General features: G+C 66.6%; 98 protein-coding genes and 4 pseudogenes (1 of these 102 cut by a window edge). 41 read left to right on the plus strand and 61 right to left on the minus strand.

What is annotated here, in order from left to right:
• Positions 1-453, plus strand: partial view of a hypothetical protein gene (locus tag IPP28_01810; protein MBL0039790.1) — the 3' portion only. It extends 120 nt beyond the left edge of the window; 453 of the gene's 573 nt are visible here — the last part of the coding sequence; its start codon lies beyond the left edge, outside the window; the stop codon is at positions 451-453.
• On the plus strand, positions 366-1,058 hold the full coding sequence (locus tag IPP28_01815) for an ABC transporter permease (GenBank protein ID MBL0039791.1): 693 nt from the start codon (positions 366-368) through the stop codon (positions 1,056-1,058). Before IPP28_01810 ends, IPP28_01815 begins: the two co-directional genes overlap by 88 nt.
• Positions 1,059-1,073: 15 nt before the next feature.
• Here the strand turns inward: IPP28_01815 and ntrC are convergent, their stop codons facing one another.
• The 4 genes from ntrC to IPP28_01835 all read right to left on the minus strand — a co-directional run bounded on the left by ntrC (position 1,074) and on the right by IPP28_01835 (position 8,011).
• Entirely contained in the window at positions 1,074-2,516 is a 1,443-nt protein-coding gene (gene ntrC, locus IPP28_01820) for a nitrogen regulation protein NR(I) (GenBank protein MBL0039792.1), read from the minus strand.
• A complete protein-coding gene (locus IPP28_01825; GenBank protein ID MBL0039793.1) occupies positions 2,513-3,565 on the minus strand; it encodes a PAS domain-containing sensor histidine kinase in 1,053 nt (350 codons plus the stop codon). Before IPP28_01825 ends, ntrC begins: the two co-directional genes overlap by 4 nt.
• 51 nt (positions 3,566-3,616) lie before the next feature.
• On the minus strand, positions 3,617-5,968 hold the full coding sequence (locus IPP28_01830; GenBank protein MBL0039794.1) for a right-handed parallel beta-helix repeat-containing protein: 2,352 nt from the start codon (positions 5,966-5,968) through the stop codon (positions 3,617-3,619).
• An 84-nt stretch (positions 5,969-6,052) separates the two neighbouring features.
• Entirely contained in the window at positions 6,053-8,011 is a 1,959-nt protein-coding gene (locus tag IPP28_01835; GenBank protein MBL0039795.1) for a sulfatase-like hydrolase/transferase, read from the minus strand.
• Between the two features lie 133 nt (positions 8,012-8,144).
• Between IPP28_01835 and IPP28_01840 the strand changes: the two genes are divergently transcribed.
• Entirely contained in the window at positions 8,145-8,843 is a 699-nt protein-coding gene (locus IPP28_01840) for a response regulator transcription factor (protein ID MBL0039796.1), read from the plus strand.
• Complete coding sequence (locus tag IPP28_01845) at positions 8,840-10,087, plus strand: HAMP domain-containing histidine kinase (protein ID MBL0039797.1); 1,248 nt, start codon at positions 8,840-8,842, stop codon at positions 10,085-10,087. Before IPP28_01840 ends, IPP28_01845 begins: the two co-directional genes overlap by 4 nt.
• Positions 10,088-10,157: 70 nt before the next feature.
• On the opposite strand, the gene glnA is transcribed toward IPP28_01845, so the two are convergent.
• Positions 10,158-11,567, minus strand: coding sequence for a type I glutamate--ammonia ligase (glnA, locus tag IPP28_01850; GenBank protein ID MBL0039798.1), 1,410 nt, complete (start codon positions 11,565-11,567; stop codon positions 10,158-10,160).
• Positions 11,568-11,789: 222 nt separating this feature from the next.
• Here glnA and IPP28_01855 point away from each other — a divergent pair, with 222 nt between their 5' ends.
• On the plus strand, positions 11,790-12,038 hold the full coding sequence (locus tag IPP28_01855; GenBank protein ID MBL0039799.1) for a hypothetical protein: 249 nt from the start codon (positions 11,790-11,792) through the stop codon (positions 12,036-12,038).
• Between the two features lie 90 nt (positions 12,039-12,128).
• Positions 12,129-13,298, plus strand: coding sequence for an ATP-binding protein (locus IPP28_01860; protein ID MBL0039800.1), 1,170 nt, complete (start codon positions 12,129-12,131; stop codon positions 13,296-13,298).
• Positions 13,299-13,303: 5 nt separating this feature from the next.
• Here the strand turns inward: IPP28_01860 and IPP28_01865 are convergent, their stop codons facing one another.
• From IPP28_01865 to IPP28_01890, 6 genes are all read right to left on the minus strand, one after another.
• Complete coding sequence (locus tag IPP28_01865) at positions 13,304-13,750, minus strand: DUF3574 domain-containing protein (GenBank protein MBL0039801.1); 447 nt, start codon at positions 13,748-13,750, stop codon at positions 13,304-13,306.
• A complete protein-coding gene (locus IPP28_01870; protein MBL0039802.1) occupies positions 13,747-14,148 on the minus strand; it encodes a hypothetical protein in 402 nt (133 codons plus the stop codon). The genes IPP28_01865 and IPP28_01870 overlap by 4 nt, the downstream gene beginning before the upstream one ends.
• Positions 14,149-14,225: 77 nt before the next feature.
• On the minus strand, positions 14,226-16,715 hold the full coding sequence (locus IPP28_01875) for a DNA topoisomerase I (GenBank protein ID MBL0039803.1): 2,490 nt from the start codon (positions 16,713-16,715) through the stop codon (positions 14,226-14,228).
• 163 nt (positions 16,716-16,878) lie between these two features.
• Positions 16,879-17,349: a DUF494 domain-containing protein gene (locus tag IPP28_01880; protein ID MBL0039804.1), complete on the minus strand. Its 471-nt coding sequence runs from the start codon at positions 17,347-17,349 to the stop codon at positions 16,879-16,881.
• A 141-nt stretch (positions 17,350-17,490) separates the two neighbouring features.
• Positions 17,491-18,633: a DNA-protecting protein DprA gene (dprA, locus tag IPP28_01885; GenBank protein MBL0039805.1), complete on the minus strand. Its 1,143-nt coding sequence runs from the start codon at positions 18,631-18,633 to the stop codon at positions 17,491-17,493.
• A gap of 82 nt (positions 18,634-18,715) precedes the next feature.
• Positions 18,716-19,783 (minus strand): hypothetical protein, encoded by a 1,068-nt coding sequence (locus IPP28_01890; protein ID MBL0039806.1) that lies wholly within the window; start codon positions 19,781-19,783, stop codon positions 18,716-18,718.
• Here IPP28_01890 and IPP28_01895 point away from each other — a divergent pair.
• The gene (locus IPP28_01895; GenBank protein ID MBL0039807.1) at positions 19,751-20,839 is read left to right on the plus strand and encodes a hypothetical protein; all 1,089 of its coding nucleotides are present in this window, start codon (positions 19,751-19,753) and stop codon (positions 20,837-20,839) included. The genes IPP28_01890 and IPP28_01895 overlap by 33 nt on opposite strands.
• A 153-nt stretch (positions 20,840-20,992) precedes the next feature.
• Here the strand turns inward: IPP28_01895 and IPP28_01900 are convergent, their stop codons facing one another.
• Positions 20,993-22,198 (minus strand): LysM peptidoglycan-binding domain-containing protein, encoded by a 1,206-nt coding sequence (locus IPP28_01900; GenBank protein ID MBL0039808.1) that lies wholly within the window; start codon positions 22,196-22,198, stop codon positions 20,993-20,995.
• Between the two features lie 130 nt (positions 22,199-22,328).
• Between IPP28_01900 and IPP28_01905 the strand changes: the two genes are divergently transcribed.
• From IPP28_01905 to IPP28_01935, 7 genes and pseudogenes are all read left to right on the plus strand, one after another.
• Positions 22,329-22,859 (plus strand): peptide deformylase, encoded by a 531-nt coding sequence (locus IPP28_01905; protein ID MBL0039809.1) that lies wholly within the window; start codon positions 22,329-22,331, stop codon positions 22,857-22,859.
• Positions 22,859-23,784: pseudogene (locus IPP28_01910) on the plus strand (methionyl-tRNA formyltransferase). The gene IPP28_01905 and the pseudogene IPP28_01910 overlap by 1 nt, the downstream one beginning before the upstream one ends.
• Entirely contained in the window at positions 23,781-25,094 is a 1,314-nt protein-coding gene (gene rsmB, locus IPP28_01915; GenBank protein MBL0039810.1) for a 16S rRNA (cytosine(967)-C(5))-methyltransferase RsmB, read from the plus strand. Before IPP28_01910 ends, rsmB begins: the two are co-directional and overlap by 4 nt.
• Positions 25,095-25,242: 148 nt before the next feature.
• Positions 25,243-25,527, plus strand: coding sequence for a DUF4390 domain-containing protein (locus IPP28_01920; protein ID MBL0039811.1), 285 nt, complete (start codon positions 25,243-25,245; stop codon positions 25,525-25,527).
• Positions 25,527-27,653 carry a HAMP domain-containing protein gene (locus tag IPP28_01925; protein ID MBL0039812.1) on the plus strand — a complete coding sequence of 709 codons (2,127 nt, stop codon included), beginning with the start codon at positions 25,527-25,529 and terminating at the stop codon, positions 27,651-27,653. Before IPP28_01920 ends, IPP28_01925 begins: the two co-directional genes overlap by 1 nt.
• Positions 27,650-29,365 carry a glycosyltransferase family 39 protein gene (locus IPP28_01930; protein ID MBL0039813.1) on the plus strand — a complete coding sequence of 572 codons (1,716 nt, stop codon included), beginning with the start codon at positions 27,650-27,652 and terminating at the stop codon, positions 29,363-29,365. Before IPP28_01925 ends, IPP28_01930 begins: the two co-directional genes overlap by 4 nt.
• On the plus strand, positions 29,362-30,462 hold the full coding sequence (locus tag IPP28_01935) for a PA0069 family radical SAM protein (protein MBL0039814.1): 1,101 nt from the start codon (positions 29,362-29,364) through the stop codon (positions 30,460-30,462). Before IPP28_01930 ends, IPP28_01935 begins: the two co-directional genes overlap by 4 nt.
• Positions 30,463-30,465: 3 nt before the next feature.
• Here IPP28_01935 and IPP28_01940 read toward each other — a convergent pair whose 3' ends face one another.
• The 5 genes from IPP28_01940 to IPP28_01960 all read right to left on the minus strand — a co-directional run bounded on the left by IPP28_01940 (position 30,466) and on the right by IPP28_01960 (position 35,947).
• A complete protein-coding gene (locus IPP28_01940; protein ID MBL0039815.1) occupies positions 30,466-32,829 on the minus strand; it encodes a TonB-dependent receptor in 2,364 nt (787 codons plus the stop codon).
• A 45-nt stretch (positions 32,830-32,874) separates the two neighbouring features.
• Positions 32,875-33,795 carry a FecR domain-containing protein gene (locus IPP28_01945; protein ID MBL0039816.1) on the minus strand — a complete coding sequence of 307 codons (921 nt, stop codon included), beginning with the start codon at positions 33,793-33,795 and terminating at the stop codon, positions 32,875-32,877.
• Between the two features lie 76 nt (positions 33,796-33,871).
• On the minus strand, positions 33,872-34,372 hold the full coding sequence (locus IPP28_01950; GenBank protein ID MBL0039817.1) for an RNA polymerase sigma factor: 501 nt from the start codon (positions 34,370-34,372) through the stop codon (positions 33,872-33,874).
• A complete protein-coding gene (locus IPP28_01955; GenBank protein MBL0039818.1) occupies positions 34,369-35,106 on the minus strand; it encodes a TonB family protein in 738 nt (245 codons plus the stop codon). Before IPP28_01955 ends, IPP28_01950 begins: the two co-directional genes overlap by 4 nt.
• A gap of 76 nt (positions 35,107-35,182) precedes the next feature.
• Positions 35,183-35,947, minus strand: a complete 765-nt coding sequence (locus tag IPP28_01960) for a glucose 1-dehydrogenase (protein ID MBL0039819.1) — start codon at positions 35,945-35,947, stop codon at positions 35,183-35,185.
• 109 nt (positions 35,948-36,056) lie between these two features.
• On the opposite strand from IPP28_01960, the gene IPP28_01965 reads away from it, so the two are divergent.
• From IPP28_01965 to IPP28_01995, 7 genes are all read left to right on the plus strand, one after another.
• Complete coding sequence (locus tag IPP28_01965) at positions 36,057-36,866, plus strand: SDR family oxidoreductase (protein MBL0039820.1); 810 nt, start codon at positions 36,057-36,059, stop codon at positions 36,864-36,866.
• A 101-nt stretch (positions 36,867-36,967) separates the two neighbouring features.
• Complete coding sequence (locus tag IPP28_01970; protein MBL0039821.1) at positions 36,968-37,696, plus strand: hypothetical protein; 729 nt, start codon at positions 36,968-36,970, stop codon at positions 37,694-37,696.
• A 53-nt stretch (positions 37,697-37,749) separates the two neighbouring features.
• Positions 37,750-40,887: a sialidase gene (locus IPP28_01975; protein MBL0039822.1), complete on the plus strand. Its 3,138-nt coding sequence runs from the start codon at positions 37,750-37,752 to the stop codon at positions 40,885-40,887.
• Between the two features lie 45 nt (positions 40,888-40,932).
• A complete protein-coding gene (gene hrpB / locus IPP28_01980; protein MBL0039823.1) occupies positions 40,933-43,404 on the plus strand; it encodes an ATP-dependent helicase HrpB in 2,472 nt (823 codons plus the stop codon).
• Positions 43,405-43,444: 40 nt separating this feature from the next.
• Positions 43,445-43,729 (plus strand): DUF1778 domain-containing protein, encoded by a 285-nt coding sequence (locus tag IPP28_01985; protein MBL0039824.1) that lies wholly within the window; start codon positions 43,445-43,447, stop codon positions 43,727-43,729.
• On the plus strand, positions 43,730-44,023 hold the full coding sequence (locus IPP28_01990) for a type II toxin-antitoxin system RelE/ParE family toxin (protein ID MBL0039825.1): 294 nt from the start codon (positions 43,730-43,732) through the stop codon (positions 44,021-44,023).
• Positions 44,013-45,077: a CDP-6-deoxy-delta-3,4-glucoseen reductase gene (locus IPP28_01995; protein MBL0039826.1), complete on the plus strand. Its 1,065-nt coding sequence runs from the start codon at positions 44,013-44,015 to the stop codon at positions 45,075-45,077. The genes IPP28_01990 and IPP28_01995 overlap by 11 nt, the downstream gene beginning before the upstream one ends.
• Before the next feature lie 18 nt (positions 45,078-45,095).
• On the opposite strand, the gene IPP28_02000 is transcribed toward IPP28_01995, so the two are convergent.
• Genes IPP28_02000 through IPP28_02010 form a run of 3 tightly spaced genes read right to left on the minus strand, consistent with a single transcriptional unit; the run spans position 45,096 to position 48,161 of the window.
• The gene (locus IPP28_02000; GenBank protein MBL0039827.1) at positions 45,096-46,361 is read right to left on the minus strand and encodes a hypothetical protein; all 1,266 of its coding nucleotides are present in this window, start codon (positions 46,359-46,361) and stop codon (positions 45,096-45,098) included.
• Positions 46,358-47,368, minus strand: coding sequence for a uroporphyrinogen-III C-methyltransferase (locus IPP28_02005; GenBank protein MBL0039828.1), 1,011 nt, complete (start codon positions 47,366-47,368; stop codon positions 46,358-46,360). The genes IPP28_02000 and IPP28_02005 overlap by 4 nt, the downstream gene beginning before the upstream one ends.
• A 31-nt stretch (positions 47,369-47,399) precedes the next feature.
• Entirely contained in the window at positions 47,400-48,161 is a 762-nt protein-coding gene (locus IPP28_02010) for a uroporphyrinogen-III synthase (GenBank protein ID MBL0039829.1), read from the minus strand.
• 63 nt (positions 48,162-48,224) lie between these two features.
• Between IPP28_02010 and IPP28_02015 the strand changes: the two genes are divergently transcribed.
• The 3 genes from IPP28_02015 (at position 48,225) to IPP28_02025 (ending at position 51,415) form a co-directional block, all read left to right on the plus strand.
• On the plus strand, positions 48,225-48,701 hold the full coding sequence (locus tag IPP28_02015) for a YiiD C-terminal domain-containing protein (protein ID MBL0039830.1): 477 nt from the start codon (positions 48,225-48,227) through the stop codon (positions 48,699-48,701).
• Between the two features lies 1 nt (position 48,702).
• Positions 48,703-49,107, plus strand: coding sequence for a hypothetical protein (locus IPP28_02020; GenBank protein ID MBL0039831.1), 405 nt, complete (start codon positions 48,703-48,705; stop codon positions 49,105-49,107).
• 112 nt (positions 49,108-49,219) lie between these two features.
• Positions 49,220-51,415 carry a HAMP domain-containing histidine kinase gene (locus IPP28_02025; GenBank protein ID MBL0039832.1) on the plus strand — a complete coding sequence of 732 codons (2,196 nt, stop codon included), beginning with the start codon at positions 49,220-49,222 and terminating at the stop codon, positions 51,413-51,415.
• Here IPP28_02025 and IPP28_02030 read toward each other — a convergent pair.
• The 4 genes from IPP28_02030 to IPP28_02045 are packed head-to-tail and all read right to left on the minus strand — an operon-like array spanning position 51,400 to position 53,233.
• Positions 51,400-52,083, minus strand: a complete 684-nt coding sequence (locus tag IPP28_02030) for a DUF3106 domain-containing protein (GenBank protein ID MBL0039833.1) — start codon at positions 52,081-52,083, stop codon at positions 51,400-51,402. The two genes, IPP28_02025 and IPP28_02030, sit on opposite strands and share 16 nt — an antisense overlap.
• Complete coding sequence (locus IPP28_02035) at positions 52,076-52,294, minus strand: hypothetical protein (protein MBL0039834.1); 219 nt, start codon at positions 52,292-52,294, stop codon at positions 52,076-52,078. Before IPP28_02035 ends, IPP28_02030 begins: the two co-directional genes overlap by 8 nt.
• Positions 52,295-52,296: 2 nt before the next feature.
• Positions 52,297-52,653, minus strand: a complete 357-nt coding sequence (locus IPP28_02040; GenBank protein MBL0039835.1) for a DUF3619 family protein — start codon at positions 52,651-52,653, stop codon at positions 52,297-52,299.
• Entirely contained in the window at positions 52,646-53,233 is a 588-nt protein-coding gene (locus IPP28_02045) for an RNA polymerase sigma factor (GenBank protein ID MBL0039836.1), read from the minus strand. The genes IPP28_02040 and IPP28_02045 overlap by 8 nt, the downstream gene beginning before the upstream one ends.
• A 507-nt stretch (positions 53,234-53,740) precedes the next feature.
• Here IPP28_02045 and IPP28_02050 point away from each other — a divergent pair.
• Both IPP28_02050 and puuE read left to right on the plus strand, forming a co-directional pair.
• Positions 53,741-55,912, plus strand: a complete 2,172-nt coding sequence (locus IPP28_02050) for a primosomal protein N' (GenBank protein MBL0039837.1) — start codon at positions 53,741-53,743, stop codon at positions 55,910-55,912.
• A gap of 38 nt (positions 55,913-55,950) precedes the next feature.
• Positions 55,951-56,883, plus strand: coding sequence for an allantoinase PuuE (gene puuE / locus IPP28_02055; protein MBL0039838.1), 933 nt, complete (start codon positions 55,951-55,953; stop codon positions 56,881-56,883).
• Here the strand turns inward: puuE and IPP28_02060 are convergent.
• The 3 genes from IPP28_02060 to IPP28_02070 are packed head-to-tail and all read right to left on the minus strand — an operon-like array spanning position 56,880 to position 60,020.
• The gene (locus IPP28_02060) at positions 56,880-58,763 is read right to left on the minus strand and encodes an ATP-binding cassette domain-containing protein (protein ID MBL0039839.1); all 1,884 of its coding nucleotides are present in this window, start codon (positions 58,761-58,763) and stop codon (positions 56,880-56,882) included. The genes puuE and IPP28_02060 overlap by 4 nt on opposite strands.
• Before the next feature lie 9 nt (positions 58,764-58,772).
• Positions 58,773-59,840, minus strand: a complete 1,068-nt coding sequence (locus tag IPP28_02065; protein MBL0039840.1) for a helix-turn-helix domain-containing protein — start codon at positions 59,838-59,840, stop codon at positions 58,773-58,775.
• Positions 59,841-59,846: 6 nt separating this feature from the next.
• A complete protein-coding gene (locus tag IPP28_02070) occupies positions 59,847-60,020 on the minus strand; it encodes a hypothetical protein (GenBank protein ID MBL0039841.1) in 174 nt (57 codons plus the stop codon).
• Positions 60,021-60,184: 164 nt separating this feature from the next.
• Here IPP28_02070 and IPP28_02075 point away from each other — a divergent pair, with 164 nt between their 5' ends.
• Positions 60,185-61,348, plus strand: coding sequence for an alkane 1-monooxygenase (locus IPP28_02075; protein MBL0039842.1), 1,164 nt, complete (start codon positions 60,185-60,187; stop codon positions 61,346-61,348).
• A 3-nt stretch (positions 61,349-61,351) separates the two neighbouring features.
• On the opposite strand, the gene IPP28_02080 is transcribed toward IPP28_02075, so the two are convergent.
• The 3 genes from IPP28_02080 to IPP28_02090 all read right to left on the minus strand — a co-directional run bounded on the left by IPP28_02080 (position 61,352) and on the right by IPP28_02090 (position 64,412).
• A complete protein-coding gene (locus tag IPP28_02080) occupies positions 61,352-62,506 on the minus strand; it encodes a hypothetical protein (GenBank protein MBL0039843.1) in 1,155 nt (384 codons plus the stop codon).
• The gene (locus tag IPP28_02085; GenBank protein MBL0039844.1) at positions 62,481-63,902 is read right to left on the minus strand and encodes an MBOAT family protein; all 1,422 of its coding nucleotides are present in this window, start codon (positions 63,900-63,902) and stop codon (positions 62,481-62,483) included. The genes IPP28_02080 and IPP28_02085 overlap by 26 nt, the downstream gene beginning before the upstream one ends.
• Before the next feature lie 141 nt (positions 63,903-64,043).
• Positions 64,044-64,412 carry a helix-turn-helix transcriptional regulator gene (locus tag IPP28_02090; GenBank protein MBL0039845.1) on the minus strand — a complete coding sequence of 123 codons (369 nt, stop codon included), beginning with the start codon at positions 64,410-64,412 and terminating at the stop codon, positions 64,044-64,046.
• A 125-nt stretch (positions 64,413-64,537) separates the two neighbouring features.
• Here IPP28_02090 and IPP28_02095 point away from each other — a divergent pair, with 125 nt between their 5' ends.
• The 4 genes from IPP28_02095 to IPP28_02110 all read left to right on the plus strand — a co-directional run bounded on the left by IPP28_02095 (position 64,538) and on the right by IPP28_02110 (position 72,527).
• Positions 64,538-65,719 carry an efflux RND transporter periplasmic adaptor subunit gene (locus tag IPP28_02095; GenBank protein ID MBL0039846.1) on the plus strand — a complete coding sequence of 394 codons (1,182 nt, stop codon included), beginning with the start codon at positions 64,538-64,540 and terminating at the stop codon, positions 65,717-65,719.
• A gap of 7 nt (positions 65,720-65,726) precedes the next feature.
• Complete coding sequence (locus IPP28_02100; protein MBL0039847.1) at positions 65,727-68,936, plus strand: efflux RND transporter permease subunit; 3,210 nt, start codon at positions 65,727-65,729, stop codon at positions 68,934-68,936.
• Entirely contained in the window at positions 68,929-70,344 is a 1,416-nt protein-coding gene (locus IPP28_02105) for an efflux transporter outer membrane subunit (protein ID MBL0039848.1), read from the plus strand. The genes IPP28_02100 and IPP28_02105 overlap by 8 nt, the downstream gene beginning before the upstream one ends.
• 107 nt (positions 70,345-70,451) lie before the next feature.
• Positions 70,452-72,527: an FAD-dependent oxidoreductase gene (locus IPP28_02110; GenBank protein ID MBL0039849.1), complete on the plus strand. Its 2,076-nt coding sequence runs from the start codon at positions 70,452-70,454 to the stop codon at positions 72,525-72,527.
• 12 nt (positions 72,528-72,539) lie between these two features.
• Here the strand turns inward: IPP28_02110 and IPP28_02115 are convergent, their stop codons facing one another.
• Together IPP28_02115 and IPP28_02120 are read right to left on the minus strand one after the other, a co-directional pair.
• Entirely contained in the window at positions 72,540-72,923 is a 384-nt protein-coding gene (locus IPP28_02115) for a VOC family protein (protein ID MBL0039850.1), read from the minus strand.
• Positions 72,920-73,651, minus strand: coding sequence for a YecA family protein (locus IPP28_02120; GenBank protein ID MBL0039851.1), 732 nt, complete (start codon positions 73,649-73,651; stop codon positions 72,920-72,922). The genes IPP28_02115 and IPP28_02120 overlap by 4 nt, the downstream gene beginning before the upstream one ends.
• A gap of 119 nt (positions 73,652-73,770) precedes the next feature.
• On the opposite strand from IPP28_02120, the gene IPP28_02125 reads away from it, so the two are divergent.
• Both IPP28_02125 and IPP28_02130 read left to right on the plus strand, forming a co-directional pair.
• The gene (locus tag IPP28_02125) at positions 73,771-74,403 is read left to right on the plus strand and encodes a DUF2238 domain-containing protein (GenBank protein MBL0039852.1); all 633 of its coding nucleotides are present in this window, start codon (positions 73,771-73,773) and stop codon (positions 74,401-74,403) included.
• On the plus strand, positions 74,400-75,245 hold the full coding sequence (locus IPP28_02130) for an alpha/beta fold hydrolase (protein MBL0039853.1): 846 nt from the start codon (positions 74,400-74,402) through the stop codon (positions 75,243-75,245). The genes IPP28_02125 and IPP28_02130 overlap by 4 nt, the downstream gene beginning before the upstream one ends.
• A 23-nt stretch (positions 75,246-75,268) precedes the next feature.
• Here the strand turns inward: IPP28_02130 and IPP28_02135 are convergent, their stop codons facing one another.
• From IPP28_02135 to IPP28_02155, 5 genes are all read right to left on the minus strand, one after another.
• On the minus strand, positions 75,269-75,529 hold the full coding sequence (locus IPP28_02135) for a hypothetical protein (protein MBL0039854.1): 261 nt from the start codon (positions 75,527-75,529) through the stop codon (positions 75,269-75,271).
• Positions 75,530-75,579: 50 nt separating this feature from the next.
• The gene (locus IPP28_02140; GenBank protein MBL0039855.1) at positions 75,580-75,873 is read right to left on the minus strand and encodes a HigA family addiction module antidote protein; all 294 of its coding nucleotides are present in this window, start codon (positions 75,871-75,873) and stop codon (positions 75,580-75,582) included.
• On the minus strand, positions 75,873-76,151 hold the full coding sequence (locus tag IPP28_02145) for a type II toxin-antitoxin system RelE/ParE family toxin (GenBank protein ID MBL0039856.1): 279 nt from the start codon (positions 76,149-76,151) through the stop codon (positions 75,873-75,875). Before IPP28_02145 ends, IPP28_02140 begins: the two co-directional genes overlap by 1 nt.
• Before the next feature lie 42 nt (positions 76,152-76,193).
• Positions 76,194-76,937 (minus strand): rhomboid family intramembrane serine protease, encoded by a 744-nt coding sequence (locus IPP28_02150; protein MBL0039857.1) that lies wholly within the window; start codon positions 76,935-76,937, stop codon positions 76,194-76,196.
• Between the two features lie 192 nt (positions 76,938-77,129).
• On the minus strand, positions 77,130-78,971 hold the full coding sequence (locus IPP28_02155) for a proprotein convertase P-domain-containing protein (protein ID MBL0039858.1): 1,842 nt from the start codon (positions 78,969-78,971) through the stop codon (positions 77,130-77,132).
• A 310-nt stretch (positions 78,972-79,281) separates the two neighbouring features.
• Between IPP28_02155 and recC the strand changes: the two genes are divergently transcribed.
• Genes recC through IPP28_02175 form a run of 4 tightly spaced genes read left to right on the plus strand, consistent with a single transcriptional unit; the run spans position 79,282 to position 88,891 of the window.
• The gene (gene recC / locus IPP28_02160) at positions 79,282-82,668 is read left to right on the plus strand and encodes an exodeoxyribonuclease V subunit gamma (GenBank protein MBL0039859.1); all 3,387 of its coding nucleotides are present in this window, start codon (positions 79,282-79,284) and stop codon (positions 82,666-82,668) included.
• A complete protein-coding gene (locus IPP28_02165) occupies positions 82,665-86,174 on the plus strand; it encodes a UvrD-helicase domain-containing protein (protein MBL0039860.1) in 3,510 nt (1,169 codons plus the stop codon). The genes recC and IPP28_02165 overlap by 4 nt, the downstream gene beginning before the upstream one ends.
• Complete coding sequence (gene recD / locus IPP28_02170; GenBank protein MBL0039861.1) at positions 86,171-87,913, plus strand: exodeoxyribonuclease V subunit alpha; 1,743 nt, start codon at positions 86,171-86,173, stop codon at positions 87,911-87,913. The genes IPP28_02165 and recD overlap by 4 nt, the downstream gene beginning before the upstream one ends.
• A 57-nt stretch (positions 87,914-87,970) precedes the next feature.
• The gene (locus tag IPP28_02175) at positions 87,971-88,891 is read left to right on the plus strand and encodes a DMT family transporter (protein MBL0039862.1); all 921 of its coding nucleotides are present in this window, start codon (positions 87,971-87,973) and stop codon (positions 88,889-88,891) included.
• A gap of 20 nt (positions 88,892-88,911) precedes the next feature.
• On the opposite strand, the gene IPP28_02180 is transcribed toward IPP28_02175, so the two are convergent.
• The 9 genes from IPP28_02180 to mutM all read right to left on the minus strand — a co-directional run bounded on the left by IPP28_02180 (position 88,912) and on the right by mutM (position 98,104).
• Positions 88,912-89,964, minus strand: coding sequence for a sulfate/molybdate ABC transporter ATP-binding protein (locus IPP28_02180; GenBank protein ID MBL0039863.1), 1,053 nt, complete (start codon positions 89,962-89,964; stop codon positions 88,912-88,914).
• 13 nt (positions 89,965-89,977) lie between these two features.
• Positions 89,978-90,811 carry a sulfate ABC transporter permease subunit CysW gene (cysW, locus tag IPP28_02185; GenBank protein MBL0039864.1) on the minus strand — a complete coding sequence of 278 codons (834 nt, stop codon included), beginning with the start codon at positions 90,809-90,811 and terminating at the stop codon, positions 89,978-89,980.
• Entirely contained in the window at positions 90,808-91,617 is an 810-nt protein-coding gene (cysT, locus tag IPP28_02190) for a sulfate ABC transporter permease subunit CysT (protein ID MBL0039865.1), read from the minus strand. The genes cysW and cysT overlap by 4 nt, the downstream gene beginning before the upstream one ends.
• Positions 91,618-91,690: 73 nt before the next feature.
• The gene (locus IPP28_02195; GenBank protein ID MBL0039866.1) at positions 91,691-92,698 is read right to left on the minus strand and encodes a sulfate ABC transporter substrate-binding protein; all 1,008 of its coding nucleotides are present in this window, start codon (positions 92,696-92,698) and stop codon (positions 91,691-91,693) included.
• A 22-nt stretch (positions 92,699-92,720) separates the two neighbouring features.
• Positions 92,721-94,025: a porin gene (locus tag IPP28_02200; protein MBL0039867.1), complete on the minus strand. Its 1,305-nt coding sequence runs from the start codon at positions 94,023-94,025 to the stop codon at positions 92,721-92,723.
• A 98-nt stretch (positions 94,026-94,123) separates the two neighbouring features.
• Entirely contained in the window at positions 94,124-94,306 is a 183-nt protein-coding gene (locus IPP28_02205) for a YezD family protein (protein ID MBL0039868.1), read from the minus strand.
• A 22-nt stretch (positions 94,307-94,328) separates the two neighbouring features.
• Positions 94,329-94,766: an Rrf2 family transcriptional regulator gene (locus IPP28_02210; protein ID MBL0039869.1), complete on the minus strand. Its 438-nt coding sequence runs from the start codon at positions 94,764-94,766 to the stop codon at positions 94,329-94,331.
• 106 nt (positions 94,767-94,872) lie between these two features.
• Entirely contained in the window at positions 94,873-97,170 is a 2,298-nt protein-coding gene (locus tag IPP28_02215; protein MBL0039870.1) for a hypothetical protein, read from the minus strand.
• A 121-nt stretch (positions 97,171-97,291) separates the two neighbouring features.
• Complete coding sequence (gene mutM, locus IPP28_02220; GenBank protein MBL0039871.1) at positions 97,292-98,104, minus strand: bifunctional DNA-formamidopyrimidine glycosylase/DNA-(apurinic or apyrimidinic site) lyase; 813 nt, start codon at positions 98,102-98,104, stop codon at positions 97,292-97,294.
• Positions 98,105-98,164: 60 nt separating this feature from the next.
• On the opposite strand from mutM, the gene IPP28_02225 reads away from it, so the two are divergent.
• A complete protein-coding gene (locus IPP28_02225) occupies positions 98,165-101,932 on the plus strand; it encodes a PAS domain-containing protein (GenBank protein MBL0039872.1) in 3,768 nt (1,255 codons plus the stop codon).
• 119 nt (positions 101,933-102,051) lie between these two features.
• Here the strand turns inward: IPP28_02225 and rpmG are convergent, their stop codons facing one another.
• The 10 genes and pseudogenes from rpmG to IPP28_02275 form a co-directional block, all read right to left on the minus strand.
• Positions 102,052-102,216, minus strand: a complete 165-nt coding sequence (gene rpmG, locus IPP28_02230) for a 50S ribosomal protein L33 (protein ID MBL0039873.1) — start codon at positions 102,214-102,216, stop codon at positions 102,052-102,054.
• 13 nt (positions 102,217-102,229) lie between these two features.
• Positions 102,230-102,466 (minus strand): 50S ribosomal protein L28, encoded by a 237-nt coding sequence (gene rpmB / locus IPP28_02235; GenBank protein MBL0039874.1) that lies wholly within the window; start codon positions 102,464-102,466, stop codon positions 102,230-102,232.
• 191 nt (positions 102,467-102,657) lie between these two features.
• Positions 102,658-103,053: a type II toxin-antitoxin system death-on-curing family toxin gene (locus IPP28_02240; protein ID MBL0039875.1), complete on the minus strand. Its 396-nt coding sequence runs from the start codon at positions 103,051-103,053 to the stop codon at positions 102,658-102,660.
• Positions 103,050-103,280, minus strand: a complete 231-nt coding sequence (locus IPP28_02245; protein ID MBL0039876.1) for an AbrB/MazE/SpoVT family DNA-binding domain-containing protein — start codon at positions 103,278-103,280, stop codon at positions 103,050-103,052. Before IPP28_02245 ends, IPP28_02240 begins: the two co-directional genes overlap by 4 nt.
• Positions 103,281-103,362: 82 nt before the next feature.
• A complete protein-coding gene (locus tag IPP28_02250) occupies positions 103,363-103,644 on the minus strand; it encodes a YkgJ family cysteine cluster protein (protein ID MBL0039877.1) in 282 nt (93 codons plus the stop codon).
• A gap of 4 nt (positions 103,645-103,648) precedes the next feature.
• Positions 103,649-103,987 carry a DUF952 domain-containing protein gene (locus tag IPP28_02255; protein MBL0039878.1) on the minus strand — a complete coding sequence of 113 codons (339 nt, stop codon included), beginning with the start codon at positions 103,985-103,987 and terminating at the stop codon, positions 103,649-103,651.
• Positions 103,984-104,850, minus strand: coding sequence for a shikimate dehydrogenase (gene aroE / locus IPP28_02260; protein MBL0039879.1), 867 nt, complete (start codon positions 104,848-104,850; stop codon positions 103,984-103,986). The genes IPP28_02255 and aroE overlap by 4 nt, the downstream gene beginning before the upstream one ends.
• 57 nt (positions 104,851-104,907) lie before the next feature.
• On the minus strand, positions 104,908-106,695 hold the full coding sequence (locus IPP28_02265; GenBank protein ID MBL0039880.1) for a diguanylate cyclase: 1,788 nt from the start codon (positions 106,693-106,695) through the stop codon (positions 104,908-104,910).
• Between the two features lie 78 nt (positions 106,696-106,773).
• Positions 106,774-108,818, minus strand: a pseudogene (locus tag IPP28_02270) (M3 family metallopeptidase).
• 136 nt (positions 108,819-108,954) lie between these two features.
• Positions 108,955-109,479, minus strand: coding sequence for a phosphoribosyltransferase (locus IPP28_02275; protein MBL0039881.1), 525 nt, complete (start codon positions 109,477-109,479; stop codon positions 108,955-108,957).
• Between the two features lie 226 nt (positions 109,480-109,705).
• Between IPP28_02275 and IPP28_02280 the strand changes: the two genes are divergently transcribed.
• Positions 109,706-111,268 (plus strand): patatin-like phospholipase family protein, encoded by a 1,563-nt coding sequence (locus IPP28_02280; GenBank protein MBL0039882.1) that lies wholly within the window; start codon positions 109,706-109,708, stop codon positions 111,266-111,268.
• On the plus strand, positions 111,238-111,456 hold the full coding sequence (locus tag IPP28_02285; protein ID MBL0039883.1) for a hypothetical protein: 219 nt from the start codon (positions 111,238-111,240) through the stop codon (positions 111,454-111,456). Before IPP28_02280 ends, IPP28_02285 begins: the two co-directional genes overlap by 31 nt.
• A gap of 13 nt (positions 111,457-111,469) precedes the next feature.
• Here IPP28_02285 and IPP28_02290 read toward each other — a convergent pair whose 3' ends face one another.
• Together IPP28_02290 and IPP28_02295 are read right to left on the minus strand one after the other, a co-directional pair.
• On the minus strand, positions 111,470-112,453 hold the full coding sequence (locus IPP28_02290) for a Zn-dependent exopeptidase M28 (GenBank protein MBL0039884.1): 984 nt from the start codon (positions 112,451-112,453) through the stop codon (positions 111,470-111,472).
• On the minus strand, positions 112,396-112,836 hold the full coding sequence (locus IPP28_02295; protein ID MBL0039885.1) for a hypothetical protein: 441 nt from the start codon (positions 112,834-112,836) through the stop codon (positions 112,396-112,398). The genes IPP28_02290 and IPP28_02295 overlap by 58 nt, the downstream gene beginning before the upstream one ends.
• A gap of 104 nt (positions 112,837-112,940) precedes the next feature.
• Between IPP28_02295 and IPP28_02300 the strand changes: the two are divergent.
• A pseudogene (locus tag IPP28_02300) lies at positions 112,941-113,562 on the plus strand (class I SAM-dependent methyltransferase).
• A gap of 26 nt (positions 113,563-113,588) precedes the next feature.
• Here IPP28_02300 and IPP28_02305 read toward each other — a convergent pair.
• From IPP28_02305 to IPP28_02315, 3 genes and pseudogenes are all read right to left on the minus strand, one after another.
• Positions 113,589-113,831, minus strand: a complete 243-nt coding sequence (locus tag IPP28_02305) for a prolyl oligopeptidase family serine peptidase (protein ID MBL0039886.1) — start codon at positions 113,829-113,831, stop codon at positions 113,589-113,591.
• Positions 113,788-114,027 (minus strand): annotated as a pseudogene (locus tag IPP28_02310) (prolyl oligopeptidase family serine peptidase). Before IPP28_02310 ends, IPP28_02305 begins: the two are co-directional and overlap by 44 nt.
• Positions 114,028-114,200: 173 nt before the next feature.
• The gene (locus IPP28_02315; GenBank protein ID MBL0039887.1) at positions 114,201-114,353 is read right to left on the minus strand and encodes a hypothetical protein; all 153 of its coding nucleotides are present in this window, start codon (positions 114,351-114,353) and stop codon (positions 114,201-114,203) included.
• Positions 114,354-114,695 lie beyond the last annotated feature (342 nt).

Here is a 114,695-nt window from a genome sequence, read left to right on the forward strand (position 1 = left end):
CTGATTTCGACGGTGATGACGCGCGAACTCGGACGCGCCGAGAAGCCGCTGGAGCTTCCGGTGATCGGCGCCGAGATGGCGCCGAACCTGGTGGCCTTCATCGGCACGCGCAACATCAAGATCGAGGATGGCCCGAAGGACCCGGTTGCCGCGATCAAGGCCCAGGACGAGGAAGTGATCCTGCGCATCGGCAAGGACTATGCCGAATCCTGGGGCAAGGGCGAGCCGGCCGAGGTCGAGTTGATCTACGACGGTTCGCGCCAGGACACCGAGCAGTCGCGGCGCCGCGTCGAGGACGCGCTGACCGCCTACGGACAGCAGGTCGGCGCGCTGCGCCTGGTGGCACGCGGGATCAATCCCTGGTCGTGCGTCCGCTGGCGATCGTGGATCGCGATCAGGCCTCGGATGTCGCCCGCGGCGCACAGTTCCTCGCCTTCCTGCCCTACATGCTGATCCTCGGCGCCTTCATGGGTGGCATGTATCTCGCCATCGACACCACCGCCGGCGAACGCGAGCGGCAATCGCTGGAGCCGCTGCTGGCGACGCCGGTTCCGCGCGGCAAGATCATGCTCGGCAAACTGTGCGCAACCTCGGCCTTCGCGATCGGCTCTCTGCTGCTGACGCTGATTGCGTTCGCCGTGCTGTTGCCGCAGATGCCGCTGACCAAGCTCGGACTGAAGTTCAACCTCGGCCCGTCGGTCTTCCTGCAACTGCTGCTGGCGCTGGGTCCGGTGATCCTGCTGGCTTCGTCGCTGCAGACCCTGATCGCCGCGAATGCGAAAAGCTATCGCGAAGCACAGAGCTGGCTCGGCCTGTTCACCATGATCCCGCTGATTCCGACCATGATCATGATGGTGGTGCCGATCAAGGCGCAGCTGTGGATGTTCGCGGTGCCGCTGCTCGCGCAGCACCAGGCCATCATGCGCCTGGTCCGTGCCGAAGCCATCAGCGGCACCGAATGGGCGGTCCTGATCGGCAGCGGACTGGCCATCGCCAGCGTCGCCGCCGCGATCGCCGCGCGCATCTATCACCGCGAAAGCCTTGCGGTGTCGGCGTAGTCGCCGCTGACCGCACTATCCCCGCCGGTTGCGCGAACTGCCTAGCTTGCGGGTGATGGTGTTGCGGCCGATGCCGAGCAGACGCGCGGCATCGACGCGATGGCCGCGCGTCAGTTCGAGCGCGGCTTCGAGCAAGGTCTTGTCGAACAGTTCGCGGGCCTCGTCGAACACGCCGGGCCTGCCCTGGCGGATCGCCTGCTGGATGGCATGGCGCAAGACGTCCGGCCAGTCGGCATCACCACCCCCGCGACCAAGGGCCGCTCCCGGCGCCAGATCGCTGCGGGAACGGCTTGCCGCCGCGATCTGCGGATCGGTCAGGAAGGCCGGCAGTTCATGCACGCCGATCTCGCGGCCGGCCGTCACGACCGCGAGACGCCGGCACAGGTTTTCGAGCTGCCGGACATTGCCGGGCCAGTCATGCGCCTTCAGCTTGGCCATCGCGTCGGCGCTGAAGCGCTTCGATTCGACGCGCGCCTCGCGCACCGCGCGATCGAGAAAACTTTGCGCCAGCAGCGGAATATCGTCGCGACGTGCGCGCAGCGGCGGCAATTCGAGACGCACGACATCGAGGCGATGGAGCAGGTCGGCGCGAAACTCGCCGTGCGCGACACGAGCTTCCAGATCCTGATGCGTCGCCGCGATCACGCGCACATCGACGCGGATCAGCTCGCGTCCGCCCACGCGGTAGAACTCGCCCTCCGCGAGGACGCGCAGCAGGCGCGTCTGCAGTGCGGTCGGCATGTCGCCGATTTCGTCCAGGAACAAGGTGCCGCCCTGCGCCTGCTCGAAGCGGCCGATGTGCCGCTTGTGCGCGCCGGTGAATGCGCCTGCCTCGTGGCCAAACAGCTCCGATTCCAGCAATTCGGCCGGAATCGCCGCGGTGTTCAGGGCCAGGAAGGGGCCGCGCGCGCGCAGCGAATGCTGATGCAATGCGCGCGCGACCAGCTCCTTGCCGGTGCCGGTCTCGCCGGTGATCAGCACGTTCAGATGGGTGGCGGCGACCCGCCCGATGGAACGGAACAATTCCCGCATCGGCTGCGATTCGCCGAGCAGCGACATCGTCTCGTCGCCGGGCGGCGCCGTCTCCGCTGTCGGCGCAGCACCGGCGAGCGCACGTTGCGCCAAGCGCGTCGCGGCATCGAGATCGAAGGGCTTGGGCAGGAAGTCGAAGGCGCCGCCCCGAAACGCCGCACTGGTGCTGGCGATGTCGGTATAGGCGCTCATCACGATCACTGGCACGTCGGGCTTGCTGCGCTTGAGCAGATCGAGGAACTGGAAGCCGTCGGTGCCGGGCATGCGCACATCGGTGAACACGACATCGGGCTCGGCGTGGGCGAGCACGCTCAGGGCCGCGCGCGCGTTGTCGAAGTCGCGCACGCGGTAACCGGCATCGCGCAGCGACTCGGCGAGCACGAAGCGCACCGAGCGGTCATCGTCGAGGATCCAGACTTCGCTCATGCCGCATTGTCGCCGGAGTCGCGCTCATAAGGCAGCAACAAGGTGAAAACGGTATGGCCGGGACGGCTGACGAAGCCGAGGCCGCCGCCGTGTTCGCGCGCGATTTCCTGGGCCAGGGCCAGCCCGAGTCCGCTGCCTTCGGCGCGCCCCGACACCAGCGGCAACAACACGCGCGGCGCCAGCGCTTCGGGAATGCCGCGGCCGTCGTCGATCACGTCGATGCGCAAGGCCAGGCGATGCGTGGTTTCGCCGATCACCACGCCATGTTCGGCGCGCGAACGCAGCCGCACCTCGTTGGCGCCGGCTTCGAGCGCGTTGCGCACCAGGTTCAGCATCGCCTGGATCAGCCGGTCGCGGTCGCCGAGCAGTTCCGGCAAGCTGGGGTCGTAATCGCGGGTGATGCGCGCGCTCCAGCCGGCATCGGCTTCGGCCAGCGCGCGCACGCGTTCGAGCACGTCGTGGATGTTCAGCGCCGCGAACGGTCGTTGCGGATGCGGGTCGAGCAGGCGTTCGACCAGATCGGCCAGTCGTTGCGTCTCGGCATCGATCACGTCGATGTAGCGGCGCAAGTCGGCGTCGTGGATGCGCCGTGCCAGCAACTGCGCGGCGCCACGCAAGCCGGCCAGCGGATTGCGTACCTCGTGCGCCAGGCCTTTCAAGGTCGCCGCCAGCGCATTGGGCAAGGCCGCGGCGCGTTCGGCTTCCGGCAGATCGGCGGCGCGATGCCATTCGATCGCATAGGCGACGTCGCCATTGACGACCGCGGTGCAGATGACATCCGCACGCAGTTCGAGGTCGGGCTTGGGCTGGAACAGGGCATTCGTGAAGCGCTGGGTTTGATGTTCGTGCGTACAGCGCAACAGCGCGGCATCGAGCTGCGCCCCGATGCCGCCCAACTCACGAACCGCGATGCCGCTCCAGCGCCGCGCACCGGCGCCGGTCCAGGCGCAGAACGCCGCGTTCGGCGCCAGGATGCGGCGCTCGCGATCGAGCAGCAGCAAAGGCAGGCTCAGTGCATCGAGCAGGGGCAGGGAATCGGTCAGGGACATGGCGACAGTGTAGAGGCTCCGTCCGGTGCCACACCGCCGTGCCCGAGCGGTCTACTCGAAGCCGTCGCGCAACATCATCCGGTTGCAGCCCGAGACTTCGCTGCTGTTGCCCTCGTCGTCGGTCGCGATGGCGGTAATGGCTGCACCGCCGAGGTCGGCGTCGCCATCGAACCCGACCACGAAGGTGGCCAGGCCATTCGCCAGCGGCGTCGCGGAGACAATGTCGACGACGGTATGGCCGATCAAGGCACCGGCCTCGCCGTACCCGTCGGCGTCGCACTCCGGCGTCTTGTAGAACGCGATGTCGTAGCGGCCGTTGTCGCTGGACAGTCGTCCGATCGCGGTTGCGCCTTGTCGGTTTCCGGTGACGTCGAGGATTTCCGGACGGTTCTGGTCATCGTTCGCACCCGTCGCGCCGACATCCAGGTTCAGCGGATTGACGCCATCCGGCGACAGATCGATGGCTTGCAGCGTGTTGTCGGAGATGTAGTTCGCGACGATGCTGACCCGCCGAGCCGCGCTCAGGACGACGAGGCCATCAGTGCCGCTGTGGCGCACCGTGTTGCCGCTCACGACATGCTCGCTGCCGGCGCTGATGCGTAGGCCATTGCCACCGTTGCCGGCTGGAGCGTCGGTGGCAGTCAACCCTATCCGGTTGCTCTGGATGCGCAGCTTCTGTGCCGTGCTCCCCGGTTCGACCAGGATGCCGTGGGTATCGCTGAAGCCGATGCGATTGCGATTGATGTCATCGGCATAGCCGCCGGCGATGCGAATGCCGACGGCATTGCCGCGGGCGATGGTGCCGGTCGGATCGAAGCCCATCAGGTTGCCGCGAACGATGCGTGCCGCCGTGCCGCCCTCGAGACGGATGCCGGCCTGCGCGGCACGCGCGATCACGTTGCGTTCGTCGATGTCGTAGCCGCCGACCACGCTGCGGTCCGCATCCTGTATTCGGATCGCTGCATCCTCGAACCCGGGTTCGAGCAGGATCACGCCGCTCAGATTGCCGCCGAAGAGGTTGCCGCGCACCTCGCCGATGCCGGAACCCGAGATTTTCACGCCTTCGCTGATGAATCCGTTGAAGGACAGGCCCTCGACCGACATCGTCTCGTCCGCGCCGGTGAGCAGGTGCAGGCCGGTCGTCCGTGCGCCGTTGCCGACCAGGGCCACGCACAGCGTGCCATTGAACGCGACGGCGTCGCTGTTGCGTGCACTGCCCGGCTGCGAGTAGCCGAGGATGGACACCGGCGACGTGATCGTCGGCAAGTTGGTTGCGGGTGCGATCACGCGCGGACAGGTGCCGGCAATGTTGAATTCGATCGTCTTCGTGTCCGGATTGGTGTTGGCGTCGAGGATCGCCTGACGCAGCGATCCGGCGCCGCTGTCGTTGGTATTTGTCACCTGCAGCACGGCCGCATCGTTGACGTTGCTTTCGTAGGCGCCGATGTCCGGGCGCGTGCCGACTCGCCGCGCCGCGCCGCCATGGTCCGACGACGGCAAGCCGCCCTGCGGGAAGCTGGTGCCGGCATTGATCACCGGCGCACTCGGCACGATCGGTCGGTAGCTGGCGTCAAGCTGTGGATTCAACGCGAGATTATTCGCTGACCCCGCCGCGAGGGCGCCGTCGCCGGCCACGCTCAGCGTCTGCCAGAGGTTGTTGTTGGCCTTGACCGGAATGCGCAATACGAGGTCCTGCGAGCGATTGTCGTGGGCGATGTTGTTCGCGAATGCGCTGATGACCGGTGGCACCGCGCCGCCGGTGAAGATCGAGTAGCCGTAGCGATTGCCCACCGCCGTGTTGTGGACGATTTCAACCGCCATGTCGGCGACGGCCCCGGGATTGATCGACACCGTCAGACCGGCGCCACTGAGGACGTTGCCGCTGTCCACGGTACTGGCGTTGAACAGGTTGTTCTCGATGCGCAGATCGTGGTGGCTCGTGCTGACCAGCAGGCCGGTGCCATTGCCGTCGAAGGCAGACCGTTGCACCAGCACGCGACCACTGATGACCGCCGAGGCCCAGCTGCTGTCCGACACGCGGACGATGCTGAATCCCGAGAAGCGCAGTCGTGACAGCGTCAGGTCGCCGCTGGGCTTGCCGAGCTGGAGGGCAGTGTTCGTCGCATTGAGCGTGGTCATGCCGCCCGATGGCAGGATGAACGGGCAACCGCTGCCGTAGCCGCCGCGCAGCGTGAGGTCGCCCTTGACCGTCAAGTCGATTGCGGCCGCGAGCGACATCGTCGTTCCGACCAGCTTGATCGTATCGTCCTCGTTGCTGGCGGCCGCAGCGGTCAGCGCGGTGACGAACTCGCTCGCGCTTGCGACACAGTAGTCGGCCGCGCGCAACGGCGCGGACAGGCACAGGACAGCGAGGGCAATGCAGCGGAGCGTTTGACGCAACATGGGCGTGATCCTGATGGAGGAAGTCTCCACCACGTTTCACGCAGACCGGTGCGGAACCGGGCCACGCGCACGCCGTACCCGATCTCAGGGAGCGAGCACGACGTGATTGTCGGGCGGCGCGGGCGGCGTCGGCATGCGCATCAGTCCGCGGCGGAAGCGATCGCTGGCGGTCTGGTAATAGCCGACGGCTTCCAGTGCGAATTGCGGATCGAGCGGGATGCTCTGCTGCGGGCGGTCTTCTTCGTAGTCGGGCCGGACGCTGACGACCTCGCGATGCGGCGCGAGCTCGACGAGCTGATCGTTGCGGAGGAAGCCGAGGCGCTGGTAGTTGCCGAGCAGTGCACGTTCGCGACCTTCCGGGAGCTGGAACAGGTCGACGCCGTAGAACGAACTGCGATAGTCCATGCCGAGCAGACCCAGCACCGTCGGGCCGATGTCGATCTGGGCCATCATCCGGTTCACGCGCCCCGGCGCGATGTGCTTGGGCGCATAGATCCACATCGGAATGTGGTAGCGGAACACCGGCAGGCGGGCGATGCCGCCGCTGGACGCGCAATGATCGGCGGTGATCACGAAGATCGTGTCGTCGAACCAGGGCTTGCTGCGCGCGCGGCGGAGGAAGTCGGCCACGGCCCAATCGGTGTACGCCACCGCGCTGTTGCGTTCCCCCTGCGGTCGATCGACGCGACCGGTCGGAAACGTGTACGGGCGGTGGTTCGAGGTCGTCATCAGGTGGGCGAAGAACGGCTTGCGCTCGCCGCTGAGTCGGTCGAACGTGTCGATCGCCAGCGAGTACAGGTCCTCGTCGGCCACCCCCCAGATGTTCGCCTGATGGATGCGGTCGCTCGGAATATCGGAACGATCGGCCACGGCGTAACCGTTGTGACCGAAGAAATAGTTCATGTTGTCGAAGGCACCGTAGCCGCCGTACAGAAACGTCGAGCTGTAGCCCTTGCTGTTGAACACCTCGGCCAGGCTGAACAAGCCCTCGTTGCCGGGCCGCTTGACGATCGACTCGCCCGGCGTCGGCGGCACCGACAGCGCGAGCGCCTCCAGGCCACGCACCGTACGCGTGCCGGATGCGAAGAGCTTCGTGAAGACCAGACTGTCAGCGCTGAGACGGTCGAGCTCGGGCGTCAACGAATCGGGCCGTCCGTAGGTGCCGGAATAGCTGGCGGACAACGACTCGATGCTGATGAGCACCACGTTGAGCCGCTGCTCGGGCGCGGCATTGCGGATGTCGCGGCGGATGTCGAAGCGGTCGTCGGCGACAAAATGTGCATCCGGGGTAGCCAGCGAACGGCGCGCCACCGCATACGCCTCGTCCCGGGGCAGTGTTCGATAGAAGCGTCGGTAGTCGAGCGAGCTGCTGCGGTAGGCGGAAAAAAACTGATAGATGCCGTTGCCCGCCAGCTCGACCGCGTATTGGTTCTGGCCGCGGTCCTTCATGTCGCCGCTGACCAGGCCGACGGTGGCCACCGTCGCGACCAGCCACCCGGCGACGACACCGGCGCGGCCGACTCGGGTCGATGCATCGTCCGCCACGCGCCAGAACCTCAGGCCGGCCACGATCACGACTAGCGAGCTCGTCGCGAGACCGCCGAGAATCCAGCCGACGGGATAGGACTCGCGGATGTTGCCGAGCACCTCGGTGGTGTACACGAGATAGTCGACCGCGATGAAGTTGAAGCGTGTCTGGAACTCCTCCCAGAAGGTCCACTCGGCCACGGCGACGAACATCAATACTGCGACCAGGCCCCAGCACAAGAGCAGATGCAGCATCTGGCCGATGCGACTGGTCAGCCATCGGGTGGGTGCGAACGACAGCCAGAGCAAGAGCGGCCAAGCAAAGTAGAGGAACGCGAGCACGTCGTATCCTGCGCCGATGCCGAAAATGTAGGGCCACTCGGTGACGGTCTCGGCGTATTTGTCGCCGACCGCGAGCAGCAGCGTCAGTCGGGTGAGGAACGAAAGCAGCAGGAAGACGACCGCGAGGGCGAGCACGGGTCGATAACGCCCCCGGAGGGATGAGGTAGATGACATGGATCGCTCCGCGACGGGGCAGCGTCACGGAGGGACGCTCGAGGTCGGCAGCATGCGGCGCGAGGTCGTAAGCGCGTCTCAGGCGAATCTCAGGAAATTGTTAAGCAGCGTGCGACGATGGCAAGCTAAGGGCATGACTCCTGCTCGCGCTCCGCTCGGCTTGCACGTGCTGATCATCGAGGATCAACACGACATTGCCGCCAACATCTGGGACTTTCTCGAACGGCGCGGCTACAGCGTCGATCACGCGCCGGATGGCGAGCGCGGCCTCGCCGCCGCGATGGCGGGAAACATCGACGTGATCGTGCTGGATCTCGGCCTGCCCAAGCTCGATGGCCTCGAGCTGTGCCAGCGTTTGCGTGCCGCCGGGCACGGAGTGCCGATTCTGATGCTGACCGCGCGCGACACCCTCGACGACAAGCTCCGCGGTTTCGCCGAAGGTGCGGACGACTATCTGGTCAAGCCATTCGCGATGCGGGAACTCGAGGCACGCATTGCGTCCCTGATTCGACGCGTCCGACCCCGGCTCGATGCGCCCCTGCGGATTGGTTCGTTGACCTACGACCCCAGATCGATGATCGCCACCCGCGGCGATCGACAGTGCATGCTCACCTTGGCGCAATCGCAGATCCTGGTCGCGTTGATGACGCAATCGCCGGCGGTCGTCTCGCACGAGAAGTTGCGCCGGATCGTGTGGGCGGATGGCAGCGGCGATCGGGCGGCGCTGCAGACACACATGCACGCCTTGCGCTCGCAGATCGATCGGGGCTTCGACACGGCATTGATCCAGACCATCCGTAGCGTCGGTTATCGCCTGGCGGCGCCGCCATGAACCTGGGACTGCGGGCCCGCGTCGCACTCGGTTTCACCGTGCTCGGTGGCCTGCTTTGCCTGTTGTTTGCCGGCGCGATGGTGTTCATCGCCGAGGACTACGAACACGTACTCGTGGACGAGATCCTGCGCGGCCAGGCCGAAGACTACGGCCTTCGACTGGCGACCGACCCGACCACGACCTTGCCGCGCACCCATCGCCTGAGCGGCTATTTGAGGACCCCGGAGGGTGCAAGTGATGCGCCCGCCGAGATCGCCGATCTCCCGCCGGGCATCCATGAATTCGAGGACGAGGACGACACCGGTGTTCATGTCGGCGTCTTCGATATCGCGCCGGGCCGGCTGCTCCTTGTCATCGACCTCAGTGACATCGAGCGCCTGGAGCGGCACTTCACGAACTTCCTGATCGCGATCATCCTGCTCGGTACCTTGCTGTCCGGTGGACTGGGCTGGTGGCTCGCGGGCTCGTCGATTGCACCGGTGCGGTCCCTGGCGAAGGCCGTGGAGTCACTGCCGACCGAGGCCCGCCGCACGCATCTGGCCGTGGGCACCAACGCCGATGAGCTGGGTCGTCTTGCGCAAGCCATCGACGGCTATCAGGCGCGGCTCGTCGAGGCCGATGCGTCGGAGCGCGCGTTCTTTGCCGACGCGAGCCACGAATTGCGCACGCCGGTCGCGGTCGTGCGTGGCGCGGCGGAGGTGCTGTCGGAGCAGGACGACCTCGACGAGGCCACGCGGCAACGCATCCGTCGCATCGACCGGGGCGTGGGCGAACTCGGCGAACTCGTCGACGTCCTGTTGCGTCTGGTCCGTCGCGAACCGGTCGAGATGATCGAGGTCGACATCGCCCGCCTGCTGCACGATGGCGCTGCACCCATCGTCGCGTCGGTCGATGGCAACGGATTGCTGGTGTCGGTCGAGGCGACAGGATCCATCGTCGTGCCGTTGCGGGAAGCGACGCTGATCCTGCAGGGCGTGGTGCGACGCCTGATCCCTCCGGCACCGGTCGGCACCCTGCTCATGAGGTGTGCCGACAATGCGTTTCAGATCACCTTCGAAACGACGGCCGTTTCCCGGGGCGAACCGGTGCGTCCCGGTCCGACCCGAAGTGATCGAGGACTGGGACTGACCCTGGTCGGCCGCCTCGCGACGCGGATCGGATGGCAGGTCGAGGAGCGATCGTCAGCGACCGGCGGTCGCGTCGTTCACATCGCCCTTCCTGTGCTGAACCCGGTGCCCTGCTGAGCGATCGTCTCGAGATCAAGGCCTCAGCAGGGCTTCCGGCGTGACATCGCCGGGCGGGATTTCTCCGGACTCAGATCGAGTAGTACAGCTGGAACTCGAGCGGGTGCGTCGCAGCGCGGAACTTGGTGACTTCCTGCATCTTCAGGTCGATGTAGCCGTCGATCATGTCGTCGCTGAAGACGCCGCCGGCTTTCAGGAATTCACGGTCCTTATCGAGCGCTTCGAGTGCCTGGTCGAGCGAATGGCAGACGGTCGGAATGTCCTTCGCTTCTTCGGGCGGCAGGTCGTACAGATCCTTGTCGCTGGGCGCACCCGGATCGATCTTGTTCTTGATGCCGTCGAGGCCGGCCATCATCAGCGCGGCGAAGGCGAGGTAACCGGAGTTCACCGGATCCGGGAAGCGGATTTCGATGCGGCGTGCCTTCGGCGAAGACACCCACGGAATGCGGCACGAGGCCGAACGGTTGCGCGCCGAGTAGGCCAGCATCACCGGTGCCTCGTAACCCGGCACCAGGCGCTTGTAGCTGTTGGTGGTCGAGTTGGTGAAGGCGTTGATCGCGCGCGCATGCTTGAAGATGCCGCCGATGTACCAGAGCGCGAGCTGGCTCAGGCCACCGTAGCCGTCGCCGGCAAACAGGTTCTGCCCACCCTTCGCGAGCGACTGGTGCACGTGCATGCCCGAGCCGTTGTCGCCGACCAGCGGCTTCGGCATGAAGGTCGCGGTCTTGCCGTTGCGGTGCGCGACGTTCTTGACCACGTACTTCAGGTTCATCAACTCGTCGGCCTTGGCGACCATGGTGTTGAACTTGACGCCGATCTCGCACTGGCCGGCGTTGGCGACTTCATGGTGGTGCACTTCGACGGTCTGGCCCATCGCTTCCAGCACCTTGCACATTTCGCCGCGGATGTCGTTCAGCGAATCCACCGGCGCCACCGGGAAGTAACCGCCCTTGACGGCCGGGCGATGACCGGTGTTGCCGCTTTCGAACTTCTTGTTCGAGCTCCACGCCGCTTCTTCGGACTCGATCTCGAAGCCAGTGGCGTTCATGTTGTTCTGCCAGCGGACGTTGTCGAAGATGAAGAATTCCGGCTCCGGACCGAAGAACGCGGTGTCGGCAATGCCCGACGACTTCAGGAAGGCTTCGGCGCGCTTCGCGGTGGTCCGCGGGTCGCGCGAGTAGGCCTGCATCGTGCTCGGTTCGAGCACGTCGCAGACCAGGATCAGGGTGGTGTGTTCGGTGAACGGATCAAGCACGGCGGTGCTGGCGTCCGGCATCAGGACCATGTCGGATTCGTTGATGCCCTTCCAGCCCGAGATCGACGAGCCATCGAACATCTTGCCGTCCTCGAAGGTGCTGGCGTCGATGGCGTGGGCCGGGAAGGTCACGTGGTGCTGCTTGCCGAGCATGTCGGCGAAACGCAGGTCGACGAATTCGACCTCGTGGTCCTTGATCATCTTCAGCACGTTTTCGACCGACATGGTGCAGCTCCGTTGGGTTGAGGTGGATGTTGCAGCGCAATCGGCGTGCCAACGCTCTAACCATTTATTTCAAGGACTTGGCGGTGTCATGAACGGGATCGTCAATACGCTCGCACTGCATTGGCGCAATGTGCACCCATATGGCGCATTGGTCGGCGGCGCCGGGATTGCCTCGGCCACGCCCCCGTTGTTAGCGTCCAATGTCCCGAACGGAGCCGCCCGATGAGCACGATCCAACCCAAGAGCTATACCGAAATTGCCTGGAGCGCGATCAAGGTCTTCGCCGACGACGGCACCATCGACGAGGGCGAACTGAACTTCCTGCTCGGCCTGGCGCTGCGCGACAAGATCGTCGACGAAGACGAGAAACGCGTGCTCCGCTCGATCTTCGAGCGCGCCGAATCGTCGGACTCGCTCTTGCCCAAGGTCCGCGAACGCATCACCTCGGTGCGCCAGCAGCACGGGATTTGAGGGGCGTCAGGCCGGTCCATGTCATGGTATTCGCCATGCCGGACATAATCGACTATAAAGCACCATAATTCCCCATAATTCTGGTGTTTCATGGCCTTGCGCGACCAAGACAACGTCTTCCATCGGCCGGAACTGGCGCAATCTCTCGCCGACAAAATCCTGCATGTCGCCGTGGGCAGTGCGGCGGCTTCGGGCGTCTTCCTCGCGGCGCCGCGGCGAACGGGCAAATCCACGTTTGTGCGCGAAGATCTGCGTCCGGCGCTGGAAGCAGCCGGCGCCTTGGTCCTGTACGTCGACTTGTGGGCAAACCCGGCAGCGAACCCGGGTGCCGTCATCGTCGGTGCTGTACGCGCGCTTCTGGCCGAACGCGATGGGGTCATCCAACGATTGGCAAAACGGGTCGGCCTGTCCGGCATGAATGTTGCCGGCGTGCAGTTCGATCTTGAGCGCGTGGGCCTGGACAGAGATATCTCACTGGCGGATGCGCTCGCGGCGCTCTCTGACGACACCGGCAAGATGATCGTGCTGATCATCGATGAAGCGCAGCACGCGATCACGACGGCCGAGGGCAGCGAAGCGTTGTTCGCACTGAAGGCCGCGAGGGACGAGTTGAACAGCTCGGCGCATCACGGCTTGCGCCTCGTCTGCACGGGCTCCAATCGCGACAAGCTCGCGATGCTTCGCAATGGCAAAGACCAAGCTTTTTTTGGCGCGCCAATGGTCAATTTTCCGCCTCTAGCCGCCGACTACATCGCATGGTTCTGCGCGCGCGTCGATCTGCCGTTCCAATTGGATCCGAGCGTGGTGCTAGGCCTGTTCGAGCAAGCCGGTCACCGGCCGGAAGTCATCTACGCTGCGGCCGACGTGTTCCGCTTCGACTTCACGCTCGACCCGGTCGCCGGTCCAGCCCGCTTCGGCAACGAAGTGAAAAACCAGATTGAAGCGATGAACGGCGAGTTGATGAAGATCGTTCATAGTCTGACCCCGATTCAGTCCGCCGTGTTGCGGGTGATGGCGTCTCAGGGCGAGTCGTTCGCGCCCTTCGAGGCTGCCACGCTTGAGATGTACAAGCGCGCGTTGGTCATCGCCGGAGTGGCTGAATCCGAGGCGCGTGCCGATGTTCCTAATGTCCAGGCCGCGCTGTCTGCCTTGCAGGAAAAGAAGCTGGTGTGGCGCGCTGCTCGCGGTGTCTATTCGCTGGAAGAGCAGGCGATGGCAGAGACGCTGCAGCGATCCGGCATGCTGTCTGGACTGAGCTGAGCTGCCTAGAACGCCACGCAGGACGGTTCGCGTTCGACCATCACCGCTTCCTGGGCGAAGGTCTGCTGGTAAGCGCTGCGAATGGCGTCGACGGACGCGGTTGCAGCGGCATCGTCGCCATGCAGCAGGATCAGCACGCGGCTGGCTTCGCCGATCACCTGGCCGTCGTGGCCGCGCCATTGCCCGCGGGCATCGAACCAGGTGAGGCCGTCGGGGAAGCGCGGGGTGACTTCGCGGTCGAGGAAGGCCTGCCACTCGGTCGCGTCGACGGTATCGCTGCTGTTGGGGATCGCAGCGCCGAAATAGAGCACGCTCCGGCGCATCGCGGTATCGCCGGATGCGCAGGTCGAGGCGGATGTCGTGGCCACGCGCGCCAGTCGCGGTTGCTGGGCGCAGCCTGCGACGAGCGCAAGCACGGCCATGAGGGCGGCGCTACGGCCCAATCGAGTCATGGCGGCAACACCCCGCGTTCGCGTTCGATGCGACGGTACAGGCGGGTCTCGCGGCCCTTGCCGAGATCGAGCATCTCGCCGATCAGGACCAGCGCGTCGGCATTCGGATCGACCGGGATGCGCAGGGTCTGGCCCTGCAGCAGCAGGGTGTCGCGTTCACGGAAAGCGACATGGCCGCGACCGCCGACCAAGGTGATCACGGTCAGGTCGGCGATGTGCAGGTCGCGGTCGGCGCTCTGCACGATCAGGTATTCGGCTTCGTGCCACTCGACCTTGAGCTGTCGTGCCAGCAGGGACCGATGCAGCCGCGGCAGGCTGGTGATGGAGCCGTAGACGAGCCCGTAGAGGATCGTCCAGAACTTCAGGATCAGTGCGAGCAGGATTTCCAGACCGAACATGGCGGCATCGAAGTCGAGTGGATCCGATCATACGGCAGCGACCGCAACGGTCGCGCCGTCGCTCGACATCTCCGCCCTCAAGCGGCTTTCTTCGTCGCCTTCTTGACCGCGGCTTTCTTCTTCGCTGGCGCCTTCTTCACGGCCTTCTTGGCCGCCGCTTTCTTGGCCGGTGCCTTTTTCGCAGCCGCTGCCTTCACTGGCACGGCCTTCTTCACCGCGGCCTTCTTCGCGGGCGCCGCCTTCTTGGCGGCACGGCCGAAGCGTCCGGCCTTCTTCTTGACCGGCTTTCCGGCTTCAAGCAGGGCCACGCATTCCTCGCGCGTCAGCGTCTTCGGATCGCGGTCCTTGGGAATCTTGCCGTTGCGCTCGCCATTGGTGATGTACGGCCCGTACTTGCCGTTCAACACTTCGATGGCGCCGTCGTCGAAACTCAGGATGATGCGGTTGCGGATCTGCTCTTCCTTTTCCTCGATCAGTTGCAACGCGCGCGGCAATTCGATCGTGTACGGCGAATCCGGCGCCTTGATCGACGCATAGGTGCTGCCGTGCTTCACGAACGGCCCGAAGCGGCCGACCGCGGCGCTGACTTCCTTGCCATCGGCCGCATGCCCGAGCATGCGCGGCAGCTTGAAGAGCTCCAATGCGTCTTCGAGCGTGATCGTGTGCAGGCTCTGGCCGGCCTGCAGCGACGCGAACTTCGGCTTGTCCTCGTCTTCCTTGGTGCCGATCTGCGCGAACGGCCCGAAGCGGCCGAGGCGCACCGAGATCGGTTTGCCGGTGACCGGGTCATTGCCGAGCACGCGGTTCTGCTTGGCCTCGTCGAGCGAAACGGTTTCCATCTTGTCCGCAACCTGGGCCTTGAACGGCGTCCAGAACTTGCGCAGCAAGGGCACCCATTCCTCTTCGCCGCGCGAGACGGCATCGAGTTCGTCCTCCATGCGCGCGGTGAATTCGTAGTCGACATATTGGGCGAAATGGTTGGACAGGAACTTCGCAACGACGCGGCCGACATCGGTCGGGCGGAACCGGCGGGCATCCAGCATCACGTATTCGCGACCAAGCAGGGTCTGGATGATGCTGGCGTACGTCGACGGACGACCGATGCCGTATTCCTCCAGCGCCTTGACCAGCGAGGCCTCGGAATACCGCGGCGGCGGCTCGGTGAAATGCTGGTCGGCCAGCACCTGCGACAACGGAATGAGGTCGCCCTCCTTCATCAACGGCAGGCGACGGCCTTCGTCGTCATCTTCCTCGGTCTTCTGGTCGCGGCCTTCTTCGTACACGGCCAGGAAACCGGGTTCGATCACCGTGGTGCCGGTGGCGCGGAACGCATGCTTCGAACCCGCAGCCAGATCGACCGCCACGGTTTCCATCAGCGCCGGCGCCATCTGGCAAGCCACAGTGCGCTTCCAGATCAGCTCATAAAGCTTCATCTGGTCCGGATTCAGGTATTTCGCCATCGACTCGGGCGTATGCAAGGCCGAGGTCGGGCGGATCGCCTCGTGCGCTTCCTGCGCATTCTTGGACTTGGTCTTGTAGACGTTCGGCGTGTCCGGCAGCGCCTGCTTGCCATAACGTTGCGCGATGACGTCGCGCAGCTCGGCAATCGCGTCGTTGGCGAGATGCACCGCATCGGTACGCATGTAGGTGATCAGGCCCACCAGGCCCTCATCGCCGATCTGCACGCCTTCGTAGAGCCCCTGGGCCAGGCGCATGGTGCGCGAGGTGCCGAAGCCGAGCTTGCGTGCCGCCTCCTGCTGCAGGGTCGAGGTGATGAAGGGCGGCGACGGACGACGCTGGCGCTGCTTGCGAGTGACTTCGGCGACCTTGAGCATGCCGTTCGCGGCACGCACGAGTTCGGCGCGCGCCGCTTCGGCCGATTCGCCATCGCGGAACGTGAATTGTTCGACCTTGAGTCCGTCGTAGCGCAGCAGACGGGCGTCGAAACCCTGGGTCGGATGCGCGCACTGCGCGGCGATCGACCAGTATTCCTGGGCCTGGAAGGCTTCGATCTCTTCCTCGCGCTGGCAAATCAGGCGCAAGGCTGGCGACTGCACGCGCCCGGCCGAGAGCCCGGTCTGCACCTTGCGCCACAGCACCGGGCTGAGGTTGAAGCCGACCAGATAGTCGAGCGCACGTCGCGCCTGCTGGGCGTTGACCAGATCGTTCTGCAGCTTGCGCGGGTGCGCGACGGCCTCGTTGATCGCCTTCGGCGTGATCTCGGAAAACACCACACGATGGACCTTGCGGCCTTCGAGCAGGCCACGCTCGCGCAGAATCTCGCTGATGTGCCAACTGATCGCTTCGCCCTCGCGATCCAAGTCGGTCGCAAGGTAGAGCGCGGTGGCGACTTTCGCGGCCTTCGCGATCGCTTCGACGTGTTTCTCGTTCTTCTCGATCAATTCGTAGCGCATCGCGAAATCGCGCTCGGGATCGACCGCGCCTTCGCGCGGCACCAGATCGCGGACGTGGCCGTAGGAGGCGAGGACGTGAAAGTCCTTGCCGAGGTATTTGTTGATCGTCTTGGCCTTGGCGGGCGATTCGACGATGAGCAGGTTTTTGGCCATGGTCCTTTCAGCGCCGCGAGGTGTCGCGGCATCCTTGTTGATTCGTGGTGGTGGGGCGATTCGCGCCTTGCGGCCCGACGTTTCCCTCGCGCGCACACGCGCGCGTGCTTCTTTCAGTGATTCACGGCCGGGATAGTGCTGTCAAGCCAGTACCTGCAGACAGTCAGTTGCGGCGCATGTGCGCACCGAGCAATTCCGACTCCATCCAGGCATAGCCCGCCTCGCGATCCGGGGTGTTGTAAAGCACCAGCAGGACGACCCATTTCAGGTCATGCAGGTCGACCGGCGACTGCTCCAGCGCCAGCGCTCGCTCGATCACGCGCTCGCGCGCCTCGGCATCGAGCACGCCGCGCTGCTCCAGCGCCATCAGGAAGCCGCGGCACTCGGCATCGAGCAGATCCAGCTCCTCGGCCGCATAGACGCGCACCGGCTGCGATCGCGCAACGTTCGCTGCGGTGTGGGTGTCGTCCTGCAATTCCGCCAACCAGTCGAACGCCTTGCCGACGTGCAGGGCATCGAAACCGGCGTCGATCAGCTCGGACTGCAGCGAATCGCGATCGTGCACGGTGTCCGGTTCGCCGAGAAAATAGTTGCGGAACAGGTAGACCAGCACCGACAGCACGGACTCCTTCATGGTGCGCTCCAGTGTGAAGGTGATGGAAAAACCGCCCGAACGACGCGACCGGCGCCGGTTTCGGAGGGAGGTTGGGAGAGCCGCGCATCGTGCTGCGGAGGGGGTTCAGCCTTGGTATCCGTCCGGATTCAACCAATGCAGTCACCGCGCGAGTCGTTGATAACGGCCGCCACCAAGATCGGCGACATGTCCGTCGAGTTCCAGCGACATCAGCATGGAAGAGATCGCGCCGGCGGTCAACCCGGTCGCCGTCACCAGACTGTCAAAATCGGTGGGTGCGAAACCGATGGCCTCGAGCAGGCGGCCATTCGCGATATCTGGCGTGCAGGCCAGCGACGGCGGCGCGGCCTGGGTCGCGAGACGGGCACGCAAGGCGTCGCCGAGTTCGTGCCCGATCGGCTGCAGAGCTTCGATCACGTCGCTGGCCTCGGTGACCAGGGTGGCGCCGTTGCGGATCAGGTGATGGCAGCCACGCGCCCGCGGATCATGGATCGAACCGGGAATCGCGAACACGTCACGGCCGCATTCGGCGGCAAGACGGGCGGTGATCAGCGACCCGGACTTCATCGACGCCTCGACCACCAGGGTACCGAGGGCGAGGCCGGCGATGATGCGGTTGCGGCGCGGGAAATGCTCGGGCAGCGGCGGCGTGCCGATCGGGAACTCGGAGACCAGCGCGCCCTGGGTGCGGATGCGGTGTGCGAGTTCGCGATGGCGGTCCGGATAGACCCGATCGAGCCCGGTGCCGCAAACCGCGACGGTTGCGCCGCCCGCTTCGAGGCAGGCCGCATGTGCGGCGCCGTCGATGCCCTCGGCGAGGCCACTGGTGACGACGATGCCGAGCCGCGCAAAATGCCGGGCGAAATCGCCGGCGATGCCGCTGCCGGAGCGACTGGCATTGCGGCTGCCGACCATCGCGATCTGCGCCCGCCACAACGCGTTCAGGTCGCCTTCGACGAACAGCACGGGCGGCGCATCGTCGAGTCGGCGCAGCAACGGCGGGTAGTCGGGATCGGCCAGCGTCAGCACGTGTCGATCGGGCGCGGCATCGAGCCAGGCGAGATCGGCACGGATCAGGTCGCGGCCGCTGCGCGCCAGTTCGGCACAGACGGCGTCGGGCAGGCCGGCCGCGCGCAAGGCGCCCCGACTCGCATCGAGCGCGGCATGCAGGTTGCCGAAATGTTCATGCAGTGTCGCGATGCGCAGATTGCCAAGTCCGGGCGTGCGCAGCGCGATCAGCCAGGCGTCGCGTTCGGTGAGGTCGATGCGGGGGTCTGTGTCCATTGCCACAGGGTGCCGACGACCAAGAATGCCCGCGCCAGTTCGCCTCGGAATCCGGGCTCGGAAATCTCGCAGATTGGTCGAATCAGCGCACGCGGAAACCGGTGATCGGCGGCCCGTCCGGGTCATTGAATACACGATCGGCGTTGTCGGGCAGCGTACCGCGCCAGGCGCGGATGCGGTCCAGTTGGGTGTAGTAGCCCTCGAAGGAAAACACGACTTCGTTCGCCTCGATCAATTGGCAGCCGTATGTCGCTGGATCGATGCCGATACTGCCCGAGTCTTCCCGGGTCTGTCTGCAACGCAGCATCGCGCCGCCCATCTCGTCGCGGTACTCGACGTCGTGTGTCTGGTCGCCGGGGCCGCAACGCATGTCGTTTGTGGGGAGCAATTGCAAGTTCCAGGCGCGCAGTCGCGGTTGCGAGAACTTGTATCGCCGGGCAGGGCTGGCGAGTTCGGACCGATCCACGAACACCCATTCGCCGCTCAGGTCCGGCCAGCACGTCATGTGGGGCAGGAACTCGCTCTGCCCAAAACCGCCGTAGCCGAAGTTGAATCGCGTCAGTGAACTCGTCACCACCTGGCCGTTGTAACGCAAGAACATCTGAACGCTGCCACTCCCATAGAACTCGACCGTCACCCTGCCAACAGGTGCAGCCGAAAAATAGGGGACCGGGTTTGGCAACTGCGGGCGAAAATCGAGTGGCGGCCCCCCGCTCAGGCGATGCAGCGGTGCATCCAGATAGGCCGCATCGGCGTCGTCGTGGCCAGGCGTGCCGATCAACATGCCGGCCGTCAACGGCCCGGACGCGGTGAACCATTCGGCCCGGCCGGCGTCGTCGTAACTCATGACGACCAGCACCACTCGGTCTTCCTGATGCTCGATGGCGTAAAGCTGTGCCGGCCGTCCCGGTGCCCAGTACAAGCCGTTCTCGGGTGTTGCGCCTGCCGACACGGGGCCGGGCTCAAACACTCCCAAGACCAAGGCTGCCAAGATGAGCAACGGTCGCCAACCAGGCAACAACCGGGGGAACAACGGTTGCGGGACCGCACCCAGCGTACGGCGCCATTGCCGAACCTGAACAACCAACGCCAAGCAAGGTGAAATCATGATCATGAAATGCTCGCGGAGCCCGTCAGGATTGGCGGCCATCCTTCTCTCTCTCTCTCTCTCTCCTGTCAAGCGCAATCCAGCGACGTAGCCAGCATCGTTCGCAACGCGCGTGCCGTTGACCGAAATAGTGCGGCGGCCATTGAGCCAGCCGAAGCGGCAATCGCCGATGCACACCGTCTTTCGGTTGCAGACATCGACCTGTCCGGAGTCGAAGATACCGGACCACTTGGTCGACGCAGTTTCGTTCAAGGTGGCACCATCGCCGTCGAACTGATGCCCGGAGAATTGTTCGTGTTCGAAGGGCAGCGCGTTGAGCAGAGCGCTGAAGGAATCCAAAGCTGGGTGGGTTCGGAGCAGGGTGGCGACGGCTACCTGGTACTGACACGCAGACAGGGCCGAATGGCCGGTGCGGCGAACGCGGGAGGACGCCGCTTCGAATTCATGGGCGCGGCGTCTGGTCGCATCGTCATCCGCGAGTTGTTCCCGGAAACTGGCGGCGACTGTGGTCAGGATGTCGCGGGCGATTCATCGAAAATCTTGACCGCCGGCTCAATACCATCGCTTGCAAAGGCGTCCACAAACCTGTCGTCGACGACCATCGATGTGTTGATTACCTACAGCGACGAGGCCGCGAGTTACTACGGCATGAGCAATATGGCAACGAAAGTCGGGACGCTGGTAACAGCGATGAACCAGTCGTTCTCCGATGGAGGTGTCGATGGGCTCGTCCGTATTGTCGGCTATCAGCGAATTGCGGGCTCGAACGGTGTCGATTCAAGCTCAAATCAACCTGAGCCCTTACGTGACGCCATCCTGCTGGGGCAGTCGCCTTTTACGAGCATCTCAGCGCTACGCAATACTCTTCAGGCTGACGCTGTTGTCCATTTGTTTCGAAAAGGTTCGGGATCGCTATTGTGCGGCGTCGCAACAAGACGTGTAGCGAGTTCGACATCGGAAGACGCTTTCGCGGCGGTCGTCGCCGTCAACTGCCCGACCAGCGACCATACGTTTACACATGAAGTCGGCCATGTGCTCGGCGGCAATCATGATTCGAGCACCTTCGGCTCGAATGAGCCTGACATACAAAGGCATTGAGCCGACCTATGTCAACGTACAAGCATGCAATGCAGCGGGATGCAGTCCCATTTCGAGCTTCGGCCCGTATTGGCGCCCGGCAACCTGTCTTTGAGCCGACAAAAAAAGGGCGCGACTCGCGTCGCGCCCTTATTCATTGCATCTCGGAGTCGCTCAGAGCGACTGCGGTTCGCGCGCCAGGTCGTTGATGAAGATCGGCCGCTTGCCATCCATCACCAGGCCGTAGCTGACCTTCTCGAAGGTGCGGAAGATCATCACGTGGCCGGCGAATTCTTCCGGCAAGGTGACGTACTTCTTCTTCGGACTGAAGGCGGCGCTGATGTCGCCGCTCGGATGCTTGACGGTGTCGCGCACGCGCTCGCCCTGGTTCATGACCGCGAACACCTGGCCGTTCTCGACGCCGTCGCGGGCGCCGCGCGAGAGCGCGACCACGCGGTCCGGGCCGGTCGCCGAGTAGCCGTCCGATACCGCGAGGACACGCATGTTGTCCGGCACCGAGTCGGGGGCATGTTGCGAGTACGACGGATCGTACGGCGAGGCATCGACTGGCAGGATCAGGTCGCCGGCCCGCGCTTCGAGATCGCCGTCGCGAATTTCCAGCGTCGCCGGATCGCCTTCGGCAATCACGCGCGCCCGCGCGACCTGGACGACCTCATGGCCGAGGATCTCGCTGTTGCGTTCGCGCCAGTAGCGACCGATGTGGTCGGACCAGAGACTGCCCAGCGTGAGGCCCTGGCTCGGGTTCCAGTCTTGCGACGTCACTTCGCGCGGCTTGTGCTGCCAGGGTGCGCCTTTCTGGATCTCGCGATAGACGAAGCTGGGACGCACGATGTCGACCTCGGTACCCGGGCGGGCATCGAGTCCGCGCACGTAGACCAGGCCCATCTCGGTCGTGCGCAGACGGGTCTCTTCGTTGCCGACCACGTAGGGCAGGGCATCGGCATCGGCTTCGCTGAGCACACGCGTGTGTTCGAGGAAGGCTTCCAGCTCGTCCAGCGGGATCGGGCCGACGGCGCGCTTGCCGCCCATGTCACGCATGCGCGGCGACAGCTTCTCGTTCTGCGGTCGCTGACCGAGCACGCGGCCCGAGGTCAGCATCGGCCGGCCGTCGACATACACCAGGCTGATCACGTCACCGGGATAAATCAGGTGCGGATTCTTGATCTGGTCGTTGGCCTGCCAGATCTCCGGCCATTGCCAGGGATTGTTGAGGAAACGACCGGCGATTTCCCACAGCGTGTCGCCTTCGACGACCGTGTAGGAGTCCGGATGGTCGGGTCGCAGGTCATCCGCATCCAGCGCAAATACGGATGCGCTGAACAGAATTCCGGCCAATACTGCAAGCGTTCGTTTAAGCATGGCGGCTAAGCCTCTGATTTGGCGAGGACTGGCCCGAGTGTATCCCAATTCCATCCGCGATAAAATGCACCCCTTCGCAGGGCTTGATCGAGGCACTCCCGCCTCCATGCCGTAGGCGCAGGAGATCCCCATGAGCAAGCTCAACATCCTTGAATTCCCCGATGCGCGTCTGCGCACCGTCGCGACGCCGATCGAAACCGTCGATGCAGCATTGCAGACGATGATCGACGACATGTTCGAGACCATGTACGCGGCGCCCGGCATCGGCCTGGCCGCTACCCAGGTCGACTTCCACAAGCAGCTGATCGTGATCGATGTCTCCGAGGGCAAGGACCAACCGATCGTGCTGATCAATCCGAAGATCACGCAACGCGACGGCGAACAGGTTTACCAGGAAGGCTGCCTGTCGGTGCCCGGCATCTACGCCGACGTGACGCGCGCCAACAACGTCCGGGTCGAAGCACTTAACCGCAAGGGTGAGGCCTATGCGATCGAGGCCGACGGCCTGCTCGCGGTCTGCATCCAGCACGAGATGGACCACCTCGCCGGCAAGGTCTTCGTCGATTACCTGTCGCCGCTGAAACGCGATCAGGTGCGCAAGAAACTCGCGAAGCAGGCGCGCGACAAGCGCGACGCGCCGGATCGCGAGCATTCGATCTGATGCGCATCGTCTTCGCAGGCACGCCGGAATTCGCCGTGCCCTGCCTGGAGGCTGCGCTCGCCAGCGGCCACGACGTGGTCGCTGTCTACACGCAACCGGACCGACCCGCCGGGCGTGGCCGCGCGCTCAGCGCGAGTCCGGTCAAGCAACGTGCGCTTGCCGCTGGCGTGCCGGTCGAACAACCGGAGAACTTCAAGTCGATCGACAGCCGCCAGCGTCTCGCAGCCTATCGCCCGGACCTGATGATCGTCGTCGCCTACGGATTGATCCTGTCGCAGAAGGTGCTCGACTTGCCCGTGCACGGCTGCTGGAACGTGCATGCATCGCTGCTGCCGCGCTGGCGTGGCGCCGCGCCGATCCAGCGCGCGATCGCCGCGGGTGATGCCGAGACCGGCGTCTGCCTGATGCGCATGGAAAAAGGTCTCGACACCGGACCGGTGTATTTGCGCCGCGCATTGCCGATCGCGCCGGACGACACCGGCGGCAGCTTGCACGACAAGCTCTCGGCGCTGGGCGCCGAACTGGTGGGCGACGGCCTTGCTCGGCTCGCGAACGGCACGCTGCCGGTTCCGACGGCGCAGGCGGAACAGGGCGTCGAATACGCCCACAAGCTCGACAAGCGCGAGGCCGTGCTGGATCTCGAACGGCCGGCCGTCGAACTCGAACGCCGGGTCCGTGCATTCACGCCCTGGCCAGTCGCGGAATTGACGCTCGGCGGCGAACGCTTGCGGGTGCATGCGGCCGAAGCATTGCCGGTGAACACCCATCATGTGCCCGGCGAGATCGTGCACGCGCAGAGCGCGCCGGCATCGATGTCGCGACCGGCGATGGCGTGTTGCGCCTCACGCGCGTGCAGCGCGACGGCGGCCGGCCAGTCGCCGCGCACGAATACTTGAACGCGCGCAGCGATCTGCGCCGCGCATGAAGCCGATCCTGCCGATTCGCGCCGTGGCCGCGCAGACGCTGGCCCATCTGCGTCGTGGCGGCGCTTCGTTGACCGACCTGCTGGCCGAGGCCGACACCCACATCGACGATGCCCGCGACCGCGCCCAGCTGCGCGCGATCCTCTATGCCAGCCTGCGCGGCATCTTTCGCTACGAGGCGCTGCTGCGCGCCTTGCTTGCGAAGCCGCTGCCGAAACGGCACGACGCGGTCGAGGCGCTGTTGATCAACGGACTCGCGCAACTCGAGCTTGGCATCGACGCCGCGTATGCAGTGGTCGATGCCAGCGTGACTGCGGCGCGCGCACTCGGTGAAACCAATCTCGCCGGCCTCGTCAACGCGGTGCTGCGCCGCTTCCAGCGCGAGCGCGAGGCCTTGGTCGCGGCACTGCCGAATTCGCCCGAGATCGCGCACAACCATCCGGCGTGGATGATTCGCCGCTTCGAGCACGATTGGGGCGCGGCCGCCCGCTCGCTCTTCACTTCGAACAATGCAGCGGCGCCGACCTGGCTGCGCGTGAATCGACGCCGGCGCCAGCGCGACGAACTGCTGTCCCTGCTTGCTGCCCATGGCATCGAGGCGGCCGCGCACCCACACTTGCCGGACGCCTTGCGCGTCGACCACGGCCTCGACGTCACCCAATTGCACGGGTTTGCCGGGGGCGAGTTCTCGGTGCAGGACGGCGCTGCGCAACTCGCGGTCGAGTTGCTGGATCTCAAACCCGGCCAGCATGTGCTCGATGCCTGTTGCGCGCCGGGCGGCAAGCTGGCGCACATGGCCGAGCGTGAATCCGACTTGGCCAGCCTGGTCGGCGTCGACATCGATGCGGCACGCATCGAGCGCACTCGTTCGGGCTTGGCGCGCCTGCAGATCGAGGCCGAATTGTTCGCCGCCGACCTGCGCCAGCACACCGCGATCAGTCGTCGCCGTTTCGATCGCATCCTGCTCGACGCGCCCTGTTCGGGCACCGGCGTGATTCGCCGCCATCCCGATATCCGCCTGTTGCGCCGTGATTCCGACATCGCTGCCTTGCGGAAGACGCAGGCCGAGCTGCTCGATGCGCTCTGGCCTTTGCTGGCCCCGGGCGGACGGCTAGTCTATGCGACCTGTTCGGTGCTCGCGGATGAAAACGACGGCCAAGTCGCAGCCTTTCTGGAACGTCGTCGCGACGCCCAAGCGCTCGCCGTCGTCCCGTCCTGGTTCGGCCGCGCCCAGGCGCACGGTCGCCAGAACCTCGCGGGCGACGACGGCTTCGACGGTTTCTATTACGCGGTACTGGCCGCTCGCGCTTAGCCTGCTGCTCGCGGCCTGCCACGACCCGCAGGGATCGACGATCCGCAGTGCGGCGCGCGAGGGCGACGGGCTTGTACTCGATCTCGACCTGCGCTTCACCGACAACCAGCTGCAGGCGCTCGATCACGGTATCCCGCTGCGCCTGGCGGTGCAGATCGACGGCGCGGCCGACGCATTCGTCGATCTGCGTTATCGACCTTTGCCTCGGCAATACGAACTGCGACTGCCGAACGATGCGGCGCCACGCGTGTTCGCGAGCCGGGCGCGGCTGATCGCGGCGCTGGACCGCATCGTCATCACCGGTTTCAGCGCGAGCAGCGGATCGGTGCGCGTCGCCCTGGTAAGCAGTGCCCTGCCGGCGCCGTTGCGCCTGCCGGCCCTGATCGATCGCGAATGGCAGCTCGCGACCCCGTCGCGGGACTGGGGTCGCTGATGCGGGGTCGCTGGCTCTGGTCGTTGCCGACGATTGCGGCACTGGTGCTGCTGGTCGCTGCACTCTGGCTCGCCGCCGATGCCGAAAGCGCCGAAAGCCGGCTTGGCGCCGCCTATGGCTGGCTGTTCGGCATTGCGGCGGTGGCCGTCCTGGTCCTGCTCGCGAGCATCGCGCGCGAACTGCTGCGCTTGTGGCGCGAACGCGCCGAAGGACGACCCGGCGCACGCCTGAATGCGCGTCTGGCTGCCCTGCTGGGCCTGATCGCGGTGCCGGCCGCCCTGCTGGTCGCTGCATTCGCGATGCGTTTTCTCGATGCCGGCATCGACTCCTGGTTCCGCGTCGATCTGGAGGCTGCGCACGAAGCCGCGCGCGCGCTCGGCGAGCAAGTGCTGGCGCGCGAACAACGCAACACGCTGGCCGACGTCGAGGCCTTGTCGACGCGCATCACCAGCGATCCCCTCGCCGACCTGCAAGCGCAGCTCGACCTGACGCTGGAAGCCGACAACACGCTGGTGGCGCACCTCGCCAGCTACGACAGCAACGGCAACCTCGAAGCGCTGGCCTACAGCACCACCGCGATCACGCAGCCGCCGGCGCCCGATGAAGCCCTGCGCCTGCAAGTCGGCGAGTCCGGCCGTGTCGCGCAGACGCTGACCATCGGCGACACCCTGGTCGTGCGGGCGCTGACCACTGCCACCGACGCACTCGGCCGCGATCACTTGCTGCAGTGGATCCAGCCGCTGCCGCCGGAGCTGGCGCCGCAACTCGCCCTGCTCGAACGCAGCAGCATCGACTACGCCCAGCTGCGCTTCCAGCGCGGCGCCTTGAAGACCAGCTTCGTCCTGATCCTCGGCTTCGTCACCCTGCTCGCCCTGCTCGCCACCCTGCTTGCGGCCCTGGCCGCCACGCGCCGCCTGACCTTGCCGATCGCTCGCATGGCCGCCGCCACGGCGGAAATCGGTGAAGGCCGCTTCGGTGCGCAGATCGAGGTGCAGTCGCAGGACGAGCTTGGCGCACTCACGGCCGCGTTCAATCGCATGAGCCGCGACCTCGCCGAACTCGCTGCACGCGAACAGGCCAGTCGCGGCGAGACCGAACAGGCGCGTGCGCATCTCGCGACGGTGCTGTCGCGGCTGTCCGCCGGCGTGGTCAGCGTCGATCGCGAGCGTGTCCTGACCGCGAATGCAGCCGCAGCCCAGCTGCTGGACTGTCCACTGGCTGCACTGATCGATCAGCCACTCGATCGCGCGGCTGAGGCATCGACCGCAGCAATGCAGGTGCTATCGACCATTCGCGGCCACGGCCTCGATGCACGCAGCGAATGGCGCGATGAACTCGTGCTGCCGGGCGATCCGCCACGCGCATTGCTGATGCGTGCCGTACAGCTGTCCGGTGATGCGTCGCGTTACGTCGTCATCATCGATGACATGACCGTCATCGCACAGGCGCAGCGCGAAGCGGCCTGGAGCGAGGTCGCGCGTCGACTCGCCCACGAGATCAAGAATCCGCTGACGCCGATCCAGCTTGCGGCCGAGCGCATGCAGCATCGCTTCAAGGGCAAGCTCGATCCGGCCGACGCACAAGTGCTCGACCGCGCCACCCAGACCATCGTCGCGCAAGTGGAGGCCCTGAAGGGCCTGGTCAATGCGTTCGGCGACTATGCCAAGCCGGCACGGATCGACCTGCGGCCATTGGCGCTCGACGCCTTGTTCGACGAAGTGCTCGATCTGTACGAGTCCAGCGGCCAATGCCGCATCTCCCGTGCCATCGCATCACCCTTGCCGTCGCTGCGTGGCGACCGCGAGCGCCTGCGGCAATTGCTGGTGAACCTGCTGACCAACGCGGTCGAGGCAGGTGGACAGGGCGTTGCCGTGGAAGCGCAATTGTCGCAGCAAGGCGATCAACTCGAACTGGTGTTGCGCGACCACGGTCCGGGCCTGCCGGCGCAGTTCGACGGCCGCTGGTTCGAACCGTACATGAGCACCAAGCCCAAGGGCGGCGGGCTCGGCCTGGCGATGGTGCAGAAGATCGCCGAAGAACACGGCGGCCAGATTCGTGCCGAGAATGCCGAAGCGGGAGGCGCGCGCTTCGTGCTGATCCTGCCGATCACGCGCGCGCCGGCATGACCTTGCGCAGCCGCGATTTCTGGTTCGTGCTGGCCCTGGCCTTGCTGGTGCTCGGCATCGGCATCGGCCTGCGCGACCCGTGGCCGGCGGACGAACCGCGCTTCGTGCTGGTCGCGAAGCAGATGGTCGACAGCGGCCAGTATCTCGTGCCGCACCGCGGCGCCGAGATCTATCCCGACAAGCCGCCGCTGTTCATGTGGCTGCTCGCGTCGGCGCATGCGCTCACCGGCGAATGGCGCAGCGCGTTCCTGCTGCCCTCGCTGCTGGCGAGTCTCGGCACGATCGCTCTCACTTTCGATCTCGCGCTGAAGTTGTGGGGTCGCCGCGCGGCACGTCTGGCAGCGCTGATGCTGCTGTTCGCGTTCCAGTTCACCTATCAGGCCAAGCGCGCGCAAATCGATCCGTTCCTGGTCTTCGCGATGACCGCGGCAACGCACGCATTCATGACCCATGCGCTGCTTGCGCCATCGCGTGCTACCCATGCCGCCGGCTGGTTCATGGCCGCGATCGGCACGATCAGCAAGGGCGTCGGTGCACTGGCCCTGCTGATGTTGCCGGTGATTGCGGTGGCGAAAAGGATCGCGGGACGGAGCCCGCTCCCACAAAAGAATCTCCCTCAGCATTGGTACATGCCGCCCGTGGGAGCGGGCTCCGCCCCGCGATCGTTCGACTGGATCTGGGGCCTGCTCGCCTTCCTCGCCGCCGCATCGCTCTGGCTCGGTCCCTTGTTGATCACGACGGTGACGCGCGACGACCCCGAGCTGTCCGCCTACGTCCGCGAGATCCTGCTCGGCCAGACCGCGCGCCGCTATGCGAATCCCGACCATCATTTCCAGCCGTGGTGGTATTTAGGCGAAGTGATGCTGACGACCTGGCTGCCGTTCGTGCTCGCCTGGCCATGGGCGCTGGCGTTTGCATGGCGACAACTGCGTGCTCGGCGCGATGCGCGCGTGTTCATCCCGCTGGCGTGGTCGACCCTGGTGCTGCTGTTCTTTTCGCTGTCGCCGGGCAAGCGCGACATGTACATCCTGCCGATCCTGCCGATGCTCTGCGTCGCGCTCGCGCCCGGCCTCGTCTTCGCGAACCGCCGCAAGGGTTTCCGAGGCCTCGTGTTCGGCTTCGTTCTGGCACTGTCCCTGCCCTTGCTGATCGGCGGCCTGATGGCCGCGCTCGGCGAACCGGCCTTCGAAGCGAAGCAGGAAGCGGCACGCGGCCTGACCGGCGCGAGCGATGCGCTGTGGTGGATGTTGGCGAGCGTCGGCGCCGTGGGAGTCGCGGCCACCGCCATCGGGCGCACGCGCCACGCACTGCGCGCCTGCTTTGCGCTGATGACGGCGCTGTGGATCGGAATCGGCACGGTCGCCTATCCGCTGCTGGACGCACACAGTTCCGGTCGCGCGATCATGCAGCATGCCCGCGATGTCGCCGGGCCCGAAGTCACGCTCGGATTGGTCGGCTGGCGCGAGCAGAACCTGCTGCAGGCCATCGGTCCGGTGGCCGAGTTCGGTTTCAAGCGCCCCGCCACGGAACAGTTTGCCGCGGCGAGCGCGTGGCTGCGCGTCGCACCGGCGCAACGTGCGTTGTTCGCCGAAGCCACGAGCCTGCCCGACTGCGTCGACGCAACGCGGCGCATCGCGCTCGGTTCGAGCAATCGCCGCGACTGGGTCCTGTTGCGTGCGGACGCCATCGAGGGCTGCACGGAGTCGCGATGAGCGATGACCCGATCAAGCCGGCGCTGGCGCGCATCAAGGGTCGCGGGGCGGCGACGAATCGCGAGGGACGGTTCGAGGCCACGCGGGTCGAACGCGAAGACGACGGCTGGTTTCCCGAAGCCGATCTGGGCGCGACCACCCGGCCCGCGACCACCGTGACCCACGAGCGCGCACGCAGCATCATCAGCCGCAACGACTCGCCGGACATCCCGTTCACGCAGTCGATCAACATGTTCCGGGGCTGCGAGCACGGGTGTTTTTATTGCTATGCGCGACCGACGCACAGCTACCTGAATCTTTCCGCCGGGCTCGACTTCGAGACAAGGCTGACCGCGAAGACCAATGCCGCCGAGCAACTGCGCATCGAGCTCGCGCGACCGGGCTATGTCTGTTCGACGATCAACCTCGGCGCGAACACCGATCCGTACCAGCCGATCGAGCGCGAGCAGCGACTCACGCGCGGCATCATCGAGGTGCTGTCCGAGTGTGCGCATCCGCTGACCATCATCACCAAGAACGCGATGGTCGAGCGCGATCTGGATCTGCTCGCGCCGATGGCGGAGAAACAGCTCGTCCACGTGTTCCTGTCGGTCACCTCGATGGACAACATGCTGTCATCGAAGATGGAACCGCGGGCGAGCGCGCCGCACCGGCGCATCGCGGCGATTCGGCGCCTGCACGAAGCCGGCATCCCGGTCGGCGTGTTCGTCGCACCGATCATTCCGATGATCAACGACCGCGATCTTGAAGCGGTGCTGGAAGCGGCACGCGAGGCCGGCGCGCGCAGCGCGAGTTACACCATCGTGCGCCTGCCGCACGAGTTGAAGGACCTGTTCCGGGAGTGGCTGGCGGTGCATTACCCGGACCGGGCCGCGCACGTGATGAGCCTGGTGCAGCAAATGCGCGGCGGCCGCGACTATGTCGCCGACTTCAAGACCCGGATGCGCGGCGAAGGCGTGTTCGCGGAGCTGATCCGGCGCCGCTTCCGCGTCGCGGTTCAGCGACTCGGTTACATCGGTCGCAACGAAGAGGTCGCGCTCGACACCTCGCAATTCCGCGCGCCGCGGCTGGCCTCGCCGCAGGGCGAATTGTTCTAAGGTTCAGAAGTCGATGCGCGCATCGATGCCGACGATGCGGTCATAGGCGTGATAGGGCGTGAGCTCAATGCTGCGGCCATAACTGTCGGCGACATAGCGATCGTCGAGCAGATTGGTGCCCCAGGCCGACAGGTCGACGCGCCCGCGCCGGAAGCCGACGCGCAGGTCGAGCAGATCGCGGGCATCCAGGCGTTCGAGCGAGGCATTGTCGTTGACGATCCAGGTCGATGCGGCATGGCTGAAATGAGCGCCGACGTAGAGGCCATTGGCATAGCGCCAGCGCCCGCCGACACCCAGGGTCCAGGCGGGTGCGCCGCGCACCGCCGCGTCGTCGCGCGGCAATGGCGCGAGGTTCGAATGCGTGTGCATCCAGCCGGCCTGCAGCCACCATTCGCCGCGCGCGTGCGGCTGGGCGTTCAATTGCAGTTCGCTGCCGAGAATCTCGCTGTCGAAGCGCAGGGCGTCGTCGACGCTGCCGGTGAGGTTCGCGACGCGATCGCGCCAGTCGTGGTGGTAGAGGCGCACTTCGAGTTGGAGCGATGCGCCGAGCGGTCGCAGCCACGCGATCTCGCTGCTGCGCAGCCGTTCCAGGGCCGAATCCGGGCTGAGCGCCAGCGAATTCACGTCCGAACCGAGAAAGCCGTCGCGCCATTGCAAGGCCAGCCACTGGCCGTCGCGGTCTCGCCAACGCAGGGCGGCACTCGGCAACCACAGCGTGTCGCCGTGGCGGATGCGGTCGTTGCGTGCACTGACCAGTGCCTCCAGGGCTTGCGCGCAAGTCGCCAGACCGGGATGGCGTCCGGGTGCGATCGCGCAGTTGCTGGCGACGATATCGCGCACGTCGATGCGCGAGGCCGAATCGGTGTCGACGCTGCGCAAGCCGACGTGTCCGTCCCAGTGCTCGCCATCGTCGTACTGCCACTCGACATGGGCCTGCGGCAGGTCGGTGCGCGCCGTTTCCGAGTTCGCATAGCTCAGACTGCCGGCGCCCGGGCCAGCCGGCACCATGCCCAGCGTGCTGGCACTGGCGCCATTGATGACGAAGCGGCGCTGGCCATGAATGCGGTAGTCGCGGCGCGCCTGCATCAGCCCGACGCTGAACGTGGCGCGCGGTCCGGGCGCAAGCTCGACGCGGGCCTCGGCGTGGTGCATGTGGATGTAGGCCGGTTGCGCCGGACTGAGCACGCCGAGATCGTAACGCGTGACCGCGGCCCGCGTATCGGAGCTGCCCGCCAGCGCGACTGCGCGCCAATGCTCGCCCGCCTGCCATTGCCAACTCGCCGCCGCACCGCGCAACGCGATCTCGGCGCCGATCACGCAATGCGGTTGTCCACCACCGCAAGGCGTTTCGGCGCCGCCGAGATCGGCCCGCTGGAAATCGAGGGCGCTGGCTTGCAGCAGATGCGCACGCTCGGGACTTTGCCAAGCCAGTCGTGCGGCGTACTGATGTTGCCGGAACACGTCCGGCTGGGCCTCGCCATCGATCGATTCGTCACCGATCTGGCGGCTGAATCCAAGCGCCGTGCGCAGCCCCGGAATACCCGCGGCACCGGTCGCGGTGGCACTGAGTTGCGGGGCCAAGGCGGGCGCATAGGACAGACCGAGGCCGACTTGGGTATCGGCAGCCGGCGCGCGTGTCGCCATCGCCAAGTCGCCGGCGCCGGCGCCGTAAGCGCTGGCCAGCCCGGTGCCGCTGCGGGTGATGTCGAGTGAGCGCACCAGACCGAGGCCGGGACGATTGAACAGCCAGGCTTCGGCCGGCAGCGGAATGCCGTCGATGGTCAGCAGACTGGCGCGCTGACTGGGCGACAAGCGTGATGCGCCGACACCACGGATGACGTCGCTGGAAGCCATGCCGTAGACGCCGGGCGCACGTGCCACTGCGGTCGTGTAGTCATGCAAGGCGTCGTCATCGAAACGCGCATCGCCGAGCGTGGTGCGTGCAACGGCGGGGCTTCGCTCACCGGGCGTGCGCGACTGTTCGACCGGCGACGGCAACGCCGCCGGATCGGTCGCCGCTTCGATGGTGAGTGCCGCGGCGCGCTGATTCGCGGCATCGGCATCCACCGCCGCGACAACGGTGATGTCACCGGCCTGTTGCATCCAGTTGAGGTCCAGTTGCGCCGAGAGCCGATCGAGCGCATCGGCGACCGTCATGTCGGCCGGGATCACCGTGGTCGTGCGTTGCGCCGCCAGACCTGGCGCCAGCAGGATGCGGCAACCACTCGCCGCGGCAAGCGCCCGCGTGGCCCCCAGCAAGTCCGACACCGGCAAGGGCTCGGCGAGCGGACGCGTCGGCACGCAGGCCTGTGTCGGCGCGACGGCCAGCAACCCGAGCAAACTCGCTCCCCAACCTCTTGCCTGCATCGATCGGCGTCCTTCCGCAAGGAATGCAGCACGCACCCTAGCGGGTTAAGGCAACGCGCGCAGAATCACGATACCGGGCCCGTCGAACAGCACGTCGACAGCGAATTCGCGCGCCAAGGTCGCCAGTGCCGCCTGTCGTTCCTCGGGCGTGCGCATCGGCAGCGCGGCATCGAGTCCGGCATGGCCCGGCGCGGCACCGATCCATTGCACGCGCCGACCCTCGAAGGCCGCCCATTGCGACAATGCCAATGCGGCCGGTGCGTGATCCAGCACCAGCAGGCCGGCCACGTCGCGACGTTCCTGCCAGGCGCGCTGCGCGATCGCCGCACCGCGCCACTCGACCTGCTCGCCCGCCGCGACCTGCAATGCCGCGTGACCCGCCCGCGTCACCTCGACCAAGCCGCTGGCAACGCTGACGCGCAGCACGTCGGGCGCCGTCTGGACTTCGAAGCGGGTGCCGATGTCGCGCACGCTCGCATCGCGATGCCGCAGCGTCAGCGGACGTGGATCGGCGGCCACGTCCACGATCACGGCACCGCGCAGCAATTCGATCTTGCGCCCGGTCGCATCGAAATCGATCGCCACCAGCGAATCCGGCGCCAGCCGCAATTGCGTGCCGTCGTCGAGCACGAGTTCACGCGCGACGCCCGGCGCGCTGGCGGCGTCGGCGCGCAGCTGCTCCGACCAGCGCGGACCGAACAGCAGCGCGAACACGGCGACTGCGGCGAAACCTGCGCCCAGCCAGACCGGATGCCGACGCACGAACCCGGGCGACACGGCCACCGCCACGGGTTCGCTCGGTTCGGCGGCGGCATTGAATGTGATCAAGGCGTCGAGGTAGGCCAAGCGATGGGTTTCGTCGAGCGCCAGCCAGGCATCGAACGCCCGCTGCACGGCCGCATCTGCGGGTGCGTCGCGCACCTCGATCAGCCATTGCACCGCCTGTTCGTGCAGCAGTTCGTTCACTGGTCACTCCTCATGCACAACAGACGCGCGCACGGCACGTCTCCCCCAGAGTCGACGCCGGCGATCGGTCGGACCATCATCGGCTGCCTCCCGGCAGCAGCGCCGTCAGCTGTCGCAAGGCCTGGGTCATGTGGTTCTCGACCGTCTTCGCGGTGATGCCGAGCGCCGCCGCCGTTTCCTTGAGGCTCAGTCCTTCGACCCGCACCAGCCACAAGACGCGGCGGCGTTGCTCGGGCAGCTGCGCCAGCGCCCGACTCACGGTCGCGAGTTGTTCGCGCACCAGCAGATGCGTCTCCGGCCCGGCCTCGTCCGAGGTCGTCGCGTCGATCACCGCTTCGGCATCCTCGATCGCCGGACCGCGCACGTTGCGCCGGCGCAAGGCGTCGCGGGCGAGGTTGTAGCCGACCTGGAACAGGAAGGCCTTGGGATCACGGACGCCGGCGAAAGGTGCGTCGAGCAGGCGCATCGCGGTGTCCTGGACACAGTCTTCGGCCAAGGCGACATCGCCCAGCACGCGCGCCAGCACCGCGCGAAGTTCGGTCGCGTGGGCGGCGAATACCGCAGTCCAGGCGCTCATTCGCGACGCAACCGGTATTCCACCGGCAAGCTGAGGTCGGTGATTGCGAACGCGCCGGCAGGCGGTGGAGGCAGCGGCGATGCCTGCGCGATCAGCCGTGTCGCCGCGGCATCGAGCTGGGCGTGACCGGAACTGCGCTCGATTTCCGAGCGCAGGACCTCGCCCTGCCGCGACACGCGTGCGCGCAACCACACCGTGCCCTCGACGCCCTGCTGACGGGCGCGCTCCGGGTAGTGCTGGAAGCGACGCAAGTGGGCCAGCACGTCCCACAGATAGGGGTCGTCGCCCGACACGGCGGACGCCGGCTGCGGCGGCGCGGCGGTGGTCGCGTCATCGCGCGCACCCGTCTCGACCGTCGTCGGAGGCATCGGCAGGGTATTCACGGCAGAACGCTCGTCCGCCGCATCCCGATGGGGCGCCGGTGCCGCGACGAGACTGCGCGGTGCAGCACTGGCCGATTCGCGCATCGTCGGCGTCGGCGTTCTTGCCGGGGCCGTCCGTGGGGGTGCCGGCACGGGACGCTGCGGCACTGCCGCCTGCCAATCGATCAGCAGCGGCGACGCCGGGGCGTTCGACTGCGTGCCGGCCGCACCCTGACGCATCAGCAACAGACCGAGCAGCACCCCATGCAGGACCAGCGATACGCTCAAGCCGACCACGAAGCCGGCACTGACGCGCAATCGCGACGGCGTGGGATCAAGCGCAGCGATGGGCGAGTCATCGGTTCCGGGCATCTGCAGTCGCTGTGGCGGCGGCGGACATGCTTGCAGCGGTTGCGCAAGCCCGTCCAGTCAGCGCGTCTCGACGCGCCTAGGCCAGATATCCCCCATCGACCGGGAAACTGGCCCCGGTGATGTAGCTCGCTGCGGGCGAGGCCAGGAACAGCAGCATCGGTGCGATTTCGGCCGGTTCGGCGGCGCGACCGAGCGGGATCTGGCGCAGCAGCAGGTTCATGATCTGCGCGTTCTGGGTCAGCGCCGACGCGAACTTGGTGTCGGTGAGTCCCGGCAACACCGCGTTGACGCGGATCTTCAGCGGCGCCAGTTCCTTCGCGAATCCTTCGGTCAGCGACACGATCGCGGCCTTGGTCGCCGAATACACGCCCTGACCGGCCGCGGCCCGGCGCGCGTTCACCGAGGCGACGTTGATGATGCAACCGCCGCCGCGCTCGCGCATCAGCTTGGCGCCCTGCTGCGAGCAGTAGAAATAGCCGCGCAGATTCACCGATGCGGTCTTCTCGAAGGCGTCGAGGCCCATGTCGATCATCGGCCCGAAGTAGGGATTCGCGGCGGCGTTGTTGACCAGGACATCGAGGCCGAAGCCGCGGTCCTGGACCTTCTGGAACAGCCGGTCCATCGAGGCGACATCGCCGATGTGCGCCTCGATCGCGCTGGCCACGCCGCCGGCCTTGCGGATCGCCGCGACGACCTCCTCGCAGGCATCGAGCTTGCGGCTCGACACGATGACGTGCGCGCCGTGACGTGCGAACAGGTGGGCGCTGGCCTCGCCGATGCCGCGACTGGCGCCGGTGATCAGGGCGGTCTTGCCGGTGAGGTCGAACAGGGGATCGGTCATGGCGGGCTCGCGGGCGATGGAGACCTCGATTGTAGGCGCGCCCGGGGGATGCGCCGAAAGCGTATGGTCGGCGCTGCTAGGCTCGGTGTTTTAGCCACGGAGCACCGCGATGTCCCGACCCCGAGCCTTGATCACCGGCGCCGGCAGTGGCCTTGGCCGAGCACTGGCGCATCGCTATGCGCGCGCCGGCTACGACATTGCCGTCGCCGAGCTGCTGCCCGAGCGGGCCGAGACGGTGGTGGCGGAACTGGCCGCCCACGGCGGGTCGCACGTCGCGGTGCGCGTCGACGTCGGTGACGATGCCTCGGTCGAGGCCATGCGGGACGCAGTGCGGGCACACTGGGATGGTTTCGACGTGCTGATCAACAACGCCGGCGTCGCCAGCGCCGGTTCGATCGCCGACAGTTCGCTCGACGACTGGCGCTGGGTCACCAACATCGACCTGTTCGGCGTGGTCCGAGGCATGAAGGCGTTCGCACCGATGTTCCAGAAGCAGCGCCGCGGCCACGTGCTCAGCACCGCGTCGTTTGCCGGGATCGCGGGCGCACCCGGGATCGCCAGCTACGGCGTCGCCAAGGCCGGCGTGATCGCGTTGTCCGAGGCCTTGCGCGCGGAGATGGAACCCTTCGGCGTGAGGGTCTCGGTGATCTGCCCGAGTTTCTTCAAGACCAACCTGCTGGAAACGGCGCGTGGTCCGAACGCGCAGTTCGCCGGCGTCGCCGCGAAACTCATGGACAACGCGAAGGAGTCGGCCGACGACATCGCCGATTACGTGTTCAAGGCCCAGCAACGCGGCGACTTCATGATCATCCCGACCGGACCGGAGCGTACGCGCTGGCGCCTCAAGCGCTGGCTCCCGGAGTTCTACTTCCGCGAATTGATGAAGTTCGCACGCAAGATGGCGGCGCGCGGCGGATAACACGACTCGCTCGCACCACGTTTCGTCACAGGCATGACTTCCGGCGTTGTCGCGCGCCGAGCGGGCGCCTAGTCTCGGCGTCTCGGTGATGGGAGAGGCATATGCGCAAGTGGTCGAGTCTGGGCGGACTGTTGCTGGTCCTGCCGTGGTGGGCGTCGGCGATGACGGCCGACGAGTTGATCGCGAAGAACATCGAGGCCCGCGGCGGGCGCGATGCGATCCGCGCGATCCATGCGCTCACGCTGAGCGGCCGGCTGCAGGCCGGCGGCTTCGAAGCGGACATTTCGGAATACAAGCGACCCGGCAAGGTGCGCAGCGAATTCTCGATCCAGGGCATGACCCAGGTGCGCGCATTCGATGGCCATGACGCCTGGTCGATCTCGCCGTTCGGCGGTCGCAAGGACCCGCAGAAGTTGTCCGCCGACGACATCAAGGACCTGAGTGTCGAGGCCGACATCGAAGGGCCGCTGGTCGATTACGCGGCGAAGGGACACAAGGTCGAGTACCTCGGCACCGAAGACATCGACGGCACCGAGGCGCACAAGCTGCGCATCACCTATGCCACCGGCAACGAAGCCGTGTACTACTTCGACCCGGACTTCTTCCTCGAGATCCGCATCGTCAGCAAGAGCTGGTATCGCGGCAGCGCCTTCGAAGGCGAAACCGACCTCGGCGACTACGAGCGCGTGAACGGCGTCTACCTGCCGTTCTCGGTGGCGACCGGTGCCAAGGGCTCGGCCCAGAAATCCACCGTCACTTATGCCCGCGTCGAGGCCAATGCGGAACTCGCCGATACCCTGTTCGCATTCCCGCAAGGAGCGACGCCATGACGCCCGCATCCCGATCGATCCAGCGCGCGGTCGGCCCGATCGTGTTCGCGGCCATGGCGATCACGACTGCCTCCGAGGCCGCCGCATTCGATCACGCGACCATTTCCGGTCTCGGCATTCGCAACATCGGCTCGTCGGCAATGAGCGGGCGCGTCAGCGCGATCGCCGCCTACAACGAGGACGGCAAGACGGTGATTTACGTCGGCGCGGCGAGCGGCGGCGTCTGGAAGTCGCTGGATGGCGGCACCACCTTCGCGCCGAAGTTCGACGACCAGCCGGTGCAATCGATCGGCGCGATCGCGCTCGATCCCTCAAATCCGAAAAACGTCTGGGTCGGCACCGGCGAGAGCTGGACGCGCAATTCGGTCTCGGTCGGCAACGGGGTCTATCGCTCCACGGACGGGGGCGAGACCTGGTCGCACCTCGGCCTGCCCGAGAGCGAGCGCATCGCCAAGATCGTCGTGCATCCGAAGGACGGCAACATCGCCTGGGTCTGCGCACCCGGCAAGCTCTGGAGCGATTCCGACGAGCGCGGCCTGTTCAAGACCCGTGATGCCGGCCGGACCTGGACCAAGGTGCTGGCCGGTCCGAATCGCTCGACCGGTTGTTCCGATCTCGAACTCGATCCGCAGAATCCGGACGGCGTGCTCGCCGCGATGTGGGACTTCCGCCGTCAGGGCTGGACCTTCCGGTCCGGTGGCGGGAGCGAGACCGCGGCCAGCGGCAGTGGCCTGTTCCGCAGCCAGGACGGCGGCGCGCACTGGACCGAGTACACGCCGGCCGCGAACCCGGGTTTCCCGGCGAAACCCTATGGTCGCATCGGCATCGCGATCGCGCCGAGCGATCCGAAGATCGTTTACGCAGTGGTCGAAGGCACGCGCAGCGCACTGTTCCGATCGAACGACGGGGGCGCCACCTGGGAAGAACGCGATCGCAGCCAGATGATGGTGTGGCGGCCGTTCTATTTCTCGAACCTGATCGTCGACCCGACCAATCCGGACCGCGTGTTCAAGACCAACCTCGGCCTGATCGCGTCGGAAGACGGCGGCAAGAGTTTTTCCGGCGCCGGTGGCGGCGCGCATGGCGACTGGCATGACCTGTGGATCGACCCGGCCCGTCCGAAGCATCTGGTCGGCGGCGACGACGGCGGCCTGTGGACCAGCACCAACGGCGGCTCGCTCTGGCACAAGAACGAGAACCTGCCGATCTCGCAGTTCTATCACGTCGCCGTGGACGACCAGGATCCGTATGAGGTCTATGGCGGTCTGCAGGACAACACCAGCTGGATCGCGCCGTCGAGTTATCCCGGCGGCATCACCAATGCGCAATGGGAACCGTTCGCTGGCGGCGACGGCTTCTGGATGTTCCCCGATCCGATTGCACCGAAGGACTACGTCTACTTCGAATCGCAGGGCGGCAGCATCGTCCGTGCGAACCGCCACACCCTGCAGCAGCGAGACATCCAGCCGAAAGCGAACTACAAGGAAAAGCTGCGCTTCAACTGGAATGCGCCGATCCACCTGAGCCCGACCGAGCGCGGCACCATTTACCTCGGCTCGCAATTCCTGCACCGCTCGCGCGACCAGGGCCAGAGCTGGGAACGCATCTCGCCGGACCTGACCAGCAACGATCCGGCCAAGCAGCAGCAGGAGAAGTCCGGCGGTATCACCGTCGACAACTCGGCTGCCGAGATGCACACGACGATCTACTCGATCAGCGCCTCGCCCCAGGATGGCGGCGTGATCTGGGTCGGCACCGACGACGGCAACGTGCAGCTCACTCGCGACGGCGGCAAGACCTGGAACAACACGGTCGGCAATATCCGCGGCCTGCCGAAGGCCTCGTGGGTGAGTTGGGTCGAAGCCAGCCGCTTCGATGCCGCCACCGCCTACGCGGCGTTTGACCGCCACACCTTTGGCGACATGGACCCGCATGTCTACGTGACCCGCGATTTCGGGCGCAGCTGGACCCGCATCGCCGACAAGGCCCAAGGCGTGCGCGGCTATGCACACGTGATCAAGGAAGACGTGGTCGATCGCGACCTGCTCTTCCTCGGCACCGAATTCGGTCTGTGGGTCTCGATCGATGGCGGCGCACACTGGGCCGCGTTCAAGGGCGGCAAGTTCCCGTCGGTCGCGGTCCGCGATCTCGCGATCCAGCCGCGCGACCATGATCTCGTGCTCGCCACCCATGGCCGCGGCCTCTGGATCATCGACGACATCACGCCCCTGCGTCATCTCGATGCGGCTGCGCTCGATGCCGAGCTGACCTTGCTGCCGGACCGACCGCAGCAGCAGCGGCTGCAGGGCTATGGCGGCTGGTCGCGTGGCGATGCAGTCTTCGTCGGCGCCAATGCGCCGGGCGGTGCCGTCATCACCTATCACCAGAAGACGCGGCACCTGTTCGGCAAGCTCACGCTCGAGATCCTCGACGCTGCCGGCAAGGTCGTCGACACCTTGCCGGCGTCAAAACGCCGCGGCATCAACCGCGTCGAGTGGGCGATGACGGTCAAGCCGCCCCGCACGCCGCAGGGCGCGACGCTGGCCGGCGCCGCGACCTACGGGCCGCGTGTATTGCCCGGCCGCTACACGGTGCGACTGACCAAGAACGGTCAGGTCCATGAAGCGCCACTCGAGATCGGCATGGACCCGCGCGCAACCTACACGCTCGACGAGCGCAAGGCGCAATTCGATGCTGCGATGCGCGTGCACGGCCTGTTCGAGCGCATGGCCGACCTGTCCGATCGCATCGTCGGGCTGCGCGAACAGGCGAAGGCGAAAGCAGCCGCGCTGCCCGATGGCGACCGGACCAAGGTCAAGCTCGCGACCTTGGTCAATCGCATCGAGGACGTGCGCCGACAGATCGTCGCGACCAAGGAAGGCGGCGCCATCACCGGCGAGGAACGTCTGCGCGAGCACATGGACGCGCTCTATGCCGCGATCGTGAATTGGGAAGGGCGCCCCGGGGCCTATCACCTGGCGCGTACCGATGCGCTGGAACGGGAGCTCGGCGAAGTCGAAGCGAGCTTCACGGCCCTGATCGATCGAGAGGCCAAGACGCTCGGTCTTGATCCGGCCGTGCGTGCGGTCGCCTCCGGACTCGGTTCGCCGCGGGCCGCGATGCACGCGCTGCGCTACTACTGGCAGACGCCGGACCTGATCAGCACGCTGCGCGAGAAGAAACGGCGCTAGGTCGCACGCGATGCTTTTCCGCAGTCATCCCGCGACAATGCGCGGATGACTGCACCGTCCCTTCCGATCACTCCGCTGCTGCCCGAGATCGTCGCCGCACTGGCGACGCATCCACGTCTCGTGCTGGAAGCGCCGCCGGGCGCCGGCAAGACCACCCAGGTGCCGCTCGCCCTGCTGGCGGCGCCCTGGTGCAACGGCAAGATCCTGATGCTGGAGCCGCGTCGCATCGCCGCGCGCGCGGCCGCCGGCTTCATGGCGGAATCGCTCGGCGAAGCGGTCGGCGCCACCGTCGGCTATCGCATCCGTTTCGAGTCGAAGGTGTCGGCGCAAACACGCGTCGAAGTCGTGACCGAAGGCATCCTGACGCGCATGCTGCAGGACGACCCGATGCTGGACGGCATCAGCGCCATCCTGTTCGACGAGTTCCACGAACGTCATCTGCACAGCGACCTCGGGCTGGCACTCTGCGTCGATGTCCAATCGGCCCTGCGCGAGGATCTGCGCCTGATCGTGATGTCGGCGACGCTGGATGGCGACAAGCTCGCGCGTTTCCTCGATTGCCCGCGCCTGACCAGTGCCGGTCGCAGCTTTCCGGTCACCGTCGCGCATTTTCCGGCGCGGCCGCAGGAAGCGCTGTCGTTCCAGATCAAGCGCTGCGTGCAGATGGCGATCGCGCAGCATGAGGGCGACGTGCTGTGCTTCCTGCCCGGCAAGTTCGAGCTCGAGCAATGCGCACGCGTGCTCGTTGAAATCGACGCCGAGGTATTGCTGTTGCACGGCGAGCTGTCGGTCGAGGAGCAAGCGCGTGTGTTGCGGCCCGGCGAGCGGCGGCGCGTCGTGCTCGCGACCAATGTCGCCGAGTCCAGCGTGACCCTGCCCGGCGTGCGCGTGGTCATCGATTCGGGACTCGCACGCGAGCCACGACTGGATCCCGGCAGCGGCATGAGCCGACTGGAGACCGTGAGCATCGCGCAGTCGTCGGCGACGCAGCGCGCCGGTCGCGCCGGCCGAGTCGCCGAAGGCTGGTGTTATCGGCTGTGGCCGGAAAGCCAGCGCCTGGAGCCGGGCACGCGCCCGGAGATTGCACGCACCGAACTCGCCGCCTTCGTGCTGGAACTGAAGCAGTGGGGCGCGGACGGATTGCGCCTGCTCGATCCACCGCCGCTGGCGGCGCAGGCCGCGGCCGTGGCGCTGCTGCAGGCGCTGGATGCCCTCGACGACGATGGCCGCATCACCCCGCATGGCAAGAAGCTGCTCGCGTTCGGCACCCATCCGCGCATCGCCAACCTGCTGGTGCGCGCGCGCAGCGACGGACGCGCATTGGCCTGCGATGTCGCCGCCTTGCTGGATGGACGCGATCCGCTGCGCGGCGAAGCGCGGCGTTCCGAGGACTTACATGATCGCTTGAACGCGCTGCACGATTTCCGCAGCGGACGTCGCGTCGATGCTGCCGATCGCGGCACGCTGGCCCTGATCGACCAGACCGCGAAGCAATGGCGACGCAAGCTGCATCTGGAGCGCGATGTCGCGGCGCGGCTCGAATCGCATCATCAGCTCGGCGATCTGCTCGCCCTCGCCTATCCGGATCGCATCGCGAAGCAGGATGCGGCGCAACCGCGTCGCTACCAGTTGTCGAATGGTCGCGGCGCGCGCCTGCACGACAACGCCGTGTTGTGCGGCGAGCCCTGGCTGGTGGTCAGCGAGTTGCGCTTCGAGGATCGCGACAGCTTGATCCAGCGCGCCGCGCCGCTCGATTCGGGCACCCTGGAGCGGCTCTATGCCGCACATTTCCACACCCGCCGCGCACTCGGTTTCAATCGCGACAAGCGTGCCGTGGAAGCCAGCGAAGAGCGCTGCTTCGCCGACCTTGTGCTGGAACGCAGGATCATGCCCGCCGTGCGCGATGCCGCGACCGCGGCGATGTTGTGCGACGGCCTGCGCCAGCTCGGCCTCGATGTGTTGCCGTGGAGCGAGGGCTTGCGCGAATGGCAGGCGCGCGTCGAATCGCTGCGCGCCTGGTGTCCGGAACTCGGCCTGCCCGATTGCAGCGATGCCGGACTGCTGAGCGCGCTCAACGATTGGCTGCTGCCGTATCTCGACGGCAAGTGGCGGCTGTCCGATCTCGAGGGTGAGACGTTCGGCGAAGCCCTGCGTTCGCGCCTCGACTACACGCAACGCAAGCAACTCGACGAGTACGCGCCGCGCGAACTCACGGTGCCGAGCGGCATGACCCGCAAGCTCTCGTATCAGGGCGGCGCGCCGGTGCTGGCGGTCAAGCTGCAGGAGCTGTTCGGCCTCGCCGACACCCCCCGCATCGCCAAAAACAAGATCGCCGTCATCCTGCATCTGCTGTCGCCCGGGCAGCGCCCGATCCAGGTCACGCAGGATCTCAAAGGCTTCTGGGAACGCACCTATCCCGAGGTCAGGAAGGAACTCAAGGGCCGCTACCCCAAGCATCCCTGGCCCGACGACCCCTGGACCGCCACGCCGACGCATCGGGCCAAGCCGCGATCGTAGCACATGCGTGCTACATTTCGAGGGAACAGGGGAACTTGTGATGTCGACGACCACCATTCGTCTGCCGGAGCAGCTCAAGAGCCGCGTGGCGCGCGCCGCGAAAACAACCGGCACGACCGCCCATGGCTTCATTCTGGAAGCAATTGCCGAAAAGACCGAGATGACCGAGCAGCGCAACGCGTTCCAGCAGCTCGCGGAGTCGAGACTCGAGGTACTCGTGGCGACGGGCGAAAGCGTGTCGTGGTCCGACGCGCGTCGTTACCTTGAGCAAAGCGCTGCGGGACACAAACCGGTACGACCTTCGGCTCGCAAGCTGGGCGCGTGAGTGTCACGCATTGAACTCGCTTCGGGCGTGCTGGATGACTTCGAGCGCATTCTCGATCACCTGGCAAGACATGATTCTCCTGCGGTCAGGTTGCGCATCGACGAGATCCTGCATGCGGTCGACGTGCTCGCCAGCAATCCGTTGATCGGTCGTCCAGCGCCCCGCGACCTGCGCGAACTGGTAATCGGTCGCGATCGCCACGGATATGTCGCGTTGTATCGATACGTCGCGCCACTCGACACCGTGTTCGTCCTGGCGATTCGCGCCCAGAAGGAAGTCGGCTATGCCCGCTAGCGGTACCCACCACATCACCATCCTGCCCAGCGGGCATCAGTTCGACGTCACCGAGGGCGAGTCGGTGCTGGCGGCGGCGCGGCGCGCGGGTTATGCGTTGCCGTATTCGTGCTTGAGCGGCTCCTGCGGCAGTTGTCGTGCCCGGGTGATCGAGGGTGAATGCATGCAGGGCAGCGAGGCGCGGGCCTTGAGCGCGGCCGAGCGCGAGCGTGGCGACGTGTTGCTGTGCCAGGCGCATCCGCAGTCGGACCTGACCATCGCGGTGCGCGAAGTGCCGAGCGTGGCCGACCTGCCACGGCGCATGATCGCGGTGAAGATCGTCGCGAAGGATCTGCTCGCGGCGGACGTGTTGCGCGTGCGCCTGAAGCCGCCGAAGGGCGAACCGTTCTGCTGGCTGGCCGGACAGTATCTGGACGTGCTGTTGCCCGAAGGCAAGCGCCGCGCCTTCTCGATCGCCAATGCGCCGGAAGACGCTGGCCTGATCGAACTGCACGTGCGCAAGGTCCCCGGTGGCGGCTTCACCCAGCAATTGTTCGATGCCTATCCGATCGGGTCGCTGCTGCGGATCGAAGGACCGCTCGGCACCTTCGTCGCGCGCGAGGATTCGGAACGGCCGATGATCTTCATGGCCGGCGGCACCGGCTTCGCGCCGGTGAAAGCGATCATCGAGCACTTCCTGCATCTCGGCAGCGCGCGTCCGATCCACCTGTACTGGGGCGCGCGGCAAGCGCCCGATCTCTACCTGCCGGATCTGCCCGGCGCATGGTCCGCGCAGCATCCTGCATTCGCCTACACCGCGGTGTTGTCCGACGCCGACGCGAGCGAAGCCGAGCGTTTCCGCCGCGGTGCCGTGCATGAGGTGGTGCTCGCCGACTTCCCGGACCTGTCGCCCTTCGACGTGTACATGAGCGGCCCGCCGGCGATGATCGAGGCGGCGCGACATCGTTTCATCGCGGCCGGCCTGCCCGACGACCGGCTCTACTACGACTCGTTCGAGTATGCGCCGGACGTGATCGCGGCGATCCTGGCGGCGCGCGCCGGACTGCGCCTGTAGGAACCGGCTCGCAGGAGATCAGCGCGGCAGGCGCGGAATGCCCATGTCGTCGCGCTCCTCGGCCACCGGCAGCGGGGCCAGCAGGTCTTCGACGCTGTGCTTCGCGATCAGCGACGCCGGCGCCTCGCCATGTTGCACGGCCAGTGCATTCGCCAGCGCCTTGGCGGTGCGCTCGGCATCGCCCTGCTCGGCATAACAACGCCCGAGTTCTTCCCAGGCATCGGCACCGGCATTGAAGGCGATGGCGCGGCGCAAGTAGTCCTCGGCCTTGATCCATGCGTGTTCCTGGCGACTGAGCCGACCCAGCGTCAGCAGCAGCGCCGGATCGTTCGCATGCGCTTCAAGCCAGCCTTCGGCGGTCTTCAGGCGCGGCGCCACCTTCGCGTCCGGCGGCAGCGCGCCATATGCGAGCACCAGGGTCGGCGCCCAGCCATGCTTCAGCGTCGCCTCGATCTCCTGCGCGGCCTGCCCGATCAGGTTCAATTGCACCGAGCGCTTCGCATAGGCGATCGCGACTTCGGCGATGCGCTTCTCGTCGCGGTTGAGGTCGGCCCACAGCGCGTGCAGGTTGATCGCGTCGGTGGTCTGCTCGATCGCCGCAACCAGGATGCGACAGACGAAGCGGGCCAGTTCCTCGGGTGGCAGTTGCTGGCTTTGGCGGATGCGCGGCAGGTACGCCAGAGCTTCGCGCCCGCGCTTGCGTGCCGCCAGCGCCTCGATCAGCCAGCGCGCGCCCATCGGAGACAGGCGCGAGGCCTGGGCCAGCGGCACCAGCATTTCGATGGCCGCGCCGGCACGTCCATCGAGCAGCTCGTTGCGGGCGCGCAATTCGGTCGCAAGATCATGCGTTTCCGCGGCCTCGGTGAGCCGATCGAGCAACCGTGTTTCCTCGGCACGATCGCCACGCGCATGCGCGGCCGCATGCGCGGCGATCAGCGCCGGCAACTTCAGGGTGCGCAGTTTCGTCGCCTTGATCAGCTGCTGGCCGGCACGGTTCGGACGACCGGCGACCAGCGCGATCATGCCGTCGAGAAAACGTCGGCGCGCGCTGCGTCGTGCCCCCGCCTGCCACAGCCGCAAGGGCCAACGCAGCAGCCAGACCAGGGCGTACAGCAGGGCCAGTGCCGTGAGCAACAGGAACACGGCATTGACGACCGTCGTCTCGATGGCGATGTCACCGCGCTGGATCAGCACATAGCCCGTGTCGCCGCGCAGCGCGTAGACCGCGAGCGCACCGACCACCGCTGCGACCAGCAACAGCAGCAGCAAGCGATACAAGGTCATCGCTCGACGCCTCGCGCGACGTCCTGGGTGTGGCGCAGGTTGACCAGCTGCTCGAGGGCCGCATGCGGCGTCGGCCACGGCGCAGGTTTGTAGGCGGCAAGCCGTGCCAGCTTCAGGCGCACGTCGCGAGTACTGGCCGCGTCGAGATCGAAACCGAATGCCAAGGCATCGCGCGCCTGTGCGACCAGGGCCTGGTAGCGCGCGACATCCTGCTGCCGCAACGCCTCCTCGGCATGCAGCAGATCGAGCGCAATGACCGCGCGCAGGGTGTCGGCGCCCAGCGGGCCGAGCATGCCGGCCTCGCGCGAACTGATGTGGCGCACCCGCACCAGACCGCGCAGCAGCGATTCGAAGCGACCGATCGCCGGTGCCGGAGTGGCGGCCGGGGCGTCGCCGCGCAGCGGCAGTTGCGGCAGGCGCGCGCGCAGATCCGCCAGCAGGACCAGGGTTTCGCCGTAGGCCTGCTGAGGCACGGCGTCGAGTGCGGCGATTTCCTGCGCCAAGGTCTGGCGCACGCCGGCGTAGCGCGGGTCTTCCAGGCGTGCGAGCTCACTGTCGGCCAGCCGCAGGGCAGAGGCTGCGGCTTCGGCGTCGCGGAACAGACGCAGGCGCTCGATGCCGGCCGAGAGCAGCAGCTCGGCCTGGTTCAGGCGCAGTTCGGAGACGCTGTCCATGCGGTTCTCGGCGACCCGCTTGATCGCCTGTTCGAGCAGGGCCGCCCGTTCGCTGACGCCCAGCAGTTCCTCGCGCAGACTGCGGTCGAGCGCGTCGTCGTCATCGAGACGGCGGGAAAGCGCCGACAGCTGGCGCCGCAGCTGACCGTTCTCTTCCTCGATCAGGACCATGCGCCGCGATATCGCCTCGCGTTCCTGCAGCGCACGGTCGGTGGCATCCACCACGTACCAGAGCGCGGCCGCGGTCGCGATCGCGACGGCCAGGGCCGTCAGAGCCAGCATCGATGCACCGCGACCATTGCGCGTCGGGGGCACGGAATTCACTTCGTTCATGCGTGTGTCTTCAGCATCCGTGGTCATGCTATCAGCGAGTGCGCTCGATCGCGGCGGCCAAGTCGACACTGTGCGCCGAGTCGGCCACCACCACATCACGGCAGTGCATGCCGCGCGCCAAGGCGGCGAGGCGGTCGCTGCTCACGAACATCGTCTCGCCGGCGAGACGCAGCCAGCGCGCCGAACCCAGCAGCGCGGGCAGCGCCAGCAAGGCTTCGCGACTGCTCACGATCAACTGGGGATGCGCCATCGCATCGACGCGGCGCAGGCTGTCCGGGCGGGCGTTGCACAACGCGCGCTCGTACACCGGCAAGTCGGCCGCATCGACACCGCGTTCACGCAAACGCTGGACCAACCAGTCGCGGCCACCGGCGCCGGTCATGCGCACCACCCGCTGCGCCCGCTCCAGCCACGGATGCATCAGCACTTCTTCACTGCGGAAACCGGACGTCGGCATCTCGGCAGGAATGCCATGCGCCGCCAGTGCCTGCGCAGTCGCCGGTCCTTGCGCAATGACGCCGCCGCGCGGCCGCCAGTCGGGCAACAGGTCGAACACGTGCCGCACGGCGAGCGTGCTCGCGAACACGACGACATCGGCATTCGCCGCAGCCTGCAGCGCGGTCGTCAGGACCATCGGATCATCGCGCGGCACCACCCGGAAGGGCGCCAGCGTCACCACCTGCGCGCCGCGCTTGCGCAACAGGTTGGCGAACGCGCGGTTCTCGCCCGCGGGCCGAGTCAGCACCAGGCCGCGTCCGCGCAATCCCGCGTGTTCGTTTTCCGCCGCATTCATCGCGTTGAGGTTAGTCCGCTTCGGCCCCGCCGTCATCGTTCGGCGCTTGCGCTCAGCGTAAGCATGTCGGCAGACTTGGACATGATCCACGATCCCTTGTCGCTCGAACGCACCATTCTCGAAACCATCCCGATGGCGCGGGCCATGGGCTTGAGCGTGGTCGACTACGACGGTCACCGGATCGCGTTGAATGCGCCGCTGGCACCGAACGTGAACGACAAGGGCTGCGCCTTCGGCGGCAGCCTGGCCAGCCTGATGACCCTGGCCGCGTGGGGGCTGGTGAATTTGAAGCTGTCCGAAGCCGGCGAACAAGCCGACGTGTTCGTGCAGGACAGTGCCATCAGCTACCTCAACCCGGTCTGGGACGCGCTGACCGCCGAGGCGGCCGCCGAGCCCGGTCAGGACTGGGCGCAGTTCATCACCGACTTGCGCGAACGTGGCAAGGCCCGCATCACCATGATGGCCGAAGTCGCGGTCGCCGAAGGCGGCGGCGTGGCCTGTCGGATGTTCGGAAAGTTCGTCGCCAAACGGAGTGCCTGAGATGCGTCTGCTGCTTCGTCTCCCTGCGATGCTGTGCCTGCTGCTGCTCGCCGCCTGTGCCACCCAGCGCGAGCAGGACAAACTGCTGGACGCCACGCTCGACCAATACGCCGCCACGATCCGCTGGGGCAATGTGGATGATGCGCTCAGCTTCCTGGCACCCGATGCACCGCGGCCGAGCGCTTTCGAGATCGAACGCCTGAAACAGCTGCAGATCGCCGGTTACCGCGAGCAGCCGCCGGTCCTGTTGTCGCCGACCGAAATCGAACAGGTCGCACAGATCGATTTCGTGAATCGCCACACCCAGGAGGGCAAGTCGGCGATCGAACGCATGCGCTGGCGCTATGACGCGACCGCCCAGCGCTGGTGGCTGGTCAGCGGCTTGCCGAAGCTGCAGTCGCAATGAGCCGCGGCCGCGCCTGAACCGGAAGCGCCAGCCCGACCGCAGCGGGCTGTGACGATATGGCACGTGGGTTATTCTTGCCGCTGCGCCGACCGCGCCGCTCCCCGGGTCATCGATGTTCTCTTCTCGCCGCCGCAACCTGCTCCCGCTCTGGCGCCGCTGGGCACTGGGACTGGTGTTGTCGGGATTGGCGCTGACGCAGGTCGCGCTGGCCAGCGAGGACGACTCGATGGCGGCCGCGGATGCCGAGCGCGCCCTGGCCGAAATCCGCATCGACCAGCTCAACCTGACCGCCGAGAGTCTGGCGCGCACCGATCCGGCGCGCGCCGAGCAGCTGGCCTCGGATGCGTTCGTGGGCGCCCGCGACCAGCATTACGAATTCGGTCGCATCGAGGCCTTGCACAATCTGGGTCGCATCGCGCGGCTGCGCGGCCAGTTGCAGGCGGCGAGCGGCTATCTGGTCGAGGCGCTGTCGGCGGCCGAAGCCCTTGGCGAGCAACGCCTGATCGCGAAGGTCGGCAACAGCTATGGCACCACGCTCGAACGCCAGGGTCTGGATGCCGAGGCCCTCGACCGTCACCAGCGCGTGCAGAATCTGTGGCGCGATCTCGACGACACGCCGGGACTGATCGCGTCATCGATCAACATCGCGCGGGTGTTCGAGCGGCGCCAGGCCTGGAACGATGCGCAGCGCCACTACGAAGCCGCGCTGCAGCAATACGATGCCTATGCCACACCCGAACTGGTGCCGGCCCAGGACGTCGCCGCGATCTGGATGGGTCAGGGACGCATCGCGCTCGCGCGCGGACTCGTCGATCAGGCCGAATACGCCTTCACGCGTGCCCTGAAGTTGCAGACCGATCACCAGGATGTCGTCGGCGAAAGCACGGCACGCGCCGGCCTCGCCCGGGTCGCTGCGGCGCGCGGCGATGATGCTGCGGCGATCGGCGGCTTCGAGCAGGCGCTGGCGCTGGCCGGCCGGGTCGGCGCGCGCACCGAGATGGTCGAGGCCCTGGCCCAACTCGGGCGCCTTCATCTCGATCGCGCCGGCAATGAACTCTCCGGTGTCGCCCGCCGCGAACGCCTGCAGCACGCGCTCGATTTCACCCAGCGCGCGCTGCAACTCGGTCGTCAGGGTGAAAGCGATCGCTCGGTCCAGATCAACCTGCATCGGCAACTCGCCGACGTGCACGAATTGCAGGGCGACAGCGCCCGTGCGCTGACCGATCTGAAGACCGCGCACGAATTGCGCGAACGCCAGTTCCAGGAGCAAAGCGAAGCGCGCTACGCCCTGCTGGCGAACACCGCGAACGCGCGCGAACGCGAGCGCGAGCTGCTGGCGCTGCGCGCGGAGAGCGAACAGCAGGCGGAGATTCTGGCCCAGGAGACGCTGTTGAAGCGCGCCCTGACGGCGGCGGTGATTCTGCTCGCGGGCATCGCCGTGCTGCTGACCGTGCGCTTCATCGAAAGCGGCCGCGCCGCACGCCAGCGTGCGGAGGCCAACGCGCGGCTCGCGGTCGCGCTGCAGACGGCCGAACAGGCGCGCGTTCGCGCCGAGGAAGCCGATCGCGTCAAGACCGAAATGCTCGGCATCGCCGCGCACGACCTGCGCAATCCGCTCAGTTCGATCATCGGTTTCGCCGACCTGATTCGGGCCGAACGCGAATCGATCGAGGATGCGCGTCGCCATGCCAACATCATCGTCGCTGCGGCCGAGCGCACGCTCAAGCTGGTCAGCGATCTGCTGGAGTCTTCGGTGCTCGATGCCGGTCAGATCAAGCTGCAGCAGGCGCCCTGCGATCTCGCCGTCCTGGTCGCCGATGCCCTGAGCCGGGTCGCTGCACGCGCGCAGGCGAAGCAGCAGCAGATCGACTTCCGCGCCGCCGCCGGCGCCATCGTGCTGGCCGATGCGGAACGGCTCGACCAGGTGTTCGAGAACCTGTTGTCGAATGCCATCAAGTTCTCGCCGGTGAAAGGGCTGATCGAAGTCTGGATCGAACTGGATGCGGAGCGTGCGCGCGTCGCGGTCCGCGACTACGGGCCGGGTCTGTCGGTGGATGACCGGCGCCAGTTGTTCCGGCGCTTCCAGCGGCTGTCCGCGCGCCCGACCGGCGGCGAAAGTTCGACCGGCCTCGGTCTCGCCATCGTCAAGGACCTGGTCGAATTGCACGGCGGCACGGTGCGCGCGGAATCAGAGGGCATCGGCCGCGGCGCCACCTTCCTGGTGGAGTTGCCGCGTCTGCAGAATCCGCCGCTGCGGATGGCGACCGCCGCGAACGAAACCGATCCGGCGCATCAACGCACCGGCTGAACCTCGGCGGTCGGCAAGGTCTCGATGAAGGCGAGACGTTCGTCCACGCCCATCGCCAGCAGTCGCGCGTGCAGGGCCTGGCGTTCCTGCGGCGGCAGGCTGCGCATGTGCGCGAGCAGGCGCTGCCGTTCCGGGGGCGTGAAGCGCGCGATCATCTCCTGAGTCGCGGCGCGCTGGTCCGGCGGCACTTGCTGCAACATGCGTTCGCGGGCACCGAGCTGTTCGTTGCGCATGCCTTCGATATAGGCGCGGCGTTCCTTCGGCGACATGCCTTCGAAGCGGCGACGCATTTGCGCACGCTGTGCCGGGCTGAGTTGCTGGAAGCGCTGGTAGGTGCCGCGCAGTCGCTGCTGCTGTTCCGGCGGCAATTGCCGGAACGCGCGGTAGCGCTCGCGGATGCGGCGCTTCTCGGTGTCCGGCAATTTCTGCCAGTCGCCGAATCGCTGCGCCGCACCGCGCTTGTCCTGCGGCGTCATCGCGTTCCAGCGCTGGGCGCCGAGGCGAAGGTTCTGCCGTGTCTCGGCGGGCAGGGTCGGCCACTGTTCGGCGAATGGCATCAACACGCGCTGTTCGGCCGGGGTCAACGCGTCGAACGCGACGTCGTCCGCGGCCATCGCGCTGCCGGCCGCAGCCAACAGCGCGAACACCAGCACGCGCAGGCTAGTCATCGACAGCTTTCTTGGCGGGAATGGACGCGGCATCGTCGGTCTTGGATTTCGGGGCAGTTTCGGGATGCTGGTGGGGTGTCGTTGTCGTGTCGTCGGGCAATTCGCGTTCGATGCGGACCGGATCTTCGGGCTTGCCCTCGGCGTCGGCGAACTCGGCGAGATAGAGCAGCAGCTCGGCACTCGGCGCGTCGACCGCGTCGCTGGCGCGCACGTCTAGCCAGACGCCGGCTGCGCATCCAGCCAGGCATAGAAATCGAGCTCCTCGTAGAGTTCGAGATTCTCGGACCCGGCCAGCATCGTGAAGTCGTCCGGCAAGGTGCCGGCGGTCGGCACCGGCACCGTTTCCGGCATCAGTCGCGGCCAGACCGCGACCGCCAGTGCCAGCGAGAAAGCGCCAGCCAACGTCGCCGGCCACAGCCATCGCCGTGGCACCGGCTTCCGCGCCGCCTGCAGCGCCGACTGGCGCGCCTGGTTCAAGCGCGACAGGGTCGCCGCATCGAGATCGCGGGCGCTGGTATCGAGCTGCTGGCGGATGCGGTCGGTCCACGGTGCCTCGTCGTGCTCAGCCATGATGGTGCTCCAATCGTGTGCGCAAGGCCGTCATCGCGCGCGACAGATGGGTTTTGACGCTGCCTTCGCTGCAGGCCATGGCGCGCGCCGTGTCGGCCACGTCCAGTCCTTCCCAGACCCGCAACAGAAAAGCCTGGCGCTGCCGGTTCGGCAGCGCACGCAGCGCGAGGTCGAGCGCATCGGCCGTTTCGGCATCGGCGACATGCTGACAGGGTTGCGGCGCGCGCGGATCGGCGACATTCGCGAGCGGGTCAGCGTCCTCGTCGCGACCGACGATGCGATCGATCCAGCCGAGCCAGCGCGAACGCACCTGGTGGCGACGATGGAAATCGAGCACGCGACTGTCGAGCACGCGGTGGAACAGGGGCGCCCAGTCGGTCGCCGGCTTGTCGCGGTAATTGCGCACGAAGGTCAACATGCAATCCTGGACAATGTCGAGCGCGTCCTCGCGATTGCCGACACCGAATTCGGCCATGCGCAAGGCCCGGCGTTCGACGCCGCGCAGGAACGCGTCGAGCGCATCGTGGTTGCGGGCGCCCGGCGTACCGGCACGCGGGGTCGCGGGGCGGTCGCTGTCCATCCAGTGCATCGCCAAAGTGTGGGTCATTGTAGGGGCGCGGTGGGGATTCGAGGATCGCTAACGCCGCTCCGGAAAAACGGTTGACACGGAGCCGGACAGCCGCTCCGCCGCATTCCTGCTCGGGGCGGTTTTGCGCTGTAGTTCACAGGCAGGCCGATCCTTGTCAAGCGTCGCTCCCGATGTCTCCGTATGGCCACGGGTTTTCGGCGGCACGTCTACAACCATTTGTTTTCGTTGCTTAAATTATTGTGGCTAGTTTTTGACCGGGCAAGCTGGAGGCCGCGTCGGGCCGCGCTCGGCGACGCTTGTTGGTGGCTCCATCCACACAGTTATCCACAGCGGCTGTGGATAAGACAGTTTCTGATATTGGATCAATTGCTTGACGCAGATTTCTCGACATGACGTGATGAGTCGTCACGACATCGATCACTGATGCGGAATTCCGGACCGATCCGGCCTGTGGAACCAACCGCTAGACTGCGCGCCCGGCCTCCGAATCGCGTCCCCATGCCCGTTGTCCTGCGCGTGGCCGTGCCCGCGCCGCTGCCCGAGTTGTTCGACTATCTGCCACCCGCCGGTACCGCAGCATCGGCGATCGCGATCGGCGCACGCCTGCGCGTTCCGTTCGGCGCGCGCGAGCTGATCGGGGTGGTCGTCGAACGTGCCGAGGTCCCGGAGAACCCGAAACTGCGTGCCGCGCTGGCGCAGTTCGATCCTGCGCCGGTATTCCCGGAATCGTTGTGGCGCAGCCTGCTCTGGGCCGCGCGCTACTACGCCTATCCGCTCGGCGAAGCACTGGCCAACGCCTTGCCGGCACCAGTGCGCGACCGGCTGGCGTCGGCTCCGACGCATCGCGATCTGGTGCTGCGCCTGCGACCCGACCCGGTGCAGCGCGCGAATCTCCGCGACGGCAGCGCACCGGCCGCGATGTACGACACGTTGCTGCAGGGGCCATGCAGCTGGACAGCATTGCGCCTGCAGATTGCGCAGGCCGCGACGGCCAAGCGACGACTGCTGCAACTGGGTTTGATCGACACATTGTCGCTCGACGACGCGCCACGACGTTTCCAGACCACGGCGCCGGACTTGAACCCGGGCCAGCGCAATGCGGTGGCGCAGATCGGCGCGACCCTGGGCGGCTTCGCCACCACCCTGCTCGAAGGCATCACCGGCAGCGGCAAGACCGAGGTCTATCTGGCGCTGATGCAGCAGGTGCTGGCGCGCGGCGAACAGGTGCTGGTGCTGGTGCCGGAAATCGGACTGACGCCACAGACCCTGGCGCGCTTCCGCGAGCGTCTGGCGGCACCGGTGCTGGCCTGGCATTCCGGACTCGCCGATGGCGCGCGTGCACGTGCCTTCGAACGCGCACGCGCCGACACCCCGCTGGTGGTGATCGGCACGCGCTCGGCGGTGTTTGCACCGCTGCCGAAGCTGGGTCTGATCATCATCGACGAGGAACACGATGCCTCGTTCAAGCAACACGAGGGCTTCCGCTATCACGCCCGCGATGTTGCGCTGGTGCGGGCGAAGCACGGCGATATCGCGGTCGTGCTGGGCAGCGCAACGCCGGCGCTGGAGAGCCTCGCCAATGTCGAACGCGGTCGCTACCGGCAGGTGCGGCTGGACACCCGCGCCGGCCACGCGCAGCCGCCCGCGGTCGACGTCATCGATGTGCGTCGCGAACGACTGCAAGACGGCCTCGGCACGCAGGCGTTGACGGCCATCGCCGATGCCGTCGCGCGCGGCGAACAGGCCCTGGTGTTCCGCAACCGCCGCGGCTTCGCACCGGTCCTGCATTGCATCGACTGCGGCTGGCATGGCGACTGTGAGCGCTGTGAACGGCCCTACACCCTGCATCGCGGTCGTGCGCGGCTGGTCTGTCATCACTGTGGCCGCGAGCGGGCCGTGCCGACGCAATGCCCGGCATGCAACGGCGACAGCCTGACCCCGGTCGGGATCGGCACCGAACGCCTGGAGGCGGCCCTGTCGCAGCGTTTCCCGCAGATTCCGGTGCTGCGTCTCGATCGCGACAGCGCGCGTTCGGCCGACCAGTTCGAGCGCGTGCTGGCGCGCGCGCATGCCGGCGAGGCCTGCATCCTGGTCGGTACGCAGATGCTGGCGAAAGGTCACGACCTGCACGGCGTCACGCTGGCGGTGATCGCCGACGCCGACGGCGGCCTGTACAGCGCCGATCCGCGTGCCGGCGAGCGTCTGGCGCAGCTGGTGATCCAGGTCGCCGGCCGGGCCGGCCGCGGCGCGCGCCGGGGTCGCGTGCTGATCCAGACCCATCATCCCGAACACGCGCTGTTCCGAACCCTGCTCTCGGGCGGCTATCCGGCCTTTGCGCAGGCCGAACTGCGTTTGCGCGAGGCATTGGCCCTGCCGCCGTTTTCGTCGCAGGCGGTGCTGCGCGCGGAGGCACGCGAGCGCGTGCAGGTCGAACAATTCCTCCGCGATGCGGCGGCGCTGGTCCGCCGCGACGGCGTCACCGTGGCCGGCCCGCTGGCGGCACCGCATGCGCGCCGCGCCGGCTACGAGCGCGCGCAACTGCTGCTCGAAGCGCCCCAGCGCCGTGATCTGCATGGCGTCCTCGAACCGTTGCTGCCGCAGCTGTACGCGCATCCGCTGGCGCGCCGCATCCGCTGGTCGCTCGACGTCGATCCGGTCGCATTCGACTGAGCGCTTGCCAGACGCGTCGCGATCGTGACACTAGGGCCATGACCGATGCCCCCTACCCGCGCGACCTGATCGGCTACGGCCGCAACCCGCCGCATGCACGCTGGCCGGGCGGCGCCCGGATCGCCGTGCAATTCGTGCTGAATTACGAAGAGGGCGGCGAGAACTGCGTCCTGCACGGCGACGGCGGCTCCGAGCAATTCCTGTCCGAGATCATCGGTGCCGCAAGTTATCCGGATCGTCACCTGAGCATGGAGTCGATCTACGAATACGGCGCGCGCGTCGGCGGCTGGCGGATCCTGCGCGAGTTCGAGAAACGCGCCCTGCCCCTGACTGTGTTCGGCGTGGCGATGGCGATGCAGCGCCATCCCGAATTCATTCAGGCCTGCGCCGAAGTCGGCCACGAGATCGCGGCGCACGGCTGGCGCTGGATCCACTACCAGAACATCCCCGAGGACATCGAACGCGAGCACCTCGAACGCGCGGTCGCAATCCAGCGTGCGCTCACCGGCAGCGCGCCGCTCGGCTGGTACACCGGACGCGATTCACCGAACACGCGCCGGCTCGTGGTCGAGCACGGCGGCTTCGAGTACGACAGCGACTATTACGGCGACGATCTGCCGTTCTGGAGCCAAGTCGAGATCTCCGACGGTTCCCGCCGGCCGCATTTGATCGTGCCGTACACGCTCGACACCAACGACATGCGCTTCGCGACACCGCAGGGCTTCAACACCGCAGCGCATTTCTTCGACTATTTGCGCGACAGTTTCGACACGCTGTACGCGGAGGGCGCGGAAACGCCGCGAATGATGTCGATCGGCATGCACTGCCGCCTGCTCGGCCGACCCGGACGCATCGTGGCGCTGCAGCGCTTCCTCGACCACATCGAGCGCCATGACCGGGTGTGGGTCTGCCGGCGCATCGACATCGCGCAACACTGGATGGAAACCCATCCGTTCGTCGCAGCGAGTTAGTTCGAGAGCGCTTCCACGGCTTCGGCGGCACCCAGCCAGCGGGCTTCGGCCTCGTCGAGCTTGCGTCGCGCCTCTGCCTGGCGCTGGGTCGCGGCGAGGACCTTGAACTTGTCCTGGTTGAAGAAGCCCGGCGCGGCGACTTCGGCATCGGCCAGCTGCATCGCCTTCTGCAACTGCTCCATATCGGCCTCGGCGGCCTTCAGGGCATCGCGCAGCGCGCGCTCCTGCTTCTTCTGGGCCTTGTCGTTCTGGCGCGGCGATCGCTCCGAATTTCCCGGTTTCGTGCTGCCCGCGTCATTGCGCGGGCCATTGCCACGGGTACTCAGCCATTTCGCGTATTCGTCGAGATCGCCGTCGAACTCGCCCACGGCACCGTCGCAGACACGGATCAACTGGTCGCAGGTGGCACCGACGAGATGGCGGTCATGCGAGACCAGCACGACCGCGCCATCAAAATCCGACAGCGCGATTTCGAGTGCCTGGCGCATGTCGAGATCGAGATGGTTGGTCGGTTCGTCGAGCAGCAGCAGGTTGGGCTTGCGATACACGACCATCGCCAGCGCGAGCCGGGCCTTCTCGCCGCCGGAAAAGGGTGCGACCGATTCGAACACGCGGTCGCCGACGAAGTTGAAGCTGCCGAGGACACTGCGCAGTTCCTGTTCGCCCTTCTTCGGGTCGAGCAGCTTGAAGTGTTCGAGCGGCGACAGGTTCGGATGCAACTGCTCGAGCTGATGCTGCGCGAAATAGCCGACGCGCAGATCCGGATGGCGGGTCATCTCGCCGTCGCGGATGTCGAGCTCGCCGGCCAGCAGCTTGACCAGAGTCGACTTGCCCTCGCCATTCGGGCCGACCAGCCCGATGCGCTGGCCCGGTTCGAGACTGAGCTTGATGCGCGAGAGCACGGTGCGTTCGCCATAACCGACCGCGGCATCGTGCAGGCGGATGAGGGGCGAGGGCAACCGGTCCGGCTGCGGGAAATCGAAGCTGAATTCGCTGTCGGCCATGACCGGCGCGACCAGCTTGATGCGCTCGATCATCTTGACGCGCGACTGCGCCTGGCGCGCCTTCGCGGCACTGGCTTTGAAGCGATCGACGAAACTCTGCAGGTGCGCGATCGTGCGTTGCTGTGCGGCCGACACGGCCGCCTGCTGCGCCAGACGATCGGCGCGCAGGCGTTCGAATTGCGAATAGTTGCCGGTGTACAGCGTGGCCTTGCTCTCGGCCAGATGCAGGGTATGGGTGCACACGGCGTCGAGGAATTCGCGGTCATGCGAGATCAGCAGCAGCGTGCCTTCATAGGCCAGCAGCCAGTTCTGCAGCCAGACCACGGCATCGATGTCGAGATGGTTGGTCGGTTCGTCGAGCAGCAGCAGGTCGGCGCGCGTCATCAGCACGCGTGCCAGATTCAGGCGCATGCGCCAGCCGCCGGAGAACGAATCGACCGGGTTGTTGATGGTGTCCGGCTTGAAGCCGAGGCCGTCGAGCATGCGCGCCGCGCGCGCCGCCGCGGCATAGCCGCCGATCGCGTGCAGGCGTTCGTGGCCATGACCGATGCGGTCGGCGTCGTGCACGATTTCGGCCTCGCGCAGATCCGCCTCGACCGCGCGCAACTCGGCATCGCCGTCGAGCACGTACTCGATCGCCGGCGCCGTGGTGTGCGGCATCTCCTGCGCGACCGACGCGATCAGCAGGTTGCGCGGCAGCGATACGTCACCTTGATCGGCCGAAATCTCGCCCTGGATCAAGGCGAACAGGCTGGACTTGCCGGTGCCGTTGCGACCGACGAAACCGACACGCTGGCCACGGTGGATGGTCGCGGACAAGCCATCGATGAGCACCCGCGGCCCACGCCGCAGGCGAAGATTGGAGAAACTGAGCATGGACGTAGTCTAGCGGGCCGTGCCTGAATCACGATGGCCTGATACCGCTGGACCTTGGCGATAGTGACCGGGCGTCACGCCGGTCCAGCGCCTGAAGCAGCGCGCGAAGTTGCTGGCATCGGCGTAGCCGAGGCGTTCGGCGATGCGCTCGATCGGCAGGTCGGTATCGCGCAGCCAGAAGCGGGCGCGCTCGCTGCGCAGTTCGTCGCCCAGTGCACGCAGGCTATGGCCTTCGTCGGCCAGGCGCCGGAACAGGCTGCGGGTGGACAGATGCAGTTGCGCGGCGATCTCCTCCGCGCCCGGCAGGCGATCGGCACTGTCGGCCAGCAGCATGCGCACGCGTTCGCCGACGCGCCGGCGCTGCTGATGGGCTTCGAGCAGGCGCGCGCACTCTGCCGCAGCGCGGGCGTGACTGCGGGCATCGGCGGTGAGGCAACTTCGCGCCAGCAGTTCGGCCGGGAATTGCAGGCGCAGCACATCGCCGCGGACGAAGTGCACCGTCCCTTCGAGATGGTCGCGATAGCGTTCCAGCCAAGCTGGCGCCAGTCCCGGCACGCGATAACACGCGTCACGCATGCTGGTGCCGGACAGCGATTGCAGGACGCGTTCGATGATCACCAGCATCGCGTCGAACACGAAGCCGCGCGCCTCGCCCAGATCGAGCGCATCGGTGATCGACAGCTCGCCGCCGGCACGCGTCGGCCGCCAGTCGAAACGCAGCGCGCGGGTACGCAGCGGTGCGAAGCGCGCGATCGTCTGCAGCGCTTCCTCCAGGGTGCCGCTCGCAAAGGCCGCGCTGCCGACCAGACCATGCGTATGGGTTTGCGCGGCGGCACCGAGCTCGAGCCCGAGCCAGGGCGTCGCGGTCGCCGTCAACGCCGCAGCCATCCATTCGCGCGCCGGCGCCAGCGGCAACATCGCGTCCTCGTCGCGAATCGGCGCCCGGGAGGCCTGCAACAGGGCCGGAATCTCGACAGCACGCCGTGCCAGCACCGCCCCGAGCACGCGCAGATAGATGGGATGGAACGCGGGTGCGTTGGCGCCCGTCGTCGTGTCGCGACGCCCGCCGGCGCGCATCGTCGCTCAGTCCGACTTCTTCACGAGCGGATCGAGGAAAACGATCAGAAAGGTCGCCACCGGCCCAAGCAACAGCGACAACAGCCACCAGTTCAGGCCACTGCGGCCCTTGCCTTGCGCCAGTCCGGCATTGACCAGGGACAGCGTGCCCCAGCCGACGAAGTAGGAACCGTTGCTCATGTCCATGACCTGCACTCCGACGGGAAACTGCGCCCGATCATGCGCGGCGTCCGGACGCCCGGCAAGCAGATTTGGCAGAAAATGACGAATCGTTGGCGGATGCATCGGTGTTTCGACGTCCTTGTTCCTTTCAAGCTGATGCGGTCCCGAATTGCGAGCCCGCCATGAGCGCTGTCATCGAATCCATGCCCTACCGTGATCGCAAACGCGCCACCTGGCTGCTGTCGATGGCGGTGCCCCTGCTCGCTGCGGCCGGCCCTCTGCTGTATCTCGCAAGCGCAGCAGCATGGACCTTGTGGCTGCCGGTGCTGCTCGTCTACATCGGCCTGCCGATCGCCGACCTGCTGGTCGGCGAGGACCGCAGCAACCCGCCGGAATCGGCGATGGCCGGCCTGGATGCCGATCGCTACTACCGCATGATCGCGTGGATGATGGTGCCGCTGCTGTGGGTCGCCTTCGTGTTCGCAGCCTGGTTCGTCATGCGTCACGACTTGCCGCTCCACGGCCTGATCGCGGCGACAATCGCGACCGGCGTGGTCGGCGGGTTCTGCATCAACATCGGCCATGAGCTCGGACACAAGCGCGGCGCGTTCGAGCGCTGGCTGGCGAAGCTGGTGCTGGCACCGACCGGCTATGGTCATTTCCACGTCGAACACAACCGCGGCCACCATCGCGACGTCGCCACGCCGGACGACCCGGCCTCGTCGCGCATGGGCGAATCGATCTACGCCTTCGTCGTCCGCGAAATCCCCGGTGCATGGCGACGCGCCTGGCGGCTCGAACGCGAACGCATGCAGGGTCTGGGCCGCTCCCGCTTCAGCCTGCACAACGACATCGTGCAGACCAGCCTGATCACGCTCGCCTTGTGGACGACGCTGATCGCGTGGCTCGGCATCGGCGTGCTGCCCTTCCTGATCGCGGCCTCGTTTTGGGCCAACTTCCAGCTCACCAGCGCCAACTACATCGAACACTACGGCATCGCCCGCAAGCGCCTGCCGAACGGCCGCTACGAACCCTGCAAGCCCGAGCATTCCTGGAACAGCAACCACCTGGTTTCGAATTGGGCGCTGTTCCACCTGCAACGCCATTCCGACCATCACGCGAATGCCACCCGGCGCTACCAGTGCCTGCGCCATTTCGACGAGGCACCGCAATTGCCGACCGGCTATTTCGGCATGTTCCTGTTGTCCTATGTGCCGCCACTGTGGTTCCGGGTGATGGACCCGCGCCTGCTCGCAATGGTCGGCCGCGATCCGGAGCGGATCAACGCACAACCCTCACAACGTCAGCACTTGTTCGCACGGCACGGACTGGCCGCACCACCCTGACCGTCAGGGCGATGTGGTCCGCCAAAGCCCGTCGCGCTCGATGATGGCCGTCAGCGCCCGCGTGAACTTCTCCGCGTCGGCGCGGCCGAGATGCGACCACTCGGGCGTGTTCAGGCCCTGCAGCTCGGCGTGGTCTTCGAAGTGGATGCCCCGCGCACCGCTGCGTTCGAGCAACACGTCCCAGGTGCGTTCGCGCGGAAAGTCGCGGCGTTCGTTGTCGAGGTAGGGGCCACTGCTCGGCGCACGCACGAACAGCACGGGGACGCCACGGTCGCGCAAGATATGCACCGCGGCGACCGCTCGCGCGATCTGTGCGTCGATCGTCTGCCAGTGCGCCTCGATCTTGGCGGGGTCGGTCGCCGCCGGCATGAAGTTCTGCATCCAGATCGACTGCACGATCGCGAGATACGCGGGATCGTGCTCGACTTTGTCCCACATCCAGCTGGCGCGGTCGGCGCCGCTCTCCTGCAACTTGCGCACCGCAACGCGCTCGCGCACGCCGTCGCGCGGCGGCCACGGCTGGCGCTTGAGCACGGTGAACAGCGCGAAGTCGGCGTCGCTGTAGTACGCCAGGTTCGGTTCCAGCCAGTGCATCGACAGCCATTCGCTGGCACGCTGCGACAGCGTCTCGGTGTGCACGTAATCGACGACACCGTGGCGAAAACCCCGCCCCGTGAAGAACAGGCCGGGCGTCACGCCGACCATGAGCTTGCCGCGAAAGTCCTGGTCCTTCGCCAGATCCTCCAGCACGTTCATCGGCGAGGTGCCTTCCAGCGCGAGCTGGATCGGGCGGGCACCGGTGGCCTGCTGCCATGGGTCGAGCTGCACGTCGAACAGCAGTCGCGAGGATCCGATGACGACGGTGGCGTCGTGGTCGCCGTGGTCGATGCGGCGACGCTGGATCGTCCATTGCCCGTCGCTGTTGCGATAACCGGGGCGGGCGCCGAAGTCGCGCCAGTACATTTCCCACGCGATCAGGGCGCAGACACCCAGGACCAACGCGGTGATCCAGGTCACGCCGAGGTTCAGGCTCGGCAACGGTCGCTCCACATAGGCATCGACCACATCCGGATCATCGCCGGGCTGGCCCGGACGCATCAGCGCCGCGCCATCGACCAGTCGGCGTTCGCGATCAGAACTGGAAGTAGATGAAGGCATTGCCGCCCCCCTGGGTGATCGCAATCAGGAACAACATTGCGCCCCACGTCAGTCCGACCAGGGCCGCCGGCCAGCGCGAGACGGCGTCGTGCAACATGGCGTCGCGCATGCGCCAATGCGCGATCAGCAGGGCCGCGATCGCGACGCTCGTGCTGAGCAGGAACCAGTGGGTCAGCACCGGCGCACCACTGCGTTCGATCAGCAACATGCTGCGGATCATGCGTTCGGCGGTGGCGAAATCCTGGGCTCGGAAGAACACCCAGGTCAGGTTCACGAGGAAGTACGTCAGCGCCGCCAACGCGATGCGGCCCAACCAGGTTCGCCACACATCCAGGTGACCGAGCCGCGGCTTCAACCAGCGTTCGGCGGCGAGATAACTGCCGTGCAAGCCACCCCAGACCACGAAGGTCCAGGCCGCACCGTGCCAGAGGCCGCCGAGCAGCATCGTCAGCATCAGGTTGACGTAGGTGCGTGCGGCACCGTTGCGGTTGCCGCCGAGCGGCACGTACAGATAGTCGCGCAGCCACGTCGACAACGAGATGTGCCAGCGTCGCCAGAAGTCCGAGAAGCCGATCGCCGCATAGGGATAGCGAAAGTTGTCGGGCAAGGCGAAGCCGAGCACGAGCGACATGCCGATGGCACACGTGGTGTAGCCGGCAAAGTCGCAGAAGATCTGCCCGGAGAAGGCGAGCGTGCCGATCCAGGCGTCGAGCGGATGCAGCAATTCGGCGCTGCCGAAGACGCGGTCCGACACCGGCGCGAACACGCCGTCGGCGAGCACGATCTTCTCGAACAGGCCGAGCACCATCAGCATCATTCCCCAGCCGAACTGGCGCGCCGTGGCCACCCGCGGACTCGCGAACTGCGGCACCAGATCGGTCGGGCGCACGATCGGGCCGGCGACCAGTTGCGGGAAGAAGGTCACGAACAGCGCGAAGTCGAGGAAGGACCGAGTCGGCTTGGCGCGACCCAGATAGACGTCGAGCGTGTAGGACATGGTCTGGAAGGTGTAGAACGAGATGCCGACCGGCAACACGATGTCCCAGACCGGGGGCGTGTAGTTCGTACCGGTTGCCTGCATCAGCGCCGCGACGTTCTCGAGCACGAAGCCGCCGTACTTGAAGTAGGCGAGCAGGCCGAGATTCACCACCACCGACACCAGCATCCAGGCCTTGCGCCGCAACGCCGAACTGGCCGTCGCAATGCGCCCGGCCGCCCACCAGTCGAGGAAGGTCGAGATCCACAACAGGATCACGAAGGGCGGATTCCAGGCCGCATAGAAGAGATAGCTGGCGATCAGCAGGTTCGACTTCTTCAGCCACCAGGGCAGCGGCGCGTAATGCAGCACCACGACCACGACGAAGAACGCGACGAAGGTCAGCGAGTTGAACAACACGCGCACATCTCCCCATGTGTCGGTTGATTGCGTCGACCGCATTGCGCCGGCGACGCGGCACCACGATCAGCGGCCCGAGCATAGAGTCAAAGCGTGACCAGGGACACGCCCCTCAGGCCAGGTCGAGGTTGCATGGAATGATCAACGATGGATCGACGGCGCCGCTTTCAGCACGGCATCAAGCAAGCCCGGAAAGCGCGCATCGAGATCGGCCCGACGCACATGGTTGAAGATCTGCGTGCCCTCCTCGCGGGTGCCGAGCAGGCCGGCCTCGCGCAACACCTTGAAGTGGTGCGCCATGGTGCTCTTCGAGCGCTGCGGGCAGCTGCAGGCGGCGCAGTTCAACTCATCGCCGGCCGACACCAGGTACTGCACGATGTCGAGCCGGGTCGGGTCGGCCAGGGCCGCCAGCACTTTGTCCAGTCGAAGCTCGCGGCGCTTGGGTTCGGCCGCCACCCGAGGGCGGGCGATGGTTCGGCGTTGCGGCGCGGGGCGAAGGATGGGCGGCATGACGACAGGCAGTGGCAGGATGCGGTTGAATTGTTCCATGCTCGTGGCAGTTGCAACCAGCCCGCCCCTTGTTCGATACTTGTCGAACAATGAGCCGCCATTCGTGGCCGGTCGGGGAGCAAGCAATGATGGTGCGTGGATGGGTAGTGCTGGCCGTGCTCGGCCTGGCAGCGTGTAGTGGTGGCGGCGGCGGCGCAGGCATGCAGATGCCGCCGACTCCGGTGAACGTGGCGACCGTGATCGGCCGCGACGTGGCCGAGTGGGACGAATACACCGGCCGCATCGAGGCCACCGACCGAGTCGAGATCCGCCCGCGCGTCACCGGCTATCTGGCCGGCGTGCATTTCACGGAGGGCGGCAGCGTGCGCAAGGGCGACCTGCTGTTCACCATCGACGACCGCGAATACCGCGCCGCCGAGGCGACCGCGAAAGCCGACGTGGCACGCGCCGATTCGCGCGTGCAGCTGGCACGACAGGAAGCCGAGCGCGCCGAACGGCTGGTCCAGGCCAAGGCCATTTCGCAGGGCGAAGCGGAAGCCCGCCGTGCCGAACTCAAGCAGGCCGGCGCCGACCAGGTCGCCGCGGTAGCGCGCCTCGACCAGGCCGTCCTCAGCCTGTCGTTCACCCGCATCACCTCGCCGATCTCCGGCCGTGCGGGTGCGGCACTGATCAAGCCGGGCAACCTCGTGGCGCCCGGCGAGTCGCTGCTGACGTCGGTGGTATCGGTCGATCCGGTGCATGTGGTCTTCCAGGGAGACGAGCGCGCCTATCTGCGCTACCAGGCCATGGGCCGCGACGGCAGCCGCGCCGATTCGAGCGACGCGCGCAGTCCGGTGCGCGTCGGCCTCGCGAATGAACAGGGCTTCCCGCACGAGGGCCGCATGGACTTCCTCGACAACGCACTGGACCCGGCCACCGGCACCATCACCGCGCGCGCCCTGCTGGCGAACCCGGACGGTCGATTCACGCCCGGCCTGTTCGCGCGCGTGCAGCTGCTCGGTTCGGGCCAGCATCCGGCGCTGCTGATCCACGACCAGGCCGTGCTGACCGACCAGGACCGCAAATACGTCTATGTGGTCGGCGCGAAGAACGGCGCCGAACGACGTGATGTGGCGCTCGGTGCCGCGGTCGACGGTTTGCGCGTGGTCGCGTCCGGCCTCAAGCCCGGCGACCGCGTCGTGGTGAACGGGATGAAGAAGATCTTCTTCCCGGGTGCACCGTTGCAGCCGATCGATGTGCCGATGGACCAACCGAATCTCGTGCCGCCCGAACCGGGTGCAAAGCAAGCGCCTGCGAAGCAGGGCTGAGACGGCCATGGCCCATTCCGATTTTTCGAAGATCTTCGTCGACCGCCCGATCCTTGCGGCGGTTCTGTCCCTGCTCGTGTTTCTGGCCGGGCTGATCGCGATCCCGAACCTGCCGATCAGCGAGTACCCGGACGTCGTGCCACCGTCGGTGCAAGTCAGCGCGATCTATCCGGGCGCGAACCCGAAGACGATCGCCGATACCGTCGCGGCGCCGATCGAGGAAGCGGTCAACGGCGTCGAAGGCATGATCTACATGAAGTCGTCCGCCGGTTCGGACGGCACGATGATGCTGACCGTGACGTTCCGCAGCGGCATCGACATCGATCTCGCCGCGATGCAGGTGCAGAACCGTGTCGCGCAGGCGGTGCCGCGACTGCCCGAAGCGGTGCGCCAGCTCGGCGTGACGACGGTGAAGTCCTCGCCGAACATCACCATGGTCGTGCACCTCGTCTCCAAGGACGGGCGTTATGACGGGCTGTATCTGAATAATTTCGCCAACCTGCGCGTGCGCGACGAGCTCGCTCGCCTGCAGGGTGTCGGCCAGGCGCTCGCGTTCGGCGCCGGCACCTACGCGATGCGCGTCTGGATCGACCCGGACAAGGTCGCCGCCCGCGACCTGACCGCGACCGACGTGATCAACGCGATCCGCGAGCAGAACGTGCAGGTCTCGGCCGGCACGATCGGCGGGCCGCCGCATCCGGACAGCCCGATGCAGTTCTCGATCAATGCCCAGGGTCGCCTCGACAGTCCCGAGCAATTCGGCGACATCGTGCTGAAGAGCGGCGCCAACGGCGAGATCACGCGCCTGGCCGACGTCGCGCGGGTCGAGCTCGGGGCGAATGCCTACACGATCAATTCGCTGTTGAACAACAAGGAAGCGGCGGCGATCGTCATTTTCGAGGCGCCGGGCGCCAACACCATCGAACTGTCGAATGCCGTGCGCGCGAAGATGTCCGAACTCGAGAAGGGTTTCCCGGAAGGCGTGGAATGGGAAGTGGCCTACGACCCGACCGTGTTCGTGCGGCAGTCGATCGATTCGGTCGTGACCACCCTGCTTGAGGCCGTCGCCCTCGTCGTGCTGGTCGTCGTCGTGTTCCTGCAGACCTGGCGCGCGTCGATCATTCCGCTGATCGCGGTCCCGGTATCGATCATTGGCACGTTTGCCGTGCTCTGGATGCTCGGCTACTCGATCAATGTGCTGACCTTGTTCGCGCTGGTACTCGCCATCGGCATCGTCGTCGACGACGCGATCGTCGTCGTCGAGAATGTCGAGCGCCACATCCAGGACGGCATGACCCCGCGCGACGCCGCGCACAAGGCGATGCAGGAAGTGTCGGGGCCGATCATCGCGATTTCGCTGGTGCTCGCCAGCGTGTTCATCCCGCTCGCCTTCATCGGCGGCGTCTCCGGCCAGTTCTACAGCCAGTTCGCAGTGACGATCGCGGCTGCCGTGCTGATCTCGGCGTTCAATTCGCTGACCCTGTCGCCGGCGTTGTCGGCGGTGCTGCTGCAGTCGCACGATGCGCCGAAGGACCGGCTCGGTCGCGGCCTGCACCGCGTGTTCGGTGGCTTCTTCGCGGCCTTCAACGCCCGCTTCGGCCGCGCCAGCGCGCGCTATTCAGGCCGCATCGGCGGCACGATCGCGCGTGCACCGCGCTTGCTTGTTACCTACGTGTTCCTGATCGTGCTGACCGTCGTCGGCTTCGGCCAGGTGCAGTCCGGCTTCATCCCGGTCCAGGACAAGCAGTACCTGTTCGCGGTGCTGTTCCTGCCCGAAGGTGCGACCTTGCCGCGCACCGAAGCGGCCATGCAGCGCATGGGCAAGATGGCACTGGAGACACCGGGCGTCGCCGATGTCGTGCAGTTTCCCGGTCTCAACGGTGCGCACTTCGTCAACACCAGCAATACCGGCCTGATGTTCGTCGGCCTGAAGCCGCAGCACGAACGAACGATCACGGCGGCCGAGATCAACAACCTGTTGAACGGGAAGTTTGCCGCGATCCAGGACGGCCTCGCGTTCTCGGCCACGCCACCGCCGGTGCTGGGGCTCGGCAACTCGTCCGGCGTCGAGGCCTACGTGCAGGATCGCAGTGGCGCCGGCTACGGCCAGCTCGACCAGCAGACGCAGGCCCTGGCCAATGCCTTGCGCGGCGCGCCCGGATTCGATCCGATGACGACCTATTCGAGCTTCCAGGCGAACGTGCCGCAGCTTGATGCCCGGGTCGATCGCGTGCGCGCGAAGGAGCAGGGTCTGGCGCTGACCGACATCTTCGCGGCGTTGCAGGTGTATCTCGGATCGGCCTACGTCAACGACTTCAACCTGTTCGGTCGCACCTACAGCGTGTACGCGCAGGCGGATGCGCCGTTCCGCGACGATGTGGCCGACATTGCCCGCATCAAGGTGCGCAATGCCGCCGGTGGCATGGTGCCGATCGGCTCGGTCGTCGACATCCAGCCCAGTTTCGGACCCGATCCGGTCGTTCGCTACAACGGTTATCCCGCCGCCGACCTGACCGCCGGCATCAATCCGGCCTTGATGTCCAGTCATCAGGCGATCGAGGCGATGCGCCAATTGTCCGCGACCGTGCTGCCGCAAGGCATGCAGGTCGAATGGACCGGACTGACCTACCAGGAAGTCACGCAAGGCGGGATGGGCCTGCTGGTGTTCCCGATCTGCGTGTTGCTGGTCTTCCTCGTGCTCGCAGGCCTGTACGAAAGCTGGTCGTTGCCGCTGGCGGTGATCCTGATCGTGCCGATGTGCATGTTGTCGGCGATCGGCGGCATCTGGCTGCTGAATTGGCTCAGCGGCACCTGGTTCGGTGCCTGGCTCGGACTGGTGATGATCGACAACAACATCTTCACCCAGATCGGACTGGTCGTGCTGATGGGGCTCGCCTGCAAGAACGCGATCCTCATCGTCGAGTTCGCGCGCGATCTTGAAGAGGAGGGCATGGGCATCGTCGAGGCCGCGATCGAAGCCTGCCGCCTGCGCCTGCGCCCGATCCTGATGACCAGCTTCGCGTTCATCGCCGGCGTCCTGCCGCTGGTGTTCGCGCATGGTGCGGGCATGGAAGTGCGCCACGTGATGGGCGTGACCGTATTTGCCGGCATGCTCGGCGTGACCTTCTTCGGGCTGTTCTTCACGCCCGTGTTCTATGTCGTCATTCGCCGCTTCAGCGAACGTCGTGCAGTCGCCCAGGAGTCCCGCCATGCGTAAGCTTCCCCTCGCGCTCGCGCTGACCATGATCTTGTCCGGCTGCATGCTCGGCCCCGATTACGCCCGCCCCGACCTGCCGCTGCCGGAGCAGTTCGCGCAGGTCGATGCCGAAGGCCTGAACCGCGGCGACGCGCTGGCGCATTACTGGGACGCGTTTCCGGATGCGCTGCTGAAAGAGCTGATTGCCGAGGCACTCGCGGCGAACCACGACCTGCGCATTGCCCAGTCGCGTCTCGGTGAAACCCGCGCCAGTCGCCGCGCTGCCCTGAGCGATCTGTTCCCGCTCGTCACCGCGAGCGCGAAGCGAGATCGCTCCAAGCGTTCACCCGAGGAAATGCCGGGCGTGCCGGCCGACCAGCTGCGCAGCGATTTCTACGATGCCGGTTTCGACGCCAGCTGGGAAGTCAGCCTGTTCGGTCGCGGCATGCGCGGCGTGCAGGCGCAGAACGCGTTCCGCGACGCCGCGATCGCGAATCTCTGGGGTACCCAGGTCGCCGTCACCGCCGAACTCGCGCGCAACTACTTCGAGCTGCGCGGCCTGCAGGCGCGACGCGACGTGGTCGTGCAAAATGCCGAGAGCCAGAAGGCCGCGCTCGCCATCGCCGAAGCCAGCGTCGACGCTGGCCGCAGCAGCGAACTCGACCGCCAGCGCGCGATCGCGCAACATGAAACCACGCTGGCAACCCTGCCGCGCATCGACACCGCGATCACCCGCACGATCTATCGCATCGCGGTGTTGACCGGACGCACGCCGCAGGCCCTCGACGAGCGCCTTGCCGCGGTGGCGGAGCTGCCGGCACTGCCGGATCTGGTCCCGGTCGGCACGCCGGCCGATCTGCTGCGGCGACGTCCGGACATCCTCGCCGCCGAACGCGACCTCGCCGGACGCAGCGCGATGATCGGGTATCGACTCGCCGAGTTGTTCCCGCGCGTCTTCTTCATCGGCGGCGTCGGCACTTCGGCCGCCAGCAGTGGCGATCTCGGCGACAGCGGCACCGCGCGCTGGAGCTTCGCGCCGCAACTGCAGTGGGCGGCCTTCGACTTGCCGCGCGTGTTCGCGAACGTCGGCGTCGAGCGTGCGCGTCACGAGGCCGCGCTCGCTCGCTACGAACAGGTGGTGTTGCTGGCGCTGGAAGATGCCGATGGTGCGTTGCGTGCCTACGAGCAGTCGGCCGTCGCACGCGATCATCTGCAGCGCGCCGCCGCTGCTTCGGCGGAAGCCACGCGCCTGTCGCGGCTGCGTTACGAGAACGGCTTGACCGACTTCCTGAGCGTGCTCGATGCCGATCGCGCCCGCCTCGCCGCCGACGATGCGCTGATCCAGGCGCATACCGAGTCGGCGACCAGCCTGATCGCGGTGTTCAAGGCGCTGGGCGGCGGCTGGGATGGGCCGCCCGAAACAGAGTAGGAGCGAGCCCCGGCTCGCGATGCTCTTTGTTTTTCGCAATGGGTGGCTAGAGCGTCGCGACCCGCAGGTCGCTCCTACAATGCCAGCTTCGATGTTGAAGGTGGCCCATGCGCGATCCCCGCTACGACCTGTTGTTCGAACCGGTGCAGATCGGCCCGGTTCGGACGAAGAATCGCTTCTTCCAGGTGCCGCATTGCAATGGCATGGGCCACGTCTATCCGCAGACGCTGGCGCGGATGCGCGGCATCAAGGCCGAGGGCGGCTGGGGCGTTGTTTGCACCGAGGAAGTCGAGATTTCACCGCTCTCCGAGATCGCGCCGCATCACGAGGGTCGGCTCTGGGACGAACGCGACATTCCCGCGCTGAGGCTGATGACCGATGCCGTGCACGCCCACGGCGCGCTCGCCGGCATCGAATTGATGTTCAACGGCTACGCCACGCCGAACCGCTACAGCCGCGACATTCCGATCGCACCGTCGCACCTGCCGGTACGCGGCAGCGACCCGATCCAGGCGCGTACCGCGACGAAACGCGACATCGCCGACGTGCGGCGCTGGCATCGCAATGCCGCGCTGCGCGCGCGTGATGCCGGTTTCGATCTCGTCTACGTGTACGCCGGCCACGATCTCGGCATGCCGATGCATTTCCTGTCGCGGCGCACCAACCGGCGCAGCGACCAATATGGCGGCTCGCTGGAGAATCGCGCGCGTCTGCTGCGCGAGCTGATCGAGGACACCAAGGAGGCGGTCGGCGATCGTTGCGGCGTGGTCGTACGCCTTGCCGTCGACCAGTTGCTCGGCGCCGGTGGGATCACTGCGGAAAGCGAAGGCCGCGACGTGATCGCGATGCTGGCCGAGTTGCCGGACTTGTGGGACGTGAACATCGCCGACTGGAGCAATGACAGCCAGACCGCGCGTTTTTCCGCGGAAGGATTCCAGGAGCGCTACATCGCGCAGGTGAAGTCGCTGACCACGAAACCGGTGGTCGGCGTCGGCCGCTACACCTCGCCGGATGCGATGGTGCGCGTGATCAAGTCCGGGATCATGGACCTGATCGGTGCCGCTCGCCCCTCGATCGCCGATCCCTTCCTTCCGCGCAAGATCGAGGAAGGCCGCCTCGACGACATTCGCGAATGCATCGGCTGCAACATCTGCGTCACCGGCGACAATTTCTGCGTACCGATCCGCTGCACCCAGAACCCGACCATGGGCGAGGAATGGCGCCGCGACTGGCATCCGGAACGCATTGCGGCAAAGCGCAGCGAGCGATCGGTGCTGGTGGTCGGTGCCGGGCCTGCCGGACTGGAGTTGACCCGTGCGCTCGGGCAACGCGGCTACGAGGTGACCCTGTGCGAGGCCGAGAATGACGTCGGTGGCCGACTGCGCTTCGAATCGAAACTGCCGGGTCTCGCCACCTGGCAGCGCGTGGTCGACCATCGCCTGTCGCAGATCACGAAGATGCCGAACGTGCAGGTCTTGCGCGGCCACGCCGTCAGCGCCGACGACGTGCTCGCCTTCGCTGCCTCCGCGATCTTCGTCGCCACCGGATCGCGCTGGCGCCGCGACGGTCTCGGCCGCAGCCATCGCGAGCCCTGGATCGATGGCGCGTCCGCGCAGGTGATCCGTCCCGATGACGCACTGCGCGGCGCCAAGACCGCGGGTCCGCTGCTGATCTACGACGACGATCACTACCTGCTCGCCGGCGCACTGGCCGAACGCTACGCCCGCGACGGTGTCGTGGTGCATTACGTGACGCCGGCGACCAAGGTCTCGGAGTGGACCGAACAGACCATGGAGCAGACGCGCGTGCAGTCGCGCCTGATCGAGCTCGGCGTGCAGATCCACACCGCACGCGAGATCGCGTCCGTCGACCGGACGGGTGATGCACTGCGCGTCGAGATCGCCTGCATCTACAGCGGTCGGCGCGAGGTCGTTTCGGTACGATCGTTGCTGCCGGTGACGATGCGCGATCCCGATGATGCGCTGTATCAGGCACTGGTCGCGCGCAGCGCCGAGTGGGCCGATGCCGGCGTGCAGGAGGTGCATTGCCTGGGCGACGCCTTGGCGCCGGGTACCGTGGCCGCGGCGGTCTACGCCGGACACAGGGCCGCGCGCGGCTTCGACGAACCGGAAGCCGATGCCGACGCAGTGCCGTTCAAGCGCGAGCGCATCGCCCTCGACTGACGGGGCGACGACTCAGGTCGTGTCCCAGCGATTCGCACGCTCGGCGAAGTCCTTCGAGCCGGCGCGGACGACGCAGAAGCGCTGGCCAGTCGGTGCCTGCATGACGCACCAGGTCTGCACGCGCGTCACGACGCTGGCGCCCAGGGTTTCGAGCCGCTTCACCTCGGCCTCGATGTCGTCGGTCTCGATGTCGAGATGCACGCGGCTGTCGTGCTCGACCTTCTGCACCTCGACGTGCAGGCGCTCCGTCGGATCGACCAGGCGCACGTACTTCTCGCCCTCGTCGCCCGGCAGCGCCCGCACCGCCATCCCCAACGCCGCACCCCAGAACGCCGCAGCCTCAGGCAGGTCGTCGGTGCGGCAATCGATGATGAACCCGGCGAGCTGGCTTGTCAGGAGGGGGGGGGGGGGGGGGGGCGGGGGGGTCGCTTCTTGTACGCAAGATCCTTAGTGCACAGGCTTTGCACCCAGCGCCCGGCGCGGCGGCGCAGCTGCGGCTTGGGCTCCTGCGCGGGTTCAGCCCCCTCGTCGGGCGTGGGGGGTTGTTCGCGCCAGTATTGCTGCACGTCGGCGACGGCACCGCCGACGGCCCGGAGCAGCTGGTCGCGATCTTCCTCGTCGAGTTCGGCGAGCTGTTCGGTGGTGTCGGATTCGAACAGGCCTTCGTCGGCGGAGATGCGGATGATCGGGTCAAGCAGGTCCATCAGTCGCGGGTCGCTGCTCATGCGCGTCTCCCACACCGCGGAGCGGAGATCGATGCCGAGACTGAAGCCTTCGCACCAGCCGACCGCGGCGAGATCGGCGCTGCCGTCCTCGTCCTCGTATTCGCCGAAGATCGGTTCGTAGGTCAGGGCTTCGAGTTCCTGAACCACCGAGTTGTAGAGACGCACCAGCAGGCTGAGAATCCGGTTCGCCTGATCGGCATCGTCGAAGCCGGTCTCCTCGTCGATCACGTGCGGCAGCCATTCGCTGGCCGGCACGGGTTCGGGGCCGGCGACGATGGCCGACAGCAGGCCGTGCACGCCATCCAGCATCAGTCCGTCGGTTCCCGGGTGCTCGACCAGATAGTCGTGCAACTCGTCGAGTTCGCTGGCTTCGAGCCCGTAGGGCGTGCTGTTCGACATTGCGGCTTCGTGCATTCGGTCACGCCCGGCGGACGCGTTGCAATGCAGTGTAGCGGTGCCCGCGCCACTTGGATGACGCGCCGAAGCTGCGCACAATCGCGTACCTCCTGGAGACTCCGATGTTGCTTGGTCTGCCTCGCAAGACGCCTGGTCGAACACTGGGCCTGTCACTGATCGCCGTTACGCTGGCCATGCTGGTGGCGTCCGGCATCCATCCCACCGACCGCCTGACCTGGTGGATGGAAGTAATCTGGGTGGTGCTGGGTCTGCCACTGATCCTGCTGCTCTGGCCGCGCTTCCCGCTGACGCGATTGCTCTGCGTGCTGCTGGTGATCCATGCCGGGATCCTGATACTCGGCGGGCACTACACCTATGCGCAGGTGCCGCTTGGCGACTGGTTCCGCGAGTGGTTCGATCTCGCACGCAATCACTACGACCGCCTCGGCCATTTCGCGCAGGGTTTCGTGCCGGCGATCCTCGCGCGCGAACTGTTGCTGCGGAAGACCGGACTGAAGCCGGGTGGCTGGCTGTTCTATCTGTGCGTCAGTTGCGCACTCGCGTTCAGTGCGTTCTTCGAGATGATCGAATGGTGGTCGGCGCTGATCATGGGCGGCGCGGCCGATGCCTTCCTGGCTACCCAGGGCGACATCTGGGACACGCAGTGGGACATGTTCCTGGCGATGTGCGGCGCAATCCTGTCGCAGTTGTTGTTGTCGCGGCTGCATGATCGCGAGCTCGGCCTGTCGCGATGACGCCGGAAACCTTGCACGTCCTCGCGCCGGACGGTGCCGCCGCGGAATTGCTCGTGCATCCGTCGGCCAACGGCGACCTCGTCTACTGGCTGCCGGCCCTCGGCGTGACCGCACGCCATTACGCACGCTTTGCAGAATCCATGGCGGCGGCGGGCATCGGTCTGGCGCGGCATGAATGGCGCGGTGCCGGCTCCAGCGATCGGCGTGCGCGGCGCGGTGTCGACTGGCGCTATCGCGACCTGCTGGCCGATGTCGCCGCCGGAATCACTGCGCTGCGCGTGCGACATCCCGACGCGCGCATCTGGATTGGTGGACACAGTCTCGGCGCGCAGCTCGCCGCACTCGTTCTGGCACGCGATCCCGCGCTCGCCGGTCTCGTCATCGTGGCCAGCGGCACGCCGTACTGGCGCAGCTTTCCGTGGTGGCAGCAGCCGATCCTGCTGGGCGTGTTCGCCTGGTTCCGCCTGCTCGCCGATGCCTGCGGCTACTTCCCGGGACGTCGTACCGCCTTCGCCGGCAACGAAGCGCGCTCGGTCATCCACGACTGGATCCGCAGCGGCCTGAGCGGTCGCTATCGCCACGCCTGGCCGGAAGGCGATCTCGATGCCGACCTGAAGACACTGCGGCATCCGCTGCTCGCGATCCACCTGCGCGACGACCGCTTCGCGCCACCGTCGTCCTTCGATGCACTGGTCGCACGGCTGCCGAATGCAAATGTTGAACGCCACCACCTCGTCCCGACGGATTTCGAGTCCGTCGTGGCCAGTCATTTTTCGTGGATGAAGGATCCGGCGCCGGTGGTGGAGCGAGTGCGTAAATTCATTGCGGCGCCGCCGCGTTGACCTGGTTCAGCTTGAACGTGAAGCTACCCAGAGATGCGCCAAAGATTCCACGCACCGAGCCCAATCATTGCCGCAGACACCACCAGTCCCAGAGGAATGAATGATTCGCGAGCGACCTTGGTCGCACCATCCAGACCATACTTTCTTACCCAAAGAACCGCCTTGGGACTACTTTCCATGTATGCACGCAATGCTGTTTCACTTCGAAGAAGACGAATATTTCGGACCACAAAGTAGAGCCCACCGAGCAAGAGCAGGATGTTGAAAAACAAAGCTTGAGTCATGTTGCGATCATCCCGATGATGCCTCCGCTGAGGGAATGCCCGTGTTCATCTCAAGCAGCGACCAGCTTGAGCTTTCCGACGCGTTTCAAGTCCACTTGCTGACGCGCGACCCACAAGTCGTGGGCATCCTGCAAGGCGAGCCAGCTCTCTGGTGACCGTCCGATCGCCTTGGATAGCCGCAAGGCCATCTCGGGCGTGAGGCGACTACTGCCATTCAGGACACGACTCAAGGTCGACGCGGCGACGTCGAGTTTCGCCGCCAGCTCGCGTCCACTCACGCCATTGGGTTCGAGATATACGCCGGTGATGAACTCACCCGGGTGCGGAGGATTGTGCATACCCATCAGTGATAGTCCTCGTAGTCCAGTACGTACGCGTTCCCGTCCTTGAACTCGAACGTGACACGCCAGTTGCCATTCACGGTGATCGACCAACGTCCCTTCATGTCGCCCTTGAGCGGATGCAGGCGAAAACCGGAGATGTCCATATCATCAATGGTTCTCGCCGTGTCTAGGGCGGATAGCTGCAACCGCAAGCGCTTGGCATGGCCAACTTGCACGCCGACCGTGTCCCCGGTTTCGAACAGCCGGCGCAGACCCTTGTGCCGAAACGACTTGATCATGGCGTCAATCTACCATGTTGCGTGTAGCGCAACACCAGGCGATCAATGCAACCGCTCATCCGATCCGCGCTCGCGGATGGGGAAGACGAGGACGATGCCGCGGCGGGGATCGGTGCGCGGATCATCGGGACGGGTGGGGCCTTCCCAGATCGGGCTGATGTGATCGGGGCTCGGCAATTCGGTTTCGGCGCGCAGGCGCTCGGCTTCGCGTTCGAGTTCTTCCTCGATCTCCCACGAATACTTGCGCCGCGGCGCCGCCGGATCGCGCTTGCGCAGCAGGATGGCTGCAAGCACGCCGCCGACCGCACCACTCAGATGGTATTCCCAGGATACGCCGGGCTCACGCGGCAGGATGGTCACGAGCATGCCGCCGAAGAAGGCGAAGGCGAGCAGTGCGGCGGCGATCGACGTGCGATCGCGGCGGATCAGCCCAGACGCGAAGACGAAGAACATCAGGCCATGCGTCACGCCGCTGGCGCCAATGTGGAACGAACTGCGCCCGATCAGCCAAGTGCCGAGGCCGGCGACCAGCCAGATCAGCGGCACCGCGATGCGCGCGCTTTGCGGATAGCGATACAGCGTCAACACGCCCAGCACGAACAACCCGAAGCTGTTGCCGAGCAGGTGTTCGAGCGAGCCGTGCAGCAGTGGCGCAGTGAGCACGCCGATCAGGTGTTCCGGCGCACGCGGATGGATCGAGAAGGCGCGCAAGTCGAGTCCGAACTGGTGTTCGGCCCACCAGAGGGCGGCCAGTGCGACGATGAACAGCGCGACCCCGATCAACACGCGATGGAAGCGCTGTGCGTCGCGGCGAAGTTGGGCCGGGGTTGGCGGCGGCGGGGGAGTCAGATCAATCACTGCGACAGGGTGGGGGCGGTCGCAGTCGCTGCAAGGGGTGCCTACCGAAGCCTTCGCTCGGCCGCACATGAAAAAGGCTGCCGCATCGCTGCGGCAGCCTTCTTCAAACAGACGTGCAGGTCAGACGTGGCGGCGCGAGGTGCCGGTCAGGCCGATCATCAGCAGGGCCAGCAGGATCGCACCGGCCAGGCCGAGGCTTGGCACCGGCGTGTTCGGGATGAAGGCGCCAACCGTCACGTTGAAGGCACAGGCCGCGGTGTTGGTCGACGCATCCGTCGCCGTGCAGGTGGTCGCCGTCGTACCCACCGAGTACGGCGAGCCGCTGGCCGGATTGCACGCGGCGGTGACGCCGGGGCAGTTGTCCGACACGGTCGGCGGCGGGAACGCCACGGGCACCGTGATCTGGCCAGGCAACTGGTCGACTGCGATGTCGGCCGGGCAGGTCACGACCGGCGGCTGCGTATCGTTGACGGTGACGTCGAAGGTGCAGCTGAGGTTGCCGACCGCGGTCGTGCAGGTCTGTGTCGTCGTGCCTGCCGGGAAGAACGAACCCGATGCCGGCGTGCAGGTGACCGTGCCGCAGGCCGCGTCAGCCGTCGGCGCCGGATAGTTCACGACCGCACCGCACTGATTGAGGTCGTTGTTGACGACGACATTGGCCGGGCAGGTCAGGGTGGCGCAACCGACGCCGGTGGTCACGTCCAGCGACCAGCTGTCGAGCGAGCCGCCGTCGCCGGCAAGATCGTCGCTGATGGTGATGGTCCACGTGCCATTCGGATCCTGGCCCATGAAGGCCGACATCGCCTCTTCGCTGGCGAGCGGCGTCGCCGTGGTCAGGTTGACGTAGGCATGATCAGTCGTGACGCCATTGTTGGTGGTGTAGGGCACTTGACCGGACGGGTTGGCATCATCGTCCCAGAGCGTGCCGTTGAACACGTTGTCGTTGCCGGCACCATTGTCGGTGCTCAAAGTCACGATCGTGCCGGCCGGCGACTGCAGGGTGATGTCCATATCGGCGGCAAAGGTGTGGGTGATGGCCGCGGTCAGGTCGAGATCGGTGAGGCTGGTGCCCGCACCGGCCACCAGAATCGTGCTGGTCACCACGCCCGGACCCGTGGGAATCGCGGTCGGCACGGCATTGCTGGCGGTGACCGTGCTTTCGATCGGTGCAACCGGCAAGGTGAACACATCCAGCGACCAGGAGTTCAGGTTGCCGCCATCACCGGCGAGATCGTCGCTGACGGTGATCGTCCAGGTGCCGTTCGGATCTTCGCCGCGGAAGGCGCCGAGGCCTTCCTCGGGAACCAGCGGCGTGGCCGCCGTCAGATTCACGTAGGCGTGATCGGTGACCATGCCGTTGTTCGTCGTGTACGGCACTTGTCCGGCCGGATTGGCCTGATCGTCCCAGACCGTGCCGTTGAACACGTCGTCGTTGCCGGCGCCATTGTCGGTGCTCAGGGTGACGACCGTGCCGGCGGGTGAGGTGATGGTGATATCGAGATCGGCCGCAAAGGTGTGCTGCAGCCCGGTGGTGACGTCCACGTCCCACAGATAGGTGCCGGCACCCGCGATATTGATCGTCGAGGTCACGACGCCGGGGCCGGTCGGCACCGCCACGGGCGTGTTGTTCGTCGCGCTCGTGGTCCCGAGGGTCATGCCGGCCGGCGCCGGCGGTGCCGCACGCACCGCCTTTGCAGCCATCGCAGCGCGGGCGCTGGAGGCTTCATACATCAAGGTCGGATCATCGCCGCCCATCGAGGCCTTGAGCGCATCGAACTGCGCCTGGAGGTCGGCGTAGCGCGCCTGCTCCGCCGAGTTGCCACGAAGCGTCTGCAGTTCGGCCGCGATGCCGCGCATCTGCTCATAGGTCGCAAGCTTGTCGGTCGCAGCCGATGCCGCGCCCCCGAACATCGCGATGGCCGCAGCCACCGCCGCCGCAAGTCGAATCGTGTTGAGCTTCATGTCACTTCCCCAAGCGATGGATGAATTGAAAATTACGGGCACCGAAGCGCCTGAGGTCGGCCGTTGCGGACGCTCCCCAGCGTGAACCGTATCACATGATCATGCGATGGCACAGTTCGCCACAACTGGGCGTCCGCCCAAAAAAAACGGTCCGCGCCGGCAACCGGAGGTCCGGTCGGCCCAGTGTCCGCATCGGCGTCTCAGAATCCGAGACGACCGCGTCCGATGCTGCGCCGGTTGCCGCGATGCGAGACTGCGCCTAAGGTGGGTGCGATCGCCGCGGGCGCATTCGGGTGAGGACGGGGCCGACATGGACGAAACGCTGCGCGGTCTGCGGGTGTACCGCGCGAGCCGCCTCGAAGCCCTGGTCGCGCCGCTCGAATCCCTGCTCGATGCCTGGCTGCCCGAGGATCTGCTCGCGCCGCAGACCGTGCTGGCGGCACATCCGGGCATCCAGCGCTGGCTGACGCGCGAATTGGCACGCCGGCGCGGCGCGGCGGACGTGGTCGCGAACCTCGACGTGATCCTGCCCGGTACCTGGCTGGAGAGCGAGATGCAGACGCGCGCCGGCCAGACTGCGCAGCCCGCCTACCGCCGCGAGGTGCTGCGCTGGCGTGTCCTCGATGCCTTGGACGCGATCGAAGACCCCAGCCTGAGCCGCTATCTCGACGGGGCCGACCGCCGCCGCCGCTTCCAGCTCGCAGACCGCATCGCCGCACTCTACGCGCGCTATCTCGTGTATCGACCGGACTGGCTGGCGGCTTGGGAACAGGGCCGATCGAGCGTGCCGACGCGGTCATTCCTTGCGCCGCTTTGGCGCCGTCTGCGCACCGACATCGCCGGTGCGCACCGCGGCGAATTGATGCGCTCCTGGTTCGACGCCCGCCGGCGCGCAGCCCCGGAGAGCGTGATGGTCGCACCCTTGCATGTGTTCGGCCTGAGCCATCTGCCACCGCCCGAACTCGCGCTGCTGCGCGCCGAGGCTCGGCATCGACTGGTCTGCCTGTATTTTCCTGATCCCTGCGTCGAATTCTGGGCCGGGCTCGGCGACGACCGCAGTCGCCTGCAGCGGTTGCGCCAGTTCGGGCCCGACGGCGAGGGCGAGCGCGAACTGCAGTCGCTCGGGCATCCGCTGCTCGCGGCGTGGGGACGCATGGGTCAGCAGTTCGGTCTCGGCTTGCTCGATGGCGAGGGCGAGGACGGGATCGCGGCCGATATCAGCCACATCGGCGATTACGCGATGCCTTCGCCGCAAGATCGGCTGTTGCAGCGCCTGCAACATGGCATCCGGCGCCTTGCCGCGGATGCGCCACTGCCGCCGGAGGCCGGCGACCTGCGCCAAGACGCCAGCCTGCGCGTGCATGGCTGCCACACCCGCGTCCGCGAACTCGAAGTGCTGCGCGACGCGCTGCTCGATGCGCTCGCCGCCGACACCACGCTGAAGCCGGGCGACATCGCCGTGATGGCGCCCGACATCGCCGCCTATGCACCGTTGCTGCCGGCGCTGTTCGGTACCGCTGCGGATGCACGCGCCGACCTGCCTTATCACTGTGCCGACCTGGCGACACGCCGCGCCCATCCGCTGTTCGATGCATTTCTGGCGTTGTTGCATCTGCCCACGACCCGCATCGGCGCCGCAGAGGTCCTGGATCTGTTGCAAACCGGCGCGGTGATGCGCGCGCTCGGACTCGACGACGAGGGTCTCGAGGTACTGCGGCGCTGGCTCACCGACGCACGCGTGGCCTGGGGTCTGGATGCCGGCACACGGCGCCAACTCGGCCTGCCCGGCTACGACGAACACAGTTTCGCCTGGGGCATGGCGCGGCTGGTCGCCGGGCACGTCTATGGCGATGACGTGCCCGAAGCGGCCGCTGCGCAAGTCGGACTCTGGCCGGTCGGTGGCGTGCAGGGCGTGGCGGTGACCGCACTCGGCGCGCTCGATCGACTGCTCGGCCAGATCTCGCGCTGGTGCGAGGCGGCCACGACCCCGCAGGCCGGATCGCAGTGGTGCAGCCGGCTCGACGCGATCATCGCCGAGCTGTTCGTGGCCGATCCCGACGATGCCGACGAAGTCGCCGCACTGGGCATGCTGCGCGCTTGCATCCGCGGCTTGCGCGAGCAGATGCGGCTTGCCGAACGCGACCCCGAGCTCGACCACGGCGTGCTCTGCGAGCTGATCGACGAAGCCCTGGCACGCGTGCCCGAACGCCAGCCTTTCCTGCTCGGTGCGATCACCTTCTGCGGCATGGTGCCGCAGCGTTCGATTCCGTTCCGGATGATCGCGGTGCTCGGCTTGAATGACGGCGAATTCCCGCGTGCGTCCGGCGACGACGGCCTGGACCTGATGCAGCGGTATCCGCGCATCGGTGACCGCGACACCCGCAGCGACGATCGCTACCTGTTCCTGGAGACGCTGATGGCGGCGCGCGATCGCCTGCACCTCAGCTATCACCACGAAGGCGTGAACGACGGTCGCCCGCGCAATCCGGCCGCGCCGCTGGCCGAACTGATGGCCTTCCTCGATGCCCGCACCGATGCATCGCGGCCATGGTTCGTCGCGCATCCGCTGCAGCCCTTCGATGCACGCTATTTCGATGGCCGGGACCCGCGCCTGTACAGTTTCAGCGCGGCGTTCGCGAGCATGGTGCAGGCGGAACGCGCGACCGACGATCGATTCGTCGCCGGACCGAATGCCGGCCTGCCGGAAGCCGATCCGCTGGCGAACGAGGCGGCCACGGTGTCGCTGTCGCGTCTGTTGCGCTATTTCCGCGATCCCGCCGCGCAGTTGTTGCGTGATCGCCTGCGGCTGCGCCTCGATGCGCTGGAGGACGAAGCACCGGAAGCTCGCGAGCCCCTCGATGCACGCCCCGACCCCTTCGAACGCATCCCGCAGCGGCTGCTGATGTCGGCACTCGAACGCGGTGACGCCAACGTACCGGCGACCGCACCGGACTGGCTGCGGCTGTCGGGTCGATTGCCGGCCGGCGCGCTCGGTCACGCCGCCTATCGTCGTGCAGCGGAGCAGGCCGACGCCCTGCTCGCGATCGCACGCGCACATCCGGCACTCGCCGCCGGACTGCCGCCACGGCAGCCGGTTGCGGTCGATCTGCGCGTCGGCGCCTGGCAGGTGCAGGGCACGATCACGCGCGTGCACGCCACCGCCGAGCAATGGCTGCTGTTCGACGCGTATCCGGGCAAGCGGCTGGCGCAGCTCGACTTCCGCCAACGCATTCCGCTGTTCATCGAATGGGCGGCGTTGCGACTCGCCTATCCGCATCAGCCGTTGCAGATCGTCGTGCTGACGGAACCCGACAAGAAGAACGACCCGGCGCGCTGGGACCTGCAATGGAATGCGCTCGATGCACGAACCCGGCACGCCGATCTCGACGCGCGCCTGGCGGCCTTGATCGCGTTCTGGCAACAGTCACCGGAGGCGCCGCTGCAGTACCTGCCGAAGACCGCGTGGGCGGCGGCCAGCAGCACCGTCGACAAGCGGCGTGACGCGATGCGCGCGGCCTGGCAGTCCGGCTATGCACACACCGGCGAGCGTGATTACGCGCCGGGTTATGCCGCCTGGCTGGCGCGCGGCGTCGACCTGACTGATCCCGATGCGGCCGAGGCACGGACGCTGATCGATGCCGCGATGGCGCTGCAGCGACTGCTCGATCTGGACGCGATCGCCGAGGTCACGCCATGACCGCGACCGCGACGCACTGGCGGCAATTGCAGCTGGATCCGGCGACGGCGCCGCATCGACGGGTGCTGGTCGAAGCCAGCGCCGGCACCGGCAAGACCTGGACGATCTCGGTGCTGTACCTGCGCCTCGTGGTCGAACACGGCCTGCGCCCGGAATCGATTCTGGTCTCGACCTTCACCGATGCCGCCGCGGCCGAGTTGCGCGAACGCATCCGCGCCCGCCTGCAATGGGCGTGGCGGCACTTCGATGGTCCGGCCGATATCGGCTCCGCCGAATCCGAACTGCGCGACTGGCTCGCGGCGCTGGCAGCGCAGGTTCCGGCCGCCGAAGCGCGCTGGCGCGTGCAGCGGGCGCTGGCGGAACTCGATCGCGCGCCGATCGCGACCTTGCACGCGCTCTGCCGACGCATCCTCTCCGAACAGGTGCTGGCGTCGGGCTCGGACTTCCGCCCGGGCGAACTGGTGTCGGCGCGCGAGCTGGAATCGGAATTGCTCGACGATCTCGCGCGGCTGCTCGCACACGGGCCGCTGGGCGACGAGGCCAGCGGCTTGCCGGCACTCCATCGCATGTCGGCGCCGGCGCGGGCGAAACTGGTCAAGGCGGCGCTGCAGCCGGGCATCGAGATCGTCGGTGGCGAGGTCGATGCGCTGCTGGCCGCGTTCGCGGCGTCGGATTGTCCGGCGCGCATCGAGGCCTTCGCCGCCTCCATCATCGTCGACGGCAAGAAATATGCGCTGGGTGAGCGGCTGCGCGAGCTGGCGGCGTGGTTGCGCACCGGTGACGCGTTCGCCACGTTCGACGAGAAGAAACTCAAGGCACTCATCGACCCTTCGTTCTGGCATGCGCAAGTCAGGGCCGAGCACGTGGCCGACACGCTGGCGAATCCCGTCGCCATCCGTGCACGGGCGGTGGCGGCGTTGCTGCTCGCGCGCGACGCGATCCTGCAGGCACACGGCCTGCGAGGCATGCTTCCGACCTTGCTGGAATGGCGGACGAAGCGCCTGGCGCAGCGCCGGCAGTTCACGTTCGACGACCTGATCGAGCGCGTGCATGCACAGACCTGCGCTGCCCGCGACCAAGACGACGACGCGCTCGCCGATCGGTTGCACGCGCAGTGGCCGGTGGCGCTGATCGACGAGTTTCAGGACACCGATGCGCGGCAATGGGAGATCTTCGATGCGATCCATCGCGATGCCGCCGGTGCAGCGCGCGGATTGTTGTTGCTGATCGGCGATCCCAAGCAATCGATCTACCGGTTCCGCGGCAGCGACATCGCGAGTTATCTGCGCGCAGCGGCCACGACCACGCAACGCCTGTCGCTGGCGGTGAACCAGCGCGCGACCCAGGCGCTGGTCGATGCGACCAATGCACTGTACGCCCATGCCGGCGACGCTTTTGCGATGCCCGACGACGCCATCCGCTACGTACCGGTCGGCGCCGCAGGACGAGCCGATCGTGAACCCTTGCATAGCGGGGGCATGACGATCGCGCAGCCGTTGCAGCTGCATCGCCTCGACGACGACAGCGACGCTGCAGCGCTCGCCGCCTGCGTCGCGCAGATCGCGGCATATCTCGAGCCCGGCCGCTGGCGCATCGGCGACCGCGCGCTGGAACCGGGCGACATCGCGGTGCTGTTGCCGCGCCATGACGACATCGCCGCCTTGCGCCAGCGCTTGCAGGCACTGCGCATTCCCTGCGTCGGCGCCGGCCGCCGCGATCTGTTCGCGACGCCGTGGGCGACCGAGCTGCGCGTATTGCTGCACGCGCTCATGGCGCCCGGCGATGTCGGTGCGGTGCGTGCGGCGCTGGCGACCCGACTGCTCGGCTGCGACTACGCGCAACTGCGCGCACTCGATCACGACAGTCCGGGCTGGCGTGCGCAGGCCGATGGTCTCGCGCTCTGGGCCGAGGCGTGGCAGCGGCATGGCGTACTGCACGCGGTCGATCGCGTGATCGCCGACGCGGCGCCGCGATTGCTTGCGCGCGTCGACGGCGAACGCGCGCTGACCGATCTGCGCCATCTCGGCGAACTGCTGCAGGCCGAGTCGCAGCGCTGCAGCGGCGCGCAGCAATTGCTTGCCTGGTTCGCGACGCGCTGTGCGGCCACGGCCCAAGGCGATGATGCCGCAGCGCGTGAGCGTGAACTGCGCATCGAGTCGGACCAGCGCCGCGTGCAGTTGCTGACCTTGCATGCCAGCAAGGGACTGGAGTTTCCGATCGTGCTGCTGCCCTTGATGGGCCGCCAGCGCGGGCGACGCGAGACCTATCCGGTCTGGACCGAGCGTCGTGACGGCCAGCGCCGGATCGATCTCGGCAGCGGCGATCTGGCCGCGCATCAGCAGACCGCAGCAAGGGAAGACCTGCAGGAGCGATTGCGTGTGCTGTACGTCGCATTGACGCGCGCCGAACACGCCTGCCACCTGTTTCTCGGCCCGCTCGATGCGACGCCGGACGACCACGCCTCGGCGCTCGATCATTTGTTGCGCGGCGTCGATCTCGCGGCACTGGCCGGGAAGTGTCCGCAGATCGGCCTGATCGACGCCGCGCCGACACCGTCACTGGCGGCGTTCACGACGGCGCCCGAGACCATCGTACGTCGCGCTCGCGCCTGGCCAGCGCGGCGCGGGATCGATGCCGCCTACAGCTTTTCGTCGCTGATGAGCCGCGCGCAACTGGCGCTGCGCGACGATGACGCCGCCCGCGACGAAGCGGCAACGAAGGGGATCGAAAGCGCGCTTGCCGAGGTCGACGCCGTGCAAGCCGATGAGCGTCTGCTGCGACTGTCGCCCTGGCGCGGGACCGAGTTCGGCAATGGCTTGCACGCCCTGTTCGAACATCGCGATCTCGCGCAGCCGATGGCCGCGCAGCGCGATCGGGTTCGTGCCGAGCTGCAGCAGGCCGGATTGCGGGTCGAACCCGCGCGTCGCGACGACATGATCGACGCGGTGATCGAGCGCGTGCAGTCGACGCTCGACACCGATCTCGGCGATGGCCTGCGCCTCGGCGCGCTGAGCGCGGCGATGCAACGCGCTGAAATGGGCTTCCAGTTTCGTCTCGAACACCTGGACCTGCAACGACTTCAGCAATTGTGCGACGCCCGCGGCGAGCCCGGGCTGATCCCGCACGGCCTCGGCGACACGCGCCTGCGCGGCTTCCTCAGCGGCAAGATCGACCTGGTGTTCGTGCATGGTGGCGCCGTGCATGTGCTCGACTACAAGAGCAACCACCTCGGCAACGCGCTGGCCGACTATTGCGGTGCGGCGCTGGATGCCGCGATGGACGCGCACGGCTATCGCTGGCAGGCCCTGCTGTACGCGATCGCGGTGCGTCGCTATCTGGCGCGGCGGCAACGCCAGGTCGCCGCACCGTTGCGGCTCGGCGACACCCTGTACCTGTTCCTGCGCGCGGTCGGCCTCGCCCCCGGCGCAGGCGTCTGGCGGCATCGTTTCGACGACGATTTCCTCGCCGCCGTCGATGCACTGTTCGCGGCATCGGAGGTTGCATGAACGGATTCGGCTTCCTCGGCCATGACGGCGAATGGCGCGACTCCGAGGCCGGAGACTTCGATCGCCTGCTGCATCGCTGGACCTTGGCGATGGGCGGTTCTTCGGCGCTCGCGGGCTGCGCGGCCAGGCTTGGCCAAGGCGAGCGCCATGGCCATACGGCGCTGATGCTGAGTGCGTCCGAAGCCGCGGCGATTCGCTCGGATCGATTGGTCGGTGATGGCGCGCAACCCAGCGCTTTCGTGCTCGACGCGGACAGCCGCTTCTACTTCTGGCGTGGCCACGCCGACGAGACCGCGATCGGCAACGCGCTGGCGGCGCGGTGCGCGCTCGCGGCAACTGCGATCGATGCCGAACTCGATGCCGCGATCGAGGCCCTGTTCACCGCCGCCGATGCCGACCGCACCGAAGCGCAACGGCGTGCCGTGCGGGTCGCGCTCACGCAACGCCTGCTGGTGTTGACCGGCGGGCCCGGCACCGGCAAGACCACGACCGTGCTGCGCGTGCTGCTGGCCTTGATGCGCCAGGCCGGCGACACCGACCTGACCATTCGGCTCGCGGCGCCGACCGGCAAGGCCGCGCAACGTCTGCAACAGGCGATCGGGCGCGGCCACGTCGAACTCGCCGCATCACTTGATGCTTCCTGGCAGCCGTGGCTTCAGCGATTGCCGCAAGCCGATGCACAGACCCTGCATCGATTGCTCGAGTTCGATCCGCGCAGCGGACGCTGGCGCCGCGACGCGGCGCAACCGCTGGCCGCCGATGTCGTCGTGGTGGACGAAGCCTCGATGCTGGATCTGGCGCAGATGCGCGCCCTGCTCGCCGCCCTGCCGCCGCAAGCGCGGTTGATCCTGGTGGGGGACGCCGATCAACTCGCGTCGGTCGCTGCCGGCGCGGTGCTGACCGATATCGTGCAAGCCCTGACGCAGGCGGCGGCGCCGCAGCTGGTGCGTCTCGACACCGTGTTCCGGGCGACACCGGCACTGAGCGCCTGCAATGCCGCGATCCGGCGCGGCGATGCCGATGCGCTCAGTGCCGCGGCGACCGCCACGACACTGACGACGCTGCCCGTGCACCATGGCACCGCACTGCGCCGCGCCCTCCAGGATTGGGGCGATGCGCTGGGCGAACATCTCGATGCAATGCGCGTCTGCGCGCGCCACGATGCCGCGCGCGCCGCGGAAGTGCTGCGTGGCCTGCAACGGATGCAGCTGCTGTGCGCCCTGCGCGAATCCGGCTTCGGCTGCGTGACCGTGAACGAGATCCTGCAATCGCGCTTGCGTGCGCGCTTCGTCTGGGACGACCGCAGCTGGTTCCCCGGGCGCATGGTGATGATCACACGCAATGACGAAGCGCATGGCCTGTTCAACGGCGACATCGGCGTCGCCTTGGCGAATGCCGATGGTGTGCTCGTGGTTTGGTTCGAAGGGCGCGGCGATGAACCGGCACGCGCCTTCCTGCCGGCCTTGTTGCCCGCGCACGAGCCGGCCTTCGCGATCACCATCCACAAGAGCCAGGGCTCCGAATACGACCATGTCGCGGTGTTGCTGACGGCCACGCCGGAGTCGCGGATCTTGTCGCGGCAATTGCTCTACACCGCCGCGTCGCGTGCGCGACAGACCTTGTCGCTGTGGGCGACGGACGCGGTCGTGGCTGCCGCGCTGGCGCGTCCGGTGGATCGTTCCGGCGGTCTGCAGGCGAAGTTGAATCGCCTGTTGTCCGAAGCAGGCAAAGCATCGTGACGGCACGCATCCATCACCATCGCGCGTGTTAGCGTCGCGCGTCTTTTCGGAGTCCCCATGGCCCTGCACCAAGCCACTGGCCGGTGGCAAATCGGCTTGCCGCTCGCGATCACCACGGCGGTGTTCTGGGCGACGCTGCCGATCGCGATCCGGCTCGTCATCGAGCACGTCGATGTCTGGACCCTGATCTGGTCGCGCTTCGTCGCCGCGGCCCTGATGCTGGCCGTGTGGAGCGCCTGGCGCGGCGGCTTTGCGCAGTTCCGCGCCCTGTCGCGCGCCGGCTGGTGGCTGATGCTGCTCGCGGCGGTGATGCTGATCGGCAATTTCGTCGGCTACACGATCGGCCTGCACTACACCACGCCGGCCAATGCGCAGCTGCTGATCCAGGCCGCGCCCTTGTTGATGTCGATCGGCGGCATCCTGGTGTTCGGCGAGCGCTTCAATGCATTGCAATGGACCGGCGTCGCCGCCGTCGCGGTCGGGCTCGCCCTGTTCGCGTTCGACCAGTCACGGCATTCCTCGGTGCCGACCCGGCAGTATCTGATCGGCGCCGCAATCGTGCTGGTCGCGGCCGTGGTCTGGGCGGTGTATGCGCTGGCGCAGAAACAGTTGCTGCAACATCTCGGCTCGGGCGCGGTGATGATGCTGATCTATGCGATCTCGGCCCTGCTGCTGACGCCGTTCGCGTCACCGACGCAGTTGCTCGGTCTCGACAGCGTGCACACAGTGGCGCTCGGCTATTGCCTGATCAATACGGTCGCCGCTTACGGCGCCTTTGCCGAGTCGCTGGTGCATTGGGAAGCCTCGCGCGTCGGCGTGGTGCTGGCGTTGACGCCCCTGCTCACCGTCGTCTCGGTCGAACTGGCGCACCGGATCAATCCGGCCCTGGTGCCACCCGAAACCATCGCCACGCTCGGTTACGCCGGTGCCGCAGTCGTCGTGATCGGCTCGGCGGTGGCGAGTCTGTCGCGTAAGTAGACGGCGCGCGTCGGGCCGAATCAGGCCGCGACGGGGAACACCCGGAAGTGCCGGGCCGCGACCTGCACGCGGGTCCCGGCGGCCGGCACGGACGATGCGTCGTGCAAGGGCAGATCCAGCTCCAGCATCTCCGGCTGGCCGTCGATCGCGATGGTCAGCACCTGACGGTTGGCGCGCCGCCACAGATGCTGCACGGTACCGGCCAGTCCCTGACCCTGGGCGTCGAGCATCAGGTCATGCGGACGCACGAACAGTTGCGCCGGACCGTCGGCCTGCGGCGTCGGCAATGGCCAGGACGTGGCGGCATCCGCGGCCACGAATCGGCCACCCTCGACGCGTCCCGTGATGCGGTTCGAATGGCCGACGAAATCGAACACGAACGCGGACGCCGGCTGCGCGTAGATCTCCTCCGGCGTGCCGACCTGTTCGATGCGCCCGGCGTTCATCACCACCACACGATCGGCCAGTTCCAGCGCCTCCTCCTGATCGTGGGTAACGAACACGGTGGTGTAGCCCGTGGCATCGTGGATATCGCGCAACCAGCGCCGCAGTTCGACCCGGACCTTGGCATCGAGCGCGCCGAAGGGCTCGTCGAGCAACAGCACGGTCGGATCGATCGCCATTGCACGCGCCAACGCCACGCGCTGACGCTGTCCGCCGGACAATTGGTCGGGCAGGCGATCGCGCAGGTCCGCCAGCTGCACGCGCGCCAGCAGTTCCAGTGCCCGCGCATCGATATCGGCGCGGGTCGGACGACTGCGTCGCGGCCGGCAATCCAGTCCGAAAGCGACGTTGCGCAAGACGCTCATGTGGCGGAACAGCGCGTACTGCTGAAACACGAAGCCGACGCGACGCTCCTGCACGCTGAGCGTGGTCGCATCGCGCTCGCCGAAATGGATCTGCCCGGCATCCACCGGTTCCAGTCCGGCGATCGCGCGCAACAGCGTGGTCTTGCCGGAACCCGATGGGCCGAGCAGGGCGACGAGTTCACCGGACCGGATGTGCAGATCGATGCCGGCAAGGGCGGCATGGCGGCCGAAATGGCGAACGACGTGGTCGATGCGGATCTGCATGGCGGCTCCGGGATCAATGGCGGGCGCGCGCGGCCAGCGCGTCGCCGTGGCGGACTTCAAGCAGGGCTTTCAGCGCCAACGTGACCAGGGCCAGCAGCGCGAGCAGGGTCGCGACCGCGAACGCGGCCACGAATTCGTATTCGTTGTAGAGGATCTCGACATGCAGGGGCAGGGTGTTGGTCAGTCCACGGATGTGTCCGGACACGACACTGACCGCGCCGAACTCGCCCATCGCCCGCGCATTGCACAGCAGCACGCCGTACAGCAATCCCCAGCGAATGTTGGGCAAGGTCACGCGCAGAAAGGTCTGGAAGCCCGAGGCGCCGAGCGTGAGCGCGGCGAGCTCGTCGTCGCGACCCTGCTCCTGCATCAGGGGAATCAGTTCGCGCGCGACGAAGGGGAAAGTCACGAAGATCGTCGCCAGCACCAGTCCCGGCAGCGCGAACAGGATGCGCACGTCGTGCTCGATCAGCCACGGCCCGAACAGACCCTGGGCGCCGAACAGCAGCACGTAGACCATGCCGGACACCACCGGCGAGACCGAGAACGGCAGGTCGATCAGGGTCACCAGCAGGGCCTTGCCGCGGAAGTCATGCTTCGCGATCAGCCAGGCCGCGGCGATGCCGAAGACGAGATTGGCCGGTACGGCAATGGCTGCGACCAGCAGGCTGAGCTTCAGCGCCGACCACGCATCCGGTTCCTGCAGCGCGCGCAGGTAGGCGCCGAATCCTTGCCGCAAGGCTTCGACGAATACCGCGACCAGCGGCAGCAGCAGGAAGAACGCGATGAACGCGAGCGCCAGCGCGATCAGGCCACGGCGCAGCCAGCGGGGTTCGTTGGTGGTCATCGCAGGCCGCCAGCGCGGTGCGACAGGCGCGCCTGCAGCAGATTGATCGCCAGCAGCAGCGCGAACGACAGCAGCAGCATCGCGGCGGCGACGGCGGTGGCGCCGGCGTAGTCGAACTCTTCGAGTTTGATCACGATCAGCAGCGGCGCGATCTCGGTCACGCGCGGCAGATTGCCGGCGATGAAGATCACCGAGCCGTATTCGCCAACGCCGCGCGCGAACGCCAGCGTGAAGCCGGTGAGCATCGCCGGATACAGGGCCGGCAGCATCAGTCGATGCACGATCTGCAGACGCGTCGCGCCGAGTGTGGCGCCGGCCTCCTCGATGTCGCGACGCGCTTCCGCCAGCACCGGCTGCACCGTGCGCACGACGAAAGGCAGGCCGACGAAAACCAGGGCCACGACGATGCCGAGCGGCGCATAGGCGACCTTGATGCCGAGCGGCAACAGCCACTGTCCGACCCAGCCATTGCCGGCATACAGCGCTGTCAGCGCGATGCCGGCGACCGCGGTGGGCAGCGCGAAGGGCAGATCGATCAGTCCGTCGAGCAGGCGTCGACCTGGGAAGCGATAACGCACCAGCACCCAGGCGACGAGTGTGCCGAACACCGTGTTGAATGCGCCCGCCGCAAGCGCCGTGCCGAAGCTGAGCTTCAGGGCCGCGAGCACGCGCGCATCGGTCCAGACCCGCCAGAGTCCATCCCAGCCGAGTGCGCTGCTCTTCACGAACACGCCGGTCAGCGGAATCAGGACGATGAGGCTCAGCCAGGCCAGGGTATAGCCCAGGGTCAGGCCAAAGCCCGGCATCACGCGACGCGTGCGCGATGCACCCGGACCGGGCGGCGGAAGATCGATGGCGCGGGCGGCACTCACGGCGACGTCATTGCGGCAGGGAGACCTGGTCGAAGATGCCGCCATCGGCGAAGTGTGTGGCCTGGGCTTCGGCCCAGGACCCGAACTCGCCCTCGATCGTCACCAGTTCCAGCTTGGGGAAGCGCGCGATGTCCGCGGCATCGGCATGCTGTGGCTCGCGCGGCCGATAGTAGTGCTTGGCGGCGAGGCGCTGCCCGGCGGCCGAATACAGGAAGGCGAGGTAGGCCTCGGCGACCTTGCGCGTACCGCGTCGATCGACATTGCGATCGACGATCGCGACCGGCGGCTCCGCGAGAATCGACAGCGACGGCACGACGATCTCGAACTGGTCTGCGCCGAGCTGGCTCAGGGCCAGGAAGGCCTCGTTCTCCCAGGCCAGCAGTACGTCGCCGATGCCGCGCTGCGCGAAGGTCGTGGTGGCACCGCGCGCACCGGTATCGAGCACCGGCACGTTGCGATACAGGGCGGCGAGGAAGTCCCTGGCCTTGGCCGTATCGCCACCGTTGCGACGCAGGGCATAAGCGTAGGCGGCGAGATGATTCCAGCGCGCGCCGCCCGAGGTCTTCGGATTCGGCGTGATCACCGACACGCCGGGCCTGACCAAATCACCCCAATCCTTGATGCCTTTCGGATTGCCCTTGCGCACCAGAAGCACGATCGTCGAGGTATAGGGTGCGCTGTTGTGCGGCAAGCGCTTCTGCCAGTCGGGCGGCAACAGTTTCGCCTTGTCGGCGATGGCGTCGATGTCGAATGCGAGTGCGAGCGTGACCACGTCGGCCGCCAGTCCGTCGATCACGGCGCGCGCCTGCTTGCCGGAACCGCCGTGCGAGGTCTGCACGCGCACGCTGTCGCCGTGCTGCTGTTGCCACTGCGCGGCGAAGGCGGTGTTGACGTCGCGATAGAACTCGCGGGTCGGGTCGTAGGAGACGTTCAGCAGTTCAAGGTCCTTGGCGACGACGCCAAGGCTCGACCATGCGACCGTGGCCAGAATGAAACTACGAATCAGGATGTTCATGCGGGATCTCCTGGGTGGCCGCTCAAAACGCGACCTGGACACGGGAAAAGAAGGTGTTCTCATCGGGGCGATCGCCGTCGTTTGCGGCACCGCCATCGAACTGCGTCAGGGTGTGGTTGAACTGCAGCTTCAGATTGGCGCTCAGCAGCCAGTTCAGGCCGATACCGGCGGCACGCGAACGACTGGCGGCCTGCGCGGGATCGGCGTAGCGCGGGAAGGCATCGTCGTCGACATCGAGCTGGCCATAGCGCGCCACCAGCTCGAAGGCGCCCCAGCCGGGTCCGCCGATCTGGAACGGCGCATTCGGCCGGACGATGCCCTTGTAACCGGCATCCTCGCCGCTGAGCACGTAGCTGCCGGTGACCTGCCAGGCATCGTGCTTGAGGTCGACACGCGAGTTCGCGCTGGCGGGAAGCAGCAGCGCTTGTTGCGACGTGATGTATTCCGCCTGCAGGCCGAGCGCATTGCGATAGAAATAGGCCTGTGGCGACAGGCGACGATGTTTGCCGGCCGCCGACACTGCGTTGCGGTAGTTGAAGAACACTTGCTGTCCCGGCGTGCGATAACGCGGCAACAGCGCGTTGCCGGTCCCGTCCTTTTCTCCGACCGTGGCGGCGATGCCGAAACCGAGGCCGGAGAGCGCATTCGCGTCGTTCTTCCACGGCTCGAAAAAGATGCGGCCCTCGAACTCGGTGTTGTTGTCGACGTCGCTGGCATTGGCGTTGCGTCCATCCGGTGCTCCGTTGAAGGCACCGACGGCGTAGCTGATTTCGCCTTGCGCAAACTCGCCGAACAGCTGTGCGCCGACCTCGCGGCTCGGTGCCAATTCGGTCGGGAAGCCGCGTTCGATCATCGCGAGCGCATTCCACGACGCCAGGCGTTCCAGTCCGACCGGTCCCTTGATCTTGCCGACCCGCAGGCTGGCGCGCGGGTCGAACTTCACGTCGATCCAGCCGTCGATCAGGCTGGTCGTGTCCTCGGCCAATTCCGGCGTGATGCGAAAGCCGACGAGGGATCCGAGCGACCCTTCCAGCGACGGGCGGATACGACGAAACAGAAAGCCGTCATTGACCGCGGGCGTGTCGTCGAAGAAGGCGCGATGGTCGAACTGCAGGCCGCCGCGCAACTTGAACTCGAAGTCGCCTTTCTGGTTCTTGACCGACAGCCCCTTGTCGTTCACGGCGACCACCGGAATCGTCGGTGCTTTCGCGACGGCATCTTCCTGCTGGATTTCCAGCTTGCGCTCAAGGATGCGCACGCGCTGGAGCAGGTCAGCGAGTTCGGCGGCATCATCGGCCAGGGCGAGCGGCGGGGCAGTGGCAATCATCAATGCAATCGCGATTCGGGAACGGACGGGCATGTGGCCTCCATAGGTTGGGCATGGGCCACCTCCGGTCGTCCGGTCGGTGTGGGTGGGATCGTGGTCTAGACGCGCACTTTCTCGGTCTTGGTGATCTGCACGATGCGCGACTGGTGCACCACGACCTCGACGGCGCCGTAGGGCACTTCGCGCAAGGCCTCGATGACGGCGCGTTCTTCGGGAATCAGGCGCAAATAGGACTCGTTGCGGCCGGGACGAAGTTCGGGCACGTCGTGGGATGTCGCCATGGTCGGTCTCCTGGGTCGTGGGTCAGGCGGCGACTTCGCCGCGTAGGGCTTCGAGTTCGATCTGGTCGCGCAATGTGCGCCGGTCGAGCACGTCGGAAATCGCGTTGCGCACATCGGTCATCAACACGCGGATTGCGCAGGCCTCCGGATCCGGACAATCGGCACAGGCCCGATACGCGGTGAGACTGGCGCAGCGGATCGGCGCGAGCGGACCGTCGATGCTGCGGATCAGGTCGCCGAGGCGGATGTCGTGCGGCGCCTTCGCCAGCTGGTGGCCGCCCTGCAGGCCTCGCTTGCTGGCGACATAACCGGCGCGCCGGAGTTCGACCAGGATCGCTTCGAGAAAGCTCTCCGGCACTCGCGCGAGTTCCGAGATCTGGCGTGCCGTGAGCGGCATGCCTTCATGTTGCGCCAGCGTCGACAAAGCGCGCAGCGCGTACTTGGCTTTCATCGTCAACATGACGGCAGACTAATATTCCGACCGGATTTATCGGAAATTATGCCCGGACATGTGTTGAGTGTGTTTGGGTATATGCCAACCGAACCGTGCCGGCAAAATCCTCCGACTACTCTGCAACGCAGGTTCGATCGCCACCGCCGTCGACGAAGATCATGTCCGACGGACCCAAGGCCGCGAGTCCATCACGCGCATTGCCGTTGACGTTGCGGAAGAAGCCACCCACCAGCGACCGCCCCCCGGGCAAGCCGAGGATCGAATTGATGGAATTGTCGGCGTCCAGTCCCCAAGTCGTGTCGAGCGTTCCGCCGGGCGTCACGCGCACTGCGCCGCGCAGCGCACCGCTGCAGGCCGCCGACAATGTTCCGACCAGATACACGCTGCCATCGTCCGCCACCGACATTTGCGAGATGCTGCCAAAGCCCGCAGGCAGCGGCGACCAGTCGGGATCAACCGTGCCGGTCGCCTTGTCGATGCGCGCTAGCAGGCCATTGCCGCCGACGTAGACATGGGTCGGCGAGCGGTCGAATGCGGTGATCGTCGTGGTCGCCGTGTAGGGCCTGAACGTCCCGTCTGCCACACCGCTGCCGGACAAAGGCAGGCGGGCAATGCCGAAGGCCGGCGTCGCACCATTGGTGGGGATGCTGGTGATCCCGCTGACGTACAAATCGGTCCCGTCGATGCTCAATTGTGCCGAGGGGCTCACCGAAGTCACCGGCGTCCAGCCGCTGTCTGCAAGGCCGGTAATCAACGAGAAGCGCACGAGCGGCTGACCGGGCAGGTTCGCATTGTTGGCCGCACGCCGGATGCCGACGGTATAGACATAGCCGCCGACGTCATCGACCGCGATTGATGACGGAACATCGAATCCGATCTCGCCACCCGCCGGTGACAAGGGTTGCCACGCGGTGGTCGCGCCGTCGGCCCCGGAGACGCGGTAGAGACCGATGGCACGCAGACCGTCGTCTCGAAATCCGAATCCGCCGATATACACCGCATTGGTGCTGGCCGCGATCGCAGCCGTACCGCCCAAGCCGACCTGGGTCGCGAGACCGGAATTCCAGCTCACATCGACACTCAGGTTCGGCAACAGTGCCGCGGCCCCGTGACTGCTCCGACCGTCGACGATGCGCAACTGCACTCCGGCCGCAAGGATGCGCCCGGTACCGGGTTGCACCGCGAATCGTTGAAACCCTGTGCGATCGAGGAATCTGGCGTCGCTGAAGCCGGCCGCAACGACCGACCCATCGGCCAGCGCCAGTTTGTAGGTCTCGGTGGCGAGGCGAGGTGGGCCCGCAAACTTGGTAATCGACACGATGCCGGTCGGCGACATCGCCGGCGAGCCGGTCGACGCACCCCCCATCGGCGCCGTGGCACCCCAGCCGGAACGCAAGCTGCCGTCGGGTGCCAGTTTCGCGATATGGGCCGGCCTCGGCTCGCCATCCACGCTGATGAAGTCACCGTAGACAAACACATCGCCGTCCGGGAAGCGGAGCAAGTCGTTAACCAGAGTCGATGTCGACTGCGAGACGAACTCGGGTCCCCAAGTGACATCCACCGTCGCCGGGCTGGCCACGGTGACGCGCGCCAGACCCTCGCTGCCGCCGGGAATGGTGCCGCCCAGGATCAGATGACTGCTGCCATCCAGCAACATTGTGCGGACACGGCCCGAGCCGGTCGTGAACGGTGTCCAGGTCGCGTCGCGCACGCCGGTGTTGGCGTCGACGCGGGCAATATTTCCGACGCCGATGCTGGCGCCGTTGATCTGGCTCATGAACCCGGCCACATACAGGGTCGATTCGTCCGCCGACAACAGCATCGGGAACACGGCGGAGTTCGTGGTCGTAACGAACCCGGACATCACGCTGCCGTTCGGATCCAGACGAACGACATTGCATCCCGTCACGCCGGTAACGCAATACGACGCATACATGGTCCCATCGGAGCGGAGCGCGATCGCATCGACGAGCGCATTCAGCGGCAAGGCCGGCACGAAAGCCGCATCCAGCGTCGGTGTCGGGCCCGGCAGGAACCGCGCGACACCCGGGCGCGGCGTGCCGGCGATCATTGCGAACGGTCCGGCGACGTAAATGCGTCCTTGTGCGTCGATCGCGATGTCATAGACACGTCCGTCAGGATTCGGTGCCCATGCTTCGAGCACGCCCGCCGGGTCGAAACGCACCAGATTCCGGTGCGTCATGTCCGCACCCACGCGGTCGAAGGCACCACCCGCGATCAAGGCACCGTCGGCCTGGAATCCCTGGGCACCCACGTCGCCCATGGCATCGAACGTGCCGAGGGACGGCAGCAACTGCTGTGCAACGGTCGATGCAGACAAGGTCAACGCGACGATCCCGCCAATGCATCCGAACCAACCTGCGCGAACGTTGACTCTGTTGATGCTCATGCCGTGTCTCCATCGAAGTGAGGATGCTTTCAATGCGGATGCCGCGTGGCATGCATAACATGCCGATCGTGAGGGAAACCTATTCTTCCAAGATCGCGAAGGCAACCATTGCCGCCCCTGTTCAACGCTGGCACACCCGGCAATAGAAACTTGCGCGCTGCGCATCGCGACGAAGGGTGATGATGGTGCCGCAACGCTTGCAGGGTTCGCCGTCGCGGCCGTAGACGAACAGTTCCTGTTCGAAGTAGCCGGGCTCGCCGTCGGGCTTCAGGAAATCGCGGAGCGTGGTGCCGCCGCGTTCGATGGCGTAGGCGAGGATGCGGCGGATGGCATCGGCGAGCAGGGCGTATTCGCGGCGGGTGATCTTTCCGGCGGCGCGCATCGGCCGCACGCCCGCCGCGAACAGGGCTTCGGCCACATAGATGTTGCCGACCCCGACGACGACACGCTGGTCCATCAGAAACGCCTTCACCGGTGCAGTGCGACCGCGGCTGAGCGCGAACAGGTAGTCGCCGTCGAACGCGTCGCCGAGCGGCTCGGGGCCAAGCTCGCGCAGCAACTCGTGGGTATGGCCGGCCGGTTGCCAGAGCAGGCAGCCGAAGCGGCGCGGATCGTTGAAGCGCAACAGTCGACCATCGTCGAGCACGAGGTCGACATGGTCGTGCGCACGCACCGGTACGTCGGCATCGAGCACGCGCAGCGAACCGGACATGCCGAGGTGGATGATCGCCGCGCCCGGGTCGCTGTGCAGCAGCAGGTATTTCGCGCGCCGTTCGGTGCCGGTGACGCGCTGACCGGCGAAGACCTGCGCGATCTCGCGCGGAATCGGCCAGCGCAGGTCGGGGCGGCGAAGGACCGCGCGCGTCACGATCCGGCCTTCGACATGCGGCGCGATGCCGCGGCGCGTGGTTTCGACTTCGGGAAGTTCGGGCATGACGCATGTTAACCGTCCACCGACTTGCCCTGCGCGGAGAAGCGCGCGACATTCGGGCCCATGATCCGGGTTGCCGCGCGCATGATCCGTCTGGGGCTGGTGGCATGGCTGTGCGCCGGCGCGGCGGTGGCCATGGTCACGAACCGCACGCGCCTCGACACCCTCGATGTCTATCGCGGCCTGCCGGCCAATTCCGTGCGCGTGGTGCTGAGCGATCACGACGGCTTCGTCTGGGTCGGCACGCAAGACGGACTGGCGCGTTACGACGGCGAACACATTGATCTGTGGCGGCATCGCCGCAATGACGACACGTCCTTGGCCGAGAGCCACGTCGTCGGTCTGGCCGAAGGCGACGATGGCCAGCTGTACGCGGCGCATCCGGTCGCCGGCATCAGCGTGCTCGATCGAAGCCGACGCCTGATGTCGCACTGGCGGGCGGCCAGCCATGGCCTTGCCTCGGACCGCATCGCCAGCCTGCAGCGCGCGGGCGACGGCCGCATCTGGGTGCTGTTCCAGAGCGGCGAGGTGCAGTGGCTGGACCGCGTCAGCCAGCGCGCGGTGACGCTCCCGGAGATCAATGCCCACGATCTCGGTGCCGTGCGTGCGATCGGTGCCGGACCCGCGGGCGGGTTGTGGCTGGCCTCGGAAACCGGACTATGGCGATTCGAGGCCGGCATGCCGAAGCTGTTTCGCGACACCCGCCTCGGCCCGGTGACCACCAGCCAGACCCGCGTGTTGCTGGAAGACGGTTCCGGCACACTCTGGGTCGGCGCCGGCGAGGGCCTGTGGCGACTCGCACGCGATGGCACGCGCCGCATCACGCTGCCCTTCGCGACGCCCGAAGATGCGGATCGACCGGAAGTGGAAAGTCTGCTGCTCGACCGCACCAACCGGCTGTGGATCGGTACGCGCCGCGGTGCCTTCCTCTTCGACCGCGCCCGCCAAGAGGTGATCGAACGCCTCGACCACGATCCGGCCGACCGCCAGAGTCTCGGCAGCAGCCGCGTGACGACGCTGGCGCAGGGCGCGGATGGGGTGATCTGGATCGGCACCTGGATCGGCGGTCTGTCCTCGCATGATCCGGGCGCGGCGATGATCCATACCCTGCGTCATCAGGACGGCGACCCGTCCTCGTTGCCGGTCGACCCGGTGGTGGCCGTGGCGCCCGAACCCGACGGCAGCCTGTGGCTGGCGCTGGGTGAATCCGCCGGTCTCGTTCGCATCGATCCTGAGCGTGGTGTCTTGGAGCGCCACGCCTACCGCCGCGACGCCGGCGCGGGGCTCGCCAGCGACTATCTGCTGAGTTTGGCGCGCGACCACGACGGCCGGCTCTGGATCGGCAGCGGCGATCGCGGGCTGGACCGGCTCGATCCCGCGACCGGACAGATCGAGCGTTTCGGCCATGGCGGCGTCGACGGCCTGCCCGGACCGACCGTGCGTGCGCTGCTGGTGACGCGCGCCGGCGCGTTGCTCGTCGGCACGCTCGGGCATGGCCTCGCCGAGCGTTGCGCGGGTTGCAGCGGGTTCATCCAGCATCGTCGCGGTTCGGCCCTCGGCAGCTTGCCGGATGAACGCGTCACTGCACTGGCCGAATCGGCGAACGGTCGCCTCTGGATCGGTACCCGCGGCAGCGGACTCGTGCTGCGCGAACCGGGCGGGCGGTCGTTCGTGCGCGTGCCACTGGCGCTGGAGGACGACGCCGGCCTGAGCATCAGCGACATCGTCGAGGATGCCGATGGCCGGCTATGGCTCGCGACCTACGGCGACGGCGTGATCCGGGTCGAGCCGCGCGACGACATCGGGTCGCCATGGTCGGCGCGGCGCTTCGACACGACGCGCGGCTTGTCGGCCGATCACGTGTCGGCGCTGGCGCTGGACGCGGACGGCAGCGTGTGGATCGCGACCGCACGCGGCATCGACCGCCTGAACCGCAAGGACAACAGCATCCGCAGCTTCGGTCTGCGTGCCGGGGCCCTGGCCAGCGGCTATTTCCTCGGCGCGATGGCGGCCCTGCCCGACGGCCGCATCGTCGCCGGCGGCATGGAGGGACTGAGCCTGCTGGACCCGAAGGCGATCAGTGATCGGCGCGGCCCGCTGCTCCCGCAGATCACCGCCTTCTCGGTATTCAACGAGACGCTGGCACCGGTGCCCGGCGGTCGATTGCGGTATGGCGAGGACGGCCGGGCCGAACTGCGACTCGGCTATCGCGACGAGATGCTCGGCATCACCTTCAGCGCACCCGGATTCGGCGCCAGCGACGTGCCGCGGTTTGCCTTTCAGCTGGAGGGCTATGACCGCGATTGGATCATCGCCGGCGACAACCAGCGCAGCGCGACTTACACGCGCGTGCCGGCCGGCAATTACGTGTTCCGCGTTCGCACGCTCGATGCGACCGGCGCACGTGGCGAGGTCGAGGCCAGCGCCGCCATCCTGGTGGCTGCTGCACCCTGGGCAACCCCGGTCGCCTTCGCCGCCTACGGCGTGACCCTGTTGCTGGCCGGATGGATGCTGTGGACCCGCACCCGCGCCCGGTCTCGCGAACGCGAAGCGGCCGCGGCGGTGCTGGTCGACAAGGAGCGCCGCCTGCACGCCGCGCTCTGGGGCAGCGATGCCGAGCTCTGGGAGCTCGACATTCCGACGCGCACGATCAGCCGGGAACATCGTCTCGACGGCCTGATGATCAACGATGCGCCCGCCTCCGCATCGATCATCGACTACGCCACCTACATCCATCCCGAGGATCAGCCGGCGCTCGGGCAAGCCATGCGGCGCGTGCTGTCGGGCGAGGCGGGGACGCTCGACATCGCCTACCGCATTCGCGACCGCAGTGGCGAATGGGCCTGGCTGCTGACCCGCGGTCGCGCGGTTGCGAGCGACGCCACGGGGCGTGCGGAACTGTTCGTCGGCACCAACCAGAACATCACCGACCTAAAGCGCGCTGAAGATGATCTGCGCAAGCTCACCGAAGAACTGGAAGCGCGTGTCGAACGTCGCACCGAAGCCTTGAGCAAGGCCAATGCCGAGCTGCAGGCCTCGCTGACGCGCATCCAGGACATGCAGCGGCAACTGGTCGAATCCGAGAAGATGGCGTCACTGGGCGCGCTCGTCGCCGGTGTCGCGCACGAGATCAACACGCCGATTGGCGTCGCCGTCACCGCCGCGAGTTTTCTGCGCGAGGAAGCGCGCAAGCTGCAGCGCGCGCACCAGGACAAGACGATGACGGCATCAATGCTGGCGCAGTTCGAGTCGCAGATCATCCAGGGCTCGGAGATGATCCTCGCGAACCTGGAGCGCGGCATCCAGATCGTGCGCAGCTTCAAGCAGGTCGCGGTCGATACCGCGTCGGAAGCGCCGCGCGAGATCGATCTCGCTGAGTACTTCGACGAAATCCTGACGGCGCTGCATCCGCGCCTGCGCAAGACGCAGCATCAGGTCGAGGTGCGCGTGCCTGAGCCGATCCGGATCAGCACCTATCCGGTCGCGATCTACCAGATCGTCACCAACCTCGTGATCAATTCGCTGGTGCATGCCTTCGACGGCATCGAGCGCGGACGCATCACGCTCGCGGCATTCGATGGCGACGACGTGCGGATCGACTATCGCGACAACGGCCATGGCATGCGCGCGGACGTGCGCGACCGCATCTTCGAACCGTTCTTCACCACCAAGCGCGGCCAGGGCGGCAGCGGCCTCGGCATGCACATCGTCTTCAACCTGGTGACGCAACTCCTGCGCGGCACGATCCAGTGCGAGTCCAGCCCCGACCAGGGCGCCCGCTTCGTGATCCGCTTTCCACGGGTGATTCCGAACACCACATCGCAACCGTAGGTGCGACCTCCGGGTCGCGACCGCATGCGCGATCGCCACCGCAGAAAAACAAAACCCGCCACGAGGGCGGGTTTCGTCTTGATCGGTGTTGCGGTCGCGAGCCGGGGCTCGCTCCTACATCACTTGATCTTGGCTTCCTTGTACGGGACGTGCTTGCGCACGACCGGGTCGTACTTGCTCATTTCGAGCTTTTCCGGCTTGGTCTTCTTGTTCTTGTCGGTCGTGTAGAAGTGACCGGTGCCAGCCGTCGAAATCATGCGGATTTTGTCGCGCTTCGATGCCATGGTTCAGTCCTCCTCAAACCTTTTCGCCACGTGCGCGCAGATCTGCGAGCACGGCGTCGATGCCGTTCTTGTCGATGGTGCGCAGCGCATTGGTCGAGACCTTGAGCTTCACCCAGCGGTTTTCCGAGGCGACCCAGAAACGGCGCTCGTGCAGGTTCGGCAACCAGCGACGACGGGTCTTGTTGTTCGCGTGGGAAACATTGTTTCCGGTAAGCACGCCCTTACCGGTGACTTGGCAAACCTTCGCCATTGCACACCTCATTACGGCATCACGCCTGTAGCCCAGACGATATCGGCCCCGAACTGCTACGCAGTGGCACGGTTTCGGGAAAGGTTGGTGTTGCCAGGCGGCCCCGTGCGGCACGCCTGCCGGGAACGCCGGCACCAAAGGGGGCGCGCTTTATACCGGAGCCTGCCGGCAAAGGCAAGCCGGACAAGGGTTTAGCGTTCGACCGCGGCCGAATGCTGGCGCAGCCAGGCGGCGAAACGGTCCTGGTCGATGTCGCCGGCGGCCAAGTTCAGCATCGTCAGCACCGCCGCTGCATCACCTCCGCGATAGGAGTATCCGTGCAGGCGCAGGAACAATCGAGCCAGCACCCAGGCGGTGCGCTTGTTGCCGTCGATGAAGGGATGGTTGCGCGCCACGCCGAAGGCATAAGCCGCGGCCAGATCGAACTCATCGGGCTCGCCGTAGGCCGCGAGCTGCTGCGGCTTTGCCAGCGCCGATGCGAGCAGTCCGGCATCGCGAATGCCCGATCCGCCGCCATGCTGCGCCAATTGTTCGTCGTGGATGGCGAGCGCGACGGATTCGCCGATCCAGCGGAAGCGCGCGCTCACTTCGCCAATTCGCGCAGGATGTTGCGGTCCTCGCGCATGATCTCGCGCGCCAGATCCATCTGCTCGGCGAAGTCTTCGTCATAGGGCTTCAGCGCGATGCCATCCGGCGTACGCGTGACGAACAGCTTGTCGCCCTGCTTCACGTTCAGCAGTTCCAGCAATTCCTTGGGCAGCACCACACCACTGGAATTGCCGATGGCGCGGATGGTGAGGGCGTCGATGGCCATGGCGGACTCCTGTTATAACTTTCGTGGCCACAGCCTAACACGCGCAGTCACACGCCGAGCCGAATGCCTGACCCGGCTGAACTCAACCTGCCGCGGTGGCGCGTTCCAGCTCGGTCAGGACCGCCAGCGCCGCATCGCGATGATCACCGCACATCTCCGGTTGCGGACGCAGGCTGGCGCAGACCTTCGGTCGCTCTGGCCGGCCGAACAGGGCGCAGCGCAAGTCCGGCAGCAGGTTCATGCAAGCGACGCCTGCAGGCTTGCCGTGCGGATGGCCGGGCATCGGCGTCGAAATCGAGGGTGCGATGCAACAGGCGGCGCACGCGGCGCGGCAATGCCAACCCCCACGACCGTCGGGCTGCAGGGACTCAGCCACCGTATTCGGCGGCGGTCGGCTCGAACAACTCGACCGAGATCACGGCATTCATCGGAATCGGGCCGTAGATGTGCGGGTAGTCGTCGCCGCTGGCCTCGCTCCATTCATAACGCAACCAGGGTTCGAGCCGGGTCGCGTCGAGCGTGAGCCGCACCAGATTGGCGCGACCTTGCAGATGGCGCTGAATCACGCCGGGGATCTGCGCCCGCGTCGCGCAATGAATGTAGCCCTCGGTCGCCAGCGACGGCGCCCGGTATTCCTCGGTCGCCTGCGCGTCGGCCCAGTCGCTGCGCGCGGCAAAGTGGAACAGGATCGACGGCCGTTCGTTCATCCGCGCGACTCGCGATGCAGCTGTGCATACACCGGATCGGTTTCCGGGCGGGTGCCATGCCAGAGTTCGAAGGCCGCGGCCGCCTGCTCGACCAGCATGCCCAGTCCATCGAGCGCGTAGGCACAACCCGCGGTCTTCGCCCACGCCAGGAAACCCGTGGCGGCCTTGCCGTAACTCAGGTCGTAGGCCAGCGTGCGCGGATTCGCGATCGCGAACGGCAAGTCGACGGCTTCGCCATGCTGGCCGGCGGCAGTGGCATTGAACACGGCATCGAAATCGCCGGCGCGCCGCAAGTCATCGAGGTACCAGGTCTGGACGCGCGCCGGATCACCGATCCAGTCGCACAACTGGTCGGCGCGTTCGGGGGTGCGATTGGTGATCGTGATCTTGGCGACGCCGGCATCGAGCAGGGCCGGCAACACGCCCTGTGCCGCGCCGCCGGCACCGAGCAGCAACACGCGCCGACCGCGCAGGTCGATGCGATGACGCTCGCCGAGATCGCGGATCAGGCCTTCACCGTCGGTGTTGTCGGCGTACCAGTGATCGCCGCGCCAGGCCAACGTATTCGCGACGCCAAGCCGCCGCGCCCGCGCGCTGTGCGCGCGTGCCGCGGCAAACGCCTCGGCCTTCAGCGGCAGGGTGATATTGGCGCCGACGCCGCCCTCCGCCGCGAAGCGCGACAGCGTGGCCGCCAAGGTACCGGGGGCCGCATCGATGGCGTCGTAGCGGAGCGCGATCGCGAGCTGGTGCGCGAAGGCGCGATGGATCTGTGGCGACTTCGAATGCCCGACCGGATGGCCGAATACCGCGTAGCGGGCCAGCGTGACATCGAGATCATCGACCAGCTTCGGTGCTTCGAACATGGGCCGCTCCATCCGGAAGATGGACGGAGCATAGACCCGGCGATGCAGGCTGCGAAGTCAGGGATGGTCGGCTGCGATCCGGTAGCCGCCGCGACCGGCCGCCTTGGCGGCATAGAGCGCGCCGTCGGCGCGATGCAGCCAGGCATCCGCGCCTTCATCGACCGCATTCGCAAGGGCGATGCCGATGCTGGTGCCGACGGCGATGTCGACATCCAGATACGTCACGGCCGGGCCCATGGCGGCAAGAATGGCATCGGCCACACGAACGGCATCGGCCGGATTGCGCACATCTTCGAGCAGCACGACGAACTCGTCGCCGGCCAGGCGCGCCACCGTGTCCGTGGCGCGCACCGACGCCTTGAGACGGCGCGCGAACTCCATTAGCACGGCATCGCCGCCAGCATGGCCATGACGGTCGTTGATGGCCTTGAACTTGTCGACATCGAGATAGAGCAGCGCCCGTCCGGCCCCGTGCCGCTGCGCACGCGCCGACGACATCGCGATCACGTCGTACAGGCGGTAGCGGTTCGCGAGCTTGGTCAGTGCGTCGAACTCGGCCATGACGCGCAGCTGGTCTTCGGCCTGCTTCAACTCGGTCTGATCGAGGATCATCCCGAACACACCGACGACCGCGCCGCCGTCGTCACGCTTCGGCTGATAGCTGCCGCGCAGGAAACGCGGACCCTCGGGCCGCTCCTGGCGCAGTTCGAACTGGGTGCGATGCCCGTCCAGCGCGCGCGCGAGATGCGGCTCGATCTGCGCATACATCGCTGCGCCGAGCACTTCCGCGACGTGCTGTCCGGTGATCTCCGACAACGGCCGACCGGTGGCGCGCTCATAGGCCGCATTGTTGAAGCGATAGACATGATCGCGATCGATGATCGACACCGCGGCGGGGATATTGTCGGCGATCAGCTGCAAGCGTCGTTCGGCCGTGCGCGCGTTGATCTCGGCCTGCTTCTGCGCAGTGATGTCGAACGTCAATGCGAACACGCCCTGCACCCGATCGTCGCCATTGCGATCGGGCACGTAGTGGGTGCGGAAGTGATAGAAGCCGTCGCGCACACGCCGGCTGCCCTCGAACGAGACGATCTCGCCGGCCAGCGCCCGTGCCAGGGGCGCCTGGATTTCCGCATACAGCGCGCTGCCGCAAATCTCGGCAAAGCCGCGTCCGACCAGCAGCTCCGCGTCGACGCCGAAACGCCGACCGACATCGGCATTCGCGAAACGAACGTTCTCGTCGCTGTCGAGGTAGAGGACAAGCGCGGGCATCGCATCAGTGATCTTGCGGATGAAATCGCGACTGCGCGCCACCCGGACCTCGCTCTCGCTGAGCGCGCGTTGCTGACGCAACGATTCCACCCGCGCGTCGATCAGACGCTCGACGACGGTCGCGAGATGTCGCAACGAGTCGCGCTGTCCACCATCCAGTTCCCTAGGCTTGCGGTCGATCACGCACAAGGCGCCGAGCGCGTGGCCTGCGGCAGTCACCAGAGGCATGCCGGCGTAGAAGCGGATATGCGGTGCGCCGTTGACCAGGCGGTTGTCGCGGAATCGCGCGTCCGCGTGCGCATCACTGACCAGCAACGGTTGGGTGTCGAGGATGGTGTAGGTGCAGAAGGCATCCCCGCGCGGGGTTTCAGGGTCGTCGAGACCGACACTGGCCTTGAACCACTGGCGGTCCTGATCGATCAGCGAGATCGCCGCCATCGGCACGCCGCAGATCGACGCCGCGAGCGCCACCACGGCATCGAACACCGCTTCGTGCTCGCTGTCGAGCAATTGTGTTTCAGCCAGCGCAACGAGGCGCTCGGCCTCGTCCGCTGGCAATGGAAATGCGACCACGCCACCCCCCGGTGAACAGGCAGGCCGCGAGTTTATTCGGCCTCACCCGGCCTGACATCTACGTGCCGTGAAGACCACTCAGGCCGCCAACCCGTAACTCCTCAAGAGGGCCGCCGGGTCGGGTTCCCGGCCACGAAAAGCGACGAAACTGTCGAGCGCCGGGCGTGAGCCGCCGACGGCCAGCACTCGCCGCGGAAGGCGCGACCGGTCTCAGCATTGGTGATGCCTTCGGCCTCGAAGCGCGCGAACGCGTCCGCCGACAGCACTTCCGCCCAGAGATAGCTGTAGTAACCGGCCGAGTAGCCGCCGGAGAAGATGTGCGTGAAGGCATTCGCGAATCGTTGCCAGGCCGGCGGCTGGATCACCGAGACTTCGCCGCGCACCTCGGCCAGCAACTCGTGCACACGGGCACCACGCGCCGGATCGAATTCGAGATGGAGCCGGAAATCGAACAACGCGAATTCCAGCTGGCGGACCAGGAACAGGCCGGCCTGGAAGTGCTTGGCCGCGAGCATGCGCTGGAACAGGGCCTCGGGCAGCGCTTCGCCGCTGCGCCAGTGCGTGGCGATCAGATCGAGCGTCTCGCGATGCCAGCCGAAGTTCTCCATGAACTGGCTCGGCAACTCGACCGCGTCCCATTCCACACCCTCGATGCCGGACAGGCTCGGGTAATCGATCTCGGTCAGCAGATGATGCAAGCCGTGGCCGAACTCGTGGAACAGCGTGCGCACGTCGTCGTGGGTGAGCAGGACGGCAATTCGGCCGTGGGCGGCGCGAAGTTGCAGGTGAGATAGGCCATCGGCCGTTGCAATGCCGCGATGCGCTTGCGTGAACGCGCCACGTCCATCCAGGCGCCGCCGCGCTTGCCACTGCGCGCGAACAGATCGAGATAGACGACCGCAAACGCCGTACCCTGGGCATCGATCAGGTCGAAGCAGCGGGCGTCCTTGTGCCACAGGTCGACGCCCTGACGCTCGACCAGACGCACCCCGAACACGCGCTCGGTCAATGCATACAGACCGGCCATCACCCGTTCCAGCGGGAAGAACGGCTTGAGTTCCTCTTCGCTCAAGGCGTAGCGCTCGATGCGCAATTTCTCGCTGGCGTAACTCACGTCCCAGGGTTCAAGCGACGCGATGCCGAAACGGGTACGGGCGAATGCCGCGAGTTCGGTGATCTCGCGCGTCGCGACCGGTTTCGCGCGGGCGGCCAGATCGTGCAGGAAATGCAGCACACGCTCTGGTGTCTCCGCCATCTTGGTTGCCAGCGACTCTTCCGCTGCATTGGCGAAGCCGACCAGCTGCGCGGCTTCGTGACGCAATGCGAGGATCCGCTCGATCCGCGGCCCATTGTCGAAACGACCGGCGTTCGGACCCTGATCCGAAGCACGCGTCTGATACGCGGTGTAGACGAGTTCGCGCAGGGCACGATCATCGGCATGCATCATCACGGCTTGATAGACCGGAGGTTGCAGCGTGATGCGCACGCCATCGACCTCGGCCTCGCGTGCCGCCTGCCTCAGCTGCGCCAGCGCGGACTCGGGCAAGCCGCGCAGGCATGCGTCGGTCTCGGGCAGGTCCAGCGTCCAGGCTTCGGTGGCGTCCAGCACGGCCTGTTCGAACTCGGTCGTCAGGCGCGACAGTTCGGTGGCGATCGCGCGGAAGCGCTGCTGCTGGTCGGGCGGCAAGTCGACACCGGCGAGTCGAAAATCGAGCAGGGCGTCGTCGACCAGCTTGCGCGCGGCCATGGGCAACGCATCGAAGTCGGCGCGCGCGCGGATGGCGCGCACCGCCGCGCACAGTCCGGCGTGTTGGCCGATATCGGTGCCGAAATCGGTCAGCAGTTCGATCGCGTCGCCATAGACCGCACGCAATTCCCGGCGTGTCGCAGACGTTGTGCAAATGCCCGACCGGCGCGAAGCAGCGGTTCATTGCGTCCTCGCATTCCTCCCAGGCCAGCATCAGGCCGGCGAAGCGATGCTGCGCCGGATCGGCGACCCGCTGCTCGATGCGCGCGCGGTAGTCGGCGATACGCGCCCGAACAGCCGGCAGCACGTGTTCCGGGCGAATCTCGGAAAAGGCGACGAATTCGTCGTCGCGCAGCAGGGGGTTGGAAACGTTCATGGTTCTTCCTGGCCAAAACGAACCGGCCCCGCGCTGGGCGGGGCCGGAGAGTCGCTCACTTCATCGACGAGAATGCCCTTCGAGCGTAGGCGCCTGCGTCTTTCTTCTGCTGCCTTAGCTGCGACCTCGGATTTCTTCAGCCGATCGGAAACCAATGAGGTATCCCGGCTTCTTCTGCGGTAAGCGCGCTTGGCTCGATGCCGAACTGCTGGCGGATTTCATCTCCGAACCTCTTCTCGATTTCGTGCAATAGCTTTGCGTTGCAAGCGAGGCTACCAGAGCGGGATGCATCGACCAATGTGACTACGCCGATGACCTTTCCGCCGTTCATTTGAATGTAAGAAGCCAGGTCGGCGATCGTTCCACCCATCGTCACGACGTCGTCGACAATCACGTAGGCGCCGCCCGAAATGACGTCACCTTCAAACTCTGCCGGTGCGATCAGACGTTCCATCGCATCCGCACCGGTGTGATACACACGATTGGCCTGAACAATTTCGTCGTCGAGCAATGCGGAGCGGTACTCGGCCAGAAAAGCCGACAGAACGATCGGTATCGCGTTGTCTCCCGCCGACTCTTCCGCGTGTGGGGCAACGAAAATGGTTGTTTCGTCAAACAGATCAGCGAGTGCCTTCAGTGGTTCTGCGAGATCCCTGACCAACTGGATTGCGGCATCGATATTTCCTGCCTTTGCATCGGCATACGCCGGATGCGACGGATCGCTCGATCCTCTCGAAATATCGACAGCGGCGGCTGTATGAGCGCGGGTATCGCGAGGCTTCGATAACGCGTCTTTGCTGTACCCATCACCCGTTCACCCGATCAAAGTCAGTCGGCTGTGCGGACAGAATAGCGATTGTCCGCGACGCTTGCCGTAGCATTCACGCATGAGCAGCGCCTCGCCCGACCGCTACCGATTTGTCGAGCTGTTCGGCCACGTGCCGTGGTTCTCGACCCTGCCCGAACAGGCACGGGTGTTGCTGGCCGCGGGCTGCGAATGGCATCGCGTGGCCGGCGGCGAGCCTGTTCTTCGAGGGCGAGGCCTCCGACGCGGTGTATCTGCTGGTCAACGGCAGCCTCGCCGCGTTCCAGCGCGACAGCCACGGCGGTGCACATCTGGTTGGTCACATCATGGCCGGCAGAGTGTCGGCGAACTCGGCGTGCTGATCTCGCGGCCGCGCTCCGCCACCGTGCGTGCGCTGCGCGATTCCGAGTTGGTGCGACTGCCGGCGACCCACCTCGACGTGCTCGCCGAGACCTTTCCGCAAGCCTTGCTGGGCTTGGCGCGACTGGCCCTTCGGCGCCATGGCGAACTGCAGACGCATGCGGCCGCGCCGCGCACGCTGGCGTTGCTGCCGCAATCGCCAGGGGTCGATCTCGACCTGTTCGCGAATCGCCTCGCCGAGGACCTGGCGCGCTTCGGCTCGGTGCGGACCCTGAGGGCCGACGAAGCCGGTCAAGCCGCCGGGCATTACCACGCGATCGAGGCCGCTTCCAGATTCGTGCTGTATGTCGCCGACGGGAGCGACAATGCCTGGCGACAACAGTGCCGGCGCCAGGCCGATGCACTGTTGTTCGTCGTCCGCGCTTCGGACGCGCCGAGCTCGGATGCCGCCTGGCCCGATGCTGCGGACGAAGCGGTCGCGCGCCGCCAATACCTGATCGTGCAGCACCTGTCGAAGCCGCGATTCGGCGCGGCGCGGCGCTGGCACGCGTTTTGTCCGCGCGCCTCGATCCACCATGTGCGTGACGCCCGCGACAATGCCCGCGTGGCACGCCTGATCGGCGGCCAGAGCCTGGCGCTGGTGCTGTCCGGCGGCGGTGCGCGCGGCTTCGCGCACATCGGCGTGGTCAAGGCGCTGCGCGAAGCGGGCATGGAGATCGACAGCGTCGGCGGTACCTCGATCGGCGCGATCATCGGTGCCGGCGTGGCCGCCGAGTGGTCGATCGAGGAGATGACCGAGCGGTTCCGGCACGCGTTCTACGACACCAATCCCTTGTCCGACTACACGCTGCCCCTGGTCTCGATCGTGTCGGGCCGCAAGGTGTCGCGGCTGCTGCGCGAGACCTATGGCGAGCGCGACATCGAAGACCTGCCGCTGCCGTTCTTCTGTGTTTCCGCGAACCTGACCAAGGGCGATGCGCATGTGCACCGCGATGGCACGTTGTGGCAGTCCCTGCGTGCGTCGGTCGCGATTCCCGGCCTGCTGCCACCCGTGTTCCGCGGCGGTCAGGTGTTCGTCGACGGCGGCGTCGTCAACAACCTGCCGGTGGATCTGATGCGCGCCCAGCACCGCGGCGAGGTGATTGCCGTCGACATCGGTGGCGACTACGCCCTATCTGCACTCGACGACGAATACGAGTGCCGCCCGGCTGGAAGCTGTGGATGCAGGATCGTGCCGGTTATCGTCGACCGCGGTTGCGCGAGATCCTGCTGCGTGCCGGAATGATCAATTCCGGGGCGCAAGCCGCGAGTGCCCGCGCACAATCGACCCTGCTGATCAAGCCGCCATTGGCCGACATTGGTCTGCTCGAATGGCAGAGCTTCTTCCACGCCATCGATCGCGGCTACCAGCACACCTTGCGCATCGTCGGTGGCCCGAAAGACGCGCTCGCCGATGAGACCCCGGTGTTCTGATCAGGTGTTCTGATCAGTCGAAACCGTCCGCAAACAGTGTCGCGATGCCGGCGGCCTCCGTCAGCACCGCGATGTTCATTTTCAGGATGGCGCCGCCCATCTGCTGTGCACGGGTGATGTTGCCGGGCAAGTCCGTGGTGCGGTGATAGTGCTGGTAACCCTCGGGTCGGGTGCTGGCGTTGTAGCTGTAGTCGTTCTCGATGGTCAGCAGCGCCGGCGCGCCGCGCGAGATCAGCGGTGCATGGTCGGAACAGCAATAGCTTGTGTCGCTGATCAGACGCAGTTCCGGCGCATAGGTCGCGGCCGCTGCAGTGAAGACCGGGAACAGGGTCGACAGGCCGCTCGATGTCTCCAGCAGCACATCGAGATCGGCATCGCCGGAATAGCCAATCATGTCCATGATGATCGCAAGCTCGATGTTCGCCATCGTCCCGCTGGCCTGCAGCGACTGCGCGTAGGCCGTGCCGCCATAAAGGCCCTGTTCCTCGCCGGCGAAGCAGACGAAGACCATCGTCCGCTGCGGCGGATAGGCGCTGAACACGCGCGCCGCTTCGAGCACGCCGGCGCATCCGGAGGCGTTGTCTTCGGCGCCCGGACTCTGGCTCGGGTCGTTGATGTTCTGCTGGCGCGAATCGTAATGCCCGCCGACAATCACGAGTTCTTCCGGATGACGACTGCCGGGCAGGCGTGCGATCACGTTCTCGACCTGCGTGGCGGTGCCGCCGAGGGTGAAGGTCTGTGTCGTGACCTGCAGACCCAGCGCGCCGAACTGTCCGATCAGCCAGTCGCGTGCCTGGTCGATGCCGGGATTCGGCGATTGCCCGTAGGACGAGCGATCGAATCCGGCCAGTGTCGTCAGCGCGTCGAACCAGCGCTGGGTGTCGAGTGCATCGACGCGCAATTGCACGTCCGGATCGGGCGCGGCCTTGGCCATCGCCATCAGGCCGCGCGCACGCAGATCCTTCGTAATCGTCGAGTTCGCTGCAGCGGTCGCCACTCGGAAATGTCGGGCGACTTGTAGGGCAACCAGGTCGCCGGCGTGCGCACCAGCGCGAAGCGTCCGGTATCTGCGATTGCCGGCAACACCGGCCCTTCATCGACACCACAGGCGCGCGTCTGCAGGGCCAGGTCGTCGGGCCGGATCCAGCCGAGATCGGAGAGCACGCGTTCGCCCGCGAGCAGCCCCGGCAATCGCGACGGTGGCGCCGCGACCAGCAGGCGATTCTCCAGTTCGACCCACCAGCCGCCCGCATGCTCGATCTGGCGCGTGTAGCGGTCGAGCTCGAACTGCGGATGCCGATCCAGCGCGACCAGCGCCGCCGGCATCGGCATCGCCGTCGTCAGGCCCATCTGCAACCCAAGCGCGAGCGCGGAGAACATGGTCGGGATCCGAGGGGTGGACGCGCAGTCTAGACCCGGCAACGACAGGACGCGCGGCCGGGTCGGTCACGCTATCGTCCGCGTCGCCGGAACGGAGCGGAACAATGGAACAGCAGTCACATTGGCAGCAGGTGTACGCGACGAAAGCGACGGACGCGGTGAGTTGGTACCGGCCGCATCTCGATCGATCGCTGGCCTTCATCGATGCGCTGGGACTCGACCGCGATGCACCGATCCTCGATGTCGGCGCCGGCGCCTCGACGCTGGTCGACGACCTGCTTGCTCACGGCTTCCGCGAGCTCACGCTGAACTGATCTCGCCGACACCGCGCTTGCGCTTGCGCGGCAACGACTCGCATCGTCGCCACCGCGTTGAACGTGCGCTATCGCGTCGGCGACATCACCACGCTCGATCTTCCCGATGCCCATTTCGCGCTCTGGCACGACCGCGCCGTGTTCACTTCCTGACCGAGCCGGCGCAGCGCGCCGCGTATGTCGCGCAGGCCGCGCACACGCTGCGCCCAGGCGGCCATCTGCTGATCGCGACCTTCGCCGCCGACGGCCCTGAACGCTGCAGCGGCCTGCCCGTACAACGCTCGACGCCGACACCCTCGCTGCCGAATTCGCGCCGCACTTCACCCGCATCGGCGATGCCCGCGAGCAGCATCCGACACCGTTCGGCACGACGCAGTCGTTCCAGTACGTGTTGCTGCAGCGCGAGTGCTGACGTCCTGGATCCAGGGCACCGCGCGATCATTGCCTCACCGCTTCAGCTTGCGCTCGAAGAAGTCGACGATGGCGTTGTTGGCGTGTTTTCTTCATCCAGGGTGCGGCGATGCCGTGCTTGCCACCGGGGTAGGTCATCAATTCGAAAGGTTTGCCGCGCTGCTGCAATGCGCTCATCAGCTTGGTGCTGTTGGTGAAGAGCACGTTGTCGTCGGCCTGCCGTGGATCAACAGCAGGTCGGACGCGCATGCCATCGAGGTGCGCGAACACGCTGCTCTGGGCGTAGCCGTCGGCGTTGTCCTTGCGGCTGATCCATGTAGCGCTCGGTGTAGTGCGTGTCGTACAGCGCCCAGTCCGTGACCGGCGCGCCAGCGACCACGGCCGCGAAACCATCCGAGGCCTGGCTGAGCACCTGCAGCGCCATGTAGCCGCCGTAACTCCAGCCGGAAGCCGATCTTGTCGCCGTCGATCCGGGGTTGCGTGCGCAGCCACTTCACGCTCCCTCGCGCTGGTCGACCACTTCGACCGAACCCATCTTTGCGGAACAGGGCCTCCTCGAACGCTTGCCGCGCCGTGCATGCCGCGATTGTCGAGCTGGAACACGACGAAACCCTTGCGCGTCAGCACCGGATGAACCCTTCAGTCCAGCTGCGTCACGTACTGCCCATGCGGACCGCCGTAGATGTGGACAATGGCCGGGTATTTCTTTGCCGCATCGAAATGCGCCGGCCGGAACACGCGATAGAGCAGCTTCTGCTGCTCGGCACCGGTGATCTCGCCGAACTCCGGCACCGAGTGTTCGGCGGCGTAGGGCCAGTACGGGTGGCCTTCCTTGAGTTCGTTCGCTTCAGCACCGCGAGCCTCGCGCCGCTGGCATCGAACAGGCGCACACGCGGTGGCGTCGACGGATCGGAATGGGTCACGACGAACACGTTGGCTTGTTTCCGGGAAGCTGGTATTGTGCGTGCCGCCCTCGGGGTGATCTGCTGCACTTTACGCGCGACAGCGGTGGCGTGTGCGTACCTGCTTCTGCGTCGGATCGGGACCACCGGAGGCGAAGAACACGCGATCATCGTGCCCGTCCACCGCGAAGCAGGCCGTCGACCACCCATGCTTCCGGCGTCAGCGCATGTT

It is taken from the genome of Lysobacterales bacterium, from assembly GCA_016721845.1.
Lineage (GTDB): Bacteria > Pseudomonadota > Gammaproteobacteria > Xanthomonadales > Ahniellaceae > JADKHK01.

Coding starts and splice junctions, on each gene's coding strand:
- ntrC (MBL0039792.1), bottom strand. CDS start 2,516: ATGAGCGAAGTCTGGATCCTCGACGATGACCGCTCGGTGCGCTTCGTG.
- IPP28_01825 (MBL0039793.1), bottom strand. CDS start 3,565: ATGTCCCTGACCGATTCCCTGCCCCTGCTCGATGCACTGAGCCTGCCT.
- IPP28_01830 (MBL0039794.1), bottom strand. CDS start 5,968: ATGTTGCGTCAAACGCTCCGCTGCATTGCCCTCGCTGTCCTGTGCCTG.
- IPP28_01835 (MBL0039795.1), bottom strand. CDS start 8,011: ATGTCATCTACCTCATCCCTCCGGGGGCGTTATCGACCCGTGCTCGCC.
- IPP28_01840 (MBL0039796.1), top strand. CDS start 8,145: ATGACTCCTGCTCGCGCTCCGCTCGGCTTGCACGTGCTGATCATCGAG.
- IPP28_01845 (MBL0039797.1), top strand. CDS start 8,840: ATGAACCTGGGACTGCGGGCCCGCGTCGCACTCGGTTTCACCGTGCTC.
- glnA (MBL0039798.1), bottom strand. CDS start 11,567: ATGTCGGTCGAAAACGTGCTGAAGATGATCAAGGACCACGAGGTCGAA.
- IPP28_01855 (MBL0039799.1), top strand. CDS start 11,790: ATGAGCACGATCCAACCCAAGAGCTATACCGAAATTGCCTGGAGCGCG.
- IPP28_01860 (MBL0039800.1), top strand. CDS start 12,129: ATGGCCTTGCGCGACCAAGACAACGTCTTCCATCGGCCGGAACTGGCG.
- IPP28_01865 (MBL0039801.1), bottom strand. CDS start 13,750: ATGACTCGATTGGGCCGTAGCGCCGCCCTCATGGCCGTGCTTGCGCTC.
- IPP28_01870 (MBL0039802.1), bottom strand. CDS start 14,148: ATGTTCGGTCTGGAAATCCTGCTCGCACTGATCCTGAAGTTCTGGACG.
- IPP28_01875 (MBL0039803.1), bottom strand. CDS start 16,715: ATGGCCAAAAACCTGCTCATCGTCGAATCGCCCGCCAAGGCCAAGACG.
- IPP28_01880 (MBL0039804.1), bottom strand. CDS start 17,349: ATGAAGGAGTCCGTGCTGTCGGTGCTGGTCTACCTGTTCCGCAACTAT.
- dprA (MBL0039805.1), bottom strand. CDS start 18,633: ATGGACACAGACCCCCGCATCGACCTCACCGAACGCGACGCCTGGCTG.
- IPP28_01895 (MBL0039807.1), top strand. CDS start 19,751: ATGCTCGCGGAGCCCGTCAGGATTGGCGGCCATCCTTCTCTCTCTCTC.
- IPP28_01890 (MBL0039806.1), bottom strand. CDS start 19,783: ATGGCCGCCAATCCTGACGGGCTCCGCGAGCATTTCATGATCATGATT.
- IPP28_01900 (MBL0039808.1), bottom strand. CDS start 22,198: ATGCTTAAACGAACGCTTGCAGTATTGGCCGGAATTCTGTTCAGCGCA.
- IPP28_01905 (MBL0039809.1), top strand. CDS start 22,329: ATGAGCAAGCTCAACATCCTTGAATTCCCCGATGCGCGTCTGCGCACC.
- rsmB (MBL0039810.1), top strand. CDS start 23,781: ATGAAGCCGATCCTGCCGATTCGCGCCGTGGCCGCGCAGACGCTGGCC.
- IPP28_01925 (MBL0039812.1), top strand. CDS start 25,527: ATGCGGGGTCGCTGGCTCTGGTCGTTGCCGACGATTGCGGCACTGGTG.
- IPP28_01930 (MBL0039813.1), top strand. CDS start 27,650: ATGACCTTGCGCAGCCGCGATTTCTGGTTCGTGCTGGCCCTGGCCTTG.
- IPP28_01935 (MBL0039814.1), top strand. CDS start 29,362: ATGAGCGATGACCCGATCAAGCCGGCGCTGGCGCGCATCAAGGGTCGC.
- IPP28_01940 (MBL0039815.1), bottom strand. CDS start 32,829: ATGCAGGCAAGAGGTTGGGGAGCGAGTTTGCTCGGGTTGCTGGCCGTC.
- IPP28_01950 (MBL0039817.1), bottom strand. CDS start 34,372: ATGAGCGCCTGGACTGCGGTATTCGCCGCCCACGCGACCGAACTTCGC.
- IPP28_01955 (MBL0039818.1), bottom strand. CDS start 35,106: ATGCCCGGAACCGATGACTCGCCCATCGCTGCGCTTGATCCCACGCCG.
- IPP28_01960 (MBL0039819.1), bottom strand. CDS start 35,947: ATGACCGATCCCCTGTTCGACCTCACCGGCAAGACCGCCCTGATCACC.
- IPP28_01965 (MBL0039820.1), top strand. CDS start 36,057: ATGTCCCGACCCCGAGCCTTGATCACCGGCGCCGGCAGTGGCCTTGGC.
- IPP28_01970 (MBL0039821.1), top strand. CDS start 36,968: ATGCGCAAGTGGTCGAGTCTGGGCGGACTGTTGCTGGTCCTGCCGTGG.
- IPP28_01975 (MBL0039822.1), top strand. CDS start 37,750: ATGGCGATCACGACTGCCTCCGAGGCCGCCGCATTCGATCACGCGACC.
- hrpB (MBL0039823.1), top strand. CDS start 40,933: ATGACTGCACCGTCCCTTCCGATCACTCCGCTGCTGCCCGAGATCGTC.
- IPP28_01985 (MBL0039824.1), top strand. CDS start 43,445: ATGTCGACGACCACCATTCGTCTGCCGGAGCAGCTCAAGAGCCGCGTG.
- IPP28_01995 (MBL0039826.1), top strand. CDS start 44,013: ATGCCCGCTAGCGGTACCCACCACATCACCATCCTGCCCAGCGGGCAT.
- IPP28_02000 (MBL0039827.1), bottom strand. CDS start 46,361: ATGACCTTGTATCGCTTGCTGCTGCTGTTGCTGGTCGCAGCGGTGGTC.
- IPP28_02005 (MBL0039828.1), bottom strand. CDS start 47,368: ATGAACGAAGTGAATTCCGTGCCCCCGACGCGCAATGGTCGCGGTGCA.
- IPP28_02010 (MBL0039829.1), bottom strand. CDS start 48,161: ATGAATGCGGCGGAAAACGAACACGCGGGATTGCGCGGACGCGGCCTG.
- IPP28_02015 (MBL0039830.1), top strand. CDS start 48,225: ATGTCGGCAGACTTGGACATGATCCACGATCCCTTGTCGCTCGAACGC.
- IPP28_02020 (MBL0039831.1), top strand. CDS start 48,703: ATGCGTCTGCTGCTTCGTCTCCCTGCGATGCTGTGCCTGCTGCTGCTC.
- IPP28_02025 (MBL0039832.1), top strand. CDS start 49,220: ATGTTCTCTTCTCGCCGCCGCAACCTGCTCCCGCTCTGGCGCCGCTGG.
- IPP28_02030 (MBL0039833.1), bottom strand. CDS start 52,083: ATGACTAGCCTGCGCGTGCTGGTGTTCGCGCTGTTGGCTGCGGCCGGC.
- IPP28_02040 (MBL0039835.1), bottom strand. CDS start 52,653: ATGGCTGAGCACGACGAGGCACCGTGGACCGACCGCATCCGCCAGCAG.
- IPP28_02045 (MBL0039836.1), bottom strand. CDS start 53,233: ATGGACAGCGACCGCCCCGCGACCCCGCGTGCCGGTACGCCGGGCGCC.
- IPP28_02050 (MBL0039837.1), top strand. CDS start 53,741: ATGCCCGTTGTCCTGCGCGTGGCCGTGCCCGCGCCGCTGCCCGAGTTG.
- puuE (MBL0039838.1), top strand. CDS start 55,951: ATGACCGATGCCCCCTACCCGCGCGACCTGATCGGCTACGGCCGCAAC.
- IPP28_02060 (MBL0039839.1), bottom strand. CDS start 58,763: ATGCTCAGTTTCTCCAATCTTCGCCTGCGGCGTGGGCCGCGGGTGCTC.
- IPP28_02065 (MBL0039840.1), bottom strand. CDS start 59,840: ATGCGCGCCGGCGGGCGTCGCGACACGACGACGGGCGCCAACGCACCC.
- IPP28_02070 (MBL0039841.1), bottom strand. CDS start 60,020: ATGAGCAACGGTTCCTACTTCGTCGGCTGGGGCACGCTGTCCCTGGTC.
- IPP28_02075 (MBL0039842.1), top strand. CDS start 60,185: ATGAGCGCTGTCATCGAATCCATGCCCTACCGTGATCGCAAACGCGCC.
- IPP28_02080 (MBL0039843.1), bottom strand. CDS start 62,506: ATGCCTTCATCTACTTCCAGTTCTGATCGCGAACGCCGACTGGTCGAT.
- IPP28_02090 (MBL0039845.1), bottom strand. CDS start 64,412: ATGCCGCCCATCCTTCGCCCCGCGCCGCAACGCCGAACCATCGCCCGC.
- IPP28_02095 (MBL0039846.1), top strand. CDS start 64,538: ATGATGGTGCGTGGATGGGTAGTGCTGGCCGTGCTCGGCCTGGCAGCG.
- IPP28_02100 (MBL0039847.1), top strand. CDS start 65,727: ATGGCCCATTCCGATTTTTCGAAGATCTTCGTCGACCGCCCGATCCTT.
- IPP28_02105 (MBL0039848.1), top strand. CDS start 68,929: ATGCGTAAGCTTCCCCTCGCGCTCGCGCTGACCATGATCTTGTCCGGC.
- IPP28_02110 (MBL0039849.1), top strand. CDS start 70,452: ATGCGCGATCCCCGCTACGACCTGTTGTTCGAACCGGTGCAGATCGGC.
- IPP28_02120 (MBL0039851.1), bottom strand. CDS start 73,651: ATGTCGAACAGCACGCCCTACGGGCTCGAAGCCAGCGAACTCGACGAG.
- IPP28_02125 (MBL0039852.1), top strand. CDS start 73,771: ATGTTGCTTGGTCTGCCTCGCAAGACGCCTGGTCGAACACTGGGCCTG.
- IPP28_02130 (MBL0039853.1), top strand. CDS start 74,400: ATGACGCCGGAAACCTTGCACGTCCTCGCGCCGGACGGTGCCGCCGCG.
- IPP28_02135 (MBL0039854.1), bottom strand. CDS start 75,529: ATGACTCAAGCTTTGTTTTTCAACATCCTGCTCTTGCTCGGTGGGCTC.
- IPP28_02140 (MBL0039855.1), bottom strand. CDS start 75,873: ATGGGTATGCACAATCCTCCGCACCCGGGTGAGTTCATCACCGGCGTA.
- IPP28_02145 (MBL0039856.1), bottom strand. CDS start 76,151: ATGATCAAGTCGTTTCGGCACAAGGGTCTGCGCCGGCTGTTCGAAACC.
- IPP28_02155 (MBL0039858.1), bottom strand. CDS start 78,971: ATGAAGCTCAACACGATTCGACTTGCGGCGGCGGTGGCTGCGGCCATC.
- recC (MBL0039859.1), top strand. CDS start 79,282: ATGGACGAAACGCTGCGCGGTCTGCGGGTGTACCGCGCGAGCCGCCTC.
- IPP28_02165 (MBL0039860.1), top strand. CDS start 82,665: ATGACCGCGACCGCGACGCACTGGCGGCAATTGCAGCTGGATCCGGCG.
- recD (MBL0039861.1), top strand. CDS start 86,171: ATGAACGGATTCGGCTTCCTCGGCCATGACGGCGAATGGCGCGACTCC.
- IPP28_02175 (MBL0039862.1), top strand. CDS start 87,971: ATGGCCCTGCACCAAGCCACTGGCCGGTGGCAAATCGGCTTGCCGCTC.
- IPP28_02180 (MBL0039863.1), bottom strand. CDS start 89,964: ATGCAGATCCGCATCGACCACGTCGTTCGCCATTTCGGCCGCCATGCC.
- cysW (MBL0039864.1), bottom strand. CDS start 90,811: ATGACCACCAACGAACCCCGCTGGCTGCGCCGTGGCCTGATCGCGCTG.
- cysT (MBL0039865.1), bottom strand. CDS start 91,617: ATGCCGGGCTTTGGCCTGACCCTGGGCTATACCCTGGCCTGGCTGAGC.
- IPP28_02195 (MBL0039866.1), bottom strand. CDS start 92,698: ATGAACATCCTGATTCGTAGTTTCATTCTGGCCACGGTCGCATGGTCG.
- IPP28_02200 (MBL0039867.1), bottom strand. CDS start 94,025: ATGATTGCCACTGCCCCGCCGCTCGCCCTGGCCGATGATGCCGCCGAA.
- IPP28_02205 (MBL0039868.1), bottom strand. CDS start 94,306: ATGGCGACATCCCACGACGTGCCCGAACTTCGTCCCGGCCGCAACGAG.
- IPP28_02210 (MBL0039869.1), bottom strand. CDS start 94,766: ATGTTGACGATGAAAGCCAAGTACGCGCTGCGCGCTTTGTCGACGCTG.
- IPP28_02215 (MBL0039870.1), bottom strand. CDS start 97,170: ATGAGCATCAACAGAGTCAACGTTCGCGCAGGTTGGTTCGGATGCATT.
- mutM (MBL0039871.1), bottom strand. CDS start 98,104: ATGCCCGAACTTCCCGAAGTCGAAACCACGCGCCGCGGCATCGCGCCG.
- IPP28_02225 (MBL0039872.1), top strand. CDS start 98,165: ATGATCCGGGTTGCCGCGCGCATGATCCGTCTGGGGCTGGTGGCATGG.
- rpmG (MBL0039873.1), bottom strand. CDS start 102,216: ATGGCATCGAAGCGCGACAAAATCCGCATGATTTCGACGGCTGGCACC.
- rpmB (MBL0039874.1), bottom strand. CDS start 102,466: ATGGCGAAGGTTTGCCAAGTCACCGGTAAGGGCGTGCTTACCGGAAAC.
- IPP28_02245 (MBL0039876.1), bottom strand. CDS start 103,280: ATGGCCATCGACGCCCTCACCATCCGCGCCATCGGCAATTCCAGTGGT.
- IPP28_02255 (MBL0039878.1), bottom strand. CDS start 103,987: ATGAACGAACGGCCGTCGATCCTGTTCCACTTTGCCGCGCGCAGCGAC.
- aroE (MBL0039879.1), bottom strand. CDS start 104,850: ATGTTCGAAGCACCGAAGCTGGTCGATGATCTCGATGTCACGCTGGCC.
- IPP28_02280 (MBL0039882.1), top strand. CDS start 109,706: ATGAGCAGCGCCTCGCCCGACCGCTACCGATTTGTCGAGCTGTTCGGC.
- IPP28_02295 (MBL0039885.1), bottom strand. CDS start 112,836: ATGTTCTCCGCGCTCGCGCTTGGGTTGCAGATGGGCCTGACGACGGCG.